The sequence below is a fragment of the Acidovorax sp. 94 genome (assembly GCF_003634645.1).
Taxonomy (GTDB): Bacteria; Pseudomonadota; Gammaproteobacteria; order Burkholderiales; family Burkholderiaceae_C; genus Acidovorax; species Acidovorax facilis.
The window spans coordinates 1-114,301 of the sequence record NZ_RBJA01000002.1 but is presented as its reverse complement, the minus strand read 5'-3'; the positions used below and the strand labels follow the sequence as shown (position 1 = coordinate 114,301).

Below are 114,301 nucleotides of genomic sequence, written 5' to 3'. Positions count from 1 at the left end.
GCGTTAACAGCCTCGCCCCGATTGAGCACCCGGCGCAACTCGTTCCTGAAAGCGTCCTTGACAAAGTAGTCAGCCAAAAACGCCGTACGCAGCAACCGCCCCAATTGCACGCCAGCCTCATAGATTGGATCGCCCTGGGCGGCAGAACCGAACCGCGCAAGAGCTGCCACCGCACTGGCATGTCCGCTCATGACCGAGGCTGCCAGGTGCACCAGACTATCCCAATGCTTTTCGATCAAAGCGACGTCGACATTGGCTTCGCACACCGCAGCGATTTCTGCGGGCACTTTGGTGCCGCGTGGCACAAAGAGGTGGCGCTGTTTGAGTTCCTTCAACCGCGGGCAAAGATCAAAACCAAGCAAACGGGCATGTGACATGGCAAAGTCGGTGTAGCCATGGGTATCCACAGCAAGCTGGCTGGTCTCCAGCTTTTCTTGGCGGATGACACCTTCAATGGCCACGCCCGCCTGGCGCTCATTGAGCACAAAGGGCTGCGCATGGAAGATGCCCCACCGGTCTTTTACATGGGAGTAGATTCCAATGGAAGGTGTGTTGCGCCGAGGATCAAGCCGGGCTTGCCACACCCGTTTGGTGGTCTCCATGGTCATCATGTCAGAAGATGCCAAATCGGACCGCCCCCAGGTGGCGGCAATCGGGTGTCGCTGCATGAATTCCAGCACAGCCTGGCAGGCCTGGCTCAGACGCCGTTCGTCCCGCGCCCAGCGCATGGCCTGGCGAATGCTGGTGGCAGACAATTGCGGAATCATGCGCGCGCATTCGACCGCAGTCAGACTGGTGCCGTGGGCCATGATGCCGGCATAGACCATCAGCAGCTCGTCGGTAGAGCGCGGCTCACGTCCGAGCATGATCCAGCTAAAGCGCACCTGGGCGTCAACGGCCAGAATCACTTCCGGCAATTGAACCTCACCGATGCGGTGATCCAAAGCCGCGCGCAGCTTGGTCACTTCTGGGTCTTCGTCCTCTGCGGGCAATGGCGACAAATGGAGTTCATCATCCACGCGCAGTACGCCACTGCGGGCTGCAGCGGCCACCGCATCGACACCGGCAGTTACTCTGGCCAGCAAAGGCTTCAAGAAAGTGGCAGCCTTGCTGGGTAACGATAGACGGGCATAGTGTTTCTTGGACTCTGCCTGCCAACGCTCGTCCGTGAAGAACAAGCGCGCACGACCCCGAAAGCTCAGGCTGTGCTCAATCCAGACCGAGCCATTGCGCACCGCGCGGCGCAGGGCAAACAGGGTGGCCACCTCCAACGCCTGAAACGCCCGTTCCCGGTCTGGGCTGGAGATCGAAACCTGCCAGATCATTCCCAGACTTGGTGCCACCACTTCAACTGGCAGCTTTCTGGATCCTTTGAGATATAAAGCTTGCAGCTTGGCAAGGTACTCGATGGCAGGATGCTCGCCGGTGGCCTGCCAGGGCAGCTTTGCAATGGCGACGAGCAACGACCGCACGGGGCGAATTCCATCAATCAATCCCTCGCGGACCAGGGAGGCCCTGCTCGGTGGTTTGCGTTTCTGGGTTTCGGTGATCAAGGCTTCAAGACGGGCACGCAACTCAGCATCTGGCACCGCACCTTGCGCGCTCAAGGCAACAAGTTCGCCGAGCAGCGTTTTGTACATTGCGGCCCAATTGACGGTAGCGGGGACATCGGCGGCAGCCTGACGCCACAGATCGGCGATCCGGCGCTGCACCATAAGGATCAACTGGTCTGTGGTGGTGAACAGGCAATACCGAAGAAAGCATGCGACCTCCACGGTGCGCGCTGGCTCTTTGATCTTGGCTCCGGCTGAGGGCGGCCTGGAGACAAGTCGGCGCGCGTAGCGGCGCAAGATGAGATCGGGGATGTCTGCCAGGTGCTTATGAACGTCCAGCGTGTAAAGCAGGTCGATGCGCTCCAGTACCTCGCTGATTTGGCGGGTTGAGTGTTTCGCCGGTGCAGCCCATAGCCAACTCTGCTGGGTTTGTCCATCTGGGCGCAGCTCTGAAACTGAGGCTCGCCAGCGATCAAGTGTTGCTGGATCAACGCTGGCGGCGATGGCGGTGCCTGTTTCAACTTCAAGCTGGGCAAGTGCCGCCGCAATCAGTGTCCGAATTGCCCGCTCGTGCACGATCACCAGCTTGTTCTTGTACAGCCATTGACGCGCCCGCACGAGTACTGGAATTACCCGAAAGGCACCGAGCAAACGCCCACTCATGCGCAGGAAACCAATATGGAGCGCCAGACCAAGCTTGTGGGAATCACCTCGGCGTGCATTGATTGCGTCGCGCTCGGCACCATCGAAGGTGAAAAATGCCTTCATCTCGAAGTCGCTGATATCGCGGGGGAGCCCACGCATCCCCAAAAACGTTGTGTGCCAACCCTGCATCGTGAACCTCAAAAGTGGGAGGCCACCATACCCGTTTACAAAGCGAACAGGAAAGTCAATGAAATCAACGGTCTACCCAGACCACCCCCGCGCCAGTGCTAGCTTTGCGTACCGTCACTTATTGCACTGAAAACGAGGAGACCCCAACCAGCGCGTGCCCACGTTGAATTGGCTGTGTTCGGGATGGCGGATCTCGTTCCACAGGGCGCGGCAGCGCTCACTCAGCCAGGCATTGAGTTCGACAAAGGAACTGAAGCGATGTCGGGCCGCCTCGATCCAGATGCGCCGACGGCTGTACTGCACGTTCTTCTCCACGCGCCCCTTCTCCCAGCCCGCCGCGACGTTGCAGAAGTCAGGGTCGTACAGGTAGTGCGCGCACATCACCGAGAAGCGCGCGTTGACAGTGCGGCCCTTGCCCTTGTGGACCTTGTCGACGGCGGTAAGCCCCGCTGCTTCAGGCCGCCCCACGAAGACGCAGACAAGTCGACTTAAAGGCAGCTTCAGACTGATGGCAGAAGTTTTAGGCCGCCGCGCTACTCGTTTGTACCAAAGCTGAAAGCATGCATCCGCGACATTGATAGGTCAGGCGACCGTGCCGGCACTTGCAAACCTCGACGGCGGCGATGTATTTGGCCCCATAAACTGACTGCTGAAAGTCGGCAATCAGGATGACGACAGGGGTACCGCATAGATCCTCAAGTGGCGAGCGGCGGCTGCCGTACGCACATGGCGCAAAGCGCCTTTGTGCGCAGCATCTAGGTTTCTCTGAACGTCGATGACATCAAGCCGGCAGGTTTCGTCTTGACGATGGCGGCGTTTAATCAAGCATTGGATCCGCCTGGATCCGCCGTCATTTGGCTCGTCGACGACCTAAATGCGCGTTTGGTGCTCGATCCGACGAACTGAAGATTACCCGCCAAGGCCAAGAAGCTTGCACTCGCCAAAGCTCTGCAGTTCAGGATTTCTTTCGGAAAATGACGACGTGCTGCCACGGCAGCCTCGCGTCTGTACGCACCCACTGCAACGGCAGGATTTCCGCTTCCCGGCGGATCTGCCTTTCCGTCATCTTGTGCAGCTGCTTGATCTGTACTGCGGGATCTTCCGCCTTGTACTCCACGAAAACGACCCGCCCGCCGGGCGCGAGCGACTGCACCACACTCCTGAGCATCTCATACGGAGCAGACAGCTCGTGATACACGTCGACCATGATCGCCAGGTCGACGGACCCCGGCGCCAGACGGGCATCGTTTTCAGTACCCAATGAAGGCGTGATATTGCGCATGCCTTCGGCTTCCGCAGCCTGGCGCAAAAGCGCGACCATCTCGGGTTGCACATCGACCGCCAGGACTCTGCCGGAAGGGGCGACCAGGCGCGCCATGCGACGGGACAGGTAGCCGGTACCAGCGCCGATGTCGGCAACCACCATGCCTGGCTTCAACTCCAGCGCATCCAGGAGAAGGTCGGTACGTTCTTCCTTCTCCCGTTCCTGGCGTTCGAGCCATGGCGCTCCTTGCCACCCCATGACCTGTGCGATCTCGCGACCCAGGTAGCGTTTGCCGATGCCGTCGGCGCTGGGCACTCCAGCGACGTACGCTAGCTCTTGCGCTTGCGCCGGAAAGCTGCCGGCACCAAGCAGCGATCCCAAAACCCCAGCTAAAACTGCAACGTTCCGAAAGAGTGTCATGTCAATCCAGTCAATCTCAGACAGGCATTTCGAAGTGGCCTGAATCTGCAGGTCAAGCCCTGCCGTCGCATTTGTCGCTGCAATGAAATGGGAACAACAGGGAGACTTATTTGACCCAGGTAGCAATCAACCAGTTTCAAATTTCGAAGACCCGCAGTTGGCCGTTTGGAGTCATGGCCCTCACAGATCTGGAACACAAAAGCACGTTAGCACCGCTTTCGCAAGGTAAAGCGCTTCGATTCTGCTCGGAGAGTGCCATTAGGCCAGCAGCAGGTTTCGCCCGCGGCTCACGTGTAAAGCCCGTGTAATCATGCCGCGAATACTTCACATAAAAGGGGAACCTGCGAGAACAGTTCAGTAGCCTCAATCAACCGCAAACTCGCATGGATGCTGGATTTTTCCAACTTTTTGAGATTCTTTAGAAATCGAGGTAGCGAAGACTCTTAATTCGTAGGTCGAGTTGTTGGCGCCGACTGGAGAGTGAGCCAACGGGGGTGCGGCACCGACAGCTATTTCCTCGGGTCGAAGCCTTTCGTGCAGCGTGCGCAGCGCTCGCGGCGCACGCTGGGCGTGCCCGTCCGGCAGGTGCACTACGATTTCTTAGGGCCCGCTTCGGCCCTTGATTGAGGCTTGAATCGCCTGCAGAGTCGGCAGGATCGACTTCACGGCACTGGACCAAGGGCCGCCTCTGCATCCGCGCCTACGCGCCTAGCCAGAATCTCTCGCTGCGATCGAGAAAGTCATGCAGGTGCACGATCACCGAATCGTCGTCGAGCAGGACGACGGCGTACTGTGGTGGCTCGAAGCTTCCCGGGATGTCTTCGGATTCCCCAAGGTGCAGTGCCACCTGATGGTTGGTACCGCGCAAAGTCGAGAAGGGGATGCCGCGCCAGGTGCCCGAGATGGGCCGGTGGATGTGGCCGAAGAACAGGTGCTTGACGCGATGCTCGTGGCCCTTCAGAGCCGCGAGCAACCATTCGTTGTCGACCAATCCGAGTCGATCCGCGACCGGGATGCCAACGTGGAATGCCGGATGATGCATGAACAGGAGCACCGGTGAATCATCCTCCGCCAAGCGCTGGGAAAGCCAGTTTGCCCGTTGCTCGCAGAAGACGCCGCAATGCGTTCCCGGTTCGTTGGTATCCAGAAACAGACCCCTGAACCTCCCGATGGCCTGCTCGTACTGGACGAACCCATTGCTGTCCACCGGCACCTGTGGGAAGCGCTCGCGGAAGTTGGTCCGGCTGTCGTGGTTGCCGAGAATCAGATGAACCGGCATTGGCAACCGCGCGCATTGCTCCGACAGCTGGCGGTAGGCGTCAGGGTGGCCGACATGTGCGAGGTCGCCCGTGATCACGCAGAACGCCGCGTCCGCGTGTTCGGCGATCACGCTGTCGATGCAGCGCTCGAACCGTTTGCCGGGGTCATGCCCGTAAAGGGCACGACCCTGCTCGACAAGATGAATGTCCGTGATGTGGATGAACTTGTGCATGGTCGTGGAATGTCCGTGATGTGGATGAACTTGTGCATGGTCGTGCCTTGCACTCAGCGCGGCAGCAATGCCTGGACGGCCTTGCTCATCTCGCTAAGGGCAACGGCGGGTTGCACCTCTTGCGAAACCACGGTCTGGAGGTGATCCTTGATTACGTCGGTAATCTTAAAGCCGTTGTCACCCGGAAACGCGTACGGGCCGGTGAGTACCGGCATCTGCGCGATGGCGGTCAGATGATTGGGGTTTGCCTTGTAGAAGGGCGCAAGCAGGTTCGGGTCGGTCGCTGGCAACGTGTTGGCCGGGAAGTAGCCGGTTGCCTTGACCATGGTCGTCGCGCCCAGCGGGCCGGTGGCGAACTTGATGTATTCCCAAGCAGCGGCCTGCTTGGCAGGATCCTTGGAAAACATCATCGCTGCATTGCCGCCGGCCGGCAGTCGGCCGTCCTTGGCAACGGGCATGCGGGCGGTACGAATCTCGAACTTGCCTCCCACCTGCTTCGTGATGCTGCCCAGGCGCGCAGTGGTTGTCGCCAGTACCGCGAGCTTGCCGCTCACGAAGTCCTGCAAGGCGGCCGAAGAGGAGATGTTGCGCATCTCACCCTGCTTGACGAGCTGCTCGAGGGTCAGCATGGCGGCCTTGCCTGCGGGGCCGTCGAAGGCCACCTTCTTCTCGTCGGCGGTCAACATGGTGCCGCCGTTGCTGAAGACCAGCACCTGCCACATCCAGTTGCCCGTGATGTCCCAGTCGACGTGAAGGCTCTCGGTGCCGGGCGTTGCCGCCTTCGACTTTTTGGCCGCGTTCATGATGGCATCCCAGTTCATGGGAAAGCGATCGGGCTCCACGCCCGCCTTGCGCATCAGGTCGGCGTTGTAGTAGATGACGGGTGTAGACAGCGCGAAGCCGATGCCGACCTGCTGACCCTTGACTTGCCCCAGTGAAAGCAACGCTTGGTCGTAACCCATCCCCGCCCAGCCCTTCTCCGCCTTGATGAAGGGCGTCAGGTCGACAGCGAGCCCACGGTCGGCAAACACGCGCAGACGATGGAGGCCCTGATAAGACACATCGGGGAGCTGGCCCGTGACGGCCTGGCGCAACACCTGTTGCGCGGAGACCTCGTAGTCGGAGTTGGGCGCGCGGAACGTGACCTTGTACTGTGGAAACTTCGCCATGAAGTCTCTCGCGATCGATTCATGGACCTCCTTGAAGAGACCCGCATACGCGTAGTCGACCACGATCTCGGTCGGTTGCTGAGCCTGTGCCAGGCCCGCGGCCATCAACACGGCCAGGGCGGCGGTTTTCTTGAACAGTTGTTTCATTGCTTGATTCCTTGCGGTTTAACCCTTGACGCCGGTGAGCGTCACACCTTCGATGAAGCGCTTTTGCGCGACGACGAACAACAGCACCAGCGGCGCCGTGATCAGCACCGTACCGGCCATCAACGGGCCGAACGCGCTGCCTGCTTCCTCATTGCGGAAGAACATGGTTCCCAACGGCGGCGTCGCCAGATGGGGTGAATTGATGACCAGCAGTGGCCAGAAATAGTCGTTCCAGTGCCAGACCACCGAGAAGATCGAGAACGCCAGCAAGGCGGGCATGGCGGTGGGCAGCATCACGCGCCAGACGATCTCCAACTCACCCATGCCGTCGAGCCGCGCGGCGTGGATCAGGTCGTCGGGCACGGTGCGAAAGAACTGCCGCATCAGGAAGATGCCGAACGCGGATACGCTGAAAGGCAGGATGAGCGCGGCCATCGAGTCGAGCAGACCGGCGTGATACAGCATTACGTAGAGGGGGATGGCCGTGGCTTGGTACGGCACCATGAGCGCCAGCATCACCAGGCGCCAAGCCCACGGCTTGCCACGGAACGACAGCTTGGCGAAGGCGTAGGCGGCAGGCAGTGCCACCAGGATCTGCAACACCAGGATGCCCGCGCAGACGAGCACGCCATTCCACAGGTAGCGCAGCAAGGGGACCTTGGTTAGCGCGAGGGTGTAGTTCTCCACTGCAGCAAAGCGCGTCGGAAAAAGATGAATCTCGCTGCCGAAGATTTCGTCGGCAGGCTTGAGCGAGGTCAGCACCATCCAGATGAACGGCATCAGGAAGACCAGGGCCACGACCATCAGCACCACGTGGCGAAGAATCCGAAAGGAAGGGGAAAGACGTTTCATGCGTAGTGCGTCCTGCGCTCCAGCGCGGCGTGCTGGATCTGGGTCAAGAGGAAGATGCCGGCGATGAAGACCACCGTCATGGCGCTGGCGTAACCCATGCGGAAGAAGCTGAACCCCTCCACATAGATGGTGTGCAGCAGCACTTCGGTGGCCTTGTTCGGCCCGCCCTTGGTGAGCACGTGAACGGTGTCGAAGACTTGCAGGGCGCGGATGGCGCAGACAGTGATGACGAACAAGGTGGTAGGGCCCAGCAACGGCCAGGTGACGAAGCGGAATCGATCGAAGGGGCGCTCGATGCCGTCGAGTTCCGCCGCATCGCGCACGTCGCGGGGGATTCCTTGCAGCCCGGCCAGGAAGAACACCAGGGCAAGCCCCGACATCTGCCAGATGCCGATCGCGGCGAGCGAGTACAGCGCGAGGTGGCGGTCGTTGAGCCAGTTCTGGGGTGCGACGCCGACCTGCTGGAGCAGGTGATTGACGAGCCCGGCGCTCGGATGCAGCAGGAACTCCCACACGAACGCCATTGCGATCAGCGTCGATGCGACCGGCATGAAAAAGGCTGTGCGGTAGAAGCCGCGTCCCGATCGATCGGATTCGATCAACAAGGCGAGGCTCAGGCCCAGCGTGATCGATCCCCCGGTGACCAGGACGAGGTAGACAAGGGTGTTGGCCACAGACTTGCGGAACACCGCGTCCGACCAGAGTTCGGCGTAGTTCTGCAGGCCGACCCAGTTCAGGGTGGTGGCGCCGAACTGCCAATCGGTCAGCGACATCAGAAATACGGCAAGGACGGGTATGAACAGCAGAAGCGTCGCAAGAAGGCCCGCGGGCGCGAGAAGTGAAACGGTGGAAAGAGGATGGGCGCGCATGCTCGGCTTTCAGGCCACTCGCTTCAGGGTGTCGCATCGACCGATCGACATGCGCTGGCCGCCGGCGTCGAAGACATGCAGGGCTTCCCACGGGACCGTGACCTCGAACTCGGCCCCTGCGTGCGCTGCCGTGCCAGCCGGGAGGCAGACGATGCAGGCTTCCCCCTGGCTCGGCAGGGTCAGCGTGGCCATCAATTCGGCACCCGCGTATTCCACATGGCCAACCACGCCGCGCACGGTGAGGCCCGGCGCCTTTGCCAAGGTGACAGCCTGCGGCCGGAAGGCGACACGGCAGGGCCCGCCGTTCCCCGCGGTATCTGCGATGCGTTGCCCCAGGCAATGGATCTCGCCATTGGCGAGGATGTCGCCCGGCACGACGTTGATCCGCGGTGCGCCGACGAATCGAGCCACCTCGAGGCTTTGTGGCCGCATGTACAGATCTTCGGGTGGCGCCACCTGAAGGATGCGGCCTTCGCGCATGACCGCCACACGGTCCGACATGGACATGGCTTCGTGCTGATCGTGCGTGACGTAGATGAACGTCACGCCCAACTGGTCGTGAAGCTGCCGGATCTCGGCACGCAGCGCATGGCGAAGGTTGGCGTCCAGATTAGAAAGGGGCTCGTCGAACAGGAACACGGAGGGGTGGCGAACCATCGCGCGCGCCAGGGCGACGCGTTGGCGCTGGCCGCCCGACAGGTGCGCCGGCTTACGATCGAGTAACCCGTCGATGGCGAGTCGCCGGGCCACTTCATGTGCGCTGGCATGGATGTCGGCGAGCCGGCGGCGCACCCCGGGGGATACCAGGCGTGCCCCCGGCAGGCGACCCCAGAACCCCAGGCCGCGCATCACCAGCGGCATCGAGATGTTCTCGCGCACGGTCATGTGCGGGTACAGCGCATAGGACTGGAACACCATCGCGCAGTCCCGTGCGCTGGGTGACAGGGCGAGCAGGTCGCGGTCTCCCATGCGGATCGTGCCGGTGTCGGGCGTGTCCAGGCCGGCGATCAGCTTCAGCAAGGTGGACTTGCCGCAACCGGACGCGCCCAGCAGGGTGAGGAATTCGCCGTCGCGCACTGTCAGGTCGAGTTCCTGAAGAACGGCAGCGTTGCCGAAGCGTTTGGTCAGGCCGGAAATCTGGATGTCAGACATGGTCGTTCGTCTCCGCCGTTGACTGAGTCGATGTCCGGGCGGCCATCCAGCTGTGAAACTCTGCGTAGCCCGAAAACGCCACGGTGCACGGGCGCAAGTCGTCGGGCGCCGCGGCGTAGCCGCCGAGATGGGCCGCCAGCCGTACGCCAGCCGCCTGGGCACACGCTGCGTCAATGCCGGAGTCCCCGACGAACAGCGCTGTCCGCGGCGTCCCGCCCAACTGGGTCAGTGCGAGGTGCAACGGCGCGGCGTCCGGCTTGGGATGCTCGGTGTCGCCCAGGCCCACGATCGCGTCGAAGAAGCCGGTCAGCGCTGCCTTGTCCAGAAGCGTGCGTGTGGAGCCTTGATCGCGGTTCGTGCAAATGCCCAGTGCGATGCGCTGCGAACGAAGCATCGACAGCAGATCGAGAGCGCCGTCGTATGCCACAGTTTTGTGCAGCCAGTGCGATGCGTAGCGGTGCGCGAAGGCATCTTCGAGTCGCGACCCCAACGCGAGCGGCACAGACGCGGCCTGAAGCCGGAGCGCGCTCTGGAAGAGGGCGGTGATGCCCTGGCTCAAGGCAGGACGAAGATGCTGCGGCTCGACGGCCTGCAATCCGGCGAGCACAAGCACCTCATTGGCCGCGGCTGCGAGGGTGGGCAAGGTGTCGAAAAGGGTTCCATCGACATCAAAGACGACTGTTCGTATTTGATCGTTAGTGTTCATGTCCTGAATGCTACGAACATGATGAGTCAAACTCATGACAAATACGGGCGGTACAGTTTCCGCATCGATCCCGTGCGCGCGTGGCGCGTCAACCGTCCTGAAATGCAAGAAAACAGATGCTCAAAGCAGCTCGCCAGAAAGAAATCGTCGCCCTTTTGCAAGGGGGCGGCGTCGTCGAAGTCAGCGTGCTGGCGGAGCGTTTTGGGGTCTCCTCGTTTTCAGTGCAATAAGTGACGGTACGAAAAGCTAGCACTGGCGCGGAGGTGGTGTTGGTAGATCGTTGATTTCATTGACTTTCCTGTTTACTTTCAAATCTGCGATTCGTGGCGTCAAACCGTGGTCGGTTTCATCCATTGGTGCCAGTTATCGATGCATTTGGCCGCGAAGGCAGGATTTGGTCAGCATAGCGGTCAACCGGGAAGCGAAACACACCCCGCAAGTTGATGCTCTCCAGCTTGGTGGGCGCAATCTTCCCGATCAGTTCCGGTGGAATGACCTGGCGGCGGTTCGACCAGCGATCCAGGACCGCCTGCATCTGTGAGGTATTCCACGCCATCACGATGTTGGCCATCAGGCTCAACGCATCGGCCACAGCCTGCATTTCATCGACACGTTTGGCCTGCGCCGGGCTGATCCGGCCGGTATAAATGGCGCGCTTGAGGGCGTTAACAGCCTCGCCCCGATTGAGCACCCGGCGCAACTCGTTCCTGAAAGCGTCCTTGACAAAGTAGTCAGCCAAAAACGCCGTACGCAGCAACCGCCCCAATTGCACGCCAGCCTCATAGATTGGATCGCCCTGGGCGGCAGAACCGAACCGCGCAAGAGCTGCCACCGCACTGGCATGTCCGCTCATGACCGAGGCTGCCAGGTGCACCAGACTATCCCAATGCTTTTCGATCAAAGCGACGTCGACATTGGCTTCGCACACCGCAGCGATTTCTGCGGGCACTTTGGTGCCGCGTGGCACAAAGAGGTGGCGCTGTTTGAGTTCCTTCAACCGCGGGCAAAGATCAAAACCAAGCAAACGGGCATGTGACATGGCAAAGTCGGTGTAGCCATGGGTATCCACAGCAAGCTGGCTGGTCTCCAGCTTTTCTTGGCGGATGACACCTTCAATGGCCACGCCCGCCTGGCGCTCATTGAGCACAAAGGGCTGCGCATGGAAGATGCCCCACCGGTCTTTTACATGGGAGTAGATTCCAATGGAAGGTGTGTTGCGCCGAGGATCAAGCCGGGCTTGCCACACCCGTTTGGTGGTCTCCATGCTCATCATGTCAGAAGATGCCAAATCGGACCGCCCCCAGGTGGCGGCAATCGGGTGTCGCTGCATGAATTCCAGCACAGCCTGGCAGGCCTGGCTCAGACGCCGTTCGTCCCGCGCCCAGCGCATGGCCTGGCGAATGCTGGTGGCAGACAATTGCGGAATCATGCGCGCGCATTCGACCGCAGTCAGACTGGTGCCGTGGGCCATGATGCCGGCATAGACCATCAGCAGCTCGTCGGTAGAGCGCGGCTCACGTCCGAGCATGATCCAGCTAAAGCGCACCTGGGCGTCAACGGCCAGAATCACTTCCGGCAATTGAACCTCACCGATGCGGTGATCCAAAGCCGCGCGCAGCTTGGTCACTTCTGGGTCTTCGTCCTCTGCGGGCAATGGCGACAAATGGAGTTCATCATCCACGCGCAGTACGCCACTGCGGGCTGCAGCGGCCACCGCATCGACACCGGCAGTTACTCTGGCCAGCAAAGGCTTCAAGAAAGTGGCAGCCTTGCTGGGTAACGATAGACGGGCATAGTGTTTCTTGGACTCTGCCTGCCAACGCTCGTCCGTGAAGAACAAGCGCGCACGACCCCGAAAGCTCAGGCTGTGCTCAATCCAGACCGAGCCATTGCGCACCGCGCGGCGCAGGGCAAACAGGGTGGCCACCTCCAACGCCTGAAACGCCCGTTCCCGGTCTGGGCTGGAGATCGAAACCTGCCAGATCATTCCCAGACTTGGTGCCACCACTTCAACTGGCAGCTTTCTGGATCCTTTGAGATATAAAGCTTGCAGCTTGGCAAGGTACTCGATGGCAGGATGCTCGCCGGTGGCCTGCCAGGGCAGCTTTGCAATGGCGACGAGCAACGACCGCACGGGGCGAATTCCATCAATCAATCCCTCGCGGACCAGGGAGGCCCTGCTCGGTGGTTTGCGTTTCTGGGTTTCGGTGATCAAGGCTTCAAGACGGGCACGCAACTCAGCATCTGGCACCGCACCTTGCGCGCTCAAGGCAACAAGTTCGCCGAGCAGCGTTTTGTACATTGCGGCCCAATTGACGGTAGCGGGGACATCGGCGGCAGCCTGACGCCACAGATCGGCGATCCGGCGCTGCACCATAAGGATCAACTGGTCTGTGGTGGTGAACAGGCAATACCGAAGAAAGCATGCGACCTCCACGGTGCGCGCTGGCTCTTTGATCTTGGCTCCGGCTGAGGGCGGCCTGGAGACAAGTCGGCGCGCGTAGCGGCGCAAGATGAGATCGGGGATGTCTGCCAGGTGCTTATGAACGTCCAGCGTGTAAAGCAGGTCGATGCGCTCCAGTACCTCGCTGATTTGGCGGGTTGAGTGTTTCGCCGGTGCAGCCCATAGCCAACTCTGCTGGGTTTGTCCATCTGGGCGCAGCTCTGAAACTGAGGCTCGCCAGCGATCAAGTGTTGCTGGATCAACGCTGGCGGCGATGGCGGTGCCTGTTTCAACTTCAAGCTGGGCAAGTGCCGCCGCAATCAGTGTCCGAATTGCCCGCTCGTGCACGATCACCAGCTTGTTCTTGTACAGCCATTGACGCGCCCGCACGAGTAGCTGATCGCGGTCGGCGCAGCGCGCCACTTCGTCGCGCAGTTCACGTACCAGTGAGCGGCGCTGGTGCTCGCTCATCCACTGGAATCCAAGGACCGTGCAGGCTACTTGTTGGTGATCGAATAGCGTGCGCCCGCGTTCATACATGGCTCTCAGCGAGGCGACTTCTGGTGCTGCAATGCCAAGCTCGTTGCCAAGGTGGCGCCACAAGGCTACTGGAATTACCCGAAAGGCACCGAGCAAACGCCCACTCATGCGCAGGAAACCAATATGGAGCGCCAGACCAAGCTTGTGGGAATCACCTCGGCGTGCATTGATTGCGTCGCGCTCGGCACCATCGAAGGTGAAAAATGCCTTCATCTCGAAGTCGCTGATATCGCGGGGGAGCCCACGCATCCCCAAAAACGTTGTGTGCCAACCCTGCATCGTGAACCTCAAAAGTGGGAGGCCACCATACCCGTTTACAAAGCGAACAGGAAAGTCAATGAAATCAACGGTCTACCCAGACCACCCCCGCGCCAGTGCTAGCTTTGCGTACCGTCACTTATTGCACTGAAAACGAGGAGACCCCTACCAGCGCAACCGCTACAGCGTGCCGTGCGAGTGGGTCAATGCCGTGGTCAGCCTGCGCGCGTACCACGACACGTTGGTGGTGCTCGGCCCAGACGGTGGCAAGGTCGCGCTGCAACGCTCCTTCGAGCGTGAGCAGACCCTCTACGACTGGACGCACTACATCGCACTGATAGAACGCAAGCCAGGAGCACTGAGAAACGGCGCGCCGTTCAAGACAATGCCCGATGCGCTGCAGGAACTGCAACGCCAGTTGCTCAAGCACCCCGGAGGCGACCGGATCATGGCGCAGGTGCTGACTGCGGTCACGCTGCACGGTCTGGACGGCGTACTGCAGTCGGTGCAGCAGGCGCTTGCAGCAGGCCGCGTGAGCGGCGAGCACGTTCTCAATCTGCTGTCGCGCATGCGGTCTGAGGCACACCCGGCCCGGCTCGAATTGGTGGACACCGCGCTTACGCTGGCGGTGCCGCCACTGGCCAACGTCTCGCGCTACGACACGCTGCGCAGCCAGGAGGACAACGATGTCAAATGAGATCGTCGCGGCCTTCAAGTCGCTGAGCTTGCATGGCATGGCCAGTACCTGGCCGGAGCTGGTGGGCACCGCACGCATGAAGTCGCTGGACCACGAAACACTGATGCACCAGCTGCTCAAAGCAGAGGCTGCGCAACGCGAGGTGCGCTCCATGGCATACCAGATGCGCTCGGCGCAATTCCCTGCGCACCGCGATCTGGTCGGCTTCGAGTTCGAACATGCCCATGTTGATGAAACGCTGGTGCGCGAGTTGCACGAGATGAAGTTCCTGGACTCGGCCCACAACCTGGTGCTCGTCGGCGGACCAGGCACAGGCAAGACGCACCTGGCTACCAGTCTGGGCGTTGAGGCGATCCGCGCACATGGCAAGCGCGTACGGTTCTTCTCCACGGTCGAGCTGGTCAATCTGCTGGAGCAGGAGAAGCAGCAAGGCAAGCCAGGCCAGATGGCACATCGCCTGATGTACGTGGACCTAGTGATCCTCGATGAGATGGGCTACCTGCCGTTCACGCAGTCTGGTGGGGCCTTGCTGTTCCACCTGCTGTCCAAGCTCTACGAGAGGACCAGCGTGGTCATCACCACAAACCTGAGCTTTGCGGAATGGACCACTGTGTTCGGCGATGCCAAGATGACCACAGCACTGCTGGACCGGCTGACGCACCACTGCCACATCGTGGAGACCGGCAATGCGAGCTGGCGCTTTAGAAACTCCAGCGCGCAGGCAATGACCAAGAAATCCCTAAAGACCAAGCCCAAGAAAGGACCAGAAGAAACAGATCAGACCTTAGACTTATCCACAAACGACTGAGCGAATTCTTCTTTAACCAGTGGCTCAAAATTCTTCGTGATCACTGGTTCAGTTGTGCTGGTGAATCAACAAGAAGACCAAGCAATCCACCTATGGCGTGCCAAAACCCCCTGGTCGGAAACGCATCCCATAAGTAGTAGGCGGAGGAAGGAACGAAGCGCCATGACGTCAACCAGTTCCAGGCCAACGTGGTGGTCGTCTTGAAGTAGTTGCGCAATGGGCCGTTCATAGCCCGGTATTCTGCATGTTCAAAAGAAGAAGCCCACGCCCATCCGAAGATGAGACGTGGGCTTTGGTGTTTTTGCTGCCGGCCTAGGATCCCGGTTTGGTCGCGGACATAAGTGCTCGCAGATGCGCTTTCAATGCCTGGATTTCGGGAGACGAGAAGGTCGTTCCAAGGAAACCGGTGTATGACGCAGAGGTGGTGAACACCCGGCATGGAATCTCAAAGTAGACACCTCGCCCTGGGCCAGCAACGCAGTGATGGAAGAACCAGAACTTCCCGGGCAACCGAATATCGGTGCTTCGGAGCGCGTCCCGTGGGGTTGAAGGATTCAACGCGCCGCAGCTCAAGCTGCCATATCCTGAGCGGCTGAGATAGAAGCTGCCGCTGGGGGAGGTCTGCAGGCCAGCGCGCTGGTCGTTGCTGAAACGTTCGAGCTCCCCCGTCGGGAAAAGCACGTAGTCGCCCATGCATGGCTCGGTGAGCTTGTCTCGTGCAGCGAAGCAGTGGGCCAGGATGTCTCGGTCTTGCTCGTCGAGGTGTTCGATGAAGCCGGAAAGGGTGGCATGGGCTGCCTGCAGCTCTTCAATCGACGGGCTTGCGGTGGTGGCAGGGCTATCTGTTGTCATAGGAAATCTCCGTTTGTTTCGATGGTCACGGGCGCCTTGCGGTGTCGAGGTCCGCAAGTTAAAGACGTGGCAGGCGGCGCCTACAGGGCGTATTGCCGAACCAGGACCGATAACGGGGGGCCGCCCCCTCGGACTACCGGAAGTCCCGGCTCTCGGTGGCCAGGCGGCCGAGCAACGGTGACAGGTCCGCCAAGCGTTCTGCAATCAGGTTGCACACCATGCCCTGGCGCTGCCAGCGTCCCTTGACGGCCAGCAGGCGTGAGCCCAGCAACACCTGGCGCTGCGCATCCCGGACATCCCGCCAGACGATGACCTGCGTGGTCCCATGCTCGTCCTCAAGGGATAGGAATACCGTGCCGTTTGCTGTTTCGGGTTGCTGGCGCAGCGTGACGATGCCGGCTGTGCGCACGCTGCGGCCGTTGGCCATCCTGCGCAATTCCGCGGAGGTCTTGAGCTTGTACTTCTCCAACCTCTTACGCAGCAGCGCCATGGGATGGCTGCGCAAGGTGAGTCCAAGCGACGCGTAGTCCCAAACAACCTCTTCCCCTTCTGGCGCCGCTGGCAGCTCTAGGAACTCTTCATCCACCGGTGCTTCCTGGAGCAACTCGGGCGGTGCATGCAGCGCGGCCGCGTCCCAGACTTGCTGCCGACGATGCCCCGACAACGTGGCCAGCGCACCGGCGGCCGCAAGGAGTTTCATCTCATGGTGCTCGAGCAGCGCTCGGCGCGCCAGCTCCTCTGCATTGTCGAAAGGGGCCTGGCGGCGCGCGTCCATGATGCGTGCGGCGCTCGCCGCGTGCAGGCCACGGATCATGTGCAGTCCCAGCCGCACCGCCGGAGGATTCGGCAGGTCTTCCAGCGTGGACTCGACGTCGCTGTACATCACGTCCACCGCCCTCACCTCCACGCCATGCCGCCTGGCATCCTGGACCAGCTGGCTGGGGGTGTAGAACCCCATGGGCTGGCTGTTCAGCAGGGCAGCGAGGAACGCAGCTGGCTCGTGCCGTTTGATCCATGACGAGGCGTAGACCAACAGTGCGAAGCTGGCCGCATGGCTCTCAGGAAAGCCGTATTCCGAGAACCCTCGGATCTGCTGGAAGGTCGACTCCGCAAAGCTCTTCTCGTACCCTCGGGCCAACATGCCCTGCACGATCTTGTCATAGTATTTTTCAAGACCGCCCTTCCTTTTCCAGGCTGCCATTGCGCGCCGAAGCCCATCCGCCTCGCCGGCGGTGAAGCCTGCTGCAATCATGGAGATCTGCATGACCTGTTCCTGAAAGATAGGAACACCCAGGGTGCGGCCGAGCGCGACTTCAAGCTCCTTGCTGGGATACGACACACGTTCATGGCCTTGCCGTCTACGCAGATAGGGGTGCACCATGCCGCCCTGGATGGGCCCGGGCCGGACCAGTGCCACCTCGATCACCAGGTCATAGAAGCATTTGGGCCGCAACCTCGGGAGCATCGACATCTGCGCGCGCGACTCGATCTGGAAGACGCCCACGGTGTCAGCCATCGAGATCATCTGGTACGTCTGGCGATCCTCGGGAGGAATGTCCTGCATGCTGAACTGATGGCCACGTCGACGGCCGACCATGTCCAGGGCCCTTCGAATCGCGGACAACATGCCCAGGGCCAGCACGTCCACCTTGAGCAGGCCTGCCGCATCGAGGTCGTCTTTGTCCCATTCGATCACGGTGCGGTCCGCCATCGATGCGTTCTCCACCGGCACCATGCGGCACAGCAAATCCCGCGTGAGCACAAAGCCGCCTGTGTGTTGCGACAGGTGCCGTGGGAACCCGATGAGCTGGCTGGTGAGCGTGATCAGTTGGCGCACTGCGAGGTCGTCCACGGACATGCCGAGTTCATCAAAGCGTTCCAGCCTGACGTCCGCCCCGTCGAACCACTTCTGGCCCTTGGCGATGGCGTCCACCGTGGCCAGATCGAACCCAAGCGCTTTGCCGACATCCCGAATCGCTGACTTCGGCCGGTAGCTGATGACTGCGGCGGTGAGCGCTGCCCGGTCCCGCCCGTACCGCTGGTACAGGTACTGGATCACCTCTTCGCGGCGCTGATGTTCAAAGTCAATGTCAATGTCTGGTGGTTCATTGCGCTCCTTGCTGATGAAGCGCTCGAAGAGCACGGACATGCGCGCTGGATCCACCTCGGTGACGCCAAGGCAGTAGCAAACCACGCTGTTCGCTGCCGAGCCGCGCCCTTGGCACAAGATGTTGCGCGAGCGGGCGAAGGCCACGATGTCGAAAACGGTGAGAAAGTAGTGCTCGTAGCGCAGTTCACAGATCAGAGACAGCTCGTGCTCGATTTGTCCTTGGACCTTTCCCGGAATGCCCGCCGGCCAGCGGCGGCCCGCACCCTCGTATGTCGCCTGTCGCAGGTACGTCGCAGCAGTGTGCCCTGCGGGCACCACCTCGTCGGGGTACTGGTACTTCAGCTCGTCCAGGTTGAAGGTGCACCGCGCCGCCACCTGCAGCGTCTCGGCCAGCAGCTCGGCAGGAAAGGTCTGCGCAAGGCGTAGCCGGGTGCGCAGATGCTGCTCCGCGCTGCGCTGCAGTGCGAACCCACACTCGGAGAGCGGCTTGCCAATGCGCGTGGCCGTGAGCACATCCTGCAGCGGCTTTCGGGAGCGAACATGCATGTGGACATCACCCACCGCGACCAGCGGGAGCGCCGTGAGTTCGGACAGCTGCCGCATGCGGTGGAGCCACAGTTCGTCGTCGAGGCGGCGCAGCTGCTCCACGCCGATCCAGCAGCGCCCAGTGAATTGATTTAGGGTCCAGAGCCCGGCCTCTTCCAACTGCGCCTCCGAGGCCTTGCGGTCGGGGCAGAGCAGGACCACGCAGTCTTCCAGCTCCGTACCGCTGATATGGTCAAGGGTGAGGTGGTAGGTGCCTTTCTCTGAGGAGCGTCGAAGCTTGGTGATGAAAGCGCACAGGTTGCCGTATCCGTTCAGGTTCTGGGCGAGAACCACCACCGTGAATCGGGCCTCAGTCTCGTTACGCGGCTGGAGCTGGAATTGAGATCCCAGCAGCAGCGGCAGGCCCGCCGCTTTGGCAGCCACGTGCGCGCGCACGACACCCGCCATGGAACATTCGTCTGTGATTGCCAGGCCCTGGTAGCCGAGTTCCTGGGCACGCTCCACCAGCTCGTCGGGTGCGCTCGCTCCCCGTAGGAACGTGAAGTTCGACACGCACTTCAGTTCGACATAGTCCGGCAGCGACCGGGAAGGACGGATCAGCATGCCAGCTTCACGCAAAGTGCCCGTGCAGGAACCAGGCGGTCTGGTCTCTCGCCAGGCGCTGCTGGAACACCCAGAGCACGCCGGCGTGCGCGCTCAGAGCAAGCCAGTAGTCGCGCTGCACGTTGAGGGGTCGCGCATCGGCGCCTTCGCCACTCCGTTGCCACCAGCCGCCTTCGATGCGGTCAGGACCTAGGAGCAGTTGCAGTGGCCCTTGGTAGTACGGTCGGTTGTCGCGCTCCATGAGGCGTAGCGGCTCATCGAGGACCCAGCTGGGCAAGGGCAGTTCGTAGGGCGGTTGCGAAGACTTCCGTTGGGCATTGCACTCCCAACTCTGCATCCACTCCAGCCGATGGTCCGCAGACAAGGCCGGGCGGCGCACGCAGGTATTCCCCAAGCGTGCCTGGATTCGCTCCAAGGCGAGATCTGTATTGGCGCCCTTGCGCAAGGTCTCTGGGATGAGGGACCGGCTCTCTTCGATGATCGGCAAGACCTCAGTGGCGAGTAGCTCGATGTCTCCGGCCGGGGCCGCAAGCTGGACTTTGGCCAAGTGCTCGGCCAGCAGCCGCGCGAAGTGCTCAACGTTCTGTGTGGGCTGGCCAGTGCGAACGGTCAGCTCGCCACCGGCGCCGGCGTCCTTGGCGCGCATGACGTCGTGGCACCACCTGAGCGTGAAGGCAGTGGCCCCCATGCGGCGCGCGGCCAGCCATCCCGCCATCTGCACGAGCAGGCGCCGGGCGCCGAACAGCAGGGCTGGCGCAGTCTCTACCCGCGACGTCAGCTCTAGACTTGCATGGAACGTCTCGGGCAAGCTGATCCATTCGTAGACCTCCGGCCTTAGTGCGTACGCCTGGTCGAGGGCGGCTAGCAGTTCCTTGTCAAAGCGACGGCTCAGGCCCCCACGTGGGAGACTGCGCACGTCGCCGAGCGTGCGGCAGCCCACGCGGGCCAGAGTGGGCTGGTGCTTGCTCACAGCCGAGATTGCTTGCAGCGGCAAGGGGTCCAGGATCTTGGCCAATGGAGCGCGAAAACCGTCGAAAACGGCCTCCCCAGGTGCGTGGCGAGCCAAGGCGAGCGCTGACGTGCCTGTGGGGGCCCAGGCAATGCGGGCACCCAGCTCCGCAGCACCGCCTTCGATGAGGGAGTGCAGTGCCTCCATACCTCCAAACAGGCGCGCGCTTCCTGATACCTCTGCGACGACGGAACCTTCCACCAGAGCCACCCGAGGGGTGAACTGCAGGGCCCAGATTCCGAGGGATGTCGCATCAATGGGAGACGGGCTGGCCGGCAGAGGGATGGGGAGCAACGCGGCCCAATGCCCAAGCATTGGAGGCCTCCTCACGGGTGAGTGCGGCGACGGTGGCCGGCACGGTCTTGAGCCGGGGCGGAACCACCGACTCCAGATTGCCCGGCATCGCTGCCAGGTACAAGGCTTCATCCAATGACGCGCCCCTGCGCTTCGGAATGCGGACCTCCAGCTGCCAGCCGTTGGCCGGGGCCACAGCGACACGCAGCGGCGCTGGAGAGCTATCGGTCAGTGCTGTCACCGGGCGGAACAGAAACACGGGAGCATCGCAGGACTGGGCGTGGATCTGCAGCCGACGGATCTGCTCCGGCCGTGCCTGAGGCAGCCAGGACAGCACCGCACCGGCGGGATCGGACTTGACGATCTGCTCAGTCACCCAGAGGCGGTCCACGGGGGTAGACGCATGGATCCACACCACCTGATCCGCGTTCAGGCCCAACTGCTCCAGGCCTGCGGCATGCGGCTGCTTGGGCGGGGCGATCAGGTAGATCCTGCCGCCAGAGGACATGAGCGAGGGAATGGACCTACTGAGGAGGCGCCACTCGCAGAGGGTCGCCTGGGGCATGAGCAGCTCGGTCAGGCTGTGGGTTGGCCAGCCACCGCCAGGAAGCTCACTGTCCAGTTCAGCAAAGCCCGACGAGACAGTGCGCGACATGGAATCGCCCAGTTCCGCGCCGCGCCAGACAGCCTCGGCCACATGACGTGGGAGGCTGCCAGGATCAAAGGCGCCAGAAGCAGAAGGGATGGGAACTGGCATGGACGGGAGACGGGGGCGGTCATCGGCACAAATACTGTATGAATAGCCAGTATATGCCCGCCTATGCAAAGTAGAAAGTGCCCCCTGGTTTGGACTGCGCTGTAGGGCGAATTTCGTAGCATGACAGTGCCGCCCGGCTTGAATTTCGGCCGCAAGCAGCACCAATACACCTACAGGGCGGTCAGATTCTCTATCTCCATGCGCTCACGCCAGTGCACCAGCTGCACACGGCCCTCCCCCGGCCAGTTCGGACGAGAATCGGGCATCGCACAACTCAACCCCACACGTTCAATGACAGCACCACGGGTCTCAACTAAGCAAAGCGCCGACGAGCCGACAATGCGGCTCGCGGTTTTGATCGATGCCGACAACGCACAGGCGGCCGTTATTGACGGCCTGCTCGCGGAAGTCGCGCGCTTCGGTGAAGCTACCGTGAAGCGGATCTACGGCGACTTCACTGCCCCGACGAGCGCATCCTGGAAAAAGGTGCTGCAACGCCATGCCATCAAGCCGGTTCAGCAGTTCGCGTACACCACCGGGAAGAATGCAACGGATAGCACGCTCATCATTGACGCCATGGACTTGCTCTATACCCGCAAGTTCGATGGGTTTTGCCTGGTCTCAAGCGATAGCGACTTCACAGGTCTCGCAACCCGCATTCGAGAAGAAGGCGTCACGGTCATCGGTTTTGGTGAACACAAAACGCCCGAGGCATTCAGGAGCGCATGCCACAAATTCATTTTCACGGAGGTGTTGAGGCCGACTGCTAGCAACACCGCTACGGCTCCTGGTGCAAAGCCTGCGCAGGCTGATGCAGCCGTGAAAGTGGAACCGCCGGTGCCACTCGCAGTGCCCGAATTTCCAAAACAGTTTGTCTTGGAAGCGCTGGAGCTTTCCAGCGACGACTCTGGTTGGGCTCATCTTGGTACGTTTGGTGGCTATCTGACCAAACTGCAGCCCGAGTTCGACTCGCGGCTATACGGCTTTAAAAAGCTATCGGATCTGGTGCGCTCCAAGTCAGATATTTTTGAGACAGAAGAACGAACTTCGCCGGGTCAGACGCAAAGGGTGCTGTACGTCAAAGCAAAAAATACTACGGCGTCGCCCACCAGGTCTTAGCTCCCATTGCAGCAGCACCGTTCTATCCCCTGAATCTAAATGTTTGCCGCAGATTTGGCAACAGTTGGCCGGCAAACCTTTCTGCAAATATGCGGATTCCAATAATATAGAAAACATGGCAATTATTAATGTTTCCGCACCGAAAGAGCATCCGGTAGAGATCAAGCTTCCAGCTATGACCGAAGAAGTCAAAGAAGCCTGCGAAGACTATATGCACTACATCAAGTTTATTCTTGAGCCGGCAAAACTAGAAATCGCAACAACCGTTAGAAAGAATAGAGTATCACTCCATCAGGCATTTGGTGCCAATCTCATACTGGCGCATAGTGTTGACTATCTAAAGGCCATTCGGTCTGCGGCAGGAATCAAGGAAAGCCGTGCGAATTTGATTAAGTCTTTTGACGAACTATTTGCAGTTGATGGAGCACATATTTCTAACCGAAAAATGGAACTGATAGATGCCGTCAACAATGCGCTGAAACATATCCGAATCAAACCAGATAGATACGTCGACCTCGGTGACCGCTACGGGCAAATTTCCTTCAAAAGTCTGGTCGAGCACGACGGGCGTGTATTGTGTCATCTAGAACAATATAGATTCGACTATTGCCGTGCAGTGCTTCTTCCAGGTCTAAAGGCACTGTCAAATTGGAATTTCGAAGACGCAGAAGGTGTACTGAAGTTCGCAATGGGCAACATACCCTCCTCAACCAGCGACTATTCATCTCCATATGATTCCGGTGACCCGTCCGAGGCTATCGACCGAATGGTCGAGATTTGCTCATCCCCTTGCCGAAACTGCGAAGAGCAAGCTGACGATTGCCGTTGTTCGCAGTACATCTTCGATGGTGAAGGAGGGAGATTTGAGCCGCTTCATTCTGTTTCGGAGAGTGATTTTAACGAGTTAATGAGTCAAATTTCGCCGTCATACAGCAGAGCATAAATATGGATGGCTTCTCGGTCGGTATTGGCGATCATTCCAAAGAGGTATAGGCAGAAAAAAGCCCATCCGTGATTTGGATGGGCTTTCTATTTGAGCGCACTATTCGCGCTTGAGGCCGTCGGCCTATCTTGGTTCTTTGCAGTCTAAGGAACGAACCGGTTCACCGGAGATTGACCAAATGTATGCAGGGGGACATCCCGCAAGAGAGTTTGCAACCTGCTCATAGGAGCCTCGCCGCTGAAACTCTTGGTTGGAAAATCCGTCCCATAGTTTCACGGTCCAAAGTACTTGGAATTCTGCGGAGTTCATTACTCGCAAGACATATTGAGTTTCTCGGGCTTCGCCGGGAACCACCAGGAAGCCCAGTCAAGATAAACGAACCTACCACCTTCGATTGTTGGTGAGAAACCTGTCACAGTTTCATTTCGAAAAACCACACCATAGTCGTTGGTGAAATCTACCTTGTCGCCTACCTTGAAGTTGCAGGCTATTGGTGGATTTGTTTCGGCATCAGAAGAGAGCGGATATACCATCCCTTCGAGGAAATGCTGCTTGCTTTGAAATGCTGCCACGGGTTGTGCCTTTTCCAGGTGGACAGACACCATCCCCAGAGGGGACCGTGCCCATCTGGGGTGTTTCAATAAGGGTTCTATTTTGCCGGGTGGTCGCGAACGACAAGAACTTGAGCCTTGGTACGCTCCACCAGTTCGGCAGAAAGTCCCATCGTGCTTTTCATGCTTTCGATCTCTTGGTGTGTAAGCGAGGGGATGCGTTGCGGCTTCTTTCCAGGCATCAGCCCAATTCCCACCGCGATGATTCCTGGCACAAGTGCTACGAGATGGACTGGTTGAAGCCCGTTCTTCATCGAGCCAAGCTCAGGTATCAGGATCATTATGAGGAAGGCCCCGATCATGATTCCGCCGAGCAGACACATTGCAGACAGCTTGTAGGAAATCTCGATAGCATTTTGCCGCAGCGCAATTGCCGAGCGAAGAGTGACAAGTACTGGTGTGCTATCTTGGGTTTGTTTCATTTTTGAGGAGTCCATTTGGCGCTGGCCGAATGAATGAGCCAGCAGTTTGAATATAAGAATCCCCCATGGCAATGCCATGTGGGATATATTTTGAGCCCTCCAATCAGGCAGCCTCGACAACACGCACGTCGAAGTCCACTTTCAGTCCGGTTCGTACCGCGCCAAAAATCGCAGCAAGATTATCCATGCTCGGATTTCCCCGGGGGGACAGCATCCGATGCAGGCTCTTGCTGGGTTTTTTGGTCACTGTAGCAAGTTGCTCGAAACCTACAGTGGCATTGACCAGATCTCGAAGGACCAGCCGTGCTGTATCGGTTTCACCATTGAGAAAAAGCGTTGCCGCCTCATCCAGGAGTGCTCTTGCAAACTCCGGCTCGCGCCGTACGCGCTCTACTACCGTCAGCTTGAAATCTCGCGTGAGACTCATCGCGGTCCACCTTTCTTCGTTGGGGTCTGGGCCTTCTTCCTGGCCTTGTATTCCTCATGCAGCGCTACCGCCTGGTCAATTGCACGCTGTTGGTTCTTCTTCGAGCTGCCTCCGAAAAGCACCACGAGAGATTCACCGTCCTTCGCAAGATAGATTCGGTAGCCTGGGCCCCAATTGATCTTGTACTCGCCGATGCCGCGGAACCACTCCACGTTGGAAGTGTTCCCGAGCTCCAGGCGCGCCTTTGCGATCGTCACCTTGGTCGCCGCTTGGAGATCCAAGCTGTCGAACCACTCCTTGTAGGGATTGGTGCCGTCCTCGCGCACGTACTCCTCAAGCCGCGCAGCCATTTTGAATGGTAACGTTAAGGTTACTCAGATGCAACTGCAGAGCCAGGACGTCCAAGTGCTCCTCCTCGCGGTCAGGGCAAAAACCAAAGTTGCCGGAATCGACAAGCCGCTGCCGCCACTGCTCGACCTTTTCGAGAGTCAGCGCCCCCCAGACATAGTCTTGGCCGTAGGCATTCGTTCCCACGAGGGCCTCAAAGTCGTCGTCCCAGCCTATCGCGTTGGCGTCGATACGCAGCCAGGCGCCGGCCGCCAGCTTGTCATAGAGGACACAGGTTGCAGGCAGGTCTTGCATGCTGAATGTTTCGATCATTTGATCTCCAGGTTGTGGTTGATAGGGTTAGGCATGCGGTGCGCATGCCCAGCGGGTACCTGGTTGTTTGCTTGAAGGAACGGAGTAACCGGGCGCCGCGCAAAAAAAACCCCCAGCTGTTTAGGCCGGGGGTTGGGTAGTGCTAGTCCTATTGGATCTGCAGCTGGCTGGAGCTGAGGGCCAGGATGCTAAGCCTGCGTTGCTTTTCAGCAGCACGGAAGCGCTCGCTTCTGGCCTTCATGACGCCGGTGTGGAGGTCGACCAAATACCTGAAGTACGTGGACGTTGTCGGCCCTCTCCATTCGAGCCAAGCGGAGCGGATCAATGCCCGCTGCGCGTCGCTCGCCAGGAAGAAGTCCTTGCGGGACTCGCGCCAAATGCGTGCATGAAAGGCCCGCATCCGCTGCTCACTCCGTTGGTAGGCGAGACGCCGACTCTCGGTCTCTCGCTCAAGATCGAATGCCTGCGGTGGTTCCAGCACCGAGGCAATCAGCGGGTAGTTGCTGGCCAGCTTCATTGCCTGGCGCTGGGGCCGCCTCTCCGCGAGCGTGAGCTTGCGCTTCGTCCACTCGAATACCTCCACGCGAGGGTATCGAGAGAATCGCATGACGACTACGCCTTGAGCTTGGCCATGCCGTCGGCGAGTAGCCACAGAGCGCGGTTGAGCTTGATGTCCTGGTCGATGCCCTGAATCCCGCGCGTCTGCCGGCGCTGGCCGGTGGCGGTGCGGCCGCGCAACCCTCCCTTGCTCACGTTCTCCTGACAGACGTTCATCACCGACCAGAGGTCGGGCTTTGCGTCTGCATTTCGCCGCGGTTGCAGGAGCTGTGCCTCGGTGATCGGCGCGGGCTTGACCTCGGTGTCGTACTTGAGCGCCAATGCGGACCGGGCAAAGACTTCCGCCTCGTGCGTATCCAGGGTGATGGCGCGCATCGAGTCGCGAGACTCTGCAACGCGATCGAAGCCCTGCAGCACCTCGTAGGCGCCTTCGATGACCTGTGAGGCAACGTCGCCTTTGTGCGGGACCCGCACGTCTGCAACGGTGTCGCCGCATACCAGGCCATTCGAGCAAACAAAGCGGAACATTCCCGCGAGCATTTGATAGCTGCTCGAGCCATCGTGCGCGTTCAAAACAATGATCTCGTTGGCCTCACTGCCGGTGATCTGGCTTGCGTGGCGCAGTCGGATCATGTGCTTCGTGAACTCGCGGCGGTCCTCTCGGCGCACGCGCGTCTGGGTGACCATGAAAGGTTGAAAGCCCTCCCCTCGCAGTTTGTTGAGCACCACGGAAGTTGGGATGTAGCTGTAGCGATTCGACCGGCTGTCATGGGCTTCTTCAGCAAAGATCGAAGGGGCAACCAAGCGGATCTGGTCATCGCTCAGCGGAACAGGAGAACGCAGGACGGGGGAACGGGAAGCGAAACGAGAAGCGAGTTGCATAGTGATTCTCCAAGAGTGTTGTGGCAAGCGCAAGGCATGTGCCGGTTACAAAAACGGTCCGTGGGCGTCTGCCCTGACCGAATACCCTCTTGAATGCCGCGACGCCGCTGATAACTTCCCGCAAATGAAAACGCCCCCTGGTCAATGACCGAGGGGGCGGGGGTTTAGGTGGCCGACAAGCGGGGCGCTCTCTTTCGGGCGGCAGCTATCCTTGTCGCCAAGCCGCCTTCAACACGGCGTCAGACGCGACGTCCGGGGAATCGCGACGGTCCCAGAGTTGCTTGAGCACGACTGGCTGGCCTTCCACGACTGCCTGTGCGTCCGATCTGCAAAGTTCGGCGGTGTGCTCGATGATCTCGATGATTCTTTCTTCCCACTGGAAGTAACTGGTGTAGGTCACTGATTGATCCCCATTGAAGCTGGTTTCGTGCCCGGGCGGAAGCCAAGGACGCCGGAAATGCGATCCGTCGCGTGACGGTGCTACGCATGCAGGACCAATTGCGCTGTCGCTTCAGATAACAAAAAACCCCCGCTGCTAAGGGCGGGGGTTGTGAGTGGCCGACGTGGCGATCAACCAATACGGAGGTACTCGATTTCTACCTGTTGAGCCAAGGTGTTCAAGAAGGCTGAGTCGAGTGCCTCTTGGGAGGCTTCGCGGGGCGCCATGAAATCCACCTGCAGGCGTTCGCCAGCGTGGGTCATGAAGCCGCTGTAGGAGGCCGACTGCGGGGTGGACAGCCATTCTTGCACCTCGTCGCGCGTGACGTGGTGCCGGGGCCGAGAACCCTCGATCGACTTAAACAAGTCCGAATACCTTGTCCAAAGGTCGATATCGACACTGCAGCAATGAGCGGCATGTCCTAGCAGGGTGACTAGCTGATCTACTGTGGTTGCATACGCGTTCATGGCTTCCACTCGCTGAGCCTCTTCGCAATCATCTGAGGTCAAGTCCGTGATGCGTTCACTCGCAGCCCGCTGCGCCTGCTGTACATCCAAGACGGCTGAAAGGGACTGGTTGCTCTGTGAGGTTTCCATTTGATTTCTCTTGTTGAGGGTAGGGCGGATTAAATTTCCTGATGGGTATCCACATCACTTGATGAAGCCGAACTAATAACGGCGAGATGGCAGTCGGCGAAGGATTACAGATTCCCGAAGCAGCGCCAGAAAAGCAAAAAGGCCCGAGCGGGCCTTTAATCTATAAAATTGGGTGGCGATCTACGCGGGGATGAGGTACTCTTCGCGATTTACATCAGCGATCCACTTTGGCGGCTTACCTCGGCCGGTCCAGGTTTCGCCAGTCGATGGATTGCGGTACTTTGGTGCGACCTTGGTGCCGACCCTCGAAGAAACCGCCTTGCGCTTCCCGAAGACATCTTCCGACGTCAGTCCAAATTCCGCCACCAATGCCCGGGCCTTAGCAGTCGCATCAGACAGTTCTCGGTTGCGAGCCTGCTGAATCTGGGCATCCAGCGAATTCCGCTGCTCAAGCAGTTCTTTATAAGTTGTCATCTTTCAATTCAATGGTGGAATAGACTAGACATCATATCTTTAATTTGGCGACAAGCAAGCTACTAATCACTGTCATCTGAAAATTAATCACACAAATTACCGTTGCGAGCTTGCAGTGCGCGAGATTCACTTGCTGGAGGCACAGGGATTCCATCGGGAACCGTGCTCTGCGACGCGGGGGGAATCCAGAAATCAGAAATCAGTTTCCAAGCGAGCTGTTTGCTTTGAGCTCGTGTAAGTCGTTTTCGTCCATAGTCGGCGGGCGGGCTACTAATACTGGGGTTGGGCATTTGCTTTCCTAGAAACAACAAACCCCCGGGCCTCCAGAAAGCGAGTAGCCTCCTCTATGCGAGATTGCTCTTCCGGATTCAGCTCAGGGAGGATTTGGTATCGCCCGTCGACGAACTGCACCTTGCCTAGGCAAAGGTCCAGCTTGAGCAGGGCACGCACGAGACTTGGGTTGTCCAGCCCGGCGGCCTGGGCCAGCTCCTGTTCTGCCAGGGGACCCAGGTTGGACAGGAGCGTGCGCAAGAGGGTCGGACTGGTGCACTGGGGTGGCAACTGTTCGCCGACCTTGAACGGCCACGGACGGGTCGGCTGGCTTGGCTGCAAGGTTGGTTTCATCGCGATGCCGACGCGAGCTCACCACCAAGTGCCTGCACAAGATCAGGAACAAGGCGCTCGATTTCCCCCGTCGCAATCGCGAAATCGGAGTCGAACACCCCTCTATCGCTGTCGCGGCCATCGAACACCGTATCGAGGTAGTCCACCTTTCGCAGCTGCAGCTTGTCTGTGAGGACAAACGAGACTCGATCGTCCCATGTGATCGCGAGCCTGGTTGGCACCTTGCCCGCCTGGATATGGCCTTGAATCTCCGCGATATCAAGGGCGTGGCGTGCATAGCGCACTGCCGACTTCGAATCGTCTGGGGTCTTTAGCTCACACTCGCGGTCCACGGTGAACGACGATGGAGGCTCCTGAGTGCTGAGCCAACTCGACATTGCCGCGGCCGGCGCGAGATTGGTTGCCAGCTGCGCCACGGAAAGGCCTGGAACCAGCTCGACCAACAAAGAAACCAGGTCGTCGACGCGCGACTGCGTTGAGGCGTCTATGTAGAGGTACCCAGCCTGCGGGGCGAGCCACACCCAGCAGGTGGCCAGCTTGGGGATCGCGTACGGCAGCATCGACAGGCGGATCTCCTCCTTGAGTTCCTTCAACTCCTTCTTCCCAGGCTTGCGACCTGTCTGCTGGAGGAGCATCTCCACGCGCTCTTCGAGTTTTCTGGCGATGGCTGACGCTGGGACCGCTTTTGTCTCGACCATGGCCCGGCAAATCAATTGGCCATTGATGGCCTCCACAAGGGCTCCGTGCTTCTCGCCCCTCGGGGGCACCCACCCTATCGAGCGTTCCTGGGTGGGGCCGCAAGGCTCGAAAGGCGACTTCGCAAGCGATGCCTCAATGACAGAAAGCTCGAAGCACGAGTCGCCGGACGCGACACGAAAAAGGACCAAGTTCTTGAACATGCAGAGGGGACCCCTGGGTATTGCTGACATCTCAGCCGGTCATTGGGATTTGTTATTCTAATTGTTATTTGTTCGCCCGTGAATTTGAGGCCTGAGAACCGGGTCTTTGGTTCAGGCATGGAAGAGAGGGTTGTACCGCCCAACGGGACGGTACAACTCTCACTCAGAGTTCGCGCATGCCCTTTTCGGAGAGGCGCAGGCGGACGTCGAGGCCTTGATTGGCCTGATACACGGTCGCATCCACGGATTCGTCGGGTGACATTTCCAGGAGGGCGCCGAAGTCCCAGTTGATGGGGGTGATGGAGCGGGCTGTGTCAATTTCCAGCTCAAGAAGGACGTAGAAACGCTCAATGCTGCTCATATGGCTCCGTTGGGGTGATCAAGGCGGAAAAGCGATTGCTTTTTGGACGCCCATTCGGTGCCATTTGCCGGAGCAGAACTGATAACCGAAGTCGCGCCAGTCCGTACCGGTGATAGATAGAATTGTTGCGCACAGCACCAAGACTGGACTGCACCACTTGCATAGTCCGTACTAAATCAACCGACCTGAAAGGACGAAATGACCACGCTCGTCATCGCAGAGAAGAACTCTGTTGCTGCAGACATCGCAAAGGCCCTGGGCGGCTTCAACCGGCGAGGGTCGGTCTTCGAGCGCCCGGATGTCCTCATCACCGGCGCAGTCGGGCACCTGGTGGAGCTTCATGTCCCGGCGGCCTCAGAAGCACCGCGGGGATTCGCGGGCCTCCCCCTCCTGCCAGAGCGGTTCGACCTTCGGGTGATCGAAAAGACACAGGCGCAATTCGACGTGATCGCCAGCCTCATGAGGCGGTCGGATGTCACCACGGTGGTGAACGCCTGCGACGCCGGCCGCGAAGGGGAGCTCATTTTCCGTCTGATCCTCGAAAAGGCGAACTGTCGAAAGCCGGTGAAGCGCATGTGGTGCCAGTCGATGACCCAGGACGCGCTGCGCAGCGCCTTTCACGCCGCAAGACCTGGCGCAACGTTGGACAACCTTGCGGCCGCGGCGCGCAGCCGAAGCGAAGCCGACTGGCTGATCGGCATCAATGCCAGCCGTGCAGTGATGAGCACCCGGGAGCTCCAAAGTGGCATCCGTGAGTCCGCTTCTGCCGGGCGCGTGCAGACGCCAACGCTGGCCCTGGTGGTGGACCGCGAGCGGGAGATATCGCAATTCAAAGCACGTGACTTTTGGGAGCTTGTGGGCACCTTTGGCGCGCGGACAGATTCCTACAAGGGCAAGTGGCGTGCCGCCGCAGCGGAAAACACCCCTGAGGAGACGTCCAGCGACAAGGCCTCTGGCGAGAGCAATGGATCGAGGCTCTTTGACAAACGGGCCGCCGAAGCCATGCTGGCCCAATGCGCAGGTCGCCCAGTCGAGAAGGTCGATGAGGTGGTCAAGCCTGCTACACAGCATCCTCCACGGTTGTTTGACCTCACGACCCTGCAGCGGGAGGCCAACAAGCGCTTCAAGTTTCCCGTGCAGAAGACGCTGGACATCGCTCAAAGCTTGTACGAGCGCCACAAGATGACGACCTATCCTCGCACGGACAGCAGCGCGCTGCCCGAGGACTACCTGGATACCGCAAAAACGACCATGGAAGCTCTGCGGGCCACCCCATGGGGACATCTGGCCGAGAAGGCGTTGACCGGAGGCATGGTCCGGTTCAACAAGCGGATCTTCGACAACACCAAGATCAGCGACCACTTCGCAATTGTTCCAACCGGAGTGATCTCGGATCAGCTCTCGGACGATGAGAAGCGCATCTACGAACTGGTAGCCAGACGCTTCATCGCGGCATTTTTCCCCTCGGCGCAGTTCGTCAACACCGTACGCACAACGCTGGTCGCCGGCCAAACGTTCATCAGCAAAGGCCGCGTGCTCCAGAGCGCCGGATGGCTAGAGGTCCTGGACGAGCTTGGTGACGACGGGAAACCTGTCCATGCGGGCGAGACGTCTCTCTGCGCACTCAGCGACGGCGAGATTCCGCAGGTACAGGACCTCCAGCTGGTTGCGGGCAAGACAACCCCTCCCCTGCGCTACACCGAAGCCACTCTGCTCGGAGCCATGGAGACGGCGGGAAAGCTCGTCGACGATGAGGAGCAGCGCGCGGCCATGAAGGACAAGGGCCTCGGGACGCCGGCGACACGCGCTGCGACCATCGAGGGATTGCTCGACGACGGTAAGAGCTATGGACGCACGAAGGAGCCCTATCTCCTTAGGACGAAGGGCTACCTGGCTCCCACGGAGAAGGCATGCAGCCTCATCGACCTGTTGCGAGGGTGCGGTGCGGGGTTTCTGGCCTCGGCACAGACCACTGGCGAGTGGGAGCACCGGCTCGCACTGGTCGAGAAGGGCCAGCTGCAGCGCGAGGCATTCATGGGCGCCCTGCGGGAGAACGCGAGCAACCTCGTTGACAAGCTGCAGGGAGCGGCGGTGGCCAAGCCTGCCAAGGATGCTCCTTCGCTGGCGGCGCCCTGCCCTCAGTGCCGCGCCAATGTGCTGGCGCTGCCCGGCGTCTTCCGGTGCGCCTCTGGATGCGGCTACGAGCAGCGCCGGGAGATCGCCACGCGACGGCTATCCGATGAGGAGATGTCACGGCTGCTGAATGGAGAGGCCCTGGAACGACTGCAAGGGTTCTACAGCCCGAAGAAGAACGCGAATTTCATCGCTGGATTGAAACTCGATGGCCAAGCACTCACGTTTGTTTTTGACGCCGACTCCGTGGGTGGTACGGCCACTTGCCGTTGCCTCAAGTGCGGTGGGACCGCATACATCAAGCCGGCTCTCGCGCAGTGCCCCCGCTGCGGCTTGAAGGTCTGGCGCGAGATCTGCGGACGCACCCTCACGGACAACATGCTCCGCCAGCTCCTGGAGAAAGGCAGCATTGCGGCCGTGCGGGGTTTCGTCTCGCCAAGAACGAAGAACAAATTTGATGCTGGGTTGAAACTCGTGGCCGAAACAGGAAAGCTCGATTTTGTATGGCTCGATAAGAGCAAGGGATAGGCGCACAAGAAGCTCCGCGGCGATGGAACTGCACCGTGTTCCTTCCGCCGCATTGGATCCGCGCGGTTATCGGCGCCCAACTCGCAAGTCCTGTCCATAGGGGGATGGTCCCTCAATTCATGGAAAGGTACGAAATATGAAGTTCTTCGAAGGCTTGAGCGTCCCGATCAAGGGACTCGTGGCTACGGTGGAAGGCAAGAACTATCTTCCCTGGCCAACCGGTCTTGCTCTCGCAGGCCGTCCCCGACACAGAATGGTCGCTTTCAACGGCTCCCCGTGGCTGAAATTCTTTGGCGGCGGGGTCGTTGCGGTGGAGGCTGACGGCCAGGTTGTGTACCTGCCGATCATGGACGCTAAGTATCGCGCAATACCTGCTGACCTGATCACCGCGCGTGACGTGAACGACTCGCAGAAGCGCGCGCTTGCCAAGACCCTGGCCATGTGCCACGGAATCGGCATGAGCCTTTACGGTGGTCACGGTGAAGACGTAGGTGCCTTCCTCGCGTCGCTCAACGTTCAACCCGGTAGCCACCTCGCAGCGGTCATGCCCCCTGTCGCGGAAAAGCCGGGCTCGAACAGCGAGTATGTGGAGTGGGCCGTCGCGTACTCTGCCGCCAGGATCGTGCATCCTGACTTTCGGTTCGAGGTGCTGTGTTCCGACGTTCCCAACCCGGAAAACGGGGTGATCGAACGGCTGCCGTACACACGCATCAACAACACGTACTCGGTCGCTGTGCAGGTCAGCTACACAGATGGCGAGCACCAGGTGGAACACGTCGAGTGGCTCCCCATCATGGGAGTCCAGATGGCCAAGGTAAAGGCCGGCGAGAAAAAGCTCGATCACCAGGCGCTCCTCGCGCCCACGGTGACGGACTGGAATCGCTCGATCATGCGCTGCCTCACCCGAGCCATTGCCGAGACCACCGGGTATGGCCTGGCGGTGTACGCACAGGAGGACCTCGAGGCGCTGCACGGCAACGCAGAAGGCTCGGCCGGAGCGCGTACTGCGAAGCGGGGAAGTGCCAAATCGGCACCACCTGCCCAACAGGAAGCTCGGACATCGGAAGTGGCCTCCACATCTCGCAGCACGTCACCACACCAAACGGCATCCGCCGCTAGTCCCAGGGTGGGCAACCTTGCACAAGAAGTGATCGAGGCTATCCGACGTGCTGGCCGCGACTCTGATGCGGACAACCGCAAGCTGCTCGTTTGGCTGGGCGAACCTGAAGACACGGACATTACGTCCCTGTCCGAAGTGCAACACCAGCGAATCCTGAAGGTCGTTGCAAGGCAAGCCGAAGAAGCCGCGCGCAAGGTTCTGGCAAAGCTCAAGGAGACCGGAAAGGACAAGCCTGCCGACCGCCAGAAGCTGATGCAATGGTTGGGTGAAGATCCCACGGCCGACCTCGCCACAGTGCCAATCCCAAAGCTCGAGAAAGCGCTCAAGGCGCTCGATCCCACCCCGGTGCAGTGATGCACGTGCGTGAGGAGCAACCAGAAGCCCAGCCATTCATTTGGCTGGGCTTTTTTTTGCCCGCACGCTCATCGGCTGGCCAGGACGAAAAAAAACCCGGCCATCGTCAGATGAACCGGGTTTGGGATGTGGCGTAGCGCTAGTGTGTCCAGCGTGATCTGCCGTACTTGCGGCCGAGGATGGTGATCCTGTCCTTCGCATCGATAGGCACCCGCTCAAGGCCGCCGCCAAACTTGAGCACATTGCAATGCCCACCGCCATCGCGTGCCGGCGCCGAGAAGCTCGACACATAGAACGTCCACTGCCCTACCCCGCCCTCGCGACCTTGGTGAAAGCCATGAAAGCTACGCACCTGCCAATTCCCCTTCCAGACCGGGGCGCTGATGCCATCGGTACCGACCTGGCGCACAAAGAGAATCGGCGGCGCATCCAGGCCCAAAGACAGCTGGAGCGTTGAGCTACCCATGGTGCACCTCACTCTTGGTCGCGCCCGTCTGCCGTAGTCCCATCGTGTCCTGGTCTTTGCGCACCAATCTTGATGATAAATCCCAACGCGTCGAAGTCATCAAGGCTCCTTATTCGCAGGTACAGCTCCTGTGGCATCAGCGACCTCGCGTTCACCATGAACCGAGTGTGCAACCTGACGGCCGAGATCCCAGTGATCCACGTGTAGGCCATCAACATGGCAGCGAAGAGAAGCACTGGGTCGCGAACCTGGCCAAGATCCAGTGTGAGTGCACATACCGCCAGGCCAAGGCCGCCCGCAGTGCGAGCGACGGCTCTGCGCAGCGCAAGGCGCAGGCGCCGGCGCGCCGTCGCGTAGATGAAGAGAACCTCGACCTTCGCCTGCGCGGAACTGGGGACCATTTACCGACGCTCGTGTTCGGTTGAGTTGCTGTTGTTCAAAAGACATTTCAAAGTTACCTCCAGGGCAATCCGACATTGGATTCGTCCTGGTTTGCCGCTTGACGGGTGGTAACAACGAAAAAGGCGGGCCGAAGCCCGCCTTCCTTCCTTCAAGTCCCCCTACCGGCCAGCCGGTGGAACGGCTGCAGGCGCCGGTTGAGTGAGCTGCGCGGTGGCCCCCAGGGTCGAAGTCACCGTGAGCTTCAGGTCCGTGGCCTTGCCATACCAGGCTTGCCGGACATAGGCGCTCTTGCTCTTCACGACCTGCTCGGTGCCGTCCACGCTGAAACGCCAGTCATACGACGCAATGTTGCCCGCTTCCACCATGCAGTCCGCCGTGTAGGTCGTCCCGGAGGTCGTCGCAGTGGATTTCACGTTACAGGTCGGTCCCGGCGCTGGCTTCATCACGATGGTCTCGGACGATTCACCGTAGTTACCCAGCTGCGTCAGCGTGCGAACCTTGATGTCGTAGTCGCCGGGGGACTCCACCTTGATGATCGCCGAGGACCCAGTGAACTCGCCTTGCTTGTTCCCGTTCACGATGAGCTCATTCGTGGAAAAGCGGTCGCCCCGCGGAAGGCTCTCGATGCGATAGCTAACCGTGTATGCCCCCGGGGCATAGTATTTGGCCGCGCCGTATGGAGACACCACCGTCATGGCGCCGCCCACCTTGGGTGCCGGCAGCACTTCAATCTCGGCCGTCGTCACGTCGGTGATGTTGCCGCGAGAGTCGGCGACCCGGGCCAATGCCTGGTAGCGGCCAGGTTGAGTGATTTCCCAGGCGCCGTTCATGCCGCTGCCGGAGAGCTGCCTCATATTCTCAGGCAAGCTCCAGGTCACGGTGAGCGGCTCGCCACGCAATTCGGAAGCCGTCCTGCCAACCATAGCCAGGTTGTAGCGCAGGGTCGCTGGCACGGTCTTTTCGTTCACCGTGACATCGATCTTCCAATCCGGCCATCCGTAGGACCAGGCGCTGACGGGAAACACCGACGTGGCAGTCACCTCGGGACGACCATCCACCCAGGTGAGGTAGCTCACGGCCGTCTGGCCAGGAGCGATGGACAGATCAATCTCAGTGCCCTCTACCCTGGACCCGTCGGGCAAGAGCCACGCGCCGCGCACAACATAGTTCTTCGTGGACGACGAAGACACCACATCGTTGATCTTCGCGGTGTACCGGTAGGTTTTCCCAGTCTCCACGACTCGCGGGCCGTCGATCGAAGCCCTGGCCGTGAGCGGCTGGACAGCCTTGAGGCCGAACACCTTGGACGTCCAGCTCCGTGGTTCATCGGGCGCAGTGGAGTCTTTCACCGACAACGTGACCGTGTAGTTCTGCGCAGCCTTCGGCGTGAACTGGAAGGTTTGTCCGGATCCTGCGCCAATCGCCGAGGCAGCATCAGACCCGAACGAAAGCGCCCACTTGTACACCGGCGATCCAAATCCTGTGACAACCGATTTCAGCTCAACTGGGGTATCTACGTTGGCCGCGGTAGGTCCGTCGATGACGATAGAACCACCAGAGTAGGCCAGTAGCTGCAGGGGCGGACTGGTGAAGTCTTGCTTCGAGTACTTGTTCCGGCTAAAGCCTCGCACCAGGTAGGTGCCAGGCTCGCTGAACCGGCTGTTCAGCGACTGACCAACGTAGGGCCGACCCTTGTCATCAAGCATGGGAGCCCATGTCGTCCCATTGTCCGACGACACCGACCACTGAATTGTCTCGGCCACCTTGTAGAGCTCGGGCTCTTCAAACGCTGCGGACACCTGCGCCGGAAAGGGAATGGCACCGGCTGCCGTCTTCGCGCTGACCTTGAACACCGGGGCGCGGCCGTCGTAGGTGGTGAGATAGAAGTCCTGCACCGTCGTGGTCTTGAAGTCAGACACAGCTCCGTTCGCATCGATCAGGTAGGCGATGGCCTTCATCCGGCGCTGGCCTGGCGTCAGCACGCCCAGATCCACAGAGAACTGCCCTTGCGCGTCAATGCCCACCCGATTCCCGTGTGGAGTCCCGCTGGCGGCGTCCACGACGGCAATCTCCCACTTCCCGTGCTTTTCTGGTGCGTACTCCAGGCGGGAGCCCACCGACTCTGCGAGCCGTCCGGTCACCACAGACGGGCTGAGGGTATGGCTCACAAGCTCCCGGTCCATGAACACCCGCGGGCCCATCGGGACGCCCATCACATCGAACGCGAGCGACACCTTGTGCTCAGGCGCACGGTCGTACCAAGCCTCTACCAAGACAGGTTTTGTTCCCAACGACTCGCTGATCCCTGCGGTCACGGCATAGGCGGCCGACTGGAACGAAGAGAGGAATTCCCGGGAGTTTTGACCAACGGCAACGCGCGTCCGAATGCCCTTGTGCGCACCAGTCACCCCAACATTGCCCACCAGCTGCTCCCCCCCCTCGGGCGAGACCTTCACCAGCTTTGTGGTCTCCGGCAGCGCCATCTGGGCATAGTAGGGGTTGTAGCTCACGTAAGGCGTGAATGCGAGCTTGATCGGCGCTGGCACAGTTCCCTCAATCGAGAACGACTTCGCGCCTTCTGCGGACGGATAGAACGCACTCCTCTTTGTGAGGGGATTCGTGTAGATCACACCAGGCACGTACTGAAGCTGATTCGGCCCGACAGCAAGCGGCGGTCCCTGGAGGGCTGCGGGTGAGAACCGGTTCGGAGGAATGCCGGCCGTGTCCTTCCACTGTATTGCACAAACCACTGAGTCCATCTCGAAGAGACGGTCTGACTCGGAATAGGTGCGGAGCATGGAGCAGCTGTCGGCGCCGGCGCCGGAGAGCTTCACAGTCACGTCGACATCCTCGACCTTGACGGCCGCAGACGGTTTGCTCGCCGTCACCGCCACCCTGTCCTCGACGCGCCAGCGGTTGAGCGAAATCTCAAAGTTGTTTCCGTCAGGCGCCGTGTTGAACAGCTTGACCTTGCGGACCCCGGTCCCGGGGGTATCGTCGGACAGCAGCGCCGCCGCCGTTCCAGCCGTAAAGTCCACTGACGCGCCCTGGCCAGGCTCCACGCGCGTACCATTTATGACGAATGCCTTGTCGCTATCGTTCACCAGTTCCCGGCGCCCCTGCATCCCCGTGCCTTTCATCGTGTCCACCGAAGTGAGCTTGACGCCGGCGCCCGGGAAATCGACCACGTTGGGGAGGCTGGATGCCAAAGAGCGTACTGGACGCTGCAGCGAGAACGACTTTGTCTTCGTCAAGTTGCCCAAGGAGACGCTGAGCTTGTACTCGCCATCCCTCATCGCCTTGTACCCCGCCACACGCCACGCGCCCAGGCCCTTCGAGACGTTCAACTCGCTCAACAGGTCACCCTGCTTGCTCATCAGAGCGATACCCTGCGTACCAGAAGTGGGAGCCTCGATGCGGAATGCCCCGGCTGAGTTCGCATCGAGCTTGAGTTCCTTGACCCCCTCGCCCTCGTAGTTGAGGCTCAGGGCGACGATGTTGTATTGCCCAGATGCGAGCGACGACGTGTAGACGGCACCTTCCAGGCCAGTCATCCATTTCTCGCGTGCGACGGAAGTCTCGCTCTTGCCCGCCAACTTGGACGCCGTGAGCGACGGCCGGAACACCTTGGACAGCTTGATCTGAACCTTGTTGCCGCTCTCCTGGTGCTCGACGGTCATCGTCCCTGAAATCGCGGGCTTGTTCGAGTCCGAGAGGGCGTGGCCTCGGAGAACGAGTACGGGCGTCGAATCTGGGTTGACAACCGCGGCGCCGAGACCACAACCGTCCTGGCCGGAGATCTCGCAGAAGTTTGCCTCGGCCGCATAGAGCGAGGTGGCAGCCAACAGGAATGTGATGGGGAGTGCTTTTTTGTACATGGGAAGTCCTCCTCAGTTCAGAGGCTGTGCAAAGTCGATGGAGCCGCCCTGCAGCTGGATGCCAAACCGGCCAATGGAGTCCGTGAGCACGCCGTCGGATGCTGGCTTGCCGTTGTGAAGAATGGTCACATCCGTCGGCAACAGCCCGGCACGATTGATGGAGAAGCTGAACGACTGGCTTCGGTCGCCGTTTAGGAGCCCTCCAGCCTGGCCGACAGAAAACACCGCTGTATGGTTTCCGTCTGCAAGTCCGGATATGTCAATTGCCGCATGCCTATAGTCCGAACCAGCAGCTATTTGGAAAGCCACTGGTTGGGCGCCGCCGCCGTCGAATGCGACAGAAATCACGGCATCCCCAACGCACTGGAGCCACCGCGAGAGAGCGACCAGCTCAGCCTGCATGACGCCGTTCACAAGGGCATCCTCCACCCTCGGCGCAAAACACGCTGGAAGATGACCAGGGTCTTGGGCTTCAGGGGAAGTGGCGGTGTTGAGCTTCGCGGACACCTTGTAGCTGTACACCTGACCGCGAACTGGAGGAATGTCGTCCAGCTCGACGGAAGACTTGCCGGAGGAGATCAGCGTGGAATCGCGATAGACGTCGAACGTAAAGCCATCGCCGCCGTCGGCCGGCGCCAGCCAGCTGACACGGACCACCTCTTCGAGCGTGCCGTCCGTCGCCGCCAGCGAGCGAACGAGCTGTACAGGAAGCGAGAATGGTGCGCTCAGAAACTCGATGGGCTTGATCAGTGTGACGCCTTCCGGGGGCACAGCGCGCGCGACGGCGACCAATTGAGCCCGGTACAACCGCGAGTAGTCCAAGTCGCTTGCGCCCCATTCGCCGTTGCTCCCGACCGCGACAAAGCCAGACGCAGCCGCCCCATCGGCAACCGTGCGAATGCCTCCCAGGAATGGCCCATGAATTGCTGTATCGAAGCTCCCTCCCGCGTGGACTTGGGCGTTGACCGTTGGAGGTATTCCGACAGTGCCAGTGGCTGAAACCTGCATATCGGACGGCGCCACCAAAACCGAAATGGTGTCGGCCCAGGTCTTGTTCTGCGAGGCGGCGTCCGGGTCGGCATATTTGACGCGGACGATCACACTCTGTGATGACCAAGCAGGCACCTCCGGTACGAGCTTCGATTCGACGAGACGGGCGGGGATGTCGACGCCAGCAGACGCTCCATTGAGGGGAACCCCCAGGTCGGCGTGGCCGCTGTCAACGAATTCGATGTCGGTTTTCAAATGCGAGAAGGCGCCGAGATCGACTTTGATGTTCGCGAATACGCCGTCGCGCCGGGCTGCGACGAACCCAGCCTTGCCTGCGCCGGCATCAAACGAGCCTACCGTCGGGGTCAGCGTCACAACGGGGTCCGGCAGCTGCTGAAACGTGACGGACGAGGATGCGCATTGCACGGGGGTGAACAAGGAATTGCCGACGCGCGCGGCGAAGTTGATCTTGGACTCGCCGACGACGAGGTGATCGGCGACGGGAATCGTGGCCGTCCAGTTGGGCCCGTTCAGCGCCATTGGATAGTCCTTGGCATCATCTTGGCCGTTGACTTCGCCCCAGGCCTTGACGATGGCGGTCTCGACCGACATTGGGCCTTGCAGGCTCACTGTTACTGTCCCGTTGGCGTTGTATGTTGTGGCCACACTGGGAGATACACCACCACAAGTTGGAGGACCGACCACTTCAACGCTCGCTGCAGCCGATGCGACACCATATGGAACTCCAGCTTTCCAGAAGATGCGGCGCAGCTGGTAGACGCCTGGAGTGGTTGGAGCTGTGGCCGTGAGCGAGGTCGTGGTGTTGCTACCCGTGGCAATCGACCCGCTGAACGCAGCGAAGCCTGCGCCCCAGACACTCGTGTCGCCGGGCGAGTCCGGTCCAGTGCCGTGAGACCCCCCTGACCACGTCTCCGACCCCGTGTTTCTCCAGATCTGCGAGTAGGAAAATGACTGGCCGGTGCCAATCTTCGCAGGAATGCCTGATTGGGACACGAACACGGGAGCAATCTTGGGCCGGATACTGCCGGCGTCCAGCGCACTCCATGCCGACGAACCAAGGGCGTTTTCAGCACGAACCTGGAATTCGAAGGTGCTTTCATCGCTGACACCCGTCCAGTCGTACGAGGCCGCCGCAGGAGTCGCCAGATCCGTCCAGCCTGGCGTGCCCTTCTTCCGGTACTGCAAGCGGTAGCTACTGGCGCCAGCAACCGCGCCCCACGTCGTGTTGATGGAACTAGCGTTGGTGCCATCAGTTGCGAACAAGCCGACTGGAGAGGCCAGGCTGGCTGTACACGTGGGCGCGCTCACGGACCAGGTTCCGGCGGAACACGTCGCGGTAGCGGTGCCGGTGGCGCCAGCGGCGCCATTGGTCAGGCTCTGGCTAGCGCCATTGCTCGCTGCCGCAGTGTTGGCAGTACAAATGTTGCCCGTGCCCCATCCCAGGGGCGCGGCAGAGCAGCCAGGATCCACGTACTTGTCCACCACGTAGGTTTCACCATCCGTGTGGTTGTACTGCCGTGACGCTCCACCAATTTGCTCTCGGCATAGTGTCGGTGCAGAAGAAACGTACACGCACATGGAATCGGAGCCATTGTTCTTGATAGAGACAATAGTCACCTGCGTGAAGTTCGAGGTGTCAGTAACCCCCGGCAAAATCGATGGCACGGACTTAACCCAGGTCCCACTGAGCGTTTTGATCTCAAGGCCAATTGATCTGCCTGATGTCGAATTGTTCTTGACCGTGATTGGTGCGGCTAGGGCGGCAGACGTGGCCAGGAACGCCAGTGCCGCAAGAAATGCTTTCTTGGTACTCATGAATTATTTCCAAGTCTTGAGGGATTTGCTGTTTCAGGTACGCAGGCAACTAGAGGATTGGTGAGCTCCCCTTGGACGAGGCCCCGCCCGTGTCAAGCAGCTTCAACGCTGCGTCCATCTTTTTGGAGGTCGAGGAACCCGGAGTTGCTACGGCGCCCGATACAGACCCGCCGGAAAAGCCAGTGGTTGTCGTTGCCTGCGCTGTGCCCTGACCCTGGATCCCCATGTCGATCGTGGCTGCACCGGGAAGGCCTCCCCCGACGCTCCCTGCCAGGCCGGGAACCGCACTGCCTACGGCGCCAAAGGACGTGGTCCCACTCCCAAGTCCGCCGCCCGCTTGCCCTGGTGCAGGTGAGAACGGTGCAGCACCACCATGATCAACTTGGGGAGCGCCATAGTTGGCAAGCGGCTGCGAGCCTCCCGCGGTGCCAGCAGACGCCCCGCTCGAGGGCGACGCAGGCGCAGGACTAGGGGTGCCGCCGGTAGCCGAGTTCCACGCTTCGGTTCCGTGCTGCATCAGGCTCTTGCCTGTGGTCTGCTCCGAGATGAAGTTGGCCACCTCAATCCCCGTGATTGCCCATCCCACTCCCGGCAGCATCCTGCCGGCGAGTCCCGCGGCCCGAAGCGCATGGCGCGCAGCAGGATTGGCAGCTGCCTCGGTAAGAGACGCAGCTATCGAACCGAGCGACCTCGCGCCGTGGTTTGCAATATCGGCGACGGCACCACGCATCCGGCCTTTACCCATCCCTGCTGCGGCTCCGAGCTTCTCAAGGGCGGCTGCGGCTGCTGCCGGAGAGCTCCGCACTGCGGCGACCGCGGCGCCGGTCGCTGTGACGGCGCCTCGGATGGCGCTTGCGGCTTGAGCGCCAACGATCGCGCCCGCTGCAACGCCGGCGCCTACCCCCAGAGCATCGATCTGCCCGTCGGACATCCCCATTGCCTTGAGAGCTCCGCGGGCTTCACCCACAGTGGTCTTCGCCAGATCTCCAAGCTTGGAAATCGCAGCTCCCAGCGAAGCGTTCTTCGGATCAATGCCCCCAATCGTGGCAAGCGCTTTGGCGTATGCACCTTCCACCCCTGCGGCGTTTAGCGTGCCAGCGGCCAATTTGCCTTGCGCAATGGCTCCCTCTGCTTTCGCTCTCTCGGCCGCAAAGGCGGCGGGGGCCTGCTCTTGAGCTGTCGCCACGCGCTCCTGCGCCTGCTGCGCGGCGACTCCAGCTGACGCCGCTACTGGCTGCTGCCCGCCAACCCGGCGATTTCCCTCCTCGGCAATGGCCCCCTGACTTGCCTGCAGTTGCGCCGAGAGCGCCTTCACTGCGGCCCCGTCGTTCATGATCGCCGCTGCGCCAATGGCACCCTTGAGTGCATCGGGTCCACCTTGGGCCATCATCCCACCAAGCGCATTCGAGACTGCGGCGGCATAGCCATTGATTGGCCCCAAGGCCGCGCCGAGAGAGCCTAGCTTTGCGGACTCTTGGTCCACCCTGCCGAGGATGCCCATGACGTCGTTGGCGTCCATGCCTGCGGCACGCAGCTTCCCCATGAGGGACTCGCGCATCGCGAAGCTCGTGCCCTTGCCAAATGTCGTGTTTCCGCCTCCGAAGAGGACGTCAGCGGGGAGGCGGGCAGCAATGGCCGTGAAGGACGGCGTCTTGTACTGGGATGCGCCGCTGAACTCCGTCGACGACGAGCCACCATGCGAACCGGACTCCCCAGCAGAACGTCGCTGCGACTCAGTAGTTCCCGCTGAATTGTCAAGTCCCGTACGGTTAGAGCCAGACGTGGTGATGCTTCCACCGGATTCAAAGCGAGCGCCTGTCTCCTGGCGAGCTCCAGTGCCACGCTGGAGCGACGCGGACGCTCGATCCGCCCGCTCTTGGCCGGTAGACAGCTCAGCTCCAGCTTGTCCAATAAGGTTCCCGGAAGCATCCACCAGCGGCAGCGCCCCCCTTGCTCCTTTCTTTTGCGCGCCTCCATCTTTCCCGCCGCCCGAGCCACCGCCCGTTGCCAAGCGAGCGCCTGCCTTTAGGTCGGCTCCCAAGCGTGCGCTACTCTTCGCAAGGTCCGTAGTCCCCAGCGATGCCTCGTTACCTTGATTGGCTTGCACAGTTTGCGCCGTACCGGAGGACATCCCCGTCCCGCCGGTTCTTGATGTGCCCACTTCTGTACCGCTTCCGGTTGACGAAGTGGTCTTCACCCCGACATCTGCAGTTCGGGAGCCTTCCACGCCGCCCTGGTTCTGAAATCCGGTCGTCTGGCCCGCCTTGTTGGTCTCGCCGAAGGTCATCCCGCCCTGATTCAGCAGCGCCGCGTTCATCATGGCCTGTTGGGCACCAGTTCCAATCATCTGATGAGCCGCGTGTAGTGCTTCGGCGTTGCCGGAGTACCGGCCATGTGCCACTTGGGCCTTCGCAAATGCGTCCGAGCCATCCTTTGGCCCGGAGGAGCCACCGCCACCAGCGGCGGCCGGGGCGCCGCCAAACATCTTGGATGCGCCCATACCGCCCAGGATGGCCACCAGCGCGAACGGTCCTGCGCTGACCATCGTCGCGGCAGTGTCCATCGCTGCGACGATCTGCTCGGTCATCGCGGAGAACTCGAACATGCACAGCCCACCGCCGGTGCAAGCGGACCTGGTGGGGTCCGTGAGCATTTCGGCGTATGCTTTCATGATGTTCTCCAGGTTCGACCCAAAGTAGTTGTCTGCGATCGCGAACACTACGAAGGGGCAGGCCGCGAAGATCATGTACATGAGGTACATGGGAAGTGCCTTGAGCATCCACATGACATTCATCGTGGCGATCATGAGCATGAAGGGGGAGATCGCGATGAGCGTGACCATGGCGAGGTTGGTGACGCTGGCGGCCGTGGTGCGGGTGTAATCCGCTGCCACCACCTTGTCGTAGAGACCCATGAACTTGTTGCACACCGCGATCGAGCGGTCATCATCGTTCGTGTATCCCCGGGAAAGGGCACCTGTGCTGCCGCGGCCGTTCATGACACACGATGCAACGATGCTGCTCTTGAACTTGTCGGCAAGCGTGGTGCCGAAGTCAGTGCTTGCCCGGAAGAGGCGGGCCACGTTCTTGTTGAGCTGGTCCTCGCAGTTTCCGGTCTTGCAGCCCGCGAGCACGAAGGGACTATCGCGCAACGTGCCAACGATGTTCTCGCATGCCGTTGCGCAGGTCACCAGCGGGAACGAGCCATCGGCGTTCACATAGGCGCCAGATTCGGCCCTGAAGGTGTCTGCGCCCACCCAAATGATCTCGTAGCCGGAGTTCACGCCATCGCCGCAGAAGTTTTCCCACTCCCCGACGACGTTGCCCGAGCGATAGAGCTTGTTGGATTCGGGCAGCGGCTTCTTGGTGCACAACCGATTGAATCGCTGGATGTTCGATGCCCACATATCGTCGCGCGTGACGTTTGAGTTGACGATGAAGTACAAGGCCTTCATAGCGCTGCGCATGATGCTGCAACCCTGCGCCGCCGTCGCGCCAGCTCGGTTCTCATCGTCACAGAACTCGACCTCTGAGAACCAGGCCGGTCGCATCGCGATGCTTATCCGATTCCCCACTGAGTAGCCGAGCGTCGTGGCGACCGAGATCGGCATGGCAAGCCCAATCGGCACATCGTCGATGAGCTGCGGCGCAGCAAACCCGTCCACCGATTCCACGTTGACTGTGGTTTTTGGCACCAAGATGCAGGAGACCACGACGAACTGAAGCAGTAGCTTGTCCAGGCGGAACTGCCGCTCGAGGACACCCACGGTGATGGTGGCGAGGATCGCGATCACCATGCCCGCCTTGACCATCGTTGCGATGTAGTCGTCCTGGCCGAAGAACATGGCCACGGCGCGAAACGCATTCGCGACAAACGCGGTGTCGCCCAGGGTGTAGACGGAGAAGCTCATTGCCGCTGGCCTCCATCATTCATCTGCTGCAGCCGGTCGATGTCGCTCACCATCTTTGCGATCTCGCCCGAGGTGTCGTACTCAACCGCAGCCTTCAGGTAGGGTGCCGTCTGCTGCTCCACGGCCAACGCGCGGCTGCGCAGGAGGTCGATCTGGTGAAGCGCCGATTGGTCCCGCGTGTCGTTGAGGGTCCGGGACATCACTTGACGGATGCTGTTGGCAAGCTGGAACCGTAGGTGGATCGTCACCCCTCGGGCGTACTTCAGCGCGATGGTGGTCGCGAAGCCAGCGCCACCGGCTCGATTTGCTTCCTTCACCATGTGCAGGATGTTGCCGGGCATCACGCGGGCTATGGCCTGCGCCTCGGGCGTCATGCCGCTGCCGCCACCATAGAGGGCAGAGTGGACGATGGAACCCGGGAGGATGGAGCTGATCGTGGTTACGTCCTCAGTTCCAAACAATGCGCGGTTGACCATTGCCGCGACGCCCGGCCACTCCGCGTGCGTGAGCGAGCTCTTGCTCAGCTTGATGCAGCTGGTGGAAATGTCGCTGCAGCTCCAGACCTCGAGTCCAGTGCTGCTGGTCGCCGTTTTCGGTTCCAGCAGTTCATCGATGGTGATCGTTGGGGCCGCGTAGGGAATCGAATTGAGGCAACGCAGCTCGGAGGAGCCCGTTCCACAGGGCTCGCTCGCCCGACTTGGATTGAGGTCCGAGTCTGCAGACGGGAAAACGTATGTCCCATACAGGGACAGCAGGAGCATCGTGGCCTGGGCATCGGACATGTAGCCGCGCAAGACGTTGGCGTGCTGATCGTTGTTCTTGAAGGCCTGGAAGACGATGTTCCCGGTCATCTTGACCGGTGCGTTGTCGCCTGTCGCAATCGCCTTGGCCTGCTCTTTCTGGGTGGTGGCGCTCGCTTTCGCCCGGCCCGCAAGGGCATCCGAGGTTTGACTCCAGGCGTTTGACGCGTGGGTCATGACGTTGTGCCACCGCGTGCTGAGCGCCTCGCGGTCCGAGGAATCCTTGTCGAACATCGCGTTCGCGATTGCGCAGGTGTTCTGGGCCATGGCGTTGATCTCGCGGATTGCGGCCTCAAGCTCAGAGAGGATGGCGTCGCAGCTGTCGCACATTCCCTTGATGGCGGCCCTGAGGGCAAACGCTGGCGCCACCGCGATGATGGAGCGGATCAGCTGCTGGAACTGTTCGCCATTGATGAAGCTAAAGCTCCCGAAGAACGCATCGATCCCGCCACAGCCCGCATCGATCTTTGGCCGGGAAAACTGGATGACAGTGAAGTTCTGCGTGATCGGTCGGACCGAAACCTGCCCCCCGTAGAACCCATTGGCGCGCAGCGTGCTGACTGCCTGGGGATCTGTCACTGAGGACATGTACATCCCGCGAACGGCCTCTTTGAGGCCAGCGTTTGCGGGCATGGAGGTCACGGCCATTGTGCTGGCGAGGACGGCGGAGACGAGGCGTATCGCCAGCTTGCGGGTTTTTTGAGTCATCTGAAGTGCCTTGAAACACATGCCCGCTTTTGTTTTGCAACAAAACAAAAGCAACAATTAGACTTTTGGCATGATTTGTTACATACTAGCGCCGCCAAAACAAATTGGCAAGTCAAACCAATTCGTAGGAGTTAGATATGCAAAGTACGTGGATGAGCGCGGCCCGGGCGCGCGCAAAGGTTGTTTTCGGCCCCCTCAGCAGCGCAGTCATGAAGCCAGGGCGGGCACTCGTTGTGCTGGCGCTCGCCCAGGGCGCGGCCACTGTGGCGCACGCCGGAGCCGGTGGCACCGAGTTCCAGACGGTCTATGACCAAATCTCGGGCTGGACCAACGGTGTGCTGGGCAAAACCCTGGCCATTTCCAGCCTGCTGGTGGGTTTGGGCATCGGCGTGATCAAGCAGTCGGTCATGGCCGCTGTGGTCGGCGTGTCCATGGCACTCGTGGCGGGCTTCGGCCCCGGCGCGATCGATGGGGTGATCACGGTGGGCCATTCCATCGTTGTGCCGATCTGAGGCGCGCTCCACGCCTACCCTCCTCCCCAGGGGCGCTTCGGCGCCCCGTTTTGTTTCCCGGAACCAATATGTACAAATTCCAATGCTTCTTCGCTGTACCGCTCTTCTTGGCCGCCGGGCTCTGCCAGGCACAGGCCATCGATCGGCTAACCATGGGGCATACACCAGAGTCGGAGGCCGTTCGGACCATGCAGGGCATCGTGGCCGCAGTAGGGGACGGTGCACGCCTCGAACTCCGCCCTGGCGGCGACTATGGCACGCAGGCCGTGGTTGTCCGGGCCTTTGCCCTGCCCCTCGGGGAGCTGCAGGCGAACGTGGCCTTGATTGCGACGACGGGTGGAAAGGCCACGTATGCAAGGTATGTGATCCGCCGAGAACACCTCCCGGCCGCACTCAAATTGCTGCAAGGTCGCTGGCCAGCCCACGTGAACGTTGCATCGGACGAGGCCGGTGTCAACGACGTGTTCTTCGTTTCACCGCTGAATGCGGCTTGGGTGCATCTCGGGACGGGTTCCGAGTATTTTGGAGAGGTGGTCATCACCACGCATGCCAAGCTGCGCGACATCCTGGCGGCACAGAATCGAATCGACGACTGGTGGCCGGAAATCGAGGACGCCATTGCCAAATCGGCCCGTTCGTCGAGCAAGCGATAGGGACGCTTGCCCCAACCTTCAGCGCCTTGGCACGTCCCCAAAGAAGTGCGGTAAAATGCTTAGGAGTCGAGAGCGCTGTCGATAACGGTGCGTTGGGCGATTGTCCCACTCGGCTTACCATTTCATACGGGCTGCGACTTCGCAGCCCGTTTTCGTTTCCGAGGAGTCCCGTGCATCTACTGTATCTTGACGAGTCGGGTCACCCACATGACCCCAGCACCCAGTTCTTCGTCTTGGCAGGCGTTGCTGTGTTCGAGCGGTCGACGCACTGGGTTGAATCGCGCATCAATCCGATCGCTGCGCGCTTCAGTCCACATGACCCGTCCGCCATCGAGTTCCACGGCTCGCCGATGTACTCGGCGAGGGACGACTGGTCGGGAGTGACCCCAGCTGACCGCGTGCAGGCCCTGGTAGATGTCCTGTCGTTGCTCGGCAACGCGCAACTCCAGCTCAGAGTTTTTGCGTCCGTGATCGAGAAGTCGACGCTGCCCCAGAACCAGATTCTTGAGCGCTCCTTTGAAGCTGTCGCGCACCAGTTTGACCAATACCTCGCCGACATGTGGACAAGACGCAGAGATCCACAACGTGGGCTTGTGGTATGCGACAAGGCATCCTACGAGCAGAAGCTACAGGCGCTTTCTTCCTTGTTTAAGCACGAGGGGCATGCGCTGGGACGGCTGCGCAACTTTGCAGAAGTCCCTCTATTCCTTGATTCCAAGGCATCGCGACTCATTCAGCTGGCTGATCTAGTTGCGTACTGGATCTTCCGCTACTACCAGTCGAAGGATTCGCGTGGTTTTCAGCTTATTGAGCCCTCCATTCTTCGGAGGGGTACCCTGCGAGTTGGCTTGACGGCCTCCGTGACCCCCGCCACAGAGCAGGAGTTGGCGCGGATCCAGCCTCACAAGTATCCTTTCCCGAACCCGACGGTCTGAGTTGCAGCTACCACATGCCGCGCCCTCGCATGCTGAGCGGGCATCGTGGGCAAGATCGCGCGCATCGCGTACGGTATCGCTGCCTCAATTTCCCGTAGCTCGCTGTACTTCACCATTCGCGCTCGTTCGCCCATCTCCACGGGACTGCGCCATGGTCTCAGCGCTACGATTGCGTCGGAAAATGGGCCTTTGGGGTTCAGCCAATCCGGCTTTCTGGCGGCAGCCCGACGGTGCCCCACCGGCTGGTGGCGCCGGCGCTATCCAGTACACCCATATCCCCCACATCCAGCCCAAAGCACTGACGACGGACACGACGATGATCCCCCATTGATCGCTATCTTTGAGCGCAAGGAACCAGAATGGCTGGCTACACGCCCCGATGACACTTGCCCATCTGCGCAACTGCAAGCTGCGAGCCTGCGAAAGCCAGATCGCGGCCGGGCCGGACAGTGCAATGGCGCTTTGGGTGATGAGATCGGATGGCATATGCGGGATTTTGCTTTGCTGTACGGATCAACAGGAAACTCAGTCGCCGAGCAGCGCCTTCCAATCGGCTTCTGACTGGGGAGGCTTGAACGTGCTGTACCGGCCCTTGTCGTTCACGAAGATCAGAGGGAGCCGGTCGATTCCCGACTCGACGGCCATCCTGGAGTTCTTGTCGATGGCGAAGATGCCCTTGCCAAGCGTTGCCTTGACCACGGCATCGTTTCGCAGACGGTTCTTGTCCACAAAGGAAGCCTTCTCGCCGTCACGAAGCCATTCCGCGAGCCAAGGGAGCATCCGCGTGGTGCCAGCAGCGCCCATAAGGACGGCCTGCGCGCCAACGTTGATTTCCTTCTGGGCATCGGAGACAAGTGCCATGTCCACCCCTGCCTTGCTCTTCATAGCGGTGTAGCGCTGCAGCAGCTCGCTGAGGAACTGACGCCCCTGAGGCTGCCCGAGATCCAAAACAAGGACGATTCGACGGCTGCCGGTACCGGGCGCGAGCTCGGCCTTCTCCAGCAGCGCAGGCGACATTGTGTTGCCGGCCTGCTCTCTCATGAATGTGCTGCCGAGGTCCTTGCCCTCTTTCATGTCCACCACGGAACCCACGACGGCGTAGCGGCCCGAGGTATCCGAGTAGAGAACGAGACGCTCGGGCTTTCGCTGCCCGTTGGCCGGGTTTTCTATCATGGCCTCATAGACAACCGCCTTCAGACCTTTGATGGGTGTATCCAGGGTAGAAAGCAGCCGGATGTCGCTGACCTTCCCGACGGCTGAGTTCGAGAGCAGCTTCTCCAACTGCTCGACCTTGTTGATCCAGGCGTCGTCCACCGCAACATCTGGTGGAGTCTCGATCTTCAGCTTCTGGCCCCCGAAAGAAGGAAGCGAGGTAGCCAGGACAGCTACTGCGAGCGAAATGGTGGTGATGAGTTTTTTCACAATTCAGGCCTTGATGGATTGGCTGATAAGACCGTTGAGCAATCCGAAGAACAGTTCTGCCCGCGCTGCCGCGTCTTCCGGCGTCACGACGAACTGGCCCAGGACGCCGAGGGAGGGGGTTTTCAGAACCTCATAGCGCCCAGCCGCGTCAAGCCACTGTTCGATTTGCGCCAAGGTCTGCTTCTGGCGCATCACCACCAGCGCCTTCCCGGCATCGCCATAGCGAGAGACGACCCCTTCGATGTCTGCGAGCGACGGGCTATTCCCCTTGGCCTGCATCAGCTCAAGCGCATCCGCATCGAATTTCGCCATCGTGCCGGGCGCCAGCTTCCCCAGCGCAACCCTGGCCGACATCAGCGTGATTTCCGCCTGGCTGGATGCATTCAGGATCACAGGGTTCACGACAAAGCTGAGCGTGCGCGGTAGTGACTCGGCCCATTGCGCGATGCCGGCGTGGTATCGCTGGCATGCCGGGCACGCGTAGCTGATGAACTCCCGGACGCGCAGCTTGTCATTGGCGACCGGATTGCGCAGCACCTTGTATGGCTTGGTACCGCCCACATCGGGCATCGACGCTTTCTGGGCAAGCGCGGCGACAGGCAGCGCTGCAGCGAGACCCAGCAAGGCCCTGCGCGTGGGAGAAGAAGGGTTAGGTTCCAACTGCACGATTTGCTCCTTCAAATGATGTGACCCCGCGCGCGACTTCTCGCACTGCGGCGGTCTCCAGGGTTCGGTAGTAGGGCTGCGCTTCGGCGGCCTTGCGCAGTGCGTGAATGTCAGACGCTTCGATCGCAATCCGCACCGCTGGCGTCGCCGTGAACATTTCGATGACAGCCTTGCGGCTGCGGTAGCCCGCGATGCAGTGTTCACATCCCGCACCATGCGCGCGATAGATGAGCGAAGGGGCCTCGACCCCATGACGCACCAGGTGCGATCGCTCAAAATCATCCGGCTCATAGGGCTCCCGGCAGTGTTCACAGAGAATCGGGATAAGCCGCTGTGCACAGACCGCGCCCAGTCCCGCCGCCAACGCGTTCGGATTGACCTGGAGGTCTAGAAGCCGCGACAGCGTGATCACCGCGCTGTTCGTATGCAATGTCGAGAGCACGAGGTGGCCAGTGAGCGCGGCCTGGACAGCAACACCCGCCGTCTCTCCGTCGCGGATTTCCCCGACCAGGATGACGTCCGGGTCCTGGCGGAGCATGGAGCGCAGGGCCTGCGCGAAACCCATCTTCAGGTTGACTTCCGACTGGCAGATCCCGTCGAGTTGATACTCCACCGGGTCCTCGACCGTGTTGATCTTGTTCAAGGGGGTTCGAAGCGTCAGGATGATTCCGTACAAGGTCGTCGTCTTTCCCGACCCCGTGGGCCCTGTCACCAGAAAGAGACCTTGAGGCTTGGAAATGACCTCGCGCATCGCCTCCTTGATATCGGCATCCATCTCGATAGCATCAAGAGTCTGGAGGTTCTTGGCGCCGTCCAGCACGCGGCAGACAATTGAGTCACCGTGGGTGGTAGGCAGAATCGAGATCCGCAGGTCCACCACTTTTCCGGACTCCAACGACTTGAAACGGATCTTTCCATCGTGTGGCAGTTGGCGTTCCACCATCGAGAATCGCGCCTTCATGCGGATCTTGTCGTTGAAGCTGGACGCCATCTCCAGACTCACTCTCCGAACTTCCTGCAGATCTCCGTTGTGGCGAAACCGGACGATCATCTCCGTCTCGAACCACTCGAAATGGATATCGGATACTTCGTGATCGATGGCGATCGACATGAGCTTGTTCAACAGGTCCACAGCTGGAGCATCGCTATTGGACGTAGAGATGAACTGCAGCGGCTGTTCGTCTACTTCCCGGACGCGCCGCGTCGCTGTAGCTTGTTCCATGACTTCACAACCTTCTGTACGTAGATGAGCTTGGCGGCAGGTTTTCCGTTGGGCCCGGTGTTGTATGACCCAATCGCCTCGTTGGTAAAACCAAACTGCCGGATGTTCTGGGCCAGGATCCAGGCGCCTACCTGAGCATTGATGCATGGGTCATATAGGTCCGGCTCGGTGATTCCAAATTTCGCAAGCGTCCCCAGCCACACGGAGTTCACCTGCAAAAGCCCGTGGTCCGTGGTTCCGTTTTTGTTGCGGTTGACCGCCGCAGGATTGAAGTTCGACTCGGTCTTCGCAATGGCCACGAGCCACTCGTGCGGAACTTGCTGGTAGGCGGCCGCGCTGCGCAGACACTCGTCAATCCTGGCCCAGGCCACGGGTGCCACGAAGAGGATCCCGCACGCGAGCATCGCGCTAGCGAGTTTTTTCATGGTTCACCCTAGAGCGCGAGAGGTCGGCGGACTTCGCCACTACGGCGTCCCGAATCTTCCTAGTGAAGAATGGGTCAGAGAAGTCCACCATACCGAGCTTTGAGATCTGCTGTGGCGAGAGGAGGCCGGAGTAGTTCGGATTCACCTCGGCATACTGACCTTCATCCAGCAGCCCGATGTGCTTCGCGGCCAACAGCACGCGGTCTACGATCAGGTCTTCCGACAGCATGCCCTGGGACACCACGATGTGCTTGTCAGGGGGCGCCACCAGGACAGTTGCCGGGTACACAGAAACCTGCATTACCTTGCTGTGCCCGGCGTCCGGCAGGACCTCGTCGTCTGACCTCATGTCAAAGATGGGACCGCCCTGCTTGGTGATGAAGATCACATAGAGCCCATGCTCCTTGGCCATCCGCTTGACGATGGGGTACTGCCTCTCACAGAAGCTGCACTCCGCGTCCAGGAACACCCAGAGCCCAGCCCGGTCCGCCAACTGGCGCATATAGTGCGCTTTGTTCTGGTTGATCTGGCGGTAGAAGTCCGACCGCATCGCACTGCTGATGGGGAAGCGATTTGTTTCGTCGAGCGCGGCATCCAGGACAGCACGCTCCTGGAACTTGTGAGAGAAGTTTGTCGCCTTGTCCACCATTACACGGGTGACGTAGCGGTACTTGTCCATCTTGGCGTCGGTAGGGTCGTCGATCGCATCTTCCATGACCTTGGAGTAGTTCTGCTGGAACCACTTGACCGAGAACGTGGATGGACCAGGTTGCGCCGGCGCCGCTGGGCTGGAAGCAGCCTTGGCGGGTACGGCGGCAACCGGCGGTGGTGGCTTCTGCTCCTTCTCCTTAGGAGGCGGGGGGTCCGGCTGCTTTTCGTACCAGAACCAGCCGCGGGCCTTGTCAGTCAGAAAAGGCTGATCGGCCGCGGACACGAAGCTCGCGGTCACCAGCATTGCTGCCGGTAACAAATAGGGTAGTAAACGCATGGATCATTGCTGACAAACGAATTCGTAGTCTACCGCAATTGTTACGCTTATCAAATGCTGTACTTGAATTAGCCGTTCCGCATCTCTGTCCACTTTTGTTACTGATCGGGCTGCAGCACCCTGATTTCCTGCCGCACGCGCGCCCATCAGCTCGCTCACTCGCTTGTACAGCTGGCCATAGTAGGCGCGAGCCTGCGGGGTGCCCTCAAAGAACCCTGTTTTCCAAAGGACGCCCCGCAGCGCCATCAGCTGCGACGATCTCCCGCTCAAGGTGTTCACCAATTTTTTCAGATATCGGCGAAGCTCAGGATCGGCAGCCACCTGTTCAGACCGGTGCTGCAGCACTCCCACCACATAGCGATACGCCGCGTCAGCGTTCCCATAGCCGGCCGCCAAGCGATAGCCCTCCAGCGTCGGACCGTCCGTGACTTGGAGCACGTACTCGCGCAACAAGGAGTAGATGTACCCCATCTTGAACGCCAGCTGACCGCGGAACGTGCCGATCTGGACCTTTGCAAGCGCATCGGCAACCTCCTGCTGGGTAACCTGCTCGCCAGCCACCCAGCGGCTGTAGACCAGGAACAGCAGGTTGTACTGCGCCTGCGGAAGGCCCTGCCGTGCTGACTCCTCTAGCGCGGACTGCAGCGAGCGCATCGGCAAGTCAAGCTGGCCCGTGTAGATATTCTCGGCATGGATCAGCAGGTGAGCAGGTTCCCGGCGAGAAATCCCGTCAAGCCAGGCGAGGCGATTCTTCCTGTCCTGAGCGCGCGAGAGAACGCAAAGAGGGTGGGTTGCCTCCTGCCTCCCACCTATCCGGTCCGTCGGTATCCCCGTCTGAGCGTTCGCGCTACTGGCCGGGCCCAGGGCTAGGCCCAGAGTTGCCGCCGCCGCCATACCGCTCAAACAACGGCACGTTCTCAAGATTCGTCTGACCAATCCGATGCTCATCATGCGTTCCCTCATCGACGTCGCGCCGCCGGGCCCGGCGCTGCTTTCTCCGCCGCCGCTGCCGGGCGACGTACTCCTCATCGTCCTCATCCCCATCGAACGCCTTCTTCAAGGCCACGATGGCTACTGCGATCACGATCAAGATCAATGCGCCCACAACTTCCACACGTCCTCCTACTTTTCCGCTGGTTTGCAAGCTGCATACGATGAAGGCATCTTCGATTTGTCATTCGGGTCGTAGCAGTTCTCGAACTGATCTACAGCGCGGGACATGTCAAGCAGCTCAGAACTGTTTTCCTTGAGCAGTTCAACGGTCTTGACGGCAGGCACTGTGCGATCGATGTCAGCGGTGGAGTCTTCGATGGCGAGCGAGCGGCTCAGATCAATTTCATTGCCTTGCACCCCGTAGCGCGACTCCGGGCTTTGCGGGTTGATGAGTCCAGACTCGATCAAGGAATCGGTCCACTCCGTCAAATCGACCTGCGCCCAGTCCACCTGGCCCAGCTCCTGAGGCGTGAACCCGCTGCAGTTCACAGAACACCCCTGAACCTGGTACCCCGAGCGGCCAGGAATCAACCCTTTCCGCAAGATCTCTGTCGCGATCACTCGCGCTGCAATGGACTTGTAGCAGCAGTACAAATCACGTTTCTGGATGCAGCCCAGAAATGCTACTTTCTTAGAGCAACAAGTCCCCGCGAACGAACACAATCGCCATTTTTCATTTGCCGCCCACTCGTACTCCGGCGTCTTGCAGGCAAAGATGATCTGAACGATAAGGCGGAATATCAAGTACGAATTCATCGCCAATTCAAACCCGGGAGTGAGCGTGATGACCTTGTCCGGACCGACCATGAAGATGGCATTCGCCAGCTCTGGGCTGATTGCATTCACAAACTCAAAAGCACGCTTCATCAGCTCCTGCTGGAAGCTCTTCAACGCACTGCCGAACTTCCCGAAGTAGGACTGAGCTGCTGGGAGCTTCGTGACTCCATCGGCCGCGGCTTCCGCAGGAATGGTGGTGGACGAACCCGATGCCCCAAAGAATCGATCGAGACCGCTGCTCACCGGCTTTACGATGGAGTCGTTGATGAAGGCCGAGCCCTTGTCATAGAGATCGTGAAACGGCGCAGTGATCTGATCGGAAACCTCTCCGTAGAAGCGCCCAGCGTTGTTGTAGACATCCTTGATCCCAGTGTTGGCAAGGTAGCTTTGGGTGATCGAGTTCTCGCCGATCTTCTTGACGATGTAGTAGCCCTGCAGGTACTGCATCCAGTTGGGTGCCTCGTTCTTCACGTCCTTTCGGGCCTGACGGCAGCAGTTCCCATCTACCAGTGCCACATCGGTGATCACCTTCCCGCTACCGACGGTATAGGAGCAGTAGTACTGCTTCCCGCCAAAAATGGACAGCGTGCAGGTTTCCGTGAGCGATGCAGGCGGTTTTCCAGTCTCCGCGCACACCATGTCGTACTTCATCATGTTGAGCGCTTCCATGCCACTGGCCGCTGTCGCGAAGTCAGCTTTGGACGAGCCTGTCAGATTGGGCCGCGTGCACTCGGTGCCTACGCACCGCAGCGTGCCCTGACAAACATCAACCTGGTTCTCGGTGTCGGTGGTCCAGTTTCCCGGAGCCTGCTCCCCGCAGTCGAATGCCTTGTTTTCCACATAGCAAATCCCCGAGAACAAGCCGACGAACCGCTGGTCCGCGCAAACGCTGAACGCCGGCAGCGGGCGGCACTGAGAGAGCTTCTTTCCGTCGACGTTTTCCGCGTATGCGCAGTTGCTCTGGTAGACCTTGTCGCCCTCCGTGATTTCGTCAAACTGGACTCCCTCGCCTTCCATCTTCCCGCACTGCAGCAGCGGGCCGCCCTTGGCTCCCCAGCACATCTTGTCCAGGCCGAACCAGTCTTCACTGTCGCTCGCATTTGGAGCTGATGGGCCTGCCTCGGCGTAGTCCGGGAAGGACGCGGAACCCTTGAGCCATGGGCTCAGCATGTCAATGAATCCCGAAGTCGCCAGCCCGTGGCCAAACGTCACCGAACCACTCGTCACGGTCGAGCGTTGGTCCGTGCAGGCCATAGTCGGCTTTTTGCATAGGTTGTCGCTAACCATCTTGAGGTAGTCGTTGCAACCGGTGATTTCATTCACCGTGACCATTTGCAAGGCGGCAGCGAACTCAACTTCGGTGCGCGAGCTGTCTGCGGTGGCGCTGACAGCTGGGAGCCAGCCATCCGAAGGGCGACCAAAGTGGCTCGCGGTCGCCGTGCCCCCGAGCATTCGGATGCGGCTCACGCCCGTCTTCTTGGGGTCACCTCCGAAAGGAGAGTGGATGTATTCGACGTAGTAGCCCTCCTCCGGCTCGGTATTGCAATCCGGGCAGTCAAGAGCGGGCGACAGAACCGGGAATCTCGCGATGTTCGCGACGGCACCCTGCACAGGGACAGGGTCCCTGCGGTACGTGAACTGGCCCGTCGGCTTCCCGAGCGCGTCCAGCACTGGCAGCTTGACCTTGTTCCACCCACGGACTCGCAGATAGACATGATCCCCAACCTCAGCGAGTCCAAACTGGCGCTGCATGCCAGAGCATCCGTTCGGGGTGAAGGCCTCTTTGATGATCTTCTCGCAGTTGTTGACCTGCTCCCGGTTGTATGGCTTCCCGCCGTTCTGCGTGAAGCTGCCGTCGCTGATCCGATTGCAAGAGTTGACTAGCTCCATGGCTTTCGTGCCAGAGGACGCGTTCATCTTTCCCACCATCTGCGCCTGAAGCCCAGTGTCGCTGGAGTGGTCGTTCCGTGCTGTGTTCGCGATCGCGTCGTTGACCCACTTGTGCCCAGTGTTTGCGGCCGTGTCCTGCCGGCGATCGTCATACATTTCGAGCACTGATGCACCGCGCTCACCAGGACACCAGTTGATCACGTCCCCGCCTCGCGATGGGATTGCGCATGTCGTCGGGGGATCTGGCATGCATCCGGATGGCGGAGGCTCGTAGTAGTTCACCTCCGTCCGGTACAAGTCCGCAAGCAAGATCACCTCGCTGGTTCCCTGGGGAACCGACGTGGTGATGACCGACGTCCACTTGTCCTTTGCCGTCCCGTAGCTCGCTACATGCTGCGTGGCATCCTGCATTGCACCATTGACCACGAAGAAAAGCCTGTGGTTGTATGTGAAGTAGTTGTACTTCGTGCCTGCTGAAAATGGCGTGTACTCGTACCGAATCGCATGTCCCTCGTCGACCTGGTCCTGCCAGGTACTCGCGCTCGCGCCGAGGGTCGGCAGCTGCAGCCGCACTTGGCCTTGCGAGTAGGTCGAGGCCTTCGTGTCCACGTCGAACAAAGGCTCCTGGACGCACTCAGCGTTCGGATTGCCGTTGCGAAAGCACGCCTTCTTCTCGGGGGCACCCACCACAGCCCGCTTCTCGGTTTCTTGGAAGGTGATGCGGTAGATCCGGTGATTGGCATCGGCCGCGCGAGCTGAGCTTGTCTGCTGCTTGTAGAGCGACACGAACTCGGTCCTCCGGCACCCATCCTTGCGACGGTTGCGAGAGTTCTGTTTCGTCAAAGCCTCAAGCTTTGTGGGGTCGGCATACGTGTCCTTCCCCATCTGTGACATCTCGTTCGCCTCAGTCTGGTTAAAGTTTGGAAAAAGCTCGTTGACATTGACCTTTCTCCCCGTGCTGCTGGTCGATGTCACACCATCCTGAGCACGGTTGTAGTCCGCATTCGGGTTGGGCATCAGCGCATCCAGTGACTGCGAGGCCATGTCCTGCCCTGACTGGGCGCTGTCCAGCGTTGCGGCCTTCGAGGCGGGCGCAAACTGGGTGGACCACTTGGTCGAAGCCGCGCGATCAAGGCTGACGTCACCCGCCGTCGGCGCTCGGTAGATCGCGGAACCTGCCAACGGCGTGACGTTCGGCGAGGTCGGCCCTGGGAGCGTTGCAGGTTGGTCAATCCAGCCTGTGACGTTTCGTTCTTTGGTCGTAGCAGCATCGAGCGCTGACTGCTCCATCCGCGTGGTCACGGCCTGGGCAAGGGCGCCAACGCTGTAGTTGAACCCGAGAACGGCTATCAGGATTCTTCCGGTGAGTTTGAGCCACATGGTTTAGGGAGCGGGGGTAATACCGAAACAGCAGTCGGTGTATTGAAAGATCATGTAGGAGTGGTCTTCGCCGGTGGCGGGAACGTTGCGCCACATGCCCCACAAGGGGGTAGGCAGGCCCGTCGGGTGCGTACAGGTTCCTCGACCATGGGGCCGGTCGATCATTCGTACGGTGGCACCGTTTCCGCTCGCACCAGGAATGGTGTTGTACTCGGGTGATGGAGCGACCATCTGCCAGCGGAACGCATCCTTACGCATGATGGGCTGCACCTTGCGCTCGCAGATGTTCGATCCACCGACGGTGCCGCGCAGCAGCCCGAGGCGGTGCATCAGGGCCATCGAGCGCGCAGCGATCAGCGAGGAAAAGCGGACGGTGTCCGAGGTACTGCTTGACTCGTCAAAGCCCGTCATTGGATAGAGCATCCCCCACTGCCCTGCTGCCCAGTGCAGATAGTTCAAGGGCTTGTCATTAACGATGGTGCTCATCGAGTCGATCGGCATGGTGGCCAGCGCGCTCACGGTGCCAAGGAACATGCTTTCAGGGTTCATGAACGCCGCGTATCGCCCCACAACATCGTTCCAGTTCGGAAACAGCGGACTCATGTTGATGACGTCGAAGTCCAGCAATCCGTCGGGCGCGCAGGCGTTCTCATCGAGCAGCCGCATCATGTAAATCAGAGGCGCGCTGTATGCGACCCAGTTGTAGAAGCCGTTGCTGCGGTCGGCCCGGCCGGTGTTGCTTCCAGAACCGAACCAGCCAATGCTGGGCATGGACGCACGCGTTCCCCCAAGCGAGGCAAAACACATGGGCTGGCGTGTGACGTCGATGACCTTGGCTGGAGCCCAGAATCCCACGGAGAACCCAATCTTCGGAAACTGGCCTTTCGAAATGTCCCCACCGCACTTGCACAGTGGGCTCTTGTAGGCGTCCTCGGGAACCCCGCTCTTTCCGGAGATCATCGTGGCACCTGCGATGCGGATCGGGAACATGCCGCTCCAACACACGTCAGTGAACATGTTCTTGAGCATCGAGTAGTTGTTGCACATCGTGCTGCGGGCCTCGGCCCAGGCGCTCGATGTGGCGGCCAACAGCACGGCGAACGCCACGCACCGGAAAAGGTGTGAAAGCATCTTGCTCATGGCCGATCCCCCGGCCGAACGTACTGGATCACCAGTTCCTGCCCCTCCGGCCGTACGAGCGCTGGAACGGCCTCCACACCGAACGCGCCCGACATCCAGTCATAGAGCGGGTATACCGGGGCGCCGATCTCTTGCTGAAGACGTGGGACCTCTGCCGAAGACACAAAGAAGACGTCCACGCTCCGGGCGCCGTACTGCTTCACCCATGACCGCGCCAGAGCGATCTGGCTCGCGTCCTGGCCGTTGATCACGACCACGGTCCGGTCGAACTTCGAATGCGCCAGCGGATTGACCAAGCCACCTGCAGGTGCGAGCACCTTGTACCTTCCCTGCTCCACCACGACCACGTCCTGCTGGACCGCAACGCGGGGCGAGTGCCGGATGCGCCTAGTCTCTCCAGCCGTCGGGAGCATGGACTGAGCTCGAACCTCGCCCCTAGAGGCCTTGTCGGCAAGTTTCGCCTGAATGCCGGCCCAGTCCAGCTTTGAGCCCTCCTTCTGGATTACGTCCAGCACGTCAGGTTCTGCGATGGTGTACATCGGCCCGATTTGCAATGGTCCGCGCTTGCGGACGTTCTCCACAGCGCCAAACAAGCTGATTTCTCCGCGTGATTCAAACCAGCTCTCCTTGTCCTTGACCAGGAACACGGGCACGGCTTGCGCCTCGACCTGGCGGAAGACGTTTGGATCCACGTCGATCAGAACGTACTCTGATGCGGGGTCGGGGAAGTGAGCTCTGAAGCCCGCGATGGTCCGGCCCAACTGGCGCGGTTCGAACCCGCGGACCGCAAAACGAACCTTCTCCGCGCCATACTCGTGCGCCTGGGCGAACAGCGCCCGTAGCGCACCGGCAGGCATCGAGGAAGAGATCAACACCACGATTTCTTCGGTGCCCTCAAGGGTGCGCTCGCGCTCCGCAATGTAGGGCTGCATGGGCGCAGAGAACTGCGACGCGGCCATTCGAGCCGCTTCCTCAAAAGAGGGGTTTCGCGTATCCGACGATGCGAGACTGCTCAACAGGCCCAAAGTAGCGGCTATCAAGGCTTTCCTTCTCGGTGCCATACGCAAACCAGGTGCCTTCTGGCACTTTGTACTTCGCATCAAAATCCCCAACAGTTTTTCCAGAAATCGACTTGGCCAGCCACAGTCGGTCGTAGGCCCAAGGCACCCCACGCATATACAGCTCGGTCCCCGCGATCTCCACCAGCTCGCCGGGTAGCGCCGCCACGATCTTGACGGCGCGTTGCCCTTCTCGGGCCCCGACTCCAAGGTTGGTAGCCGGATAGCTGAAGACCGCGTAGTCGCCGCGCTTCGGCGCGCGGATGGGTTTGCGGTAGTCCAGGAAGTACACATAGGACGGCAGACAGCTTGGGAATCCCAACAACCTCTGCACATCGAATCCAAGGCGGAACGGGGACGCAAGGATTGAGCCGCCGATGGCACCGGTGATAGCCGAAAGCGCGAGCGTCCAGCGGATGTACGACCCAGCCGTTCTACTCACGGCTTTTCCCCCGGAGAATCACCTCTGCCTCTTCGGGTGGAAGCCCACCGCGGGTGACGCGCTCCATCACCTCTCCTTGCCACTGCTTCTCGCGCGCACCGAGGAACTTGCAGTCCCGACCGGGCAGGAGCGCATCTCTTGCCTGCAGCGAGGCCTTGTGCTGAAACTCCGACCAGGACGAGTCACTGGCGTTGAACATGCGCGCGATCTCCACTGGCATGTCCACGACCGCGAGCAGTCGCTCGAGCCTCGCGCATTCATCCTTCTCGTTGAAGACGGCCGCCGCCCAAAGACCCGTGAGGACGACCGCAACGAAAACAATTGTTCGACCCAACATGTTTACCCTTTCAGCCGAACTCGGCGATGTAGTCGTTCACAGCGTCGACTGCAGGTTTGCCGCTATCGATGTCGGCCATGACCTGGCTACGCTCCCGTCCTTTGGTGGAGAAGAGGACCTGCGAGAAGCGATCGGTGATCAAGCGAAAAATCCCGATCCCCGAGGAGCAGATCACCATGAACTCGGAGTACTTGCCGAGTACCGTGTGCACGGAACCCATTTGCTGGAAGACGTTTGCGCCCAGGACGAGCTGTTTGGAGTCCTGGATGCGGGCAATTGATTCAGGGTTCTGCTTCATCACGATCTTGAAGTCGGAGTTCGTGGCAATGGCACGGCCCGAAGCCGACTCGTACAGGTCCGCAATATCTTGGGTGATCAAGATCCCGCATCCTTCGTACTTGCGGAATCGACGCCATGCGTCTTCGAGGAACCGCGCCACAATGGGATCCTTGAGGAGGTCCCATGCCTCGTCGAGCAGCAGGATCAAGGGCCGAGACTTGCCGGCCAGGTACATCTCGTGCTGAATCGCCGAGATCACCTGCATCAGAACCACCTGTTGGAGGACTTTGTTGGACTTGAGCTCTTCGAGCTCCAACACGACGAAGTCCTTCGAAAGGTCAACGTTCGCGCGCCCGTTGAACCAGGAGCCCATAGAGCCCTGCTTTGTGAACGAGAAGAGTTGAGCGCCAATGTCACTGATACGAGGGTCGTCCTGCTCCAGGAAGTAGGTGGCGACGTCGTCGATGGTCGAGGCATTCCCGTGGGACCCCCACACCGCCTTGATTCCCTGCTCAACTGACGACCGCTGGAAGTCTTCGAAGCCCTTCACAGGCGCCGCCATCTTCTCGATCAGTGCGCCAATGAGGGTCACCTCGTCATCGATCTTGACAACGTTCGTGAATGGGTTCAAGCAGATCCCAGAGTCGGCCCGAAAGTCAATGAACTCGCCCTTGTAGGCCTTGCACTGCTTGTAGTAGCTTCGGCCGACGTCGATGGTCCAGACTTTGGCGCCTGCGGCCAGGTAGTCGCTGACCACTTGCTGGGCCCAGAACGACTTGCCGGCACCTGATCCAGCAAAAACCACGGCGTTGTAGTTTGCAGAGCCTGAGTAAAAGTCCAGAGTGCCCACCTGCCCACGGCGCGTCGCGTAGAGCATCGCGGCCTTGTCACGCTCCGTGCCCTTCCACTCGCCCATCAGGGGGGCCAGTGCCAGCGCATGGCTAACGCCCATGGTCGAGTACCGAAACAGATTCTTGACCGACTCTGCGGTAGGCGCCAACGGAAGCAGGTTGGTGAATGCAGGGAGCACAATTCCCTTCTCTTCCTGCATGGTGATGTTGAGCGAGTCGTAGTAGGTTGCCAGCGCTGCCGTAGCGCCCGAAAGTAGTTCGCTGTCTGAATGGATCAGCGCAACACCGAGGCTCGCCTCGATGACGGGCTCACCGCGTTCGATGCAGTCCATCACGATGTCCATGCTGTTCTTCTTCGCAGCGAGGCGAGGAATGAACTTCAGCAATGGGCCAAAGGCTTGGTAGCTCGCGATGACCGATTTGGTCTTCATGTCGGACTTCTTTTTCGCCTGGTCCGGAAAATGAATGGACAGCGAGAGAAGGTACGGGCACCGCAACTGGTTGTTGTTGCCGAGGTAGTCGCCCAGCATCATGTAGCCCAGCGCGAGGCTGGCGCTCTTGGGAAGGGCTTTCACCCCCAGCACTCGGATGTCGGTCGCCTCGTTCAGCACCAGTCTGTCAAGCTCGGTGTCCAGGCGGTCCCCTGGCTGGAAGCACTGCTCGTCAAGCGTGAGGTTGTCGACCACTTCGATGTTCTGTGCGCCTTCCCCCGACTTATAGAGCGAGGCAATTAGGTCGACATAGTCCTTGCCGCGCATCGGCCGCCCGAAGATGCCTGCGGCACGCAGACTGTCCTCGTACTTCAGCTTCACGTCGCACAGAAACTTGGCTTCCTTTTCGGTCGGGTTCAGGCCCGCGATTGGAATCTTGAGGCTGATGATCAGGCGCCGATCGTGCATGAGCTGGCCTGAGCTTGGGAGCAGCGGCTCCTTCGCGCCAGCCTCGATGAACGCTGCGCGACGCGATGACACCTCCAGCAACGTCCGTTGCGTCTCGGAGCTCTCCACACGATGCATGCCCTCCGCCTTGACCTTCAGGTAGGACGTCGTGTACTGCTTGATGTGAGGGAGGCCGATCATGCTGAACTGCAGGAACGAGCCGGCCGGGAGTTGCAGAGACGATGCGTTCGCCAACATGTCCGCAGTCTGGTCGTCCGCACCAACCATGGGCGCAGATTCCCAGCAAACGCCGAGGTATCCCCCGCGGCACTGAAAGACATAGTTGTCAGAGTCGTATGCCAGGACCGGGATGTGGACGGATGGTCGGTTTCGCTTGGCCATCTAGCGATCTCCCAGGACTGCCTTCACCACATCGCCCGTGGCGTCAAAGACTTCCAGAGTCTCCGGCGCAGCCAGGATCAGCGGCTTGTTAACCACCAAGTAGCCCTGGTCAGCCAGTGACTTGGAGGCACGTTGGATTCGGTCGGAAAGCTGGGCCGCGTCGCTGATGCCGGCAGACCCAATGCCACCGCTCTTGAAAATTTCGTCGCTCACTTTCCGAATGTCGATCGTTGCGATCTTGATTTCCGGCGCGGCGTGATCCTGGTTCATCCGCGTGTATCCAAAGTACACGGACACAGACACCACCACGTACACCGCCAGTGCAATGGCGATCGATTTGACTACTTCCATATTCGTCCCCTAGAACAACAGATTCACGCGGCCAGCGAGCCACTCATTCACTGACTGAAGAGCGCTGGGCAGCGAGCGGCCCCGCTTCACAACAACAGGGCGAGCACCCGCGAAGTGCTTTTCAGCAACGTCCTCGATCACGGCCACTTCGTCAATGAGCTTCATCTCGAGGGCGACATCAGTGGTCCAGACTTCACCACCATCAATATCGGCGGCTGGGGAGAGCTTTCTTCGTTCCCGGACCTCCGAAGAGAATCTGGCGCCCAATGTCTTCACGATCTGCATCGCCTTCTCCTCGTTTGCCGCGGTCGAAGGGATGTAGGGATTCAGCATCGCCTTGTAGGGACCCGATGCGTAGGCCTTGTAGGTAACTCCAACCTTGTTGAGGAGGTCCGAGAAGTTCCCGTTCATCAGAACCGCCCCAATCGAGCCCACCAGCGAGTACGGACCTGCCGCAATGACAGAGCCTTCCAGGGCGATCATGTAGCCGGCGGACGCGCACAGCCGCTCACATACGGCAACCACTTTCTTCTCGGGGAACTCGCGAACCACCGACGCGATGCGATGTTTGATCCTCACCGCGTGATTGGGGTCTCCACCAGGCGAGTCGATGGCGAGAATGATCCCGCTCTTCGACGAGGCCATAGCGCGCTCAATTTGGCGATGCAGGCTGTCAATGTCTAGTGCCGGGCCGATCTCGCCCGTGATTCGGACGACTGGCACGACGTTTTGATCGTCCTTCTCTCCGCTGAACAAGATCAGTACGCAGAGCGTGAGTACCACGGCCACTACAGCGCCCCAGGCGAGGCGGCGCATCGTCTTCCAGCGTGCGTTCGCCCGCAGATCGCGGGAGGCGAGTTCGTAGTAGGTATCCATTGGAGTTTTCATTTCCTCAGCACCCCTGGTTCGCGATCGCCGCGGATCTGCACAAATGGCACGGAGGTTCCGCCGCTCCTGATCTCCTTCTCACCAACCTCCCAGCGGCGCTTCGAGATTTCGACGAAGGTGTAGCGTGCCCAGTGAAGGTTGTCCGCCTCATCAATCCAGGGTGCAATCCAGATCCGCGCTACCTCCGATCCCGACCGCAGGGGGCGAACCGCCCTGTCGCCCGGCACCTTGACGGCTGTGGCGTCAATCAGGCCGCGTGTCTCCTTGCTGGCCCTTGTGTCCTGGTTGAATCGCACAACGTCGCTGGAGCTGGCCTTCCAGCTCTTCGGCGTGCGGCCCATGCGTACCTCGGACGAGTTTCCATGGGTCGCCTCATAGACCTCGATTGGCGTCGGGCATCCCTCCTCCTTCTTGCAGGCGAACTCGGTCTCGCCGACGTTGAAGGTGGACGCGCAGCCGACGGTGGCTACCGAAGCAACGATCAATGCTGCGCCCAGGCCAATTCGATGGAGTTTGTTCTGTTCTGTCACTTGAGTGCCCCCAGGGTATTTCGTATTGCGGAATTAATGTCGTCGCTCAGCGACTCTGGCTTGGAGCTATCTCTTTCCGGCGTGCCAAAAGCTGCGCCGGATTGCCAGACAGGCTGCGCCTGGGGTTGCTTCGCAGGATCTTTTTGCGCCGCGGCTTCTCCACCCTTCGGCTGCGATGTCTGCCGGTGCAGCGCGGTTCTCACCGCACCATCGCCTGAGTCGGCGGCGATTCGGTTCAGCGAGGTCGATCCTTTGAGCGGGAGGGGTACGCCCTGGCTCACGACCACCGTGACCACTTCGCCCGCAGCCACGTCGATGACCGGGAACGTCTCTTCCGCGAGCTTCAAATAGTGCTTTGCGATGGCACTGGCGGTCTGGGAGAACCCGCCAGCAACGCCGCTTTGAAGCACTTGGCCCATGCTCTCGTCCTCGTAGATCGAGCCTGCACCAGGTGCCAGGTTGAGGGCAGGCACTCTTGACCTTTGGAGTGGGGACGCAAGTCCAGAGATGGTGCCGCCGAGGAGAGCATTTGCGATCAGCTGGCCCTGCTTGCTGGTAAGGCGGCCCGCAACACCTACTTGGCCATCTGAGCCGACGATGTAGGCAGACAAGGGCGTCTCCAGGACACCGCCATCGGGGCGCACGCAGGTCAGTGCCTCGCCGCGAAGAATCACGCGCTCAGTGGCCATCTGCCCGTAGCCGGAGGCCAGCAAAAAGCAGTCGCGCACGTCGATGGAAGCGAAGTTCGCAAGGATCGCCTCGCGCTTCACGCGGAACACCATAGGAATCGGGTTCTTTTGTGTCGCGGCCGACGTGGGCATGGACGCGCCGGTGAGCATCACCGCCGTGAACATAGAGCCCACGGGCATGAACACGTTCTGCGCCTTCTTCGCGTCAAAGGCGGCTTCAAACGCCTGCGCCTTCTCTTCCTTCACCTTCTTGAAGTCGAAGCTTTGGCCACTTGAATCGGTGATATTGATCTGGCGCGGCTGCACACTTGCGGCTGGCTGCCCGGGTTTTTCCGCAGCACTGGCTGGCGGCACGGCAGGTGCCGGGGCGCCGATTGGTCCGGCCCCAGCCAGAGGACGCGGCAAAGGTGGCGCGAGAGGTGGGGCAGCCTTGAGATCGAGAGTTTCGCGCTTGACATTGAACTCGGGCACCCGTTCAGCTGGTGCGTCCCGTTCGCGATCAGGCGAATCGCCATGTTTTGCACGGCTCTGTGGCTTCTCAAGTTCGGAAACCCGCTGATTGAGCGTCTCCATGGAGCTCTGCTGCTTTTCAGCGATCTTTGTCAGGTCGGAGAGGCTCTTACGGACTGAGTTCATGTCCGAGGTGAATTGCTCAACGCCTGTGAGCCCGCCCTCGCGATAGATAGTCACCTCCGGCTTCTTCAGGGAAGGGCTCTTCTGCTTCTTCTTGTCGCCCCAGACCGCCATCAGAAGTGCAACGCCAAAAAGAACGATGACGGCAGCGGTGATGTAGAGAACGCGCTTGGCCTTCAGCTTGTCAATTTCCATGCTGGGCTCCCGTCACTTCGAAGTGCGCCGACCAGCTGGCCGCTCTTCGGAAGCAAAGTCCTTGCTGAAGTCCGTCGCCTTCTCACTGATCAGAAAAGCGTACGTGAACTCCCCAGGTTGTAGCGAGACTTGCGGAAAGAAGGTGATAGCCTTGATGCCCTCGCGGTAGAACGCCCCCTCGTTCATGTCGATAGGGACAGTCCCTTCGTTCGTGAGCTTGTAGCGATAGATGTCCAGGTAGCTGCCCTGCATGACGAAGTTCGGCACGATGCGCACGTCATCAATGCGTGCTTCGCCGACCTCCAGTGGCACGGGCGAGAATCCAGGGACGTTCCCTCGAATCGCGCCTACCACCAGCGAGGCCAGCATCGCCTCGAAGTCGTTGGAAGCAGGCTTCACCACGGGGCCAACATCTGGCACGAGCGAAAGCTGCCTGACGGACCGGAAGTTCTCCAGCTTGACCAGCAAGTTCTGGCCCGGGATACCTGCCCTTGGGACAATCGTCAGGCTGATGGTCTGGGTCGGGTTGCCCTTGTCAAAGATGTAGATCCCGATGGGGTCGACACCAGAGGGGAGGTAATACACCTCGCTGCCCGTGATCTTGTGTTTCTCGGACTTCGGGTCGGTAATATCAACCACGATGGGATCTTCGAACGGAGTCGAGATTCGATTCAGAAAATCCGACGAGAGCGTGACCATCTCATTCACGCCCACCCGTGTGTGCAGGACAAAGGGCTTGAATTGTGGATCGTCGGGTTTCAAGCCCGGAAGGCGAATATCGCGGACTTCTGGGGGCGGTGCCATTCCCGCGCGGGTGCGCAGGTCGGCAGCTGCCTTCAACGCTTCGCTGGGCGCGCCGCGTTGGATGACCGTTTGCTTCGACTCCCCCTTGACCGAGACTGCACCTTCTTTCGCTGGAGCCTTCGCCTCCTCGCCTGGACCTGGTTGAGCGAATAACGTGTTTGCAAACGCACTGAGAATCAGCGCGGCAAATGCAGTCCACAATTTTCTGTTGCTATTGAACATGGGTATTAATCGGCCTTAATTGCTGGTTTTTCTTTCAACTCGGTTTGAATCGCCTCCTTCAGGTTGCGTACGGGCAGGTCGCGCTGCACGATAATTCCCTGAGCGTCGATTTCACTGGCTGCCTGGGCCTCTGGAGTTTCCTCTCGGCGCTGCACAGGCTGTCGTGCCGGTTCAATGTCCTCGATCTTGTTCTTCGCTTTCCCCATGAGAATGGTGAGACTCTGTGGAATGTTTCCTACATAGGACGTGAAATGCGTAATCCATGGTCTGCCATCGGAAATTGCGACGGTTAGCTCATAGACAATATTCCGCGTCTTATCTACGCCTGCTCCTTTTGTCCGCAGTGTCCCAATCACGAACACCCGATCAGTCTCCTTTTCATAGTGAACTTGACTAGGTGAGAAGTCGGTGCTTACTGCAGCCGCATTCAGGACTGGATCCTTGATTACTTCAAGTGCTTGCTTGCGGAACTCACCGAATATCGCTGGCGAGACAAAAGTTGACATCGTGTCGATAATCCCGGGCGCGGAGAGCGGCTGGAGATTTGCGACTTGGTTCACAAAGAATAGTCCGAAAGCCTTCTTGTATTCGGCATTTGCCGCCCTGGAACCAATCTCCGCCCCTTGCGTCATTTGAGGAGGGATCACACGCGTGACAACTTCTCGTGACGAGTAGGAGAACATAAATATCACTGAGGCCATGGCGAGCAGCACGTTCGTGGCAAGCGAACCGGCCAGTGCGAACTGCATCCAGCTCAGGTTTTGTGCGTATTTTTTGAAATCCATTTTTAGTCGTCGAATCGTCGATTGAGGCCGCTGTCGTGAACCGAGTTCATCCGAATCAGCCCGGGCCACCACAGCATATGAAACAACAGGCCTCGCATATTCGATCCCTTGACACGTGCGAATGCTTTTGTGAAAGCTATCGACGCCACGATGGCAAGGAATGTCATATCCCAGAGATAGAGAATCACAAAAATTGTGAGGGCCGGAATAAATTCATCGGCCTCCCAGAAGAGGATATGCGGAGGATCGTCGACGATCGCGGATGGGATATCGATAGTTCTCATTGCAGAATTGCCCTTATCTCGATCACTGGGTTATCTGTAGCCATTACCTTCATTCCGGCCACAACGAACTTCCCGCGCTGATAGCCCGCTGCCAGGAACTTGGGCAAGACCTGCTCCGCCCATGCCTTGTCGATGCCCTCAAGGTCGGTCTCTGTCGCGACGACGAAATCCACCAAGTAGCGTTCCGCGTCTTTTGGCAGGAGCGATGTGGTTTTGACGCCTTGAAGGTCCGCCTCGCCATGGCGTACGGCAACGCGCGCGATCTGCTTCGTCGACAACGCAGCCGAACCGACGGACGCCTTCCCAGGCTTGGTTCTCACGTAACGCACTGGCTTGTCCCAGACGACGATGGCGAGGTCATCGACGCGGTCGGCGTTTCGTGCCCCATAGACCGGCGCGCCCGCCATGTCCGCAAGCCGGTAGGCCTCTTGCCGTGGCGGCAGCGGGGCCGAGCATCCGGCGACCAGCGCGCAAACCGGGATCAGGATGGCCGCAGCCTTCAAGCAGTGGGTAACAAACATGTCTTGCAAGGAGGATTGGTGCATTTGGTGCGTTATGTTACGCCATTCAGCGACCAGACACCAAGAACAATTTTGTTATCACCTCTGTTTTTCGCGTTTGTTGCGTCAAAACGTATAATTGTTTCGTTACTTTCATCTAAACAAGGAGCCTTCATGCGCCCTGCCTTGCCTGTTCTTTTAGCGTTCTGCGCCGTTGCGCTGACGGGTTGTGCGACGGCACCCGCCCCTTGCTTGTCCTTTGGGGACCAGCACCGCATTTATCGAGCCGAGGCCTCGGGCGTGTACGACGCGTCGGCCCGAGCAGCAGTTTTCAAGAAGATCGGCTGCGAGATCCCGGATCCCCAAGCAAGGGTGTCGCGCCTGGAAGGAAGGCCTGAGCTGGTTGCAAGCGACTCCATCCCGCAAATCTACTCATGGTTTGGCAACTCCCAGGATGCGGCCGCGTGGGCGGCTAGCTACGCCGCGCGTCATCGAAGCGCGGAAGTCAGCCGCGCGCTTGCTCAGGCCTTCGAGCGCAACGAGCGCCCGACAGCCACCGCGCTCTACGCAATGGCCCTGAATCAAGGCAGCGTGGAATCTGCTCATGACCTAGCCTTCGCCTACCTTCACGGCTGGGACGGACAGGCCAAAAGCCCATGGGCGGCGTACTACTGGTACCACCACGGTGCGATGCGAGGCATCCCCGAGAGCCTCAAAGCATGTGTCGCGCTGGAGGAGACCTTGTACGCAGCAACACCCGCATACGTCACGCCTTGCAAGACCATCGCCGCAGGAGGCCTCAAGTGAAGAAGCTTCCACTTCGCCTGCGTCCGGCCTGGCGCACCTACGTTCTGAACATCGGCTGCTCACTCGCCTTTCTGGCACTGGCCCTCTACGTGGGCCTTGACACGTGGTCATCGCCCGTGGTGCAAGAGACGGTCGTGTACTGGCTCAACGGCCTCGCTCTGCTGGCCGCGGGACCTGCCCTGTATTGGCGCTATTCCCACCTCTACGTCCTGGAGGATGGCCGTGTCACCTCGCGAAAGGGCATCTTCAGCGTGAGCACGACCACCGTGATGTTGCGGGACGTGCGGTCTGTGAACATGACTCAGTCGCTCATCGGCCGAATCTTCGATGTCGGCACCCTCACCTTCAACACCGCCGCGGCCGACGAACCCGACGTGCTGTTCGATGACATCTACACGCCAAGAACGGTGATGCAGCTAGCCCAGCGTTGCATCGCCTCTCCCGGAAAAACGTCCACCGATTGAGGAAGTCATGTCGAAACCCAAGCGCACACTTCGCGAGCTTCTCCCTGTCATCGAGTTCGGCGGGCGAGAAGACCTGCTGACGGCAGGATCTATCGCTGCAGGACTGACCCTGGCCAATCCCGGAATCGCATCACTCGCCAGCAGCTTTGTGAGCAGCCTCTCAGCAAGTGCCCCGATTGCGTCGGCTATTTCCTCCGGTGTGATTGGAGCATCGGCAATGGGCCTCTCAGCGGCTGGGGCATGGCGGCTGGGGCGGACCATGCGCGAAGTCGCGCTGTCGCCAAGACGGGCGCACGAGTCCAAGGTGAATATCCTTTCGGATGTAGATCTGCCCTCCCCCGCACGATGGAACGACTGGGACGGGATGATGCTTGGCTATGACGTCGTCACTGGCCGCCCTGTGACCGTGGACTGGGAGCACTGGATGCGACATGCGCTCATTGCAGGGCAATCAGGTGTCGGGAAGACCGTCCTTGCCGAGTGGGTCACACTCCAGCAGATAGCGCGTGGTGGCGGCGTTGTCTTCGTGGACGGAAAGATTGACTCGGACAATCTCCAGAAGATCTATGCGATGGCCTGCTGGGCCGGACGAGCGGCGGACCTACGCGTCATCCATGCCGGAGACCCGAACCTGTCCAACACTTACAACCCGGTCCTGTTTGGGGACCCGGACGAGATCGCCTCCCGCGTCCTGTCGCTCATCCCCGCGAGCGAGGGAAGCCCTGGCACCGACTACTATCGCCAGGCTGCGAATCAGGCCATCGCGACCCTCGTGAATGCTTTCAATGACATTCCGGCAAACCAGCACATCGCCGGCATGCGGGGAATCGGGTACAACTTTCTGGACCTTGCCATTGCATTGCAATCGCCCGCGGCCATGATGCACCTCGAGCGCCAAGTGAACCTGGACTCCGAAGGCGGGCGGATGTTCAAGCTCTGGCTAGACCAGTTCAAGGTCGCCTCGCGAGAGGCTGGCGGCAATCCGACCCTCGACATGAAGAAGATGCGCGATCTATTCGGCGGGATTGGCGGTCGTCTATATGGCTTCGGGACTGGCAGCTTTGGGCAGTTCACGAACACCTATAGTCCGGAGTGCAACCTGTTCGAAGACATCATGGCGAACAGGATCATCTACGTCGCCCTCCCCACGATGGGAAAGGCCGAAGCGGCGTCGAACTTCGGGAAGATGTTCACCGGGGACTATCGGACCGCCATCAGCTGGATCCAGCAGCTTCCGAAGCATATGCGACCATGGCCCCCAACTCTTGGCCTCTTCGACGAGGCGGGGAGCTACGCCACGCAATCGTGGGCTCGGATGTTCGAGCAAGGTCGATCAGCGCACCAAGCCCTGGTCCCAGCCATTCAGACCATTGCGAACCTGGATTCCGTGAGCCCGGAGTTCCGCTCGATGGTCGTCGGGAACACCTGGACAAAGATCTTCTTCAAGCTCGGTGAAGAGGAGACTGTCGCGGCTGGTTCGGCAATGTTCGGAGAGGAGGAAGCAATGGCCTACAGCGTGAGCAGCAGCCGTTCGTCGGCGACAGGCGCGAGCGAAGGTCAGCTTTCCACGGCGAATCGCACCCGCTCGGACGGCATGGGCATCACGAAGCGCTCCGAGCGTGTACCTCGGGTCCACCCGACGACCTTTCAGAAGCTGGGCAAGGGCGAGGCACTCGTCCTGTATGGCAACTCGCAGATCTACCACATCAAGATTCCCAAGTTCGACTTCACGGCAGACTTCTACAAATCCATCGGGCAGTACGCGGTGAATCGCCTCGCGACTCCTACGGTCAAGGGACTGGACTTCTACAAGAACCCACAGCGGTGGACCTCTTCCGAGAGCCAAGGGGGTACCTCCTCGCGTGGCGCCGGGCGCGGCCTTAGTCCTCTGTAAGGAGCAAGAATGCTGCGAGCCTTGCTCTCCGTTTTCATTGGCTGGAACATCATCGCGCTGGCTGCCGGCGCCCTCTTCTCTGATCAGCCACTGGACCTCGTCTACTCCCTGGTGCTCTTCTTGATGGTGATGGCCGCGGCGGGCGCGTTCGCGGCCCTCTCGTTCACCGATTTCGACCTATTCGACTCCGAGTGGAAGGGGCTACTTGGAAGGGCAGCGGGCCAGACGCGCTTCGAAATCAAGAACTCGATGGGTGCCTTGCCGACAGTACGGTTCTACCTAGCGGCCACTCCGGGAACGCCGGCTCAAGAGCTGTGTGTCAAGCGCGCGCGGATCGGCGACATGACAATGTGGTGGGACCCGCAGCTGAGGGGATGGTGGAACCGATATAGGGCGTCGCACCCCGACCATGCTGCGGTCATGACGGCCTGTGCCGAGTTCCTCCAGGCAAATCGGTCCGTGCCAGCAACGTTCCATCCTCAAGGCCACGGGGGAGCCAGTCTTATCGACCACTCGCAGAACGTGGTTCTGATGATGCACCGTCATTGCGCGGAATGGAGATACACGGGGCACCACAACAAGGCAGGGGCAAAGATGTTCGAGCTTCTGGATCGGTCCAAGCCTTCTCACGCGTTCGACGCTGACGACCCGCTGCCACCCCTCGCTGCATTCGCGCACGACATAGGTAAAGCGATCTGCTACCAAGAGGGAAAGGCTGGTGTCTGGACCGAAGTGCATGCGGACCATGACACCATCGGCGCGCGAATTCTGAGGATGCTTCCAGAATGCGAGCGATTGGACACGGCGGAACTGATGCGGCTCCTCATCGCAGTGGGCTATTACCACAAGATCTCCCACATTCCCGGGACGCCGAGGATCGACGATCGAGCCCGAAGCCTCACTGAACTCCTCTATCGCGTCGACAACCTCACCGGGATTGAGGAGGCAAAGGGCCGTCTCATTGGCACAAGTGAGGACGCACAAGGACCGGTTGACAATGTCGAGCCTGCCCTTTTGGGGAACGCACAGCCTGCGATTCCTGCTCCCTTTCAGACGCCCATGGATGAAGCCGACTTCGCGCAAAGTACCGTGCACGCTTGGGATCAGTCCACCGGTGTACAAGGCATTGCCGCGCCCGCATCGATGCAGAATTTCGACACGGCCGCCATGGAGGAGCCTGACCGTGCGGAGTTGTGGGGCGAGCTCGCCGGCCGGGAAGTGGAGCCAGAAGTCTCCTATCGAGCCGAGCCACAACGAGAAGCAGGACCGCCACCGCAACACGCTGAGTCGATCTCCAACGCGTTGAGCTCCTGGGAGGCTCCTAGCATGGACCATGGGCTTCGGTTTGAAGCTCTGCTCGCTCTTCTGCAGGGGGCGCAACATGGAAGCGGCAATGCCAGGGGACGAGGTCTGGCGTATCGGTTCGGAGACTGGGCTTACCTGATGATGGACGAAATCATCGCGGGCCTTCAGGCCAACTGCTACCCTGTGCCCGAAGAACTGCTCCACAGCGCGGACTGTGCCTCGATCTTCGAGCAGAGCATTTGCCGCGTCCTGGAAGACAAGCAGGCACTGTTCCGCCTGCACGCGGGGAAATACTATCCGCCATCTGCGTCCATCTTCCTCGTGAAAAAGGAGCCCTCTGCGAGTGTTGCACGGCGGGCGATCATCGCCCTGGCCACGAGCATCGACGTGGAACACTCCGAAGAGGCCAAGCGCCCATCGTTTATCGCGGAGCCAGTGTTCCCGTCCCAAGGTGAATCGCACGATCAGCTTGTGCAGAGGGCACTCGTGAAGAGGCAGGCGACCGTCGGGAAGAGTCCCTCAAAGAAGAAGGATCTGGGCGGCCCACTAGGCGATCCGCTAGCGTTTGACGCATCGCTGCTATTCGCCTGGCAGACGTCGAACCCAGGCTCGAACCCGATGGTTCGGACAGACATGGGCTCGTTGTTCCTTGTCGAGGCGGTGGAGGCAATGAACATGTTGCCGCCCCAAAGGTCGAGCCTTGCTGAGCATGAAGGACGCAGCTACTACCTGGTACCAAAATCCCCCAGCCGACGCCGATAAGGTGCAAGCTGGGATCCGAGAATGAAAAAAGCCACCCGAAGGTGGCTTTTTGTATTGCGCGATCAGAACTTGTCACGCAGGGAGCGCTTCTAGCGTGCTCGATTCGGACTCTTCGTCCGTGGTGTGACGGGCGATGATCGACTTGTCGATACCTCGCTCTGTCCACCACCGCTTGTAGGCAGGGGTACCCCGCCGCGTCACCACCGAGAAGTAGGGCCCTACCAGTTGGTCCAGGCCCAGGCTGGACATGAGCACCTTGGCCTCTTCCTGCACCGGTTTGAGCTGGATTTCCGCCTCTGCCAGCCGCTTCACCTGGCCATGGTACATACCAATCGCGTCCTTCAGGGGCACATCCAAAGGCTTGGCACGTGAACAGTTAAAGGCGAGTACCGGCTTGCTCCGGTATCTGTCGATCTCGTCCTCTGTGGCGCCCACTTCCTCGATGATCGCGCGCCAGTCCGTCTTTGGCTTTGGCGTAACCTGCTTCAGCTGGAAGCCGTCTACGCGTTGCCCCTCCGACATGGCTTGGACTAGAGTTTGCTTCGAACCAAGGACCAACTCTTCTGCGGCAAGCTTCTCTCGGATGAGAGGTTCGATCTTCTCGATGAACTCCATGAACCGGGGGCCTCCCGCCGGCGCCACGTTCTTGCGCAACGAGTCGATGAATCGCTCCTCGGCCGCAAGCAACTTTCGCGCAAGGAACTGGAGCTGCCCAGAGTTGTAGGTCACCGTGGCGATGTCCTCGAGCTCGGGATGACCAGCGCAGAAATAGCCTACGAGATCGGGCCTCCAGGTGTCAGGGTGGCCGTGGTAGACCAGGAACTGATGTGCCAGCTGCGGTGTGTAGTACTCCGGGATTTCCTGAAGCAATGCGCGCTGGTAGCACTTCTCGCTGCCCTTGATCTCGGTGATTCGGTCGTCGAAGGAAACACCATCGAACGACGAACGGATCCGCCGGTTGAACTCGCACTCTCCGAACGATGGCATCAGCGGAATGCCTGTCCGCCGTTCGAAGCGTTCGCGGATTATTGGCTCAAGCTCAGTGCCCCGCCGCATTGCCTCATTGGTCTGCACCTTGAAGCAGTCATAGCCGCGCTTTTCGAAGAACAGCGCGTTGATGTGTCGGACCCACGAAGGGGGTTCGACCAGGCCTTCGGCGGCTGCGATGATGATTGCATCAGAGCCGCCTATCCCACGCTGGCGCCACTTGTGCCATTCGGCGGTGTCAGGTGTGCCGGACTGCGCCTTGAAGTTTACGTAGATCATGAATTCTCCTGTTTATGAACCCGGCCTCGCCGGTACAGGGAGAATTGATGACCCGCGGCTAGTAACCGCCCCTACGGCTGCCGCGTTGCCGCATCGATTGCCGCGACTCGTTGCATGACCTCATCAGGAATGCGCTGAACACACGCATGCTCGTAGGAGATGTAGGTGGCCTTCTTGACCCCGAGCGCGGCGGCCATCTCGGCCTGTGTCAAGCCATGGCGCTTGCGGACGGCCTTGAAGACCTCCGCCTGGTCCCTGCTGCCGCTCCCATACTGATTGCGCACCCGGCCTGCGGCCGCGCGCGCGACGTCTTCTTGGGCGAGCGTCTCGAAGTCCAGGTCCCCGCCAGCTGCCGCCCGCACGCTATCGCAAAGTGTCGCGAACGCCCTACTTGAGTCCAGGTGCTGTTCCACCTCCACTGCCACGTCATCCCGCGCAGGCAAGGCGTCCAGGACGTGTGCGTGATCACCTTCGGGATCGTCTCGGAGGACCGGGCGGTGTTCATCGTACTTTCGACGGAGTGCGCCAGCAATGAGAAATGCGCAGCGATATGCAAGGCCGGCAAGGGGGCGATCGTCGATTTCGTGCTTGCTCAGCTCGATCCAGGTGTCTTGCTCGACGTCGTCTACGTGGTGCATCGCGCCGCGCTTGTAGCAAGCCAGCTGTACAGATCGGCGCACGGCAGCCCGTATAGCCGGGTCGCGGCTCAGGTGAAAAGCATTGGCCATGTGAACACACGTCGCTTGGCGATAGAGAGCTGTGTAGGGTTGGCGCCGATGAGAAAGCAGCGCATGGCATCGCCTGTCCCCGTGACGCCCACAACACCCCGCGCAATCATCTCGTCGAGAAGCTGCGGAGCCTGGCCATGGTTTCGGCACGCTTCGACCGCTTCGGCAAACGGCATCCCGGGGTATTGCCAGAGATCCGCGGCGACCTGCTCCGCTTTCCGGTACTGAGGGAACGCATGAAACACCATGTCGCCGATTTCCGCAGGGATTCGATCCGAGAGCAAAGGGAGGCTTCGGTGAAGCGGCGCGTCTCGCAGCCAGAGTTCATACATAGTGCGCAGCTGGACGACCTCAGGCCTGCAGCTCAATGCTTCGCAGGAGAGGTGGAAAGACACCCCCTTCGCGTCTTTTGCCCCGTTGACAAACAGCCATTGCACCGCCCTCCAGCGGGATTCTTGGCTGGAACCTTTGGAGGTGAGCACCTTAATGTGCCTTTTGAGCCTCATGACGATCCAACGCGTCTCGGGCTCGTAGTCCTCGTCTGTTACCTCTGGGGTCTGGCGGTCATCTTCAGCAGCGTCAGCAACCCGGTCGAACAATTCGGCCATCTCGCTGTCAGCTGGCGTGAGCGTGTTCTCGAACGCGAACGGATCGAAATCTTCAGGCACCGCCTCGTCATCGAACTCCGACAGTTCGTCGAGATCTCCGGGCCCTCCAGACGTGGACAAATCCATGGAAAACCTCAGCCAGCGTTGTCGAGGGCCTCGTCACTACCTCCAGTCGGGCCGCCTTCGACCGGCGGCGTGTCCGGGGATTGTTTGGCGACCGCCTCCCTGCGACGCAGCATTTCGTCGCGGTACGTCGTGATCCATCCAGGCACGGAAAGAATGTCCTGCCCCTGATTGGCACGCTGCAGCAGGTCCGTCTCGATGTACACGACGTCGCTGATGATGCCCTGGCCGTCAGGGGCGGGAACGATCTTGCGACGCAGCCTGCCCGCGACCTTGATAGCCACTCCAGGGTGCTTTACCCGCTCGAGTTGGGGTCGAACTTGCGAACCCACCAGGCGAATGGGAAGCGACTTGTCCCGTTCTTCGTGCTGGCGAATGTCGACTCGCCCATGGCCATGCTCTTGGTACTCGTTCGGCGGGACGTAGGAACGGCGATCGACGAACCCTGCAATCATCACTCGGTTGCCGTTGTTGTCCAGCGCGCCTGTCCGGTTGCTACCGCGCGTCATTTCGTACATTTCAATGATGGCCGAGATCGCCTCGTCTTGACTGTTTTCCTCCTTGAGGAGATCCAAGAACTCCTTCTTGATCGAGCCATCGCGGTGGTACGGAAGCTTGATCTCGCCCATCAAATGCTCCAGCTTCTCGGAAGAGATTTTGTTTCGGAAGCCAAGCAGGAAGTTGCTCATCGGTGGCATGGTCAGCACCGACGGGTCGCTGACCGAGACCACGACCGGCTTAACGCTCGTGCCCGAGTCGGTGATGTGGGAGTAGCAGTGGACCACCACCGTTTTGATGGAATTGCGCGGCGGCATCCGGTAGCCCAGGTTCGGCAGGAAGACCGGGATGTCGAGCTGCTCGTTGCCAGTCTGGCGGACATAGAAGCGGTCGCGCTCTTCGGTGATGACGATGGCACCTGTCAGGTAGCCAATGTTGAGCATTGCATTGACGAAGCGAAAGTTTGCGTTGGCACCGGCCATGTTGGCTCCTCGGAAGAAGTAGGCGTTATTAGTACGCGAATTGTACCAAATAGGACTCTACACGAAACAATTTATGATAACAATTATGCAACGCTCGCGCCAAAGAAAAAGGCCCGCGCAGGGCGGGCCTTTTGGTGTGATGCAAGCTGGTCATGGGCTTGAGGCCCCTCTCAGGGTCTTGAGGTAGTCATTCCAGTCGTTCCCGGCGGGTGCGGGATCGTCGATGACACTCAGCTCAAGGGTTGCCAGCTCCCCAGAGATCTTCGCCATCGCGTCCCTGCCTGGTTCATCGTTGTCCAGGCCGGTGTGGAATGTCGAGTAGCCGTGTGCTTTCATGCTCGAAAACCATTCAACCTGCCATGAATTTGTCCCAGGAATACCCATGATCGATCTCGTTTCACCGAGCTCAATACAGGACAGGACGTCAATTAGGCCTTCGACAATTTTGACCTCCTTTTCCGCCTTGATGAAGTATGGATAATTCAGAGAACCAAATCTCAGTGCCTTTTTAAAGGTTTCTGATTCTTCGACCATTCTGAACTCTACCGCACAATCCTTGGGCAATATACCCACGACGGGTCTGAAGGCCGCCGCAGGCCATTTCTTTGGCGCTGTCAGTAATCCGCAGTTCTCGGCTACATCTTGACCGCCAAGCACTTCGAAGATCATCTTTCTAGCAAGATGCACGTCACTCGGGAGAAATCGCAATTGGTCTGCCTCCACCATTTTCTCAATGGAGGCCGAAGAGATGCAACGTCCCCGCAGATATGCGAATACCTTGTCGTCTGGATGTTTCGATAGGCCCTCTCGCAGCAGTTGGATATGCGAGCGAGACATCGCGCTGCTCGGCCGAGATGGCCGTTGCGGCGGACAGGGCTCTTTCGCGTCCGAGGGCGCGAACCGCACCCCATTGCGCGTTCGGGCGAACGCATCTGCCGTTGAGCAGCCGGTGGCCGCTACGATGAAATCCACAATGTCACCATGACTGCCGCATGCCTGGCATTTCCAACGCTCCTTATCATCCTTCCCAAAAAAGATGCAGAAGCGATTGGAGTGCGGGGTTCCGATGCCACAAGTCGGGCACCGCGGCCCCCCGAACGTGCGTCCTTGCTTTCGAACGGGATAGCTGAGATCCAGCGCTGTTTGTACGAGTGACATGGAGCCCTCCGTTGTTGATACAGCACTACTTGCGCTCAGTGCGCGGATAACTGCCCGGGAGAGATCGCGAGGTCTTCGACGTTTCCGCCATTGTTGCGGTAGGCAATGAACCACTCAGGCCTCTTTCCGGCACCAGACCAGGTGATACTCGCGTCCAGAGGATGACGATAACGAGGCTCGCCCTTCGACTTGCGTCTATTGGCTGGGATCGCGAGAACCCGGGAGAACATGATCTCCTTTTCCCAGGGTTTGACGATTTCTAGGATCACCTCGGCGAGCGGGCGCTTTCGTAGTCTAGACAGCTCGGCGATGGATTCGCGAATGGAGTCGTACGACTCCTTCACGCGCTGATCGACTTCTTTTCGCACCCCCTCCATTCGGTCCATTGCGGCTTCCAGATCGCCCAGTGGCTCAGGGATACTGTCATTTGCTGGTTTGCTTCCTTGCATTTCCGGCTTAAACTCCTTTAATACTCGTGCGGTGCTACAATTCAAGATCGGGAGTAATAATCTTGGCTGCAAAACCTTTCCTGTTGGCATTGTGTGCACTTGGGCCGTCCGTATCGATGGCTTCCCAGTCCCCGGATTCCACGAGCAACGCCGTTTTGGTAACTGTGCTAATTTTTATTGGCATTCTGGTTTTGGTGTCTGAGAAGCTGAGGACATTTGCGGCCTGGTTGGTGGTGAAACCTTTCATTTCTTTTGGCAAGGCCCATGTTTCGCTGGCGAAGCATTTGTTGCCGAAGGATGTTGTGTTTCCTGACGTGGCCAAGCGGACTGCCACGGATCAAACCCCTTGACGGCGGCCTGTCTAGGCTGCGTCCAACTCGATCTTGAAGGGTCGCATCCGCCCACTCGGGGTGCCTGCCACCCCGTAGACGTCTGATTCACTGAGGGACCTGACGGACGTTGCAAATCCCGTGACCTTCCCGTTGGCGTAGCGTGCTTCAAGGACCTGCGCAACGCACCGATTCGCCGCCTCGAAGTCTAGGTCATGGAACAGTGTCATCCCGAAGTCGTCGACCATCAGGAAGTCATACTCCGAGAGGAGCGACATGAGGCTGCTGCCTTGGTGGGACTCTTCCGCGAGAAGCGCCTGGACCATGTCATACGCCGTGACGTAGATTGCTGATAGCCCTGCAAGGCCCATCTCGCGCACTAGAGCGATGGATGTATGCGTTTTCCCATGGCCGTGCTCTGCGACCAGCACCAGATCGCAGTCGGTGAGGTGTTTGCTGACCTGAAGTACGTATCGATCCAGGAGTCGCGCAGCTCCCGGGAAGAACGAGGCCACGCTTCGGACGTTGGCTTGCGAATACTTGGCCGGTGGGTTCGTGCTCATCAACCCCGCGTTGAGGAACAAAACCGACCGGACTGCTGAAAGATCTGACACTCGCGACCCCTCGTGAAAACAAATAGTACCGCAAATGATACCATTTGTTATAGATCACAGGGGATTTCGCGTATCAAATAGTGTCACTTTGGGCTTTGTTTGTTACGTTCTTGCTGCACAGAGTTGGAACTGTTGCAGCACGGCCTTGCCGAGCGCAGTGCCAGAGGTCGGGGTCGCCTCCAGCAGGTCTGCAAGCCCTGTCAAGCCCTCCATCCCACCCGAGAAGAGCCAATTCCGCATGTCGTAGAGTGCAGCGCGAGCCTCTTCAATCGACTCAAAAACCAGAATGGTGTCAAGTTCTTCGCTAAGCCATGACAGCGTGGCCTCGTACTCGTTGATGGGTTCAATCGAGTAGCTGCCGTCATCCTTTGTATAGGCATCGGCGCGATAAAGCTTTGCATGCATTCCCTGGTCCATCAGCACGTCGTAGAGCCATTCCTGCTCTGTACCAATAAGTTCGCTTGGAGCTGGGTTGCCGAGGCGCCCGAGCAATTCCTTGGCCGTGATTCGCTCGAACATCACACGATCAGTCACGTGGCAAATCGTCTTGCGCTCGAGTTGAACCTGGGCAACGAACGATTCCATGTCTGGTGCAGACCAGCATTTCGGCAATCCCTTTTTTGGTACCTCAACAACGTAAAGCATGCGTCCCTCGAAGCAAACGAAATGACAATTATGGGTTATTGTCACGAATTGTAGCAGTCAATGCTTTCTCATTCCCGACAAAGGTGTAACAATACATTGTTAACTGCCAAGGTATTGACCACGAGCAGGATCGCAGGCGAGCTCCAGTTGTTCCAGGGTGATCCACCCCTCCCGGGAACTGGTGGCAAATACAATACGCTGCACCACGTCGGTGCTTGGGGACAACATGTAGACAGCGCCTGCAGCCCGAGCAATTGCAATGGCCGGGCGCCTCAATGTGGCGGAGACCGCCATCGCGTTTGCGAGTGCCCGCCACATCTCCCTCGAGCTGAATTGGGCCGTCCAAAGATCGGATGTGTGCTCGGGGCCATGGCCGCTGCCTGAAAGGACGATGAGGCCGTCACCCAGCTCAAACAAGGCCTCGGGATCTGCCCGCCAAGCTCCAAGGCTGGCACTCTCGCCAGAAAGCGACAGCTGCACTGGCAAACGGCCAATGAGCATCGGGAGATCGCGCCTCACTGGAGGGAAGCCGGCAATTGCTCTTGGCGAGTGAAAGGCAGCCTGTACTCGAACGCCAAGGCGATCGGCAGTTGCGTCCCATCGGATCGGGCTTGCTTTCAAGGTGCCCCCCTGCCCGCTCACGCTCCTGGGCACGCTTGATCGCGGCGCGGATAACTTCGGCCGTCCGGAGCATCGACTCATCGGCCAATTCTCGCGAAGCTGCGGGTAGAACGAGAGCGTCGTTGTTGCGCGCCGCGCTGGCTTCGCTGGCCTGTTCCGCGTGCAGATGCTCGACGTTCCGCACCTGGCGGCTGTCACTGCCAATGAGCGGCTCACCGGCCGGAGTAAGCACGGCGAGGCCGATCGCGCCGATGGCCACGCCCACCATCGCGCTCACGCCGGCGGCCACGGATGCGCGCCAGGTTGTGCCGGTTTTCAGTCCAGGGCCAACAGCCTTCAAGTCATCCGCAGGCTCAGGCGCGGTTTTGGTGTCGCGCCGCGGAAGCTCAAACGGAATCCATCCGCCGGGCCCGCCAAGGTCCAGCTCTGTCCCAATCGCAATCATTCAGCACCTTTGATTTGTTACCTCATGCAATTCTATTTGTTGTGCGCAGTTATCTCAAAGTCTCCTGCAAGTGTGGCTGTACTGCTTGCGCAGGTTTTTCTGGAGATTCCAATGAAGTTCTATACCGTGGTTGCACAAGATGGCCTCACCTATGTGGAACCGTTCGTTCGCTCGCCCGCGTCATCGCTTTCCGTCGTGCGGGCCTCAGCCCACCATTTCGCTCATCAGGTCGCCAGTGGGTGCCGATCATTCTGGAATTGGTGCTGATGCAGTACCGCAGTAGCGCTACAAGGCAAGCATGCGCGCCAGCTGTTCCGCCTGATGGTGGTTTTGTCGACCTCTACAGCTCTCTTGAGGGGTTTGACGGTGACGTCGAGCGCCTTTCGTACGTATCGCATAATTGCTATCGCGGCCAGACCATCTTGCCGGTTGAGGATGTGCCCTTCTAGGAGGGCTGATTTGACGCCCCATAGCGGCCGCCGTCGAACCGATTGCACCAAATGGTGTGTTCCATCCCAAATGCCGGCAGTAACAACTGTCGGCATTTTTTATGCGCAAAACGTTTTTCGTCCTGGCTCTGTGCGTTGCTTTGGCCAACTGCGCGGGCTCACCCAACAATCGCTCGCGTTACGGAACAATCAAGGAGGTGACCCTGGAGAAGGTGTACACGCGAGGCGCGTCAACCGGCGCTATGGTCGGTACGGCAGTCGGGATGCTATCCGGCAGCCTTAGCGGTGCCACTACCGGGTATGCCGCCGGGCTGGCAGTGGATGACGCAGCGAAGGATGTCGTCTACGACTACGACGCTTGGAACGTCCTGGTCGAGCTTGACAATGGAGAGGTTCTCAGGATCGGCAGCCGAAAATACTACGGAAGCCATTTCGAGGCCGGACAACGCATTGAGATCTATTCACCCATTGCGGCCGACGGCAGCGCACTCTTCAGGCCGGCAAAGTAGTCTGTGTTACTCAGGGTGTCCAAGCGCCACTAGGTCCTTCCCGGCCAGGTCACTCGGAGGGCCACCCTCCCCTGCCCGGTAGCCCGATAGAGGATGCGCCCTCCGTCCTGATGAACACTCAGCTCTAGTCGAGTTAGTTCGCCGCGTGTGTCCGTGCCGGCGAGAGCGCCCAGCTGGTCATAGTGCCCAGCAGGAAGCGCTGCCGGCGGGTAGGCCGTCCAATCAACCGGCGGCATCGTTTTTTCGAAGGCCGTGGCGCTTTGCTCTACCTCGAACTCGATCGTTTGCTTCTTTTCGCATGCTTTGAGGATTGCCGCGCTTGTGGAGCGAGAAAAGCAGATAGTTGACATTCGAGTTCCTGAGCTGGCCGCGAAAATTGCTAGCGCCGCGCTTCCTGTCGCCACGCTTCGAACTCGGCCGGATCGATAGCGGTCACGCGGAGCTTTCGGCGCTGCCAGGCACCGAAGTTTGCTCGTTCGATCGTGTCCTTGAACTCGCCTTTTTCCGGTGCGAACGACGAGATCGAGTGTTTGTCTGAGTCTGCAGCAAACTGGTGTACCAATGCGACCTTCTCTTCGAGTGTGAGCGCCTTGATCGCGTCGGAGGTCTTCTTTCGCAAAAAGTCCTCCTGGAGGCTTTTTAGGCGATCGCCCTTCCCTATCCCATTCGCGGGCGGAAGGCTCTTGTCAACCGGAGTCGAAGGCTTCTGCTCCTCTTGCTGCAAGCGGGCCTGCAGGTCAGCTCCCCAGTCGTCGGTGATGGCTCGCCTGTAGATCGCTCCTATGTTAGGGGAGGCGCCCTCCTCGCGTTTGGACGCGACGTACTCATTTGCGCGCTGAATGCTCAGAGCGACGGCCTCTGGCGCTCGGTCGCGCAGGTACTCCATCTGCAGCTGCGCGCTTATCTTGATCTGGGCTTCGCTAAATGCTCCAGACGACTCAGCTGAAAGTGCAAGCTGGTCCTTTTGCGCCACCGAGAACCAGAGACCAAGGACCTTGCGCCCCTGAGTCTTGAAGTTCACCGAAACGGCTACATCGCTGATCTCCGACTCATTGATTTTCTTCACTGGACCACTGATCACCCATTGGTTCAGGCGCTTGAACTCGGTGTACTCAGTGGCGGCGATTCCCATGTAGTCGCGGTACTGTTCAAGCGTGAAGTACGGTGTGCGCTGGACCCCTACGTAATCCTTACAGAGCTTGTAGACGAGGGCGTCATACTTCCCGCTGTAAGAGTTGAAGATCGACCAGTTGAAGATGTGGAAGATCGAGCTGTAGCTGTCGAGGCTTTCGATCGAACGGCGGATTAGCTTGGGGAAGATCACCCCTACTCGGCTTGAGCTGACGAACCACTCTGAGATAAACCCCGCGCCCACCATCGCCGGGCTTCCATCCTTCTCGAGCAAATTGTAGTGAAGCGGCTCGATGCGAATTTGCTCCAGATCTCGCTTGAGCTCGGACGTCTTTGGCTCGTAGCCCAGGCGTTCTGCCAACGTGGAAGTGCTGATGTAGCAGGGCTCTCCATCGACCAGTGCCCTTCCCGTTTGCTCAAAGAGCTCGCGGTAGCGCCTGATGAGCAAAAGCCAGAGCTTGTACTGGACCAGGGTAATGCTGTGCCGAACGTGAATAAATTCCTGGGGCGTGCGAAACACCGGCTGAGGCCTTTGTGCATCCGATATCAGTTCAAGCTGCATGCGATCAATGGTCTAGGTGGAGATGGTGCGCCACTAGACTATACGACATGTGCCGATCGGCACAAAGCAAAAATTCTTGCACCGGGGAGGGGGTTCTCTAGACCATAGCTCCGAGTTGCTCATAGGGGGGGGTTCTCTAGTCCATTCTTCGCCACCCCCAATCCCAGGGGTTTTTCTAGTCCATTGACACTGATCTGCGGCGCAAGGGGGATCTCTAGACCTTGGCTCTTAGTCATCTAGGCGGGGGGGATTTCTAGACCATTCCATTCGCGGGCCGTTTGAGGCTGTCGACCTATGGGCTGGGCACGCCAGTGGCACTCCCGTGTGGTGCATGTTCAAGTTATCCACAGGTTTCAGGGGATCTCTAGGCGATAGGTGGGGGATTCACTAGACCATAGGGGGAGATCACTAGACCATCAGGGCCTTGGGGGAGGGGGTTTTCTATACCTTTCTGGGGGGTTTTCCTAGTCCATGTGCACGCTAACTCATTGATTTTAAAAGAGAAAATAGGGTCCTAAAGATTGAAACTGCTTTTATTAAAAGAGTGCAGTAGTAAGGGCTGTGGATAAGTGAGGGTCGCGCCATCCCTGAGCCTCTTTACTGCCCTCTTTTTCTGAAAAGAATACAAAAAACATCCAGATCGAGCGAAAACGTACTGTTTTTTGTTCAGAAACGATTCCAATCCGTTCAGTTCAGTTGCACAATTGGAGCATTCCACCAATTTTCGGATAGGAGTCGATTTTTGATACTGCTATCCATCCATCAATGCAGCAGCCCAACGAAAAGGTTCGAACATGAATACAGCAAGTAAGACGTCTAGAAAACTCTCTGCCAAACGTTCTTGGACTCTTCAAGATCTAGAGGACATTGAGGAGCGCGTTGGGCAGACCATCGACCTGGTTCGAGATGCGATGCTCGCACCCGATTCAGTCAAGTCTGCACCGACCTTTTCGAGTGCTCAGCTGCTGTCATTCTGCGGCATCGACAAGAGCAAGTTCAACTACAGGCTGAGCAAGGGCAACCTTCCGGATGGGATGCGTGGAGACGCAACTCGACGGAGGTTTACATTGTCTGAGCTTCAGCAATGGGTGCGAGCCTGTCGGCCGAATAAGCAGAGGCCTGTTGGGGCCCAGGGCTGCGTGATCTCTGTGGTGAATTTCAAGGGGGGCGTCGGGAAGACTTCCAACGCAGTTACGCTCGCGCAGGGACTGAGTTTGCGTGGTCACAGCGTACTGGTGATTGATATGGACGCTCAGGCTTCCATGACCAACCTGATGGGGGTTGTGGGTGACCAGGACGGCGGTGGAGATGACGACCGAACGGTGTTGCCACTACTGGTTGGCGCTGAACCAAATATCGACTACGCAGTGCAGACCAGCTATTGGGCTGGTATCGATGTGGTTGCCGCGGACCTGGGGTTGTACTCCGCAGAGTTTGCGCTGCCATCTAGGCAGAAGGACAACCCGAACTTCGAGTTTTGGCACGTGCTACGTGATGGGCTGCACACGGCACGGGAGAACTATGACGTCGTCATCATCGACACGCCACCTTCGCTGTCGTACACCACGGTGAACGCCATCTTGGCCAGTGACGGGCTGGTCATGCCCCTGCCGCCATCGCAACTTGACTTCCTTTCGTCGGCGCAGTTCTGGAGCCTTATTAACGATCTGCTCACTCAGCTGATTACGAAGCGTGGCGGCACGAAGGAATTTGCCTTTATCGACGTACTGCTTTCCAAAGTGGATACGAACGATCCATCTTGCAGTGTGGTGCGCGAGTGGATTCAGGCGGCGTACACAGATGCCGTGATACCTATTGAGATCCCTAAGACTACTGCGACCTCGTCTGCGAGTGCAGAATTCGGGACGATCTATGACCTCGACGTGTCGAAGGTGAACGCACGGACCTATCGTCGCGCGTTCGAGGCATACGAGCGCATGGCTGAATTGATCGAAGAGCAGATCATCACTTGGTGGTCACGTGAAGGAGCGCAGAAATGAGCTTGAAGGACAAGAAAGATCGCGTCGACTTTTCGTTGCTGGGGACGAAGCGAAACAGCAGTGAACGCAGGGCGGGTGCAGTGGTGTCGACGGTGGCTGATGATGCAGTGCCGACCGTGCCGAACCGGGAACCTCGCACTGCGATCGGTCTTCATGCAGCCAGCATTTACGGCGATTCCGAAATTCGGCGTGAGAACGATCTGCTCAAGCAGCAGGTTCGAGTGTTCGAGGGCGCGCGTCCAGTGAAGCATCTTGATCCCCTGAAAGTGAAGGGGAGCAAGTGGGCAAACCGTATGGAAGAGTCCTTTGCGTCTGCAGAATTTCGAGCTCTGGAAGAGGAGATCGTGGCGGCCGGCGGCAACGTTCAGCCGATCAAGGTACGCCCGATTGAAGGAACCGACGAGTTTGAGGTCGTGTTTGGACACCGGAGGCATCGCGCATGCCGGAACGCGGGGCTGCCCGTTCTAGCGATGATCGCGCCAATGGACGATGCCAGTCTGTTTGCCGAGATGGATCGGGAGAACCGGGAGCGCGCAGACCTTCGCCCGTTCGAGCAAGGCATGCAATACGCACGAGCACTAGAGGAAAAGCTCTTTCCGTCCATCCGCAAGATGGCTGAGAAGTTGGGCGTGGATGCATCGGGCGTGAGCAGGCTGATCGCGATGGTGGACCTGCCGCGCGAGATACTGAAGGCTTTCGCCTCCCCGCTTGACATCCAGTTTGACTGGGGAAACAAGCTGGCGATTGCGCACACGGCATCTGCCGACCGCGTACTGGAGGAGGCCAGGCGTATTGCTGATGAGCGTGAGCGCGGCGTCTCAATCCCTGCGGCGAAGGTTTTCAGCCGCCTGATATCTGCATCGCCGACAGTGGCAGCAGCGCCGACTGAGTTGACTGGGACCGAAGGAAAGGCGGTTGTGAGGTATGGACGAGGAGGTTCAGCGAAGATCCATATCACCGGGCTTAGCAAGGCCAAGGTCGCTCAGCTGGACGGGCTGATTTCTAAATTTTTGGAGTCGGAAGGTTAGTCGAGCCGCACACAAACGAGCCCGCAGATGCGGGCTTTTTTTATGGCTTGGAGGTGGGCTGTATCGACTGGCAGCAGGTGTGGAGTGACTCCACACCCGGTGATTGGCGGAGGTCTGAGCCTCGCGAGTTTTTCCCGATTCTGGGGTGACTGGCGGTCATGGCTTCGAAATGAGGACGTTCGATGGGAAGGTGTGGAGTGACTTGATGCGACCGGTGGGTCACCGTGGGATGCATTCTGGGGTGTGGAGTCACTCCACGCTTGGTTGTCCCCGAGGCCTTTGTTCCTTCCGCGGATGGCCCGGAGTGGTGGAATGAGCAAAGGCTCTGCTTGCAGCGTTCGGCCTTAACTTTTAGTTCTGGCAGAGTAGGTGTGGAGTCACTCCACACGCAGTCGGTTTGTAGCGGCAGCGGGGCGTTGGTGGTGTGGCAATCCCGCGGTTAGGACTCAGTCTCCCTCCTTAAACGGGAGGTCGGATGCACCGGAGCGTAGGGGTGTGGAGTGACTCCACACCCCAGTTTGGTGAACCTATGTGCACTTCCCTACCAGCAGCCGAAGGTGTGGAGTCACTCCACACCCCTGCGAACGGGCTGATCTGCCCGCACCTCAGGCAGGCGAAAAAAAGCCACCTGCAATGCAGGTGGCTTCGGCTGGCCGCGGAACAAGTCCTGGGCGAATTGCTAGTGAAACAATCTCGAGTGCTGTTCATCCGTCACGCTAATGACGATTCCGGTCAAGGCGCAGACATGGATGCCATCGGCAATGGACGATAGGTAGGTGTCGCTGTATGCCTCGTGTGCGTCTGAGCCAGGCAGGTAGCCGGCGCTGGTAGCAGCTGCGAAAGGGCTGAGAAACTGAGACCCCGCTTGCAGGCCGCAAGCTGCTGTGAAGGCTTCTGCCATCGCGTCAAAGTTGAGGGTGGCTGGAGAGTCTGTCGAAGTCATGGAGAAAATCCTCTGTAGGGTAGGGTAGGGTAGGGGCGGGAGGTGCCATATCCCGGTACTTGACATAACGGAGGAGGTAACCGTAGGGCAACCTCCAAAGCCGAAGAACCACCACGACGCCCAAATGGTGCCAGCGTGGCGTATGTGGCAATGCGGCGCCGCATTGGCGTCGCTGCCAACGTGGCACCAAAGTTGCGCCAACGCGGTCGTATCGCTCTCGTTGGCGGTGCGCTTTTCGGGAAGTTGCGAGCAATGCTGCGGGAAGAAATCACGGACGAAGGTGAAAGACGCTGTTCGGTCGGAAGGTCAGCAGCGGCTTGTGCGCAGCCGCGTAAGGACCCATACAGCCCGCTCTACGAACTCGGTCGGGGCAAGGCATGGCAGATGCACGCCTAAACGTGCGAGGAAGCACTGGCGTTGGAGAGAGGAAGCAGGCGCTCGGCCGAGCAGCACGGAGCTTCGGAGTTGCCACACTCTGGCGTGCCAGCATGGCCCGACCAGGACGGGTTAGCCCGGGACCCTAAGCGACGAGGAGGGTTTCTTTTCGCCCGGCATTCATACCTGGTCGGAACTTTGCGATCCATTGATCAACAGGCTCGGGCCTCCCAAACAGGAATCCCTGCAACAGCTCGCACGCACCACCGAAGAACTTTGCCTGTTCGATGGTTTCGATGCCCTCTGCAACGATGCGAAGCCGGAGCTTGTTGCAAAGCTCGATTACGGCATTGCAAACGATCGCGTCGCGCTCCCTGGACGGAGCATCGCGTACCAGCGATCGATCAAGCTTGAGTTCATGGATGGGGAGCTTGGCAAGATGAGCGAGCGAAGAATAGCCTGTTCCAAAGTCGTCCATCGACAGCGAGATGCCCAGGCTCGCCAGAGACTCAAGCCGCTCAACGACTTCGGTCACCGGCCTCTCGAAAAGACTTTCGGTGATCTCGAGAGTTAGGCGCGCTGGTGCCAGATTGTGGCGATTCAGTGAGTCGCTGACCGTCCGGACAAAGTCAGGTCCAAGAAGGTGGCGTGGGCTGATGTTGACCGAAATGCGTGAGGGGTGCTGATCCCTAGAAAGAACGCTGCAGCTGCTCTCTAGGACCCATTGCTCAAGCTCTCCCATTAGCCCAAAGGTCTCCGCAACTGGAATGAACGCAGCTGGCGCAAGGATGCCGTGCTCAGGGTGGGCCCACCGGACGAGGGCCTCGGCGGCCGAGACCGCGCCGCCCGCATCTACCTGGCCTTGAAGGAATAGGCGGAGCTCACCACTTCTTATCCCGCGGGCAAGGTCGCCGGCGAGTGCGGGGCCAGAAGCGAGCGGTGGGAGAACCTTGGACAGGTGCATAGGATCCTCATGCCGGGCAGGAGCTCGCCATCAGTGGGCAAACTTGCCGTTTGTTTGTTGCGTACCAATTGACTGATAGCGTGAATTTTATATTTGTTACGCCGAAAATGAAAAACCCCGTGCACTTCGCAGTGGCACGGGGTTTTGATACGAGCTATTTGCTCTTCGCGGCCCTTAGCCACGGTCTTTTCTCACATGCTCGATGAACACCGAAGCGAGCCCAGAAATCTCGGTCCACGGGAATCGGCATGGTGGTCAAGCAGTCCAGGTTTACAAAGGCACCGTGGTGCTCGATTTCACCTTTCGTGAACAGGTTCCAGAGTATGGAGCTGGCCGCAAGTGCCATCGCTGGGTTGATGAACAACGCCTGCTTCTGCAGTGCCTCTGCGAGGGAGCACGACGGCGTGTCATCCTCCATGTGGTCCTGGCCACTGTCGATCAGTGCCGGAAACATCTCGCCCACGTGGGGTAGCCTCGTTGGGTCTGGTTCCGTTCGCCGGCGCCCCTGAATCTCCCCCAGCAAGATCTGGCCGTCGGAGGATCTGTTGCCCATGTCGAGGTAGTACGTGTGATCGCGCCTCGAGTTTTCGATGGCTGACAGGATCGCTCGGCGCGCGGTTCGGTTGTCCACCGCGCCTATGACTAGGTCGAAGTTCGAGAAGCCCTCAGAGTTGTCGCTGACGCGATCCACTATCGCTGTCCACGAGACCTGCGCTGCCATGTTTGCCCGATTGATCAGCGTGAAAGCCTTGTAGCTTCCAACGTCGCAGGGGTAGAAGGCCTGACGGCCCACATTGGGTGGTGACACAACGTCGTCGTCGATCAACGTGACGTGGAGCCCTCCAGGATGGCCAAGAGCAACCATGGCTCGATGAAGGTTCATCAGGTTCTCCAGCATCCTCGATCCAGTTCCTCCAGCGCCCACGAGCGCTACCTTCACCTGCTTCTGCGCGAGCCTTCCATTCAGTTGGTGCTTCATCGCGGTGCCCCCTCGATGATCTGGCCCAACTGGAACGATCCATCGGAACCGAGCTTGAGCTTGTAGTGCAAGCCCGCCACGCAGAGGCGCATTGCCACTGAGACCGTTGTGTCCAAGTCGCCAAAGACCGCTGAGACCTTCACGCTCCCGGCGTCGTCCAGGTCATCGACTGACGAGAATCCTGCAGGAAGGCGCCCGTGGCTGTGGATGTCCACGACCGCGATCTCGCCGGGCTCCAGTACCGGATTCCGATAGTCGACTCGGGTAGGAGAGGCGCTGAGCGCGTCTCTCATCGCGAGCCGCCAACTGTCAGTCGATGGGGCCCAGACAAACAGGGCTGCGCACTCATTCGGCATGGCCTGGCGAGCTTGCTCGGCAAACGCTTGCCAAATGGCGATCGGCGGGAACGAGCATTTCCACTCGACCATGGGCTTCAGAGGCCCATAGGGCAGGTAGATATCCGAGACTGCGACCCGGTGGCGCAGAGCCAGCCAATCGCTGCTCAAATCCTGCCACAAACCGTCGCTGGCCACTGCGTAGCTGACCGGAGCATCGTCCTGAAAGGGGAGGGTGCATTCGGTGGTGGCCACGCGCAGTGGAAACGCTTGCTGGATCATTGAATCCATGCTCATCAAAACTCTCCTTCTGGTCGTTCGAGACCTGCTAGGCGATCGCGTGTGTTCACTTCGATCAGGTCACCCACCGTGAGGCGAACTGCAGCGAGGCGACTCGTAGGGAAACGCCGGGTTGGCTTTTCCACCTGCGACTTCCAGAACGCCGCGGGATCGAGGCCTTTGACAAGGCGGTCCTTCTGGCAGAAGTTCGGGTGCGTGAACGACGAGCCAAAGAACATGTCTTCCCACGCCTTCGGCTCGAATGCACGCTCCGCAGTGGGTGTGTTTGCGTTCCCCACACAGACCTGGCCGCTGCCCCAGACGTTGAAGAATGGCGCTTGGAAGAGCTGTGTCTCAGGGGTTGGGCGTCCGGCACACTTCACTGCATAGAGATGCAGGTGTTGCGCATCGATGGTCATCCATACCAGGGCGGGGACTGGGCAAATCGCGTGTCCATCGAAGGACGCCTTGGAGGTGGACGACTTCTTGAAGAACATCGAGCGGTGCCCTGGCGGTGTCCACCAGACGAGCCGGTCGGCACCCTCCGCGAGCCGCGTGTCTTCGATCCAGCGGACGGGCTTTCTGACAGCCTGCTTAAGCGCAAGCTGTGCGTAGATCAATCCCAGATCCTTTTCGGTCATCAGCCTTCCAGGCGTCACCTCAGGGCGCTCGCGAATGACCGCCACTTCATGCACGGTCGCGTAGTCGAAGACGTCACACACGCTATCGTGGGAAGTCCTTCCTCCGTAGAGCAGGATGGCGCCCTTTAGTAACGATACCGATGCACTGCTTTGTGCGCTTACTCCCATCATTTGGAATCCTCCTTAAAAAATGACATGAACCTGCCGAGGCACGAGTGGAGGTCGATGAATGCCTTGAGGGCACGCACTCCGGCCCTCATCGCCTTGGGGTCCTCCGTTGATATCCGCCAGGTCCTGAAGGAATCGCGGTACTCGCTCTCCTGAAGCCACCGTTCGGAGTGCTCGACGACTTCCATGCAAACCTCGGGCGTATCCCAGACCACAAAACATGTGGATCCGAGTGCGTCAAGGCCTTCCATTTCGTGACCATCGGGAACATCTCCGTGGCTCTGGTCCCACTCGCCAAGGCGATGTCTTCTGCTCGCGTTGCAGAGGTCCAGGCCTGCGGCGACAACGGATTGGATCTCCGGGTCGGAGCAGGCCTTGAGCACTTCTTTTGCCTCTTTCAGGGTCATGCGTCGCGGACGATGCTGAGAGGCGCCTTCCTTGACGCCATACATCCAGCCGTGGCCCCCGGCCGCTGCGGCAAAATGTGATGGCCATACTCCTGAAAACTGCTCCTGCAGCTCAGCCACAGTGCCATTGACAGCTTGGTTTTCCCGTATGAACTCGGCGGCACCTTCGTCAGAGTCGCCGTCAAACCAACCGGCGAAGTACGCCGCGTGGCGCTGGAAGCTGAATGAGTACATGGGATAGCAAAATCCGGCGTCCTCGATCAGGAACCAGGCCCACCATCCCAAACCAGCTCGGTAGGCGTTGAGCTTCTCGACCATTGGCTTGAGGCGGAATAGTGGAATGACAGATTCGGGCGTGACCTCGACATGGACAAGCTCGGGATGGGCTTCGATGGACAACTGCATTGGGAGTACGTTGTCCGAGTCGCCATTCGCGCGCAGGTAGGTGCTCCATTGCTGGGTGATCGTCACCTGTAGATCTGTGAAGTTCTCACCTACAACCGGGACTCCGGCGGAATTGGCGGCGAGGATGAACTTGGCCAAAGACGAATTCGCCTTGCTTGCCCCGTCCTGTACCCGTAGGGGCACAAGTGGAGACAAGCTAGGCAGGCACCAAGCGCCCAAGAAGGGCGCTTGGCTCAACCCCACCTGCTGAACGCCGAACTCGGCAGAGGCAGGGGATTCGAGCTTTGACGAGAGTTCACCACCTGCAGGAGGGGGATTGAACATTTCGTGCTTTCATTTACTGATTGGGGATCTGCCTGGGCCAACGGGTCGGCCGAGGCATTCGAGAAGTGACCACCCGTTGCGATTGCTTGGATGGCCTTCAGATGCGCGCTCATCCCTTGCTGCCAACAGCGCGTTGGAAGTTGTAGGTAGCGACGCCAGCCTTTGTGCTGGGTCCTTCTACAACTGCAGTGAGCAGCTCAGGGAACTGGTTCGCGAAGAAGATGCGGATCTGGTCGGGGTCCTTGCCAGGAGCAGGGTCCGCCAGGGTCATCCCGTTGTAGGTGAACTTGCGTGTGAGGACGGTGGATTGCAATGCCATATTCCCTCCTCAGAGTGTGAAAGGAACCTGCTGCGACTCACCGGCGGGGCCTGGCGAGGCGTTTCCTTCGCCACCCTCGGCGGGTTCTTCTTCCTGGAGCGCTGGCGTCGATTTGCCTGGCTTCGATTTGTTCGATGCCGCGGCCGACTTGTCTTTCGCCTGGGCCACAGCCGCAGCTGCTTGCTCCTGAATGCCCTCGAGCTGCTCTTTGAGCGTCCCGTTGACTGTGCAGTACTCGCTGATGACAGAGGCAAAGTCGGCATCGAGCTCGGTGGGCGTTGCCACAAAGCTCTTGGCCAACAGCGGAGTTCCGGACTTGCCCGCGTCTGGGAAGACGTTTACCTCGAGTTTTCCTGCGCCGGCGTCGGTCACCTTGAGAGTGATCGCGACGCCCTTGGTTGCCAGATGGTGGAGATTCTGAAAAAGCATGTTTTACCTCGTTGAAAATGCCGCGGGATGCGGCTTCAGCGGTACTTGCCCATCAGAGGGTGGTAACCAAGAAAAAAGGCCCTGCCCCCGGTGAAGGGGCAGGGCCGTTTTGGTACTGGTTCAGTGGGACAGGTTCGTCAATCGTCGCTTGGAGCGATGGTCCAGTCCCATACGCCGGCGCCGATGGCGTAGACCGTCTTTCGCGTGCCATGCACGCTGATCTCTTGGGCTGGGTACGCCTTGGCTTCTGGGGTGCCTGCACCGATCACGAAGGCATCGGTCTCGGCGTCGTAAGTGAGATCGTCAACGATGTTGAGAAGGTAGTTCCCGACGGGCCACTCCATGTGCGCTATCTGGTCATTGCCCATGTAGGCAGGGACAGCGAGGCGCAGCCAAGTTGTATCCACTCTAACCGGCCAATACACCGGGCCGACAAACGAAACGTATTGCGCAAGGAACGTTTCGCGGAGCGTGATGCTGCTGTTGTTGCTGCCAGGCGCGCGATACCGCACGACTTCGCCTGTCTCAGAGACCACCTCGACCACGTGCCGGCTTGCGTTCTCGAAGAACCCGACTAGCGGCTTCCCATCGTCCTGACGCACGTCATTCACAAGGCGCGTACGCTCGAACGACAGCGATAGCACGGGGGTGTCGCCGTCCTGCGGCAGCGCGATGAGGACCAGATGGTCCTGCTCATAGTTGACGATGGTGGAGCCCAGTTCTGCGTGCCGGACCAGCAGGCGGCCCTGATCTTCTTTGGGTTGGATTTCGAGCTTCAGGCCAGGAGCCCAATTGATCTCGGCGGGTTGGGAGATCTTCTCGCGCAACGCGGCAATGCGTTCTTCGATGTCGCGGATTTCCTTCTTGATGTCTTCGTGGTTCATTGCACGGTCCTTTGCTTCGGGTTTGCACCGCGGGTTCGCGGCTTCGGCCGTACTTGCTCGGAACCATGAAATAACAAATAGACGATCAGCTCAGTGCAACTCCGCCTGCTGACTCAACATCAAACCCCAACTGGTTCTATGACTCTGACGCACATTTGATTGGACGAAAAAAAACCCAGCATTGCTGGGCTCTTGGAATCACATGACTACATGCTTCGCCAACTGAAAAGGTCATAATTCGGGTCGTTTGTGAAGCGGTCTTCATTGGGGTCATCCAACTGAACACTCGCAGCCTGGACACCAGCCTCACTCTCATGAGGAACTGCCTTCGTGACTTCTCTATCGACAACACCGCTCTCGTCCGCACCAAACATCATGGCCAGAACGAATGCGCCAGCAACAACAGCAAGCGACCCGTAGATCGCCAAAGTATTCAGGCCTATCCCAACAACCGCAGTTTCTGGCGCGTACCGCCATCCCAAATACATGCCAAGGCACCCCAGGCCCATTAGCAGCTTAATAATTGCGTTCATTTTATTCTCCGCATACTTCCAATCACTAATAGGCATTTTCCTATAATAGCTCGAATTAGTCAAGTGTTTGTTACGCATTTGTTGTGCATACTCCTCGCTGGAGGCGCGCACTAGGATCAAGGCCAGGACCAGATCACGCCGACGGGATGAAAGGCTCTTGCAGGGTACCCATGAAGCTGCCTTCCGGGAAATGCGTCAATTTCGCTTCTTTTTCGCGGGGGATTTGAAGCATCCGCTCGTCGAGAATCGGTGCCTTCGGCATTCAAGTTAAGGGAGAAACCATGTGGACATTCGACGGATCGATGGAGGATTTTCGGGCGCTGCGCCTGAAAGGAAACCAAATTGACCGCGGCGCTTTTGTGGTGCTGCTTATTTTCGAGACCGGGGCGCGTGAACTTCGTTCGAGTATTGAGCCCAACCGGCAGCTGCGCAAGTGGGCGGGCTCTTCGGAGAAGTCGGTCATTCGACTGTTTGCTGCGGGCGAGTTCCGCTCGCCCGAGCGGGTGTGTAGGGAGGCACTTCCCACCTTGGACGCTCTTGCTGCTGCGAACGATGATCTGGTGGTGGGACAGATGTGCCAGGTGCTTGCATCCTCCCGGTATCTACTGTCCGGGTCCAAAGACCCAGCCGACGGGACCGCATAGTTGAGACGCGACAAAGAAAAAGGGCTGCCGGATGGGCAGCCCTTCGAATAGGTGGTTAGCGACGCTACTAGCAGACCGTTCGCACCTCTAACCGGACGTTGCGCCACAAGGGCGCTTCTCGAATCGAAGTATAACACTGCGATGCCATTCTGTTCAAGCGTCAACGTTTCGTCTGTGGAAAGCGCTCTCTCAGCTGCTCGCCTCGGATCTTACCAATCCCTCGTCGTCGGAGCCACGCCACGCGCTGTCGTTGGAGCCTATCTCTGGGGACTCGAACTCAACACCGCATTCTCGCCCGTTCTAAGCATGGTGGAGGTAGTGCTTAGGAACAGTGTGCATAGGGCTGCCAGCGCCATGGTCGGGAAGCCAGATTGGTACTCTGACGTCCTCAAGAGCTCAGGCGATGAGGAGTGGAAGCGCAAGGTAGCCCGCAACCCCGCCCTCGCTGCCGACTTCTACAGGAAGGGCGTCGCCCCGCATCACAAAAAGTCCAGGACGACGAACGGCCGGAAGGTCACGCTTCGGCACTGGCGCTCACAGGCGGAGAGCAGTTTCGAAGAAATCACTTCCCGGCTCGCGAAGGCCAACGTTCAACAGGCGCCGGATCAGATCGTCGCGCATGCCATGTTTGGTTTCTGGTTGCATCTGTTGGGCCCATCTTTCGAGGCTGCCGCGAGTCCGTTGGCACTGTGGCCGAGTTGTACGGCCCAGGTCTTTGGAGGGGACCCGACGATGACTCGATCACGAGCCCATGCACTGCTCGTGGACATCAAGGGCTTGCGGAATCGAGTGTCGCACCAGGAGCCTGCATGGAGGCTGGGCAGACCTCTCACCCCGGCCGGCGTCCATGCGACGCTGTCAACAAGGGTTTCGGACATGCGACAGTTGCTGCGCGCAATGGAACCAGCGGTCGATCGATTGCTAGAAAACGCAGGGACATTTGATCGCTTGCGGTGGCTACTGGACCCAGCCACCATTGCGACATACGCGGGGGCCACTAAACCCGGTGCCGTCGACATGCGTAAGCTTTCGAGGACTGTGCGCAAGTTTGCCGAGCGGGCGAGTCGCACGGTGGGCGTGGCCAATCCCATCGTGACTCACGCTGTCACAGTCCAGCATGCGGGAAAAACAATGATTGCCATTGTTCCAAACTACTAGTTGTGAGTCTGGGCTTGGCGCGCCGAGCAAGGACGTCAAGAGAGGCCCAGATCGGGCTTAAGTCTGGTCGCAGCCAGGCTCACCTCACTCTCATCGCCAGGTCGGTATCCAAGCGCCTCTGCAGCTGCTAGCACGCGCACAGGCGGGTAGCCGAATTGGTCGGCCGTGATGTCTACAACAAACTGACGCTGTCCATCCAACACGGCCTCTACCCAGTAATGTCCTTGCCAGCGGCCTTGGACGTCCATTGCGCCCAGTCCAAGAGCACCGTTGCCGCCTCGAACGCATGCCTTTGCCAAGGCGAACCGATGCAATATCTCGACCAGAAGCACCGCCGCGTGGAGGCAGCTCCCGGCACTTGTTGCGCAGTCTGTGCCATCCCGGGCCAAGCCCGGCTCAAAGGCCTTGCGAGTGATCTTGGCGCAGGAGATTAGGTCTTCAAGCGACGCCATCGCAGCAATGTACCTAGGCGCGCATGGACAAGAAAAACCCCCGGTGGCAATGCCAACCGGGGGTAGGGGAATAGGGCGTCGTGCGCCGGCGCCTAAAAGCGCATCATCTTGGGAACCAGGCCCCGGTACTCGAAATCCTTGATGCCTAGAACGGCATCGACGAACTCCTTCTTGGAACCATTGCGTGCTTTCACATAGCCATCGCCGAGCTTCTCCTTCAAGCCCAGCTCGATGGCCACGGCGTCAACCTCGTTCTTCGTCAGAAGAGTGAGGAATTCGCCGTTGAGCTTCCAGTACTGAGTTAGATCAGTCTCGATGGCCTTCAAGAGCCCGCGGATGTTGTCCACGGACATGCTGGTTGAGACATGGGCGGCAATCAGGTCCACAGCAATGCGCAGGTGCCCAGGTTCGATCTCCGTGAAGAGCTTGTAGGCCTCGGGTAGCTTCATCAGCTTGGCAGAGCCCGCGATGGTCATCCCATCCTCGCCTGCAGCCTCCTTGATTGCGTCCAGCAGCGAGTGCGAATCCAGTGAGGATGGCTGGGTGATGCAGATCGCCAGCAGTACCTGCCGATTCTGCGACGTCGGTAGCTTCGGCACGGCCTTGCGAAACACAGTCCGCCAGATCTTCTCCCGATAGTCCTGCACGGCCCGGCTCGGCTCCGCACTGGCTTCAGCCTGCTTCTTGGTAGAAGCCGCTGCAGAGGCCTTGCTAGCTGGAGCGCCGCCCGGCTTGCTGATCCCCGCCTTCGTGCCTGTTCCCTGAGCCTTCGCGGGCCCGCTGGCCGCCGCTTTCTCTGCCTCAGCCGCCTCCCTTTCCTTTTTTCGGGCATCGACGTGTTGAGAATTGCATGGTACGTTCATGCACAGGTTCTTGAACACCTTGCCGAGCTTGTCCGGGGCGGCAGAAACCGCCGCACCAAAATGCTCGCAGGTCCTGCAGGCCAAGGCCTGCTCCGCGCCCACACCCTTCAGGCCATCCGCGTGCAGCGGAATGACAGTCAGGTTCTCACCCGGGCGCACAATCCGCACCACCTGAAACTCTTCCTTGAGGCTGTCGGCCGTGGCCTGCAGCTGCTCATCCGTCTTCTTGTCGTAGCACTGCTTGTTGGTGCACCTGCCATCGGAGATGGCCACGCCGAAAAGCGCAGACTGGCGAGAGCTGTTGTGATGGCACGGGCCGCAGTCCGACTTGTCGAAGATGGCCTTATCCAGGAGCAGCGAAGCAGACTCCAGATAGGACCGCAACTCCACCACCGTCCACATCTTCTCCTGCTTGAGAAGGTGATCCAGCGCGGAATCCTGGGTCTCCTTGCGGCAGGCCGCCAGCAACTCGGCATGGCCGAGGTTCAGGACTTTGTGCTGCAGAGCGTCACGTACCTTCTCCGAGGCGTTCATGAGCGCGAGCCGCTTCTCAAGTGTGGGCAGTGACCAGCCCATCCGCTTTGCTGCCTCGGGGCGGTCACCCTTGCAATCTGCAAGTGTCTTCGCTGCGCCTTCCGCCTCCTCGACCGGAGTCATTGGCTCGCGCTCAATGTTCTCGGTCAGCGCTGCGGCGTTCGCGAAGGCTTGGTCGCCTTTGCGTACCAGCGCTGGCATGAGGCCCTCAGGGCCGTACACGGCCCCGAAGGCTCGATGGCGGCGTCCACCAGCGACGAGCTCGTAGCGGCCATCCGCAAGCTTTCGCAGGAGCACAGGGGTGTGAAGGCCTTGAGCACGAATCGACGCTTCGAGCGACCGTTGTCGGTCCGGATCGAAATGCTTGCGCGGATTGTCCCCGAGGACAATGTCCGCCCACTTCACCTTCATCAGTTCGCCCTCGGGCGCCGCTGGGACTTCTATCGTGTTTTCCATGGGTAACCTTTCAAAAAACCAGCTGCGGGATGCAGCTACCTGGTCTTTTGATCGGCGCCGCAGGATAACGACCGCCCGACCAGGCGCTGGGGGGATCTCATGACCTTCGGACTTGAAGGGAGGACGCTTGGGTCAGCGGCCGATGCACAAAGAAAAAAACCCAGGTCACCGATGAGGTGACGCTGGGTTTTGGGGATGTGCTCAAGCAAGGATGCGGGGTTGGAAGAATCCCAAGGCAACCTCGGCCAGGTCGAGCGAAGGCTCTGCAAAGGGCTTGTAGCTCGCGGTTCGCCCGGCGCTGGATGGACCGCTGCCATGCTGCGCTGGTAGGCGAAGCTCAGTGATCTCGAATGTGGCCAGCTTGTAGCCGCGGCGCGGATCGATCTTGCACGTGAATGTGCAGGAACGGCGAAGCAGCTGGTTGAGCTCGACCTGATCGCGGAAGGCGCCTCGTTCGACTTGCATGGTGCAGTTGTGCGAACACTCGGGAAGCAGGCTCATCTTATTGAGCTTCTTGAACTTGTCTTCGTCGGACAGCTGCAGTAGCCCAGGGATGGATCCGCCGTTGCCTTCGTAGAACTGGTCCGCGAGGTTTTTGAGGATGAAGGTGACTTTCATGATTTTCTCCAGGGGAAGGTGCGTGGAACGCGTTGTTTGAGACCGCGGCGCGGTCCTTCACCATGGATTGAGCGTTGCCACCAGATAACGCCAGTAGAGCTCTGAGATTTGTTGCGATGGCCTGTATTGCACAATACAATTGTTACGTGCGCCTTTGCACATGAGCGCCAAGCTGTTCCAAACCATGCCCTCATATCGCCCGTCCACGCGAGAGTCTGAAAGCCCAACCTCGGAGACCTATTCAGAGCTGCAGGCGGCCTACGACTTCTTCAACGCAGAGCTCTTCGCGGGCGAGCTGCCGGCGTGCCTCATTACGCTGCAGCGAGAAAAGCGAAGCTACGGGTACTTCTCGGCGGAGCGGTTTCAACGGGCGGATGGAACGCGCACGGACGAGATCGCGATGAACCCCACTTACTTTGCGACGCTGCCTCTGGTCGAGATCCTCCAGACGCTGTGCCACGAGATGGTGCACCTGTGGCAGCACCACCAGGGAAATCCAGGGCGCGCCCGGTACCACAACATGGAGTGGGGGCAAAAGATGAAATCGATCGGCCTTATGCCCTCAGACACCGGCCAGCCAGGAGGAAAAGTGGTCGGAGACTGTATGGCCGACTATCCCATTGCGGGTGGCCCATTCGTGACCGCATGCGAGAAGCTGCTGACCCGGGACTTTCAGATCTCGTGGCACGACAGGTTCCCTTCCGCGCGCGTCGTACTGACCAGCCAGCAGAGCTATGGCCTGTCGATGGACTTGCCGGTGGCGCTGCTCGCCGTTGCCGGGGTGCAGGCGGCCGTGGCGTTGGGAGAATCCCTCGAGCATGCGGGGCAGGATAGGCCGCAAGAGGCACTGCGACCCAACAAGAGCCTTCGCGATAAGTACCAATGCGCATGCCGGACCAACGTGTGGGGAAAGCCCGGGCTCAAGATCCGCTGTGAAGGATGCGGCCAGCTGTTCGAAGTCGTGTCGCCCTGAGGCGAGGCCGGCACAGCAGAAATGAAAAAGCGGCCCCGATGAAGGGGCCGCTGTGAGAGGATGACCTAGAACAGCGCAAGCTGCTCACGGCGCTGGTTGACCACGTATTGCGTGGCCGACTCTGCGATGGGCGTGGGTGTGGGAGGCACCGACACCTCCTGTGGCGAAGACACGAGGTCTTCGGTAGCGGGCATGCTGAGGACCTCACGCATTGCGCGGACTGCTCTTGGAAAGTAAAGACGCTTGTCCCATCCTCCCAAAACGTGGGCCGGCGTGACCCAGTGCGCCCACTCTGTCATCGCCAGCGAGTTGCCGTGAATGACGATGGCGGGCACATGGAGGAGAGAGAGCTGGACGTAGGCCATGTGGACGGCGGTCGAGTCGATATCCTGCAGCGTGGCGTGCAAGTAGTGCTGGTAGTTCACGTCCTGATCGAGCATGGCCTCGGCATAGGCGATGACCATGCCCCCGGCTCCGCAAGCGGGCTCATTGAGGGCGATGTGATCCTGCTGCTTGAGCTGTTCCTTCACATCGCCTGCTGTCATGCGGGCCATGAGGCTTGAGACGGGGTAGGGGGTGAAGAACTGGCCCTTGCCGCGTTCGCCAAGCTCGAGCGACATGAACAGGTCTCCGAGTGCATCGCACATCCCGAGACTCAGCCACTCGACGAGCACCGCAAGCGCCTGACAAAACCGCGTGATTTCCTCTGGTTGGTATTTTGCAACGATCTCAAGGTACCGTTTCTCGCGGGCATCTCGGTGGATGGGATCCACGGCGTTGCTGAAAGAGAGTGCAGAGACTTCGCAGAAGTCGGAGAAGACTGTGTCCAGTCGGTGCGTCCGGGCATTGGCGCGCAGGAGGTCGCCCATGTCTTTTGCGTGAGAGCGGGGCCCTGAAACGAGTTTGTGAGGTTTTTTGGAGGAGGACATAACTTCGGGAATGGGATGGAAAAAAGGCCACAACCGAATGGCTGTGGCCTTTTGGGAATCGCGCCCGTCTGGGGATCGTTGGCGCAACGTGAAAGCTGGTCGTGATCGCTAGAGAAGCCCTTGGAAGCCCTCAAGCCATTCAGGGCCCAGCTGGTTTCGGATCTGACGCAGAAGGGAACCGTCTGGCATCGATTCGTCCTGGCCAGAAGCCCAGGCGGCCGACAGCGCTGCTTTCCATTCCTGACCGTGCTTGGCGGCGAAGCGCTCCAGCGCCTGGAGCTGGGCAGCCGACAGTTCGTCGCCGGGAGTCGCGGGCGGCTGGAAGGGCGCCGCGTGCGTCTTCAGTTCGTCCGCGAGGGTGTTCCACTCGGTCGTTTTGCACGCCGGTGCATCTGGCTCAGGCCAGCACACGGGCGAGAAATGAGCATCTGGCCGTGGGTAGATCAGCAGCGCGTCTGGTCCGGCGGGCTCGCCGGCAGAGGGGAAGACTTGGAACGGATAGCGAGCGCGGCCGTCTGTGGTGCAGACGGGCAGGCTGCCGTGCCCTTTGGAGATGAGCTCCAGGGTCACTGCGTGGAGGTCGAAGACGTTCAAAGTGTGGAGTCGGGGAATGATCGTAGAGGGCATGTGGAAATCTCGTGCGTGAAGAAAAAAAGGCCACAACCGTGAGGTCGTGGCCTTTGCTGGAGGTGCCGACTCGAAAGTCAGAACCTGGGATCCTTACCAGGGACCGTCGTCGTGGCTGTCGTCGGCAGGAGGTGCCGAGCTGCTGTTCGAACCCGAACCCTTCCCTGCAGGTTGTGCAGGGGCGGAATTGCCGGAGGGCTTGCTGCTCGGGAGCAGCTTCATGACGTTCGAGACGATCTCGTGCACGTACACGGTCTGGCCGTCCTTCTCGTAGGAACGAACACGAGGCGATCCAAGAATGAAGACGGGCGCGCCCTTCTTCAGGTGCTTTGCAGCAGTTTCGGCGTCGCGCCCGAGGACAACGACGTTGTGCCAGAAGGTTTTCTCTTCGCCTTGAATGAACTCGGATGTAGCCATCCGGAAGTTCACGACAGTTTTGCCTTCACGCGTGGTGCGTGATTCAGGGTCCGCGCCGAGGTAGCCGAGGAGGATAGTTGCAGAATACATGGTGAATTCCTATGAGGTGGGAGTGGGTTGAGAAGTCTCGCGAGCGGCGAGTACATCCTCATTTGTTGCGGTGTCGGAGATAACAAGGCCCGGGAGCTGCAGCTGCTTCGCGTGTGCCGCTGGCGCCGGTGTCGTCGCGGGTGGTGCTGGGCCCTCGAGTCGCGCAATGGCCTCAGCTACGATGAGCTCTCTCACCCGCCTGGAGAACCCGCTCTCGCGGGCCGGTGGGCGCCCGGCGTTGTAGCTGTCCTGGAGCTCGGCATCGACGCGACGAACCGCGAGGTAGAGCCACTCGTTGAACGCCGCATGGGTCTTCCAGATGCAGAGGGCGAGGCGGACGATGGTCTCGTCCAGGCTGATGGAGGTGCGGAAGGAATCATGACGTCGCACGCGGACCACGACGATGCCGCGGGCGTCGGGCACCAGGGATGTGTTGCTCATGGCTGGGGTTCGGGAGTGATTGCGAGCAACAATTTACCATCGAGGTAACAAAAAACAAAACGCGAGCATTTCTGAAGCCGCGCAAGTGGTTGCGCCAGCGATCAGCCCGGCTGTGCCGGGAAGGTCTGGCCCAGCGAAGCTGGGCTACCGGAACTCGAGAGATCGTGGCAACGGGTTACCGAAGCGACCGCCCGGCTTCGCCGGGCGGGCTGGAACCCGCTGGACCGTGGCTCGCAGTTCGGGTTTGGATAACGGGTTGCACCGGAAACGTGAGCCCGGCCTACCGGCCGGGCGGGAGGCCGGGTCGATGGAAACTGAGCCCGGGGGCGAGCGGGTAACGGGTTACCCAAAGTGGCGCCCGGCAGCGCCGGGCGCGGTACGACCTCCATCAGTCGCGCCACCTCCCATTGTCGAGCGAGGTTTGGGTTGCCTAGGCCGCAGGATGCGTAACGGGTTACCCGGTCGAGTGTGCCCGGCTGTGCCGGGCAGAGTCGACGAAGGAGTGATGCCGCGATTCTCCGGCTTGGCGGATCACATGAACCCAGTGCAATTCAGATCGTAGTGCAACAGGTTACCCCGGAAAGGAAAGGGGAGCTCCCGCAGGGAAAAAAAGACAATCGCAAAGCACTACAAGAGAGCATTACTGCGAAGTTTTGTCCAATGAGTTGGACAAGAATGGAGCAAGGGGGGAAGAAGAGTGGAGAAATGCGAAGAGTAGAAACGAGAGCGAGAGGCAGAGCGAGGGGGAGAGAGAAGGCGAGAAATCGAGAGCATTACAGCGATGGAATCGCTGTGGGGAGGGAGAAGCGAGAAGCGGGAGATTCGCGACAGTCGAGGGAAGGCGATGTGCGAGAAATGGCGCCATTCGAACCAGGCGCAACACTTCGAGTAGAGACGCACCACTGAGGGTGGTGGTGCGGATACACCGGGGCACGTGAACTATGAGAACTCACGCGGAGGAGGGGAGGGGAGTATCGAGATCTTCGAACCGCCAAACGACCTTGGGATGAAATCGACGGTCCACGTCGTATCCCGCAACCTGCAGGTTCTGTACGATAGCCTCGTGGATCACCAGAAGATCAGCGGAGGTGTCATCGGCGCGGCCTTCGTTCTTAGAACTGGACAGTTTTGATACTCGGCTGATTCTATTGAGGCACTCGATTATCGATTCTCGCTCGGCTGTAAGAGACTTGAAGTTGAGAATCACATCCGTCACGAGTTGCCGGTTGGGAAAATCTGCTAGTCCGGCACCCACCATGTCCGGATGAAATCGAGTGACAGTCCGCGTGTAGCTGCGACCTGTGCCAGTTGAGAACCAGCGCACTAAGGCTGGAGTATTGGGGCGACCATCGTGCTTCCGATACCAGCGAATATCGAGCTTCCCGTGCATGGGAGGCTGGCCAATCCTCAGGAGAAGCGCCGAATAGTCGATTAGCTCATCGATTTTGTGAAGTCGATCAAAGAGCCCAGCGATTCCCACGCCAAGTTCTGTGTTTTTGAGCTCGGCCCACAGCGAGTCGCGGCGACTGCCAGGAGAAGCGCCAGGATCAGGAAGGCGGAATCGGCCATTGGGAGAACTGAAAACCATTGAATGCTCTCAAACTTTTGATATCCGGGCTGGGCCGCGCTCCAGCGGCACAGCTGCCCCGTTGCGAGGACGTAACAATTCTAGAACATCCGCACCGTGCAGAAATCGTGCATGCGAATTGACACGCGCCACGCCGTTGGAGCACGTGCGGCTCCGGCGAAATCGGGCCCGTGATTCCGATGCCTTGCGGCCACTACTCGCGATTGGCTAAGGGCTTGCAAGCATGCGAGACTTGGCGCGGGGTGCCTCGACCGAGGCTAGCGGGAGCATGTGGCGACCCCTAATAAGTTATGTAAGCGCGCCAGGACGCGGGTAGCTCAGTCGGCACCGAGTGCGGCCAGGTCGCGGGGCGTAGGTTGGTAACAAAGCTTATTTGGTGCTGCTACAATGCACCCGTATCAAAAAAGGAATGTTGCTGTGCCCAAGCTCATCAAGGAAGTGTGCGGAGCCATCGTCAGTGGTGCTTTGATCGTTTGGGTCGGGGCGATGTTGCTCACGAATGATCCCTGTGAGCGCCTTTCTCGATTCGACTGGCTTCCGGCCGCTGTCGTGCACGCTACGGTATTTATCGCTGAACCGTTCGTATCAAAGGGGACTGCAGTCGGGATAGGCGACTCCTTGAATGTCGTGCGAAACGGCTTGAATGGAATTTTTGCAAAAGTTGTACTCAGAAAGTCAACTGAGGAACTGAAGTGCAGCGCGCAGAAACCCTCGAATACTGCGAAAGACGGTTTGACGGCTGAACCCGAGCGCCCCTCATCTGGCAACAAAAAGATCCCAGAAATAGAGGAGGCTCGAGAACTCTTGAATAGTCTCAAGCACGAGGCTTCGAAGGAAGAAGTTCCTGCTTCCAAGTGAAATACGCACACAATCCATTTTTCCAACCCGAGGTAATCGAATGAAACGAGTATTTGCGCTGCTTGCTATTGCGGCTTCCATGTCGGTTTTTGCTGGCCCGAAAGAGGATGCCATCCTTGCCAAGATGAAGGAGATTACCAAGTCTCCGGGGATATCTGTCCAGGCCACGCCCTTTCCGGACCTGTTTGAAGTGCACCTTGGGGGTGGGAACATTGTTTACACAAATCCAGCTGTGGACTATGTGATGCTTGGTAATCTTATCGACCCGAGTACTCAAAAGAATCTCACGGACGAGCGCCGCTCGGAATTGAACAAGGTTGATTTCAAATCGCTGCCGCTGGAGCGCGCGATTAAGACGGTGAAGGGGAACGGGCAGGCCAAGATTGCTGTTTTTGAAGACCCCAATTGTGGGTTCTGCAAACGGTTGCATTCGGAGCTCAAGAAAGTAGATAACGTAACCGTCTATACCTTCTTGATGCCTGTGCTTGGCGCCGACTCGGTTTCCAAGGCGCGCGGAATTTGGTGCGCCCCGAATCGAGCCAAGGCCTGGTCCGACATTATGAGTGGGGGGCCGATTCCTGATTCGAATTCTTCCTGTGACTCTTCGGTGGTCGATAAGAACCTGGAGCTCGGCAATACCTTGGGAATTCAAGGCACTCCCACTATCTTTCTGGCAGACGGCCGGCGCCTTCCCGGATTTGTTACTGCCGAGGAGTTGAAGAAGAACATCGCCTCTACGAAGTAGCAATAGCCTTCTCCTCCCCCCTTTGGCCCGTTCGACGGGCCTTTTTTTCGCCTGAAGCGCAGGATTGGCGCCAATGTGGGCGCGGAGAAGGGCCATTGCCGGTGCTGGGCGCCAAGATGGGGCCACCGCCGTTGCCTTGCTTGGTGCTGACTGCCAGCCGGGCGCAGATTTGGCGTCAAAAGAGCGTAACAATGTTGCCAAGTAGCAAAAAACATTTATAATTTGATACGCAACATTTGTTATCACTACTGGAAAGCTATCTCATGACCTGTCCCGTGATTGGATTTGACCTTGGCCACTCTGCTTGCAAACTGACATTCGACGCCCCCGTTGGTGTGCGTCGCATGTTGTTCCCTTCCATCGCCTGCCTGGCCCAAGCAATCTCGAGTCCCGCAGAGGCAGAGAGGGCGAAGGCGGAAACGGTTGAAGTTGGCGGGCGGGATTGGTTTGTGGGTGACACGGCGCGGCATCAGGGGAAAGCGGCCACCGCGTCGGGCCTGAACGATCGTTGGGTGGAAACTGACGAGTTCGCCGCCCTTGTTGAACTTGCCAAGCGGCGCATCGAAGCGGCCGGGGTCAAGGGCCAGCAGTTCTGGATCGTCGGACTGCCGGTGGGATCGTATGTCCCTCATCGTGACGCTGTCGGGAAGCGGATGACCTCGATCCTTGGTCAGGATGCGCGGGTGCTGGTCATGCAGCAGCCGGACGCTGCCTACTTTGCGCACATCTACACACGGCAGGGCGGGCTGCGCCCAGGTGTCAGCCCGACGAACGAGTCTTGGGCGGTAGTAGACGTGGGCTACTTCACCACGGATTTCGTACTGTATGAGAACGGTCGCTACATCGAGTCCTGCTCCGGCCGATACGAGGGCGTGCGGGTGGTGGCGGAAACCGTGATGCGCGCGCTCGAAGCCCGGGGCATTAAGCGCACGCTTATCGACATCGAGCGCATCTTGCCCGTTGGGAAGCTCCGCCACATGGGAGAAGAGGTGGACGTCTCCATGGAGATCGACGATGCCTTCGCTCAATTGTTCTCCAACATCTTTGACCAGGCGTCACGCCTGCTCGGTGATCGTGTTGAGCTGCTTTCTGGGGTGCTGGTCGCGGGTGGCTCTGCCTCGGCACTTGCCACACGCATGAAAGCTGTGTGGCGTCACACGCGTCTTGTGAGCGACGATCACCAGGAGGACTGTGCAGCCCTTCATGGGTCGCGCTTCATCATCAGCGAGGGCTACTACCGCTATGGCAAGGCCAAGCAGTACCTCGAAGGTATGAATCTGGCCACGGCGGGGTGAACATGGCGAACTGGATCAGAGACAGCGAACCCATGGAGTCCATACGCGTTTCCTTCCGGGCGGACCCGTACCGGGACCAGGCGGTGCATCAAGCCCTGTCGAAGCTGCCGTTCCGTGCGGGCGGCGCGTTCGTGCGATTCGCTACCGCCCAGGCGATCGCTGCGGGCCTGGTGAATGTGGACGACTTTCTGCGCGGCCTAGCGCCTCAACGGGCACCCCGCGCTGTACGCCCCTCCACCCAAGTGGCATCGCCGATGCCTGCCGATGCTCAACGCGTCCCGCAGCCACCAGACGCGCAGCGCGAGGTGCCTGAGGCGAAGCGCCCGACGACGGATGCTGAGTTGGACGCCCTTCGCGCCACTACGCGCTTCTAGAGGGGGCTGATTCATGGTCAATTTGATTCTGTCTGCGCTGCTGGTGTGCTTTGGCGCCCAAGCATTCGCCAATCCGATTGGCGACGTGGAAGGAACGGTCGTGGGCGTGGTGGACGGGGACACGTTGGATGTTTCGACCGGCACCGTGGTGTACCGCGTGCGTCTCGCGGCAATTGACGCGCCCGAACGATCGCAGGCGTTCGGTCAACGAGCCAAGCAGGAGCTCGCGGCGATGGTGCACGGCCGACGTGTCTCGCTGCGTTGCAGCAAGCAGGAGCGAAGGCCCGAAGGGCAACGAAGTCGCGAGATCTGCACGGTGTTCAGCGGCGGCAGGGACATCAACTTGTCGCTGGTATCCCTTGGCTGGGCCTGGCACTACAAGGCCTACGCACGGGAGCAGTCAAGCGCAGACCGGAATGCCTATGAGGCAGCGGAGGCCTCCGCACGGGCAAGTGCCCGGGGCCTGTGGGAGGACCGAAATGTTGTGGCTCCGTGGGCCTATCGGCGTGATCTGAGAAAAGGAGTACGGGAATGAAGTCAGTAGAGGAACTAAAGCGGGATGTTCTGCCGGCACTGTTCGCGGACTCATCCAGGGTCGCGGAGTACGGAGACGGCGCATCGGGCAAGGAGGCTCTGCAGGCGCTCTCCGACTTGATGGAGCGGGGTGCAGTCTCGCGGCTGGCGGAGGCGATCGAGGCGATCGTGAACAAGCTCTCCGACGCTGATCCCAAGCAAATTGCCAAGGCGCCTAACTGGCTCGACAAGCTGCTGGGCCGACATGTGGAGCGTCGCGTCCGGTACGACGTGGCGAGAAAGTCTCTCGATGAGCTTATCCAGGCGGCAGCTGGCATTGAGCAATCGGTGCGGGACACCTTGCGGATGGTGGACCAGACCCTGTCGACCCACGAAGTAGAGACAGCACGCCTTGACGATCTCATCCGCGCCGGCCAGGAGTACCTGGACGAGAACCCCCAGGCGGGGATGGCAGCTGCTGGACAGCTGGAGTTCGACAAGCCGCGCGAGCGATTTGCCAGAAAGCTGGCGAACCTCGCTACCTTGCGCGCTTCCCACGCCATGTCGTTCATGCAGATGAAGCTCACGCGGGCTCAGGCGGTGGACATGCTGGATCGATTCGCTGAAACCAAGAGCGTGCTCGTGCCCGTTTGGCGTCAGCACACGCTGGCCCTGATCACCTCGAAGCACATGGATCCGGCCATGGTTGGCGAGGCCGCGAAGGCTCACACGGCGCTCATCCGAAGCCTCTCGAAGAGCCTTGAAGGCGTCAAGTAATACCCCAGGAGATCAACATGAAAAGTTCCATTGCTACCCGCCCAGGAAACTCCCTCGTGACACTCGACGAAGGCGAGCTGCGCAAGCTCGGTCTCACGGCCGCCGACCAGGCCGAGATCTCCCAGGTTGCGATGCGCATCCAGCCAGAAAACCCGCTCACCGTCTCAGAGTTCGGTCGGGACGTCGGCGAGCATACTTCTCGCTATGCGGACAGCCTGCTGGATCAGGTGCGCAACCGTGACCTCGACGTGGCCGGCGAGAAGCTCTCCGCTGTGGTGCATGTCGCCAAGCGGATGAACCTCGGGGTGCTCTCGGACAAGCGCTCTCGCCTGCCTATCGTGGGTCCCTTGGTTGACCGAATTCGCCTGCGCTCTGGCCGAATCATGGGGGAATTCGACAGCACCCGCCAGCAGATCGATAGCCTTGTACGGGAAGTTGAAGCTACCCAATCCGGAATTCGCGAGCGGAACGCGGGGCTGGAGGATATGCACGTTGGGGTCCGGGAAGAGCACCGCCTCCTCGGAATCCATGTCGCAGCGGGGAAGATGCGGCTTGCCGAGATCCGGGCGCAACTCGTCCAGTTGCGAGAAGGTGGCCAGGGGGATATCCAGGCTGCGCACGAGATCGCGGACCTCGAAACGGTGGCCACCAATCTGGAGAAGCGGATCAACGACCTGATGGTGCTGCAGCACTCCGCGCTGCAGAGCCTGCCGATGATTCGGCTGATTCAGTCGAACAACCAGATGCTTGCGGACAAGTTCCACACGGTCCGGGAGATCACTGTACCGGCTTGGAAGCGCCAGTTCATGCTGAAGCTGACGCTCAATGAGCAGCGCAATGCGGTGGAACTCGCGGACACCATCGACAACACCACAAATGACCTGCTCAAGCGCAATGCAGCTCTGCTGCACCGGAACTCCGTGGAGACAGCAAAAGCAAATCAACGCTTGGTCATCGACGTGGACACGCTGCGCGAGGTTCAGACCACGTTGATCAAGTCGGTCGAAGACGTCATCCGCATTCACCACGAAGGGATCCAGAGCTTCCGGCAGGCCGAGGCACAGATAGAGAGCATGCGAAGCGACTTGCAAGCCAAGTTGTCGCGTACGCCGGCGGCGGGGACAGTTTCTTACCAGGAGGCGGCATGAGATCGAGTGCTTCCGTTGATGCCAAGCTCGCCGTATCGGAGCTTGCGAGCCGCCGCGAACGATGGGCACTGGGCCAGACGCGGGCGACCTGGATAGTGCTCGCGATGCTGGTGGTCACCGTGTGCGCCGCGGTGCTCGTTGGCCAGGTCGGTCCCCAGTCGGCGATATCCGAGATTCAGGTCCCCGAGTCCCTTGGAAATGCCCTCGGAAAGGCTGGGAGCGGTGGTACAGGGCTCAGTCCCGAACTAGAAGCGGTCTTCGCGCAGCTGCATGGCTTTACCAGCGGGTATATGGTGAAGGCGCTCGCAGTAGCAATGCTGCTAACAGGCCTCGCGGTGGGGGTAACCAAACAGTCGATCATGGCCCCTATCGTTGGCATATCGACAGCATGTACGCTGGCACTCATGCCGTCGATGCTCGACTCTATGGGAGGGGATTCCAAAGGCCGTTCGCTGGCCGTCATCGCGCAAGAAGCCGTTGAACGGCACGATGCCGTAGTTCTTCGCTCCATCGTTGCAGATCTGGACCGAGCCGTGCAGCTGGAGGGTGAATTCGTACTTGCCCAGATGGGCCCTCGGAAGGGCGAGCAACCGCGTCAGTCGCAGGCAAAAGCGGTACTGGCGAAGCTCGCTGGGCAGAAAACGTTCCAGCCGAGGGCTGATGTGCTGTATGCCCTAGAGAAGAGTGCTTATGGTGCGGCCCAATCGGACGGCGCCAAAACCTATGCAATCGAGCGGGAAGGGCGCGTGGCAATTGCTCGTATGGCAGCCTGGGCCCTGGCAACAATGACAGCGACGGCAACTGCCGCCCTGGGCGCGTGGCTCCTAGTCAGCCTCCTGATCGCCCGTCGGATCCGGCGCATCAGCGAGTTGCTCGCTGCAGACTGATTGTTGAAACCTTGTACTTCCACCACTGAAAGGAAAATCATGAATCTCCAACGTACTCAAGTATTCACCGGCATGGCGGCGATCGCGCTGTTGATCGTCGTGTTCGAGGTCGTCCCAATGCCTGCCAAGGTGATCGAGTTCAAGTGGCTCACTGCCTTACTGGCCGGGCTGCTCCTCGTGATGACCACTGCGATAGAGCTGACACAGCGCAAGGCCCGAGAGGAGTTTGCTGCCTCGGTTGAAGTGGCGGTTGGCATCCGCCGGTCCAAATGGGGGGTTCTCAAGCGGATCGACGTGATGTTCGTCGTCTTCATGGCAGTGCTGCCCTTCGTGCTGATCGCCAACTATCTGGGCATTTCGCATGAGTCTGTTGCGGAAAAGCTTGGGATATCGCCCCTCTTGCTGG

General features: G+C 59.7%; 107 protein-coding genes and 2 pseudogenes (1 of these 109 cut by a window edge). 29 read left to right on the top strand and 80 right to left on the bottom strand.

Annotated features, from left to right (window positions below; translation table 11 throughout):
* The 10 genes and pseudogenes from C8C94_RS25270 to C8C94_RS25220 all read right to left on the bottom strand — a co-directional run.
* On the bottom strand, positions 1-2,387 hold the 5' portion of the coding sequence (locus tag C8C94_RS25270) for a Tn3 family transposase (RefSeq protein ID WP_008344252.1). It extends 316 nt beyond the left edge of the window; the window shows 2,387 of its 2,703 coding nt (coding positions 1-2,387); it begins with the start codon at positions 2,385-2,387; its stop codon lies off the left edge, out of view.
* Positions 2,388-2,546: 159 nt separating this feature from the next.
* Positions 2,547-2,828, bottom strand: a pseudogene (locus tag C8C94_RS25265) (IS21 family transposase); the annotation flags it as partial.
* A gap of 514 nt (positions 2,829-3,342) precedes the next feature.
* Positions 3,343-4,071, bottom strand: a complete 729-nt coding sequence (locus C8C94_RS25260; RefSeq protein ID WP_031942805.1) for a class I SAM-dependent methyltransferase — start codon at positions 4,069-4,071, stop codon at positions 3,343-3,345.
* Between the two features lie 700 nt (positions 4,072-4,771).
* On the bottom strand, positions 4,772-5,563 hold the full coding sequence (locus tag C8C94_RS25255; protein WP_121423149.1) for a phosphodiesterase: 792 nt from the start codon (positions 5,561-5,563) through the stop codon (positions 4,772-4,774).
* Between the two features lie 53 nt (positions 5,564-5,616).
* Positions 5,617-6,879 carry an ABC transporter substrate-binding protein gene (locus tag C8C94_RS25250; RefSeq protein ID WP_121423148.1) on the bottom strand — a complete coding sequence of 421 codons (1,263 nt, stop codon included), beginning with the start codon at positions 6,877-6,879 and terminating at the stop codon, positions 5,617-5,619.
* 18 nt (positions 6,880-6,897) lie between these two features.
* Positions 6,898-7,731 carry a carbohydrate ABC transporter permease gene (locus C8C94_RS25245; protein ID WP_121423147.1) on the bottom strand — a complete coding sequence of 278 codons (834 nt, stop codon included), beginning with the start codon at positions 7,729-7,731 and terminating at the stop codon, positions 6,898-6,900.
* Entirely contained in the window at positions 7,728-8,600 is an 873-nt protein-coding gene (locus C8C94_RS25240; protein WP_199731501.1) for a carbohydrate ABC transporter permease, read from the bottom strand. Before C8C94_RS25240 ends, C8C94_RS25245 begins: the two co-directional genes overlap by 4 nt.
* 9 nt (positions 8,601-8,609) lie before the next feature.
* Positions 8,610-9,752, bottom strand: coding sequence for an ABC transporter ATP-binding protein (locus C8C94_RS25235; protein WP_121423145.1), 1,143 nt, complete (start codon positions 9,750-9,752; stop codon positions 8,610-8,612).
* On the bottom strand, positions 9,745-10,458 hold the full coding sequence (locus tag C8C94_RS25230; RefSeq protein WP_051723375.1) for an HAD family hydrolase: 714 nt from the start codon (positions 10,456-10,458) through the stop codon (positions 9,745-9,747). Before C8C94_RS25230 ends, C8C94_RS25235 begins: the two co-directional genes overlap by 8 nt.
* A 346-nt stretch (positions 10,459-10,804) precedes the next feature.
* Positions 10,805-13,720, bottom strand: a complete 2,916-nt coding sequence (locus tag C8C94_RS25220; RefSeq protein ID WP_044402914.1) for a Tn3-like element IS1071 family transposase — start codon at positions 13,718-13,720, stop codon at positions 10,805-10,807.
* Between the two features lie 145 nt (positions 13,721-13,865).
* Between C8C94_RS25220 and C8C94_RS25215 the strand changes: the two are divergent.
* Both C8C94_RS25215 and istB read left to right on the top strand, forming a co-directional pair.
* Positions 13,866-14,396 (top strand): annotated as a pseudogene (locus tag C8C94_RS25215) (IS21 family transposase); the annotation flags it as partial.
* Positions 14,386-15,204, top strand: coding sequence for an IS21-like element helper ATPase IstB (gene istB, locus C8C94_RS25210; RefSeq protein WP_121423144.1), 819 nt, complete (start codon positions 14,386-14,388; stop codon positions 15,202-15,204). The pseudogene C8C94_RS25215 and the gene istB, both read left to right, overlap by 11 nt.
* Before the next feature lie 312 nt (positions 15,205-15,516).
* Here istB and C8C94_RS25205 read toward each other — a convergent pair whose 3' ends face one another.
* From C8C94_RS25205 to imuA, 4 genes are all read right to left on the bottom strand, one after another.
* The gene (locus C8C94_RS25205) at positions 15,517-16,056 is read right to left on the bottom strand and encodes a hypothetical protein (RefSeq protein ID WP_121423143.1); all 540 of its coding nucleotides are present in this window, start codon (positions 16,054-16,056) and stop codon (positions 15,517-15,519) included.
* Positions 16,057-16,189: 133 nt separating this feature from the next.
* Positions 16,190-19,315: an error-prone DNA polymerase gene (locus tag C8C94_RS25200; protein WP_121423142.1), complete on the bottom strand. Its 3,126-nt coding sequence runs from the start codon at positions 19,313-19,315 to the stop codon at positions 16,190-16,192.
* Between the two features lie 7 nt (positions 19,316-19,322).
* Positions 19,323-20,639: a DNA polymerase Y family protein gene (locus C8C94_RS25195; protein WP_121423141.1), complete on the bottom strand. Its 1,317-nt coding sequence runs from the start codon at positions 20,637-20,639 to the stop codon at positions 19,323-19,325.
* Positions 20,578-21,375 carry a translesion DNA synthesis-associated protein ImuA gene (gene imuA, locus C8C94_RS25190; protein ID WP_121423140.1) on the bottom strand — a complete coding sequence of 266 codons (798 nt, stop codon included), beginning with the start codon at positions 21,373-21,375 and terminating at the stop codon, positions 20,578-20,580. Before imuA ends, C8C94_RS25195 begins: the two co-directional genes overlap by 62 nt.
* Positions 21,376-21,495: 120 nt before the next feature.
* Between imuA and C8C94_RS25185 the strand changes: the two genes are divergently transcribed.
* A complete protein-coding gene (locus C8C94_RS25185) occupies positions 21,496-22,494 on the top strand; it encodes an NYN domain-containing protein (protein ID WP_233573620.1) in 999 nt (332 codons plus the stop codon).
* 115 nt (positions 22,495-22,609) lie between these two features.
* Entirely contained in the window at positions 22,610-23,437 is an 828-nt protein-coding gene (locus tag C8C94_RS25180) for a hypothetical protein (protein WP_199731497.1), read from the top strand.
* Between the two features lie 308 nt (positions 23,438-23,745).
* Here the strand turns inward: C8C94_RS25180 and C8C94_RS25175 are convergent, their stop codons facing one another.
* From C8C94_RS25175 to C8C94_RS25115, 13 genes are all read right to left on the bottom strand, one after another.
* Positions 23,746-24,009, bottom strand: a complete 264-nt coding sequence (locus C8C94_RS25175) for a hypothetical protein (protein ID WP_199731494.1) — start codon at positions 24,007-24,009, stop codon at positions 23,746-23,748.
* Positions 24,010-24,086: 77 nt separating this feature from the next.
* Positions 24,087-24,548, bottom strand: coding sequence for a hypothetical protein (locus C8C94_RS25170; RefSeq protein ID WP_147433321.1), 462 nt, complete (start codon positions 24,546-24,548; stop codon positions 24,087-24,089).
* Between the two features lie 25 nt (positions 24,549-24,573).
* Positions 24,574-24,897 (bottom strand): DNA-binding protein, encoded by a 324-nt coding sequence (locus C8C94_RS25165; RefSeq protein WP_082437434.1) that lies wholly within the window; start codon positions 24,895-24,897, stop codon positions 24,574-24,576.
* The gene (locus C8C94_RS25160; protein ID WP_055398132.1) at positions 24,894-25,247 is read right to left on the bottom strand and encodes a type II toxin-antitoxin system RelE/ParE family toxin; all 354 of its coding nucleotides are present in this window, start codon (positions 25,245-25,247) and stop codon (positions 24,894-24,896) included. The genes C8C94_RS25165 and C8C94_RS25160 overlap by 4 nt, the downstream gene beginning before the upstream one ends.
* Entirely contained in the window at positions 25,231-25,557 is a 327-nt protein-coding gene (locus C8C94_RS25155; protein ID WP_121423137.1) for a hypothetical protein, read from the bottom strand. The genes C8C94_RS25160 and C8C94_RS25155 overlap by 17 nt, the downstream gene beginning before the upstream one ends.
* 148 nt (positions 25,558-25,705) lie before the next feature.
* Positions 25,706-26,140 carry a hypothetical protein gene (locus tag C8C94_RS25150; RefSeq protein ID WP_121423136.1) on the bottom strand — a complete coding sequence of 145 codons (435 nt, stop codon included), beginning with the start codon at positions 26,138-26,140 and terminating at the stop codon, positions 25,706-25,708.
* Between the two features lie 29 nt (positions 26,141-26,169).
* Positions 26,170-26,997 (bottom strand): DUF932 domain-containing protein, encoded by an 828-nt coding sequence (locus C8C94_RS25145; RefSeq protein WP_121423135.1) that lies wholly within the window; start codon positions 26,995-26,997, stop codon positions 26,170-26,172.
* Positions 26,998-27,202: 205 nt separating this feature from the next.
* On the bottom strand, positions 27,203-27,397 hold the full coding sequence (locus C8C94_RS25140; protein WP_121423134.1) for a hypothetical protein: 195 nt from the start codon (positions 27,395-27,397) through the stop codon (positions 27,203-27,205).
* 170 nt (positions 27,398-27,567) lie between these two features.
* On the bottom strand, positions 27,568-28,032 hold the full coding sequence (locus C8C94_RS25135; RefSeq protein ID WP_121423133.1) for a hypothetical protein: 465 nt from the start codon (positions 28,030-28,032) through the stop codon (positions 27,568-27,570).
* A 180-nt stretch (positions 28,033-28,212) separates the two neighbouring features.
* Positions 28,213-28,506: an H-NS family nucleoid-associated regulatory protein gene (locus C8C94_RS25130; protein WP_121423132.1), complete on the bottom strand. Its 294-nt coding sequence runs from the start codon at positions 28,504-28,506 to the stop codon at positions 28,213-28,215.
* A gap of 270 nt (positions 28,507-28,776) precedes the next feature.
* Positions 28,777-29,130 carry a hypothetical protein gene (locus tag C8C94_RS25125; protein ID WP_121423131.1) on the bottom strand — a complete coding sequence of 118 codons (354 nt, stop codon included), beginning with the start codon at positions 29,128-29,130 and terminating at the stop codon, positions 28,777-28,779.
* Complete coding sequence (locus C8C94_RS25120) at positions 29,127-30,029, bottom strand: recombination-associated protein RdgC (RefSeq protein ID WP_121423130.1); 903 nt, start codon at positions 30,027-30,029, stop codon at positions 29,127-29,129. The genes C8C94_RS25125 and C8C94_RS25120 overlap by 4 nt, the downstream gene beginning before the upstream one ends.
* 163 nt (positions 30,030-30,192) lie before the next feature.
* Positions 30,193-30,390 carry a hypothetical protein gene (locus C8C94_RS25115; protein ID WP_121423129.1) on the bottom strand — a complete coding sequence of 66 codons (198 nt, stop codon included), beginning with the start codon at positions 30,388-30,390 and terminating at the stop codon, positions 30,193-30,195.
* A 198-nt stretch (positions 30,391-30,588) separates the two neighbouring features.
* On the opposite strand from C8C94_RS25115, the gene C8C94_RS25110 reads away from it, so the two are divergent.
* Positions 30,589-33,051, top strand: coding sequence for a DNA topoisomerase (locus C8C94_RS25110; RefSeq protein WP_121423128.1), 2,463 nt, complete (start codon positions 30,589-30,591; stop codon positions 33,049-33,051).
* Positions 33,052-33,187: 136 nt separating this feature from the next.
* Positions 33,188-34,525: a DUF1071 domain-containing protein gene (locus C8C94_RS25105; protein WP_121423127.1), complete on the top strand. Its 1,338-nt coding sequence runs from the start codon at positions 33,188-33,190 to the stop codon at positions 34,523-34,525.
* Between the two features lie 139 nt (positions 34,526-34,664).
* On the opposite strand, the gene C8C94_RS25100 is transcribed toward C8C94_RS25105, so the two are convergent.
* Positions 34,665-34,991: a hypothetical protein gene (locus C8C94_RS25100; protein ID WP_121423126.1), complete on the bottom strand. Its 327-nt coding sequence runs from the start codon at positions 34,989-34,991 to the stop codon at positions 34,665-34,667.
* A gap of 44 nt (positions 34,992-35,035) precedes the next feature.
* Between C8C94_RS25100 and C8C94_RS25570 the strand changes: the two genes are divergently transcribed.
* Complete coding sequence (locus C8C94_RS25570; RefSeq protein WP_158603858.1) at positions 35,036-35,416, top strand: hypothetical protein; 381 nt, start codon at positions 35,036-35,038, stop codon at positions 35,414-35,416.
* A gap of 135 nt (positions 35,417-35,551) precedes the next feature.
* Here the strand turns inward: C8C94_RS25570 and C8C94_RS25090 are convergent, their stop codons facing one another.
* Genes C8C94_RS25090 through C8C94_RS25070 form a run of 4 tightly spaced genes read right to left on the bottom strand, consistent with a single transcriptional unit; the run spans position 35,552 to position 47,515 of the window.
* A complete protein-coding gene (locus tag C8C94_RS25090; protein WP_121423124.1) occupies positions 35,552-39,271 on the bottom strand; it encodes a hypothetical protein in 3,720 nt (1,239 codons plus the stop codon).
* A gap of 12 nt (positions 39,272-39,283) precedes the next feature.
* Positions 39,284-42,097, bottom strand: coding sequence for a fibronectin type III domain-containing protein (locus C8C94_RS25565; protein WP_147433319.1), 2,814 nt, complete (start codon positions 42,095-42,097; stop codon positions 39,284-39,286).
* A 49-nt stretch (positions 42,098-42,146) separates the two neighbouring features.
* Positions 42,147-46,007 carry a conjugal transfer protein TraG N-terminal domain-containing protein gene (locus C8C94_RS25075; RefSeq protein ID WP_121423122.1) on the bottom strand — a complete coding sequence of 1,287 codons (3,861 nt, stop codon included), beginning with the start codon at positions 46,005-46,007 and terminating at the stop codon, positions 42,147-42,149.
* Positions 46,004-47,515, bottom strand: a complete 1,512-nt coding sequence (locus C8C94_RS25070; RefSeq protein ID WP_158603857.1) for a conjugal transfer protein TraH — start codon at positions 47,513-47,515, stop codon at positions 46,004-46,006. Before C8C94_RS25070 ends, C8C94_RS25075 begins: the two co-directional genes overlap by 4 nt.
* Positions 47,516-47,652: 137 nt before the next feature.
* On the opposite strand from C8C94_RS25070, the gene traA (C8C94_RS25065) reads away from it, so the two are divergent.
* From traA (C8C94_RS25065) to C8C94_RS25055, 3 genes are all read left to right on the top strand, one after another.
* Positions 47,653-48,027 (top strand): TraA family conjugative transfer protein, encoded by a 375-nt coding sequence (traA, locus tag C8C94_RS25065; protein WP_233573619.1) that lies wholly within the window; start codon positions 47,653-47,655, stop codon positions 48,025-48,027.
* 68 nt (positions 48,028-48,095) lie between these two features.
* Entirely contained in the window at positions 48,096-48,680 is a 585-nt protein-coding gene (locus C8C94_RS25060; protein WP_121423119.1) for a hypothetical protein, read from the top strand.
* A gap of 170 nt (positions 48,681-48,850) precedes the next feature.
* The gene (locus tag C8C94_RS25055; RefSeq protein WP_121423118.1) at positions 48,851-49,615 is read left to right on the top strand and encodes a DUF3800 domain-containing protein; all 765 of its coding nucleotides are present in this window, start codon (positions 48,851-48,853) and stop codon (positions 49,613-49,615) included.
* A 525-nt stretch (positions 49,616-50,140) separates the two neighbouring features.
* Here the strand turns inward: C8C94_RS25055 and C8C94_RS25045 are convergent.
* The 21 genes from C8C94_RS25045 to C8C94_RS24945 form a co-directional block, all read right to left on the bottom strand.
* Positions 50,141-51,037, bottom strand: a complete 897-nt coding sequence (locus tag C8C94_RS25045; RefSeq protein WP_055400094.1) for a disulfide isomerase DsbC N-terminal domain-containing protein — start codon at positions 51,035-51,037, stop codon at positions 50,141-50,143.
* Positions 51,038-51,040: 3 nt separating this feature from the next.
* On the bottom strand, positions 51,041-51,703 hold the full coding sequence (locus tag C8C94_RS25040; protein WP_147433318.1) for a thioredoxin domain-containing protein: 663 nt from the start codon (positions 51,701-51,703) through the stop codon (positions 51,041-51,043).
* The gene (locus C8C94_RS25035) at positions 51,687-52,925 is read right to left on the bottom strand and encodes a GspE/PulE family protein (protein WP_121423117.1); all 1,239 of its coding nucleotides are present in this window, start codon (positions 52,923-52,925) and stop codon (positions 51,687-51,689) included. Before C8C94_RS25035 ends, C8C94_RS25040 begins: the two co-directional genes overlap by 17 nt.
* A complete protein-coding gene (locus C8C94_RS25030) occupies positions 52,886-53,350 on the bottom strand; it encodes a lytic transglycosylase domain-containing protein (protein WP_121423116.1) in 465 nt (154 codons plus the stop codon). Before C8C94_RS25030 ends, C8C94_RS25035 begins: the two co-directional genes overlap by 40 nt.
* Positions 53,334-54,338 carry a conjugal transfer protein TraF gene (gene traF, locus C8C94_RS25025; RefSeq protein WP_121423115.1) on the bottom strand — a complete coding sequence of 335 codons (1,005 nt, stop codon included), beginning with the start codon at positions 54,336-54,338 and terminating at the stop codon, positions 53,334-53,336. Before traF ends, C8C94_RS25030 begins: the two co-directional genes overlap by 17 nt.
* Positions 54,339-54,341: 3 nt before the next feature.
* Positions 54,342-54,992, bottom strand: a complete 651-nt coding sequence (locus tag C8C94_RS25020; protein WP_147433317.1) for a hypothetical protein — start codon at positions 54,990-54,992, stop codon at positions 54,342-54,344.
* Positions 54,993-55,185: 193 nt separating this feature from the next.
* Entirely contained in the window at positions 55,186-55,452 is a 267-nt protein-coding gene (locus tag C8C94_RS25015) for a hypothetical protein (protein WP_121423113.1), read from the bottom strand.
* Positions 55,453-55,460: 8 nt separating this feature from the next.
* Entirely contained in the window at positions 55,461-59,378 is a 3,918-nt protein-coding gene (gene traN / locus C8C94_RS25010; protein ID WP_121423112.1) for a conjugal transfer protein TraN, read from the bottom strand.
* Between the two features lie 3 nt (positions 59,379-59,381).
* Positions 59,382-60,518 carry a TraU family protein gene (locus C8C94_RS25005; protein WP_233573618.1) on the bottom strand — a complete coding sequence of 379 codons (1,137 nt, stop codon included), beginning with the start codon at positions 60,516-60,518 and terminating at the stop codon, positions 59,382-59,384.
* Positions 60,515-61,450, bottom strand: a complete 936-nt coding sequence (locus C8C94_RS25000; protein WP_158603856.1) for a TrbC family F-type conjugative pilus assembly protein — start codon at positions 61,448-61,450, stop codon at positions 60,515-60,517. The genes C8C94_RS25005 and C8C94_RS25000 overlap by 4 nt, the downstream gene beginning before the upstream one ends.
* A 40-nt stretch (positions 61,451-61,490) precedes the next feature.
* The gene (gene lepB, locus C8C94_RS24995) at positions 61,491-62,018 is read right to left on the bottom strand and encodes a signal peptidase I (RefSeq protein WP_055400077.1); all 528 of its coding nucleotides are present in this window, start codon (positions 62,016-62,018) and stop codon (positions 61,491-61,493) included.
* Positions 62,011-62,355, bottom strand: coding sequence for a hypothetical protein (locus C8C94_RS24990; protein WP_121423110.1), 345 nt, complete (start codon positions 62,353-62,355; stop codon positions 62,011-62,013). Before C8C94_RS24990 ends, lepB begins: the two co-directional genes overlap by 8 nt.
* Positions 62,356-62,365: 10 nt before the next feature.
* Complete coding sequence (traC, locus tag C8C94_RS24985) at positions 62,366-64,765, bottom strand: type IV secretion system protein TraC (protein ID WP_121423109.1); 2,400 nt, start codon at positions 64,763-64,765, stop codon at positions 62,366-62,368.
* Complete coding sequence (locus C8C94_RS24980) at positions 64,766-65,116, bottom strand: hypothetical protein (RefSeq protein WP_055400072.1); 351 nt, start codon at positions 65,114-65,116, stop codon at positions 64,766-64,768.
* Positions 65,117-65,125: 9 nt separating this feature from the next.
* Positions 65,126-65,992 (bottom strand): S49 family peptidase, encoded by an 867-nt coding sequence (locus C8C94_RS24975; protein ID WP_055400069.1) that lies wholly within the window; start codon positions 65,990-65,992, stop codon positions 65,126-65,128.
* An 8-nt stretch (positions 65,993-66,000) separates the two neighbouring features.
* Positions 66,001-66,534 (bottom strand): type IV conjugative transfer system lipoprotein TraV, encoded by a 534-nt coding sequence (traV, locus tag C8C94_RS24970; protein WP_121423108.1) that lies wholly within the window; start codon positions 66,532-66,534, stop codon positions 66,001-66,003.
* Complete coding sequence (locus C8C94_RS24965) at positions 66,531-68,051, bottom strand: TrbI/VirB10 family protein (RefSeq protein ID WP_121423107.1); 1,521 nt, start codon at positions 68,049-68,051, stop codon at positions 66,531-66,533. Before C8C94_RS24965 ends, traV begins: the two co-directional genes overlap by 4 nt.
* A 12-nt stretch (positions 68,052-68,063) precedes the next feature.
* The gene (locus C8C94_RS24960; RefSeq protein ID WP_121423106.1) at positions 68,064-69,077 is read right to left on the bottom strand and encodes a type-F conjugative transfer system secretin TraK; all 1,014 of its coding nucleotides are present in this window, start codon (positions 69,075-69,077) and stop codon (positions 68,064-68,066) included.
* A gap of 5 nt (positions 69,078-69,082) precedes the next feature.
* The gene (locus C8C94_RS24955; protein ID WP_121423105.1) at positions 69,083-69,862 is read right to left on the bottom strand and encodes a TraE/TraK family type IV conjugative transfer system protein; all 780 of its coding nucleotides are present in this window, start codon (positions 69,860-69,862) and stop codon (positions 69,083-69,085) included.
* 2 nt (positions 69,863-69,864) lie between these two features.
* A complete protein-coding gene (gene traL / locus C8C94_RS24950; protein WP_055400059.1) occupies positions 69,865-70,146 on the bottom strand; it encodes a type IV conjugative transfer system protein TraL in 282 nt (93 codons plus the stop codon).
* Complete coding sequence (locus tag C8C94_RS24945; RefSeq protein ID WP_121423104.1) at positions 70,143-70,691, bottom strand: hypothetical protein; 549 nt, start codon at positions 70,689-70,691, stop codon at positions 70,143-70,145. The genes traL and C8C94_RS24945 overlap by 4 nt, the downstream gene beginning before the upstream one ends.
* A 129-nt stretch (positions 70,692-70,820) precedes the next feature.
* On the opposite strand from C8C94_RS24945, the gene C8C94_RS25685 reads away from it, so the two are divergent.
* The 4 genes from C8C94_RS25685 to C8C94_RS24930 are packed head-to-tail and all read left to right on the top strand — an operon-like array spanning position 70,821 to position 75,878.
* Complete coding sequence (locus tag C8C94_RS25685; protein ID WP_158603855.1) at positions 70,821-71,453, top strand: hypothetical protein; 633 nt, start codon at positions 70,821-70,823, stop codon at positions 71,451-71,453.
* Positions 71,450-71,917 carry a PH domain-containing protein gene (locus C8C94_RS24940; protein WP_055400053.1) on the top strand — a complete coding sequence of 156 codons (468 nt, stop codon included), beginning with the start codon at positions 71,450-71,452 and terminating at the stop codon, positions 71,915-71,917. The genes C8C94_RS25685 and C8C94_RS24940 overlap by 4 nt, the downstream gene beginning before the upstream one ends.
* A 7-nt stretch (positions 71,918-71,924) precedes the next feature.
* Positions 71,925-73,811: a type IV secretory system conjugative DNA transfer family protein gene (locus C8C94_RS24935; RefSeq protein ID WP_121423102.1), complete on the top strand. Its 1,887-nt coding sequence runs from the start codon at positions 71,925-71,927 to the stop codon at positions 73,809-73,811.
* A gap of 9 nt (positions 73,812-73,820) precedes the next feature.
* On the top strand, positions 73,821-75,878 hold the full coding sequence (locus C8C94_RS24930; protein ID WP_121423101.1) for a hypothetical protein: 2,058 nt from the start codon (positions 73,821-73,823) through the stop codon (positions 75,876-75,878).
* 72 nt (positions 75,879-75,950) lie between these two features.
* Here the strand turns inward: C8C94_RS24930 and C8C94_RS24925 are convergent, their stop codons facing one another.
* The 9 genes from C8C94_RS24925 to C8C94_RS24885 all read right to left on the bottom strand — a co-directional run bounded on the left by C8C94_RS24925 (position 75,951) and on the right by C8C94_RS24885 (position 82,718).
* On the bottom strand, positions 75,951-77,144 hold the full coding sequence (locus C8C94_RS24925) for a YqaJ viral recombinase family protein (protein WP_121423100.1): 1,194 nt from the start codon (positions 77,142-77,144) through the stop codon (positions 75,951-75,953).
* A gap of 71 nt (positions 77,145-77,215) precedes the next feature.
* A complete protein-coding gene (locus C8C94_RS24920; protein ID WP_121423099.1) occupies positions 77,216-77,872 on the bottom strand; it encodes a helix-turn-helix transcriptional regulator in 657 nt (218 codons plus the stop codon).
* The gene (locus tag C8C94_RS24915) at positions 77,851-78,606 is read right to left on the bottom strand and encodes a hypothetical protein (RefSeq protein WP_121423098.1); all 756 of its coding nucleotides are present in this window, start codon (positions 78,604-78,606) and stop codon (positions 77,851-77,853) included. Before C8C94_RS24915 ends, C8C94_RS24920 begins: the two co-directional genes overlap by 22 nt.
* Before the next feature lie 8 nt (positions 78,607-78,614).
* Complete coding sequence (locus C8C94_RS24910) at positions 78,615-79,583, bottom strand: hypothetical protein (RefSeq protein WP_121423097.1); 969 nt, start codon at positions 79,581-79,583, stop codon at positions 78,615-78,617.
* A 150-nt stretch (positions 79,584-79,733) separates the two neighbouring features.
* A complete protein-coding gene (locus C8C94_RS24905; protein WP_121423096.1) occupies positions 79,734-80,741 on the bottom strand; it encodes a toprim domain-containing protein in 1,008 nt (335 codons plus the stop codon).
* A gap of 35 nt (positions 80,742-80,776) precedes the next feature.
* Positions 80,777-81,190 (bottom strand): H-NS family nucleoid-associated regulatory protein, encoded by a 414-nt coding sequence (locus C8C94_RS24900; protein ID WP_158603854.1) that lies wholly within the window; start codon positions 81,188-81,190, stop codon positions 80,777-80,779.
* A gap of 34 nt (positions 81,191-81,224) precedes the next feature.
* On the bottom strand, positions 81,225-81,524 hold the full coding sequence (locus tag C8C94_RS25560) for a hypothetical protein (protein WP_147433315.1): 300 nt from the start codon (positions 81,522-81,524) through the stop codon (positions 81,225-81,227).
* A 27-nt stretch (positions 81,525-81,551) separates the two neighbouring features.
* Entirely contained in the window at positions 81,552-82,133 is a 582-nt protein-coding gene (locus tag C8C94_RS24890) for an ATP-binding protein (protein ID WP_147433314.1), read from the bottom strand.
* 102 nt (positions 82,134-82,235) lie between these two features.
* Positions 82,236-82,718: a hypothetical protein gene (locus C8C94_RS24885; RefSeq protein WP_121423092.1), complete on the bottom strand. Its 483-nt coding sequence runs from the start codon at positions 82,716-82,718 to the stop codon at positions 82,236-82,238.
* An 841-nt stretch (positions 82,719-83,559) separates the two neighbouring features.
* On the opposite strand from C8C94_RS24885, the gene C8C94_RS25680 reads away from it, so the two are divergent.
* Both C8C94_RS25680 and C8C94_RS24875 read left to right on the top strand, forming a co-directional pair.
* The gene (locus C8C94_RS25680; protein ID WP_158603853.1) at positions 83,560-84,111 is read left to right on the top strand and encodes a hypothetical protein; all 552 of its coding nucleotides are present in this window, start codon (positions 83,560-83,562) and stop codon (positions 84,109-84,111) included.
* Positions 84,112-84,394: 283 nt separating this feature from the next.
* Entirely contained in the window at positions 84,395-84,802 is a 408-nt protein-coding gene (locus tag C8C94_RS24875) for a hypothetical protein (RefSeq protein WP_121423090.1), read from the top strand.
* Between the two features lie 379 nt (positions 84,803-85,181).
* On the opposite strand, the gene C8C94_RS24865 is transcribed toward C8C94_RS24875, so the two are convergent.
* A complete protein-coding gene (locus C8C94_RS24865) occupies positions 85,182-86,495 on the bottom strand; it encodes a replication initiation protein (protein WP_055397604.1) in 1,314 nt (437 codons plus the stop codon).
* Between the two features lie 794 nt (positions 86,496-87,289).
* Here C8C94_RS24865 and C8C94_RS24860 point away from each other — a divergent pair.
* Both C8C94_RS24860 and C8C94_RS24855 read left to right on the top strand, forming a co-directional pair.
* Positions 87,290-88,495, top strand: coding sequence for an AAA family ATPase (locus C8C94_RS24860; protein WP_055397606.1), 1,206 nt, complete (start codon positions 87,290-87,292; stop codon positions 88,493-88,495).
* Positions 88,492-89,523: a ParB/RepB/Spo0J family partition protein gene (locus tag C8C94_RS24855; protein ID WP_121423088.1), complete on the top strand. Its 1,032-nt coding sequence runs from the start codon at positions 88,492-88,494 to the stop codon at positions 89,521-89,523. Before C8C94_RS24860 ends, C8C94_RS24855 begins: the two co-directional genes overlap by 4 nt.
* Positions 89,524-90,202: 679 nt before the next feature.
* On the opposite strand, the gene C8C94_RS24850 is transcribed toward C8C94_RS24855, so the two are convergent.
* The 10 genes from C8C94_RS24850 to C8C94_RS24805 all read right to left on the bottom strand — a co-directional run bounded on the left by C8C94_RS24850 (position 90,203) and on the right by C8C94_RS24805 (position 97,586).
* On the bottom strand, positions 90,203-90,466 hold the full coding sequence (locus tag C8C94_RS24850) for a hypothetical protein (RefSeq protein WP_055397610.1): 264 nt from the start codon (positions 90,464-90,466) through the stop codon (positions 90,203-90,205).
* A gap of 520 nt (positions 90,467-90,986) precedes the next feature.
* A complete protein-coding gene (locus tag C8C94_RS24845; RefSeq protein WP_121423087.1) occupies positions 90,987-91,805 on the bottom strand; it encodes an EAL domain-containing protein in 819 nt (272 codons plus the stop codon).
* A gap of 154 nt (positions 91,806-91,959) precedes the next feature.
* Positions 91,960-92,784 (bottom strand): PRTRC system ThiF family protein, encoded by an 825-nt coding sequence (locus C8C94_RS24840; RefSeq protein ID WP_121423086.1) that lies wholly within the window; start codon positions 92,782-92,784, stop codon positions 91,960-91,962.
* Positions 92,781-93,416, bottom strand: coding sequence for a PRTRC system protein A (locus tag C8C94_RS24835; protein ID WP_055397616.1), 636 nt, complete (start codon positions 93,414-93,416; stop codon positions 92,781-92,783). Before C8C94_RS24835 ends, C8C94_RS24840 begins: the two co-directional genes overlap by 4 nt.
* The gene (locus tag C8C94_RS24830; RefSeq protein WP_121423085.1) at positions 93,416-94,210 is read right to left on the bottom strand and encodes a PRTRC system protein B; all 795 of its coding nucleotides are present in this window, start codon (positions 94,208-94,210) and stop codon (positions 93,416-93,418) included. Before C8C94_RS24830 ends, C8C94_RS24835 begins: the two co-directional genes overlap by 1 nt.
* Positions 94,207-95,343 carry a PRTRC system protein F gene (locus C8C94_RS24825; RefSeq protein WP_121423084.1) on the bottom strand — a complete coding sequence of 379 codons (1,137 nt, stop codon included), beginning with the start codon at positions 95,341-95,343 and terminating at the stop codon, positions 94,207-94,209. Before C8C94_RS24825 ends, C8C94_RS24830 begins: the two co-directional genes overlap by 4 nt.
* A 109-nt stretch (positions 95,344-95,452) precedes the next feature.
* Positions 95,453-95,662 carry a PRTRC system protein C gene (locus C8C94_RS24820; protein WP_055397623.1) on the bottom strand — a complete coding sequence of 70 codons (210 nt, stop codon included), beginning with the start codon at positions 95,660-95,662 and terminating at the stop codon, positions 95,453-95,455.
* 9 nt (positions 95,663-95,671) lie between these two features.
* Positions 95,672-96,091: a PRTRC system protein E gene (locus C8C94_RS24815; RefSeq protein WP_121423083.1), complete on the bottom strand. Its 420-nt coding sequence runs from the start codon at positions 96,089-96,091 to the stop codon at positions 95,672-95,674.
* Between the two features lie 137 nt (positions 96,092-96,228).
* Positions 96,229-96,975 (bottom strand): hypothetical protein, encoded by a 747-nt coding sequence (locus tag C8C94_RS24810; RefSeq protein WP_121423082.1) that lies wholly within the window; start codon positions 96,973-96,975, stop codon positions 96,229-96,231.
* A gap of 206 nt (positions 96,976-97,181) precedes the next feature.
* Entirely contained in the window at positions 97,182-97,586 is a 405-nt protein-coding gene (locus C8C94_RS24805) for a hypothetical protein (RefSeq protein WP_147433311.1), read from the bottom strand.
* A 203-nt stretch (positions 97,587-97,789) separates the two neighbouring features.
* On the opposite strand from C8C94_RS24805, the gene C8C94_RS24800 reads away from it, so the two are divergent.
* Positions 97,790-98,152, top strand: a complete 363-nt coding sequence (locus tag C8C94_RS24800; RefSeq protein WP_121423080.1) for a hypothetical protein — start codon at positions 97,790-97,792, stop codon at positions 98,150-98,152.
* A 1,702-nt stretch (positions 98,153-99,854) separates the two neighbouring features.
* Here the strand turns inward: C8C94_RS24800 and C8C94_RS24785 are convergent.
* Both C8C94_RS24785 and C8C94_RS24780 read right to left on the bottom strand, forming a co-directional pair.
* A complete protein-coding gene (locus tag C8C94_RS24785; RefSeq protein WP_121423077.1) occupies positions 99,855-101,615 on the bottom strand; it encodes a PRTRC system ParB family protein in 1,761 nt (586 codons plus the stop codon).
* 201 nt (positions 101,616-101,816) lie between these two features.
* Positions 101,817-102,233 (bottom strand): hypothetical protein, encoded by a 417-nt coding sequence (locus C8C94_RS24780; protein ID WP_121423076.1) that lies wholly within the window; start codon positions 102,231-102,233, stop codon positions 101,817-101,819.
* Between the two features lie 160 nt (positions 102,234-102,393).
* Between C8C94_RS24780 and C8C94_RS24775 the strand changes: the two genes are divergently transcribed.
* On the top strand, positions 102,394-103,206 hold the full coding sequence (locus C8C94_RS24775; protein WP_233573617.1) for a SprT-like domain-containing protein: 813 nt from the start codon (positions 102,394-102,396) through the stop codon (positions 103,204-103,206).
* 65 nt (positions 103,207-103,271) lie between these two features.
* On the opposite strand, the gene C8C94_RS25675 is transcribed toward C8C94_RS24775, so the two are convergent.
* From C8C94_RS25675 to C8C94_RS25550, 5 genes are all read right to left on the bottom strand, one after another.
* On the bottom strand, positions 103,272-103,826 hold the full coding sequence (locus C8C94_RS25675; protein ID WP_158603852.1) for an N-6 DNA methylase: 555 nt from the start codon (positions 103,824-103,826) through the stop codon (positions 103,272-103,274).
* A 417-nt stretch (positions 103,827-104,243) separates the two neighbouring features.
* Complete coding sequence (locus C8C94_RS24765) at positions 104,244-104,729, bottom strand: hypothetical protein (protein ID WP_158603851.1); 486 nt, start codon at positions 104,727-104,729, stop codon at positions 104,244-104,246.
* A 126-nt stretch (positions 104,730-104,855) separates the two neighbouring features.
* The gene (locus C8C94_RS24760; protein WP_121423073.1) at positions 104,856-105,269 is read right to left on the bottom strand and encodes a single-stranded DNA-binding protein; all 414 of its coding nucleotides are present in this window, start codon (positions 105,267-105,269) and stop codon (positions 104,856-104,858) included.
* A 9-nt stretch (positions 105,270-105,278) separates the two neighbouring features.
* The gene (locus tag C8C94_RS24755; protein ID WP_055399887.1) at positions 105,279-105,710 is read right to left on the bottom strand and encodes a hypothetical protein; all 432 of its coding nucleotides are present in this window, start codon (positions 105,708-105,710) and stop codon (positions 105,279-105,281) included.
* Between the two features lie 949 nt (positions 105,711-106,659).
* On the bottom strand, positions 106,660-107,298 hold the full coding sequence (locus C8C94_RS25550) for a hypothetical protein (protein ID WP_147433310.1): 639 nt from the start codon (positions 107,296-107,298) through the stop codon (positions 106,660-106,662).
* 417 nt (positions 107,299-107,715) lie between these two features.
* Between C8C94_RS25550 and C8C94_RS25545 the strand changes: the two genes are divergently transcribed.
* The 9 genes from C8C94_RS25545 to C8C94_RS24710 all read left to right on the top strand — a co-directional run.
* The gene (locus C8C94_RS25545) at positions 107,716-108,156 is read left to right on the top strand and encodes a hypothetical protein (protein ID WP_147433309.1); all 441 of its coding nucleotides are present in this window, start codon (positions 107,716-107,718) and stop codon (positions 108,154-108,156) included.
* 40 nt (positions 108,157-108,196) lie between these two features.
* Positions 108,197-108,901, top strand: a complete 705-nt coding sequence (locus C8C94_RS24745) for a DsbC family protein (RefSeq protein ID WP_055399882.1) — start codon at positions 108,197-108,199, stop codon at positions 108,899-108,901.
* A 263-nt stretch (positions 108,902-109,164) separates the two neighbouring features.
* On the top strand, positions 109,165-110,196 hold the full coding sequence (locus tag C8C94_RS24740; protein WP_158603850.1) for a ParM/StbA family protein: 1,032 nt from the start codon (positions 109,165-109,167) through the stop codon (positions 110,194-110,196).
* 83 nt (positions 110,197-110,279) lie between these two features.
* Entirely contained in the window at positions 110,280-110,570 is a 291-nt protein-coding gene (locus C8C94_RS24735; protein ID WP_147433308.1) for a hypothetical protein, read from the top strand.
* Between the two features lie 13 nt (positions 110,571-110,583).
* Positions 110,584-111,105, top strand: coding sequence for a thermonuclease family protein (locus C8C94_RS24730; protein ID WP_121423070.1), 522 nt, complete (start codon positions 110,584-110,586; stop codon positions 111,103-111,105).
* Entirely contained in the window at positions 111,102-111,860 is a 759-nt protein-coding gene (locus tag C8C94_RS24725; RefSeq protein ID WP_121423069.1) for a toxic anion resistance protein, read from the top strand. Before C8C94_RS24730 ends, C8C94_RS24725 begins: the two co-directional genes overlap by 4 nt.
* A gap of 17 nt (positions 111,861-111,877) precedes the next feature.
* Positions 111,878-113,008, top strand: a complete 1,131-nt coding sequence (locus tag C8C94_RS24720) for a toxic anion resistance protein (protein WP_121423068.1) — start codon at positions 111,878-111,880, stop codon at positions 113,006-113,008.
* A complete protein-coding gene (gene traA / locus C8C94_RS24715; protein ID WP_121423067.1) occupies positions 113,005-113,895 on the top strand; it encodes a TraA family conjugative transfer protein in 891 nt (296 codons plus the stop codon). The genes C8C94_RS24720 and traA (C8C94_RS24715) overlap by 4 nt, the downstream gene beginning before the upstream one ends.
* 39 nt (positions 113,896-113,934) lie before the next feature.
* On the top strand, positions 113,935-114,301 hold a 367-nt coding region (locus tag C8C94_RS24710), incomplete at its 3' end, for a hypothetical protein (RefSeq protein WP_147433307.1).

Excerpts from the sequence above, each read along its gene's own strand:
- C8C94_RS24720 (WP_121423068.1), top strand. The coding sequence starts at position 111,878 with ATGAAAAGTTCCATTGCTACCCGCCCAGGAAACTCCCTCGTGACACTC.
- C8C94_RS24845 (WP_121423087.1), bottom strand. The coding sequence starts at position 91,805 with ATGCACCTGTCCAAGGTTCTCCCACCGCTCGCTTCTGGCCCCGCACTC.
- traA (WP_233573619.1), top strand. The coding sequence starts at position 47,653 with ATGCAAAGTACGTGGATGAGCGCGGCCCGGGCGCGCGCAAAGGTTGTT.
- C8C94_RS25195 (WP_121423141.1), bottom strand. The coding sequence starts at position 20,639 with ATGCTTGGGCATTGGGCCGCGTTGCTCCCCATCCCTCTGCCGGCCAGC.
- C8C94_RS24910 (WP_121423097.1), bottom strand. The coding sequence starts at position 79,583 with ATGGCCGGTGCCAACGCAAACTTTCGCTTCGTCAATGCAATGCTCAAC.
- C8C94_RS25220 (WP_044402914.1), bottom strand. The coding sequence starts at position 13,720 with ATGCAGGGTTGGCACACAACGTTTTTGGGGATGCGTGGGCTCCCCCGC.
- C8C94_RS24945 (WP_121423104.1), bottom strand. The coding sequence starts at position 70,691 with ATGCACCAATCCTCCTTGCAAGACATGTTTGTTACCCACTGCTTGAAG.
- C8C94_RS25160 (WP_055398132.1), bottom strand. The coding sequence starts at position 25,247 with ATGGCTGCGCGGCTTGAGGAGTACGTGCGCGAGGACGGCACCAATCCC.
- C8C94_RS25030 (WP_121423116.1), bottom strand. The coding sequence starts at position 53,350 with ATGAAAAAACTCGCTAGCGCGATGCTCGCGTGCGGGATCCTCTTCGTG.
- C8C94_RS24745 (WP_055399882.1), top strand. The coding sequence starts at position 108,197 with ATGAAACGAGTATTTGCGCTGCTTGCTATTGCGGCTTCCATGTCGGTT.
- C8C94_RS24975 (WP_055400069.1), bottom strand. The coding sequence starts at position 65,992 with ATGGATACCTACTACGAACTCGCCTCCCGCGATCTGCGGGCGAACGCA.
- C8C94_RS24825 (WP_121423084.1), bottom strand. The coding sequence starts at position 95,343 with ATGTTCAATCCCCCTCCTGCAGGTGGTGAACTCTCGTCAAAGCTCGAA.
- C8C94_RS24900 (WP_158603854.1), bottom strand. The coding sequence starts at position 81,190 with ATGCAAGGAAGCAAACCAGCAAATGACAGTATCCCTGAGCCACTGGGC.
- C8C94_RS25020 (WP_147433317.1), bottom strand. The coding sequence starts at position 54,992 with ATGCGCTCGCTGCAGTCCGCGCTAGAGGAGTCAGCACGGCAGGGCCTT.
- istB (WP_121423144.1), top strand. The coding sequence starts at position 14,386 with ATGTCAAATGAGATCGTCGCGGCCTTCAAGTCGCTGAGCTTGCATGGC.
- C8C94_RS24875 (WP_121423090.1), top strand. The coding sequence starts at position 84,395 with ATGCGCAAAACGTTTTTCGTCCTGGCTCTGTGCGTTGCTTTGGCCAAC.
- C8C94_RS25240 (WP_199731501.1), bottom strand. The coding sequence starts at position 8,600 with ATGCGCGCCCATCCTCTTTCCACCGTTTCACTTCTCGCGCCCGCGGGC.
- C8C94_RS25250 (WP_121423148.1), bottom strand. The coding sequence starts at position 6,879 with ATGAAACAACTGTTCAAGAAAACCGCCGCCCTGGCCGTGTTGATGGCC.
- C8C94_RS24860 (WP_055397606.1), top strand. The coding sequence starts at position 87,290 with ATGAATACAGCAAGTAAGACGTCTAGAAAACTCTCTGCCAAACGTTCT.
- C8C94_RS25105 (WP_121423127.1), top strand. The coding sequence starts at position 33,188 with ATGAAGTTCTTCGAAGGCTTGAGCGTCCCGATCAAGGGACTCGTGGCT.
- C8C94_RS24805 (WP_147433311.1), bottom strand. The coding sequence starts at position 97,586 with ATGCGTAACAAACACTTGACTAATTCGAGCTATTATAGGAAAATGCCT.
- C8C94_RS24780 (WP_121423076.1), bottom strand. The coding sequence starts at position 102,233 with ATGAAAGTCACCTTCATCCTCAAAAACCTCGCGGACCAGTTCTACGAA.
- C8C94_RS24755 (WP_055399887.1), bottom strand. The coding sequence starts at position 105,710 with ATGAGCAACACATCCCTGGTGCCCGACGCCCGCGGCATCGTCGTGGTC.
- C8C94_RS25675 (WP_158603852.1), bottom strand. The coding sequence starts at position 103,826 with ATGTCGCTCGAGCTTGGCGAACGCGGCAAGGGCCAGTTCTTCACCCCC.
- C8C94_RS24915 (WP_121423098.1), bottom strand. The coding sequence starts at position 78,606 with ATGGATTTGTCCACGTCTGGAGGGCCCGGAGATCTCGACGAACTGTCG.
- C8C94_RS25090 (WP_121423124.1), bottom strand. The coding sequence starts at position 39,271 with ATGTACAAAAAAGCACTCCCCATCACATTCCTGTTGGCTGCCACCTCG.
- C8C94_RS25185 (WP_233573620.1), top strand. The coding sequence starts at position 21,496 with ATGACAGTGCCGCCCGGCTTGAATTTCGGCCGCAAGCAGCACCAATAC.
- C8C94_RS24835 (WP_055397616.1), bottom strand. The coding sequence starts at position 93,416 with ATGAGCATGGATTCAATGATCCAGCAAGCGTTTCCACTGCGCGTGGCC.
- C8C94_RS24960 (WP_121423106.1), bottom strand. The coding sequence starts at position 69,077 with ATGTTCAATAGCAACAGAAAATTGTGGACTGCATTTGCCGCGCTGATT.
- C8C94_RS24925 (WP_121423100.1), bottom strand. The coding sequence starts at position 77,144 with ATGATCTACGTAAACTTCAAGGCGCAGTCCGGCACACCTGACACCGCC.
- C8C94_RS24785 (WP_121423077.1), bottom strand. The coding sequence starts at position 101,615 with ATGGAAAACACGATAGAAGTCCCAGCGGCGCCCGAGGGCGAACTGATG.
- C8C94_RS25245 (WP_121423147.1), bottom strand. The coding sequence starts at position 7,731 with ATGAAACGTCTTTCCCCTTCCTTTCGGATTCTTCGCCACGTGGTGCTG.
- traN (WP_121423112.1), bottom strand. The coding sequence starts at position 59,378 with ATGTGGCTCAAACTCACCGGAAGAATCCTGATAGCCGTTCTCGGGTTC.
- C8C94_RS24840 (WP_121423086.1), bottom strand. The coding sequence starts at position 92,784 with ATGAAGCACCAACTGAATGGAAGGCTCGCGCAGAAGCAGGTGAAGGTA.
- C8C94_RS24740 (WP_158603850.1), top strand. The coding sequence starts at position 109,165 with ATGACCTGTCCCGTGATTGGATTTGACCTTGGCCACTCTGCTTGCAAA.
- C8C94_RS24920 (WP_121423099.1), bottom strand. The coding sequence starts at position 77,872 with ATGGCCAATGCTTTTCACCTGAGCCGCGACCCGGCTATACGGGCTGCC.
- C8C94_RS25200 (WP_121423142.1), bottom strand. The coding sequence starts at position 19,315 with ATGCTGATCCGTCCTTCCCGGTCGCTGCCGGACTATGTCGAACTGAAG.
- C8C94_RS24930 (WP_121423101.1), top strand. The coding sequence starts at position 73,821 with ATGCTGCGAGCCTTGCTCTCCGTTTTCATTGGCTGGAACATCATCGCG.
- C8C94_RS25070 (WP_158603857.1), bottom strand. The coding sequence starts at position 47,515 with ATGACTCAAAAAACCCGCAAGCTGGCGATACGCCTCGTCTCCGCCGTC.
- C8C94_RS24965 (WP_121423107.1), bottom strand. The coding sequence starts at position 68,051 with ATGGAAATTGACAAGCTGAAGGCCAAGCGCGTTCTCTACATCACCGCT.
- C8C94_RS25155 (WP_121423137.1), bottom strand. The coding sequence starts at position 25,557 with ATGATCGAAACATTCAGCATGCAAGACCTGCCTGCAACCTGTGTCCTC.
- C8C94_RS24775 (WP_233573617.1), top strand. The coding sequence starts at position 102,394 with ATGAGCGCCAAGCTGTTCCAAACCATGCCCTCATATCGCCCGTCCACG.
- C8C94_RS25005 (WP_233573618.1), bottom strand. The coding sequence starts at position 60,518 with ATGAGCAAGATGCTTTCACACCTTTTCCGGTGCGTGGCGTTCGCCGTG.
- C8C94_RS25685 (WP_158603855.1), top strand. The coding sequence starts at position 70,821 with ATGCGCCCTGCCTTGCCTGTTCTTTTAGCGTTCTGCGCCGTTGCGCTG.
- C8C94_RS24980 (WP_055400072.1), bottom strand. The coding sequence starts at position 65,116 with ATGGAAGTAGTCAAATCGATCGCCATTGCACTGGCGGTGTACGTGGTG.
- C8C94_RS25145 (WP_121423135.1), bottom strand. The coding sequence starts at position 26,997 with ATGCAACTCGCTTCTCGTTTCGCTTCCCGTTCCCCCGTCCTGCGTTCT.
- C8C94_RS25565 (WP_147433319.1), bottom strand. The coding sequence starts at position 42,097 with ATGAGTACCAAGAAAGCATTTCTTGCGGCACTGGCGTTCCTGGCCACG.
- C8C94_RS25170 (WP_147433321.1), bottom strand. The coding sequence starts at position 24,548 with ATGGCATTGCCATGGGGGATTCTTATATTCAAACTGCTGGCTCATTCA.
- C8C94_RS24850 (WP_055397610.1), bottom strand. The coding sequence starts at position 90,466 with ATGACTTCGACAGACTCTCCAGCCACCCTCAACTTTGACGCGATGGCA.
- C8C94_RS25060 (WP_121423119.1), top strand. The coding sequence starts at position 48,096 with ATGTACAAATTCCAATGCTTCTTCGCTGTACCGCTCTTCTTGGCCGCC.
- C8C94_RS25180 (WP_199731497.1), top strand. The coding sequence starts at position 22,610 with ATGGCAATTATTAATGTTTCCGCACCGAAAGAGCATCCGGTAGAGATC.
- C8C94_RS24730 (WP_121423070.1), top strand. The coding sequence starts at position 110,584 with ATGGTCAATTTGATTCTGTCTGCGCTGCTGGTGTGCTTTGGCGCCCAA.
- C8C94_RS24815 (WP_121423083.1), bottom strand. The coding sequence starts at position 96,091 with ATGCTTTTTCAGAATCTCCACCATCTGGCAACCAAGGGCGTCGCGATC.
- C8C94_RS25230 (WP_051723375.1), bottom strand. The coding sequence starts at position 10,458 with ATGAACACTAACGATCAAATACGAACAGTCGTCTTTGATGTCGATGGA.
- traL (WP_055400059.1), bottom strand. The coding sequence starts at position 70,146 with ATGAGAACTATCGATATCCCATCCGCGATCGTCGACGATCCTCCGCAT.
- C8C94_RS25260 (WP_031942805.1), bottom strand. The coding sequence starts at position 4,071 with ATGACACTCTTTCGGAACGTTGCAGTTTTAGCTGGGGTTTTGGGATCG.
- C8C94_RS24725 (WP_121423069.1), top strand. The coding sequence starts at position 111,102 with ATGAAGTCAGTAGAGGAACTAAAGCGGGATGTTCTGCCGGCACTGTTC.
- C8C94_RS24760 (WP_121423073.1), bottom strand. The coding sequence starts at position 105,269 with ATGTATTCTGCAACTATCCTCCTCGGCTACCTCGGCGCGGACCCTGAA.
- C8C94_RS25110 (WP_121423128.1), top strand. The coding sequence starts at position 30,589 with ATGACCACGCTCGTCATCGCAGAGAAGAACTCTGTTGCTGCAGACATC.
- C8C94_RS25075 (WP_121423122.1), bottom strand. The coding sequence starts at position 46,007 with ATGAGCTTCTCCGTCTACACCCTGGGCGACACCGCGTTTGTCGCGAAT.
- C8C94_RS25100 (WP_121423126.1), bottom strand. The coding sequence starts at position 34,991 with ATGGGTAGCTCAACGCTCCAGCTGTCTTTGGGCCTGGATGCGCCGCCG.
- C8C94_RS25235 (WP_121423145.1), bottom strand. The coding sequence starts at position 9,752 with ATGTCTGACATCCAGATTTCCGGCCTGACCAAACGCTTCGGCAACGCT.
- C8C94_RS24830 (WP_121423085.1), bottom strand. The coding sequence starts at position 94,210 with ATGATGGGAGTAAGCGCACAAAGCAGTGCATCGGTATCGTTACTAAAG.
- C8C94_RS24935 (WP_121423102.1), top strand. The coding sequence starts at position 71,925 with ATGTCGAAACCCAAGCGCACACTTCGCGAGCTTCTCCCTGTCATCGAG.
- traC (WP_121423109.1), bottom strand. The coding sequence starts at position 64,765 with ATGGCCAAGCGAAACCGACCATCCGTCCACATCCCGGTCCTGGCATAC.
- C8C94_RS25165 (WP_082437434.1), bottom strand. The coding sequence starts at position 24,897 with ATGAGTCTCACGCGAGATTTCAAGCTGACGGTAGTAGAGCGCGTACGG.
- C8C94_RS25120 (WP_121423130.1), bottom strand. The coding sequence starts at position 30,029 with ATGTTCAAGAACTTGGTCCTTTTTCGTGTCGCGTCCGGCGACTCGTGC.
- C8C94_RS25135 (WP_121423133.1), bottom strand. The coding sequence starts at position 28,032 with ATGGAAACCTCACAGAGCAACCAGTCCCTTTCAGCCGTCTTGGATGTA.
- C8C94_RS25035 (WP_121423117.1), bottom strand. The coding sequence starts at position 52,925 with ATGGAACAAGCTACAGCGACGCGGCGCGTCCGGGAAGTAGACGAACAG.
- C8C94_RS24810 (WP_121423082.1), bottom strand. The coding sequence starts at position 96,975 with ATGAACCACGAAGACATCAAGAAGGAAATCCGCGACATCGAAGAACGC.
- C8C94_RS24990 (WP_121423110.1), bottom strand. The coding sequence starts at position 62,355 with ATGTTGGGTCGAACAATTGTTTTCGTTGCGGTCGTCCTCACGGGTCTT.
- C8C94_RS25205 (WP_121423143.1), bottom strand. The coding sequence starts at position 16,056 with ATGACAACAGATAGCCCTGCCACCACCGCAAGCCCGTCGATTGAAGAG.
- C8C94_RS25550 (WP_147433310.1), bottom strand. The coding sequence starts at position 107,298 with ATGGTTTTCAGTTCTCCCAATGGCCGATTCCGCCTTCCTGATCCTGGC.
- C8C94_RS24855 (WP_121423088.1), top strand. The coding sequence starts at position 88,492 with ATGAGCTTGAAGGACAAGAAAGATCGCGTCGACTTTTCGTTGCTGGGG.
- C8C94_RS25255 (WP_121423149.1), bottom strand. The coding sequence starts at position 5,563 with ATGCACAAGTTCATCCACATCACGGACATTCATCTTGTCGAGCAGGGT.
- C8C94_RS25130 (WP_121423132.1), bottom strand. The coding sequence starts at position 28,506 with ATGACAACTTATAAAGAACTGCTTGAGCAGCGGAATTCGCTGGATGCC.
- C8C94_RS24905 (WP_121423096.1), bottom strand. The coding sequence starts at position 80,741 with ATGTCACTCGTACAAACAGCGCTGGATCTCAGCTATCCCGTTCGAAAG.
- C8C94_RS24955 (WP_121423105.1), bottom strand. The coding sequence starts at position 69,862 with ATGGATTTCAAAAAATACGCACAAAACCTGAGCTGGATGCAGTTCGCA.
- C8C94_RS24820 (WP_055397623.1), bottom strand. The coding sequence starts at position 95,662 with ATGGCATTGCAATCCACCGTCCTCACACGCAAGTTCACCTACAACGGG.
- C8C94_RS25115 (WP_121423129.1), bottom strand. The coding sequence starts at position 30,390 with ATGAGCAGCATTGAGCGTTTCTACGTCCTTCTTGAGCTGGAAATTGAC.
- C8C94_RS25125 (WP_121423131.1), bottom strand. The coding sequence starts at position 29,130 with ATGAAACCAACCTTGCAGCCAAGCCAGCCGACCCGTCCGTGGCCGTTC.
- C8C94_RS24885 (WP_121423092.1), bottom strand. The coding sequence starts at position 82,718 with ATGGAATCGTTCGTTGCCCAGGTTCAACTCGAGCGCAAGACGATTTGC.
- imuA (WP_121423140.1), bottom strand. The coding sequence starts at position 21,375 with ATGCCAGTTCCCATCCCTTCTGCTTCTGGCGCCTTTGATCCTGGCAGC.
- traF (WP_121423115.1), bottom strand. The coding sequence starts at position 54,338 with ATGCGTTTACTACCCTATTTGTTACCGGCAGCAATGCTGGTGACCGCG.
- C8C94_RS24800 (WP_121423080.1), top strand. The coding sequence starts at position 97,790 with ATGTGGACATTCGACGGATCGATGGAGGATTTTCGGGCGCTGCGCCTG.
- C8C94_RS25000 (WP_158603856.1), bottom strand. The coding sequence starts at position 61,450 with ATGCAGCCCTACATTGCGGAGCGCGAGCGCACCCTTGAGGGCACCGAA.
- traA (WP_121423067.1), top strand. The coding sequence starts at position 113,005 with ATGAGATCGAGTGCTTCCGTTGATGCCAAGCTCGCCGTATCGGAGCTT.
- C8C94_RS24865 (WP_055397604.1), bottom strand. The coding sequence starts at position 86,495 with ATGCAGCTTGAACTGATATCGGATGCACAAAGGCCTCAGCCGGTGTTT.